The organism is Rhodobacter sp. TJ_12 (assembly GCF_020023995.1).
Taxonomy (GTDB): Bacteria; Pseudomonadota; Alphaproteobacteria; order Rhodobacterales; family Rhodobacteraceae; genus Rhodobacter.
This window is the reverse complement of record NZ_NRRD01000011.1, coordinates 1-101,422: the sequence shown is the minus strand read 5'-3', so window position 1 is coordinate 101,422 and position 101,422 is coordinate 1. Positions and strand designations below refer to the sequence as shown.

The 101,422-nt window shown below is 62.8% G+C and carries 96 protein-coding genes; 51 read left to right on the top strand and 45 right to left on the bottom strand.

All coding sequences use genetic code 11. The features are described 5' to 3' along the window. A partial coding sequence (locus tag CKO11_RS10025; RefSeq protein WP_223637667.1) for a hypothetical protein occupies positions 1–503 on the top strand: 503 nt, incomplete at its 5' end. Here the strand turns inward: CKO11_RS10025 and CKO11_RS10020 are convergent. Beyond that, a complete protein-coding gene (locus CKO11_RS10020; RefSeq protein WP_223637664.1) occupies positions 500–2,176 on the bottom strand; it encodes an EAL domain-containing protein in 1,677 nt (558 codons plus the stop codon). The two genes, CKO11_RS10025 and CKO11_RS10020, sit on opposite strands and share 4 nt — an antisense overlap. A 262-nt stretch (positions 2,177–2,438) precedes the next feature. On the opposite strand from CKO11_RS10020, the gene metG reads away from it, so the two are divergent. Both metG and rocF read left to right on the top strand, forming a co-directional pair. After that, entirely contained in the window at positions 2,439–4,160 is a 1,722-nt protein-coding gene (gene metG, locus CKO11_RS10015; protein WP_223637661.1) for a methionine--tRNA ligase, read from the top strand. Between the two features lie 67 nt (positions 4,161–4,227). After that, entirely contained in the window at positions 4,228–5,151 is a 924-nt protein-coding gene (rocF, locus tag CKO11_RS10010) for an arginase (RefSeq protein WP_223637647.1), read from the top strand. Here rocF and CKO11_RS10005 read toward each other — a convergent pair whose 3' ends face one another. From CKO11_RS10005 to argC, 4 genes are all read right to left on the bottom strand, one after another. Beyond that, positions 5,152–5,634 carry a holin family protein gene (locus tag CKO11_RS10005; RefSeq protein ID WP_223637643.1) on the bottom strand — a complete coding sequence of 161 codons (483 nt, stop codon included), beginning with the start codon at positions 5,632–5,634 and terminating at the stop codon, positions 5,152–5,154. Further along, a complete protein-coding gene (locus CKO11_RS10000; RefSeq protein WP_223637641.1) occupies positions 5,625–6,236 on the bottom strand; it encodes a holin-associated N-acetylmuramidase in 612 nt (203 codons plus the stop codon). Before CKO11_RS10000 ends, CKO11_RS10005 begins: the two co-directional genes overlap by 10 nt. Positions 6,237–6,301: 65 nt before the next feature. Further along, complete coding sequence (gene ccmE / locus CKO11_RS09995; protein WP_223637639.1) at positions 6,302–6,745, bottom strand: cytochrome c maturation protein CcmE; 444 nt, start codon at positions 6,743–6,745, stop codon at positions 6,302–6,304. A 67-nt stretch (positions 6,746–6,812) separates the two neighbouring features. Then, the gene (argC, locus tag CKO11_RS09990) at positions 6,813–7,841 is read right to left on the bottom strand and encodes an N-acetyl-gamma-glutamyl-phosphate reductase (RefSeq protein ID WP_223637637.1); all 1,029 of its coding nucleotides are present in this window, start codon (positions 7,839–7,841) and stop codon (positions 6,813–6,815) included. Positions 7,842–7,932: 91 nt separating this feature from the next. Here argC and CKO11_RS09985 point away from each other — a divergent pair, with 91 nt between their 5' ends. Then, on the top strand, positions 7,933–8,649 hold the full coding sequence (locus CKO11_RS09985) for a DUF805 domain-containing protein (RefSeq protein ID WP_223637635.1): 717 nt from the start codon (positions 7,933–7,935) through the stop codon (positions 8,647–8,649). Here CKO11_RS09985 and CKO11_RS09980 read toward each other — a convergent pair. Next, positions 8,646–9,458 (bottom strand): glutamate racemase, encoded by an 813-nt coding sequence (locus CKO11_RS09980; protein ID WP_223637633.1) that lies wholly within the window; start codon positions 9,456–9,458, stop codon positions 8,646–8,648. The genes CKO11_RS09985 and CKO11_RS09980 overlap by 4 nt on opposite strands. Before the next feature lie 250 nt (positions 9,459–9,708). On the opposite strand from CKO11_RS09980, the gene CKO11_RS09975 reads away from it, so the two are divergent. From CKO11_RS09975 to grxD, 6 genes are all read left to right on the top strand, one after another. Continuing rightward, the gene (locus CKO11_RS09975) at positions 9,709–10,617 is read left to right on the top strand and encodes a LysR family transcriptional regulator (protein ID WP_223637631.1); all 909 of its coding nucleotides are present in this window, start codon (positions 9,709–9,711) and stop codon (positions 10,615–10,617) included. A gap of 452 nt (positions 10,618–11,069) precedes the next feature. Next, complete coding sequence (locus tag CKO11_RS09970) at positions 11,070–11,606, top strand: hypothetical protein (protein ID WP_223637629.1); 537 nt, start codon at positions 11,070–11,072, stop codon at positions 11,604–11,606. A gap of 148 nt (positions 11,607–11,754) precedes the next feature. Beyond that, the gene (gene purL / locus CKO11_RS09965) at positions 11,755–13,917 is read left to right on the top strand and encodes a phosphoribosylformylglycinamidine synthase subunit PurL (protein WP_223637626.1); all 2,163 of its coding nucleotides are present in this window, start codon (positions 11,755–11,757) and stop codon (positions 13,915–13,917) included. 11 nt (positions 13,918–13,928) lie between these two features. Then, positions 13,929–14,822, top strand: a complete 894-nt coding sequence (locus CKO11_RS09960; RefSeq protein ID WP_223637623.1) for a hypothetical protein — start codon at positions 13,929–13,931, stop codon at positions 14,820–14,822. A 125-nt stretch (positions 14,823–14,947) separates the two neighbouring features. Next, positions 14,948–15,190, top strand: a complete 243-nt coding sequence (locus CKO11_RS09955; protein ID WP_223637620.1) for a BolA/IbaG family iron-sulfur metabolism protein — start codon at positions 14,948–14,950, stop codon at positions 15,188–15,190. Between the two features lie 121 nt (positions 15,191–15,311). Further along, on the top strand, positions 15,312–15,671 hold the full coding sequence (gene grxD, locus CKO11_RS09950; protein ID WP_223637616.1) for a Grx4 family monothiol glutaredoxin: 360 nt from the start codon (positions 15,312–15,314) through the stop codon (positions 15,669–15,671). 144 nt (positions 15,672–15,815) lie between these two features. Here grxD and CKO11_RS09945 read toward each other — a convergent pair whose 3' ends face one another. Then, positions 15,816–16,148: a hypothetical protein gene (locus CKO11_RS09945; protein WP_223637613.1), complete on the bottom strand. Its 333-nt coding sequence runs from the start codon at positions 16,146–16,148 to the stop codon at positions 15,816–15,818. 186 nt (positions 16,149–16,334) lie between these two features. Here CKO11_RS09945 and deoC point away from each other — a divergent pair, with 186 nt between their 5' ends. Together deoC and CKO11_RS09935 are read left to right on the top strand one after the other, a co-directional pair. Then, positions 16,335–17,288 (top strand): deoxyribose-phosphate aldolase, encoded by a 954-nt coding sequence (deoC, locus tag CKO11_RS09940; RefSeq protein WP_223637610.1) that lies wholly within the window; start codon positions 16,335–16,337, stop codon positions 17,286–17,288. Positions 17,289–17,295: 7 nt separating this feature from the next. Further along, the gene (locus CKO11_RS09935) at positions 17,296–19,470 is read left to right on the top strand and encodes an aldehyde dehydrogenase family protein (RefSeq protein ID WP_223637606.1); all 2,175 of its coding nucleotides are present in this window, start codon (positions 17,296–17,298) and stop codon (positions 19,468–19,470) included. Positions 19,471–19,520: 50 nt separating this feature from the next. On the opposite strand, the gene CKO11_RS09930 is transcribed toward CKO11_RS09935, so the two are convergent. From CKO11_RS09930 to CKO11_RS09895, 8 genes are all read right to left on the bottom strand, one after another. Then, positions 19,521–20,114 carry a DUF1523 family protein gene (locus CKO11_RS09930; protein ID WP_223637603.1) on the bottom strand — a complete coding sequence of 198 codons (594 nt, stop codon included), beginning with the start codon at positions 20,112–20,114 and terminating at the stop codon, positions 19,521–19,523. Positions 20,115–20,123: 9 nt separating this feature from the next. Beyond that, positions 20,124–20,390, bottom strand: a complete 267-nt coding sequence (locus CKO11_RS09925) for a hypothetical protein (protein WP_223637600.1) — start codon at positions 20,388–20,390, stop codon at positions 20,124–20,126. Continuing rightward, a complete protein-coding gene (locus CKO11_RS09920; protein ID WP_223637597.1) occupies positions 20,387–21,826 on the bottom strand; it encodes a DUF6638 family protein in 1,440 nt (479 codons plus the stop codon). The genes CKO11_RS09925 and CKO11_RS09920 overlap by 4 nt, the downstream gene beginning before the upstream one ends. A 4-nt stretch (positions 21,827–21,830) precedes the next feature. Next, positions 21,831–22,136, bottom strand: a complete 306-nt coding sequence (locus tag CKO11_RS09915) for a hypothetical protein (RefSeq protein WP_223637593.1) — start codon at positions 22,134–22,136, stop codon at positions 21,831–21,833. Next, positions 22,133–24,079, bottom strand: coding sequence for an AAA family ATPase (locus tag CKO11_RS09910; RefSeq protein WP_223637590.1), 1,947 nt, complete (start codon positions 24,077–24,079; stop codon positions 22,133–22,135). The genes CKO11_RS09915 and CKO11_RS09910 overlap by 4 nt, the downstream gene beginning before the upstream one ends. Positions 24,080–24,104: 25 nt before the next feature. Continuing rightward, positions 24,105–25,229, bottom strand: coding sequence for a hypothetical protein (locus CKO11_RS09905; RefSeq protein WP_223637577.1), 1,125 nt, complete (start codon positions 25,227–25,229; stop codon positions 24,105–24,107). Then, positions 25,230–26,294 carry a hypothetical protein gene (locus tag CKO11_RS09900; RefSeq protein WP_223637574.1) on the bottom strand — a complete coding sequence of 355 codons (1,065 nt, stop codon included), beginning with the start codon at positions 26,292–26,294 and terminating at the stop codon, positions 25,230–25,232. A 109-nt stretch (positions 26,295–26,403) separates the two neighbouring features. After that, complete coding sequence (locus tag CKO11_RS09895) at positions 26,404–26,652, bottom strand: DUF167 domain-containing protein (RefSeq protein WP_223637571.1); 249 nt, start codon at positions 26,650–26,652, stop codon at positions 26,404–26,406. 97 nt (positions 26,653–26,749) lie between these two features. Here CKO11_RS09895 and CKO11_RS09890 point away from each other — a divergent pair, with 97 nt between their 5' ends. Together CKO11_RS09890 and CKO11_RS09885 are read left to right on the top strand one after the other, a co-directional pair. Then, the gene (locus CKO11_RS09890; RefSeq protein WP_223637568.1) at positions 26,750–27,355 is read left to right on the top strand and encodes a nitroreductase; all 606 of its coding nucleotides are present in this window, start codon (positions 26,750–26,752) and stop codon (positions 27,353–27,355) included. Continuing rightward, complete coding sequence (locus CKO11_RS09885) at positions 27,352–28,041, top strand: EI24 domain-containing protein (RefSeq protein WP_223637565.1); 690 nt, start codon at positions 27,352–27,354, stop codon at positions 28,039–28,041. The genes CKO11_RS09890 and CKO11_RS09885 overlap by 4 nt, the downstream gene beginning before the upstream one ends. Positions 28,042–28,059: 18 nt before the next feature. Here CKO11_RS09885 and mce read toward each other — a convergent pair whose 3' ends face one another. Beyond that, entirely contained in the window at positions 28,060–28,464 is a 405-nt protein-coding gene (gene mce / locus CKO11_RS09880; RefSeq protein WP_223637542.1) for a methylmalonyl-CoA epimerase, read from the bottom strand. Between the two features lie 143 nt (positions 28,465–28,607). On the opposite strand from mce, the gene CKO11_RS09875 reads away from it, so the two are divergent. Next, the gene (locus CKO11_RS09875) at positions 28,608–29,318 is read left to right on the top strand and encodes a response regulator (RefSeq protein WP_223637539.1); all 711 of its coding nucleotides are present in this window, start codon (positions 28,608–28,610) and stop codon (positions 29,316–29,318) included. 4 nt (positions 29,319–29,322) lie between these two features. On the opposite strand, the gene CKO11_RS09870 is transcribed toward CKO11_RS09875, so the two are convergent. Further along, positions 29,323–30,039 carry a GNAT family N-acetyltransferase gene (locus CKO11_RS09870; protein WP_223637536.1) on the bottom strand — a complete coding sequence of 239 codons (717 nt, stop codon included), beginning with the start codon at positions 30,037–30,039 and terminating at the stop codon, positions 29,323–29,325. A 144-nt stretch (positions 30,040–30,183) separates the two neighbouring features. Between CKO11_RS09870 and CKO11_RS17495 the strand changes: the two genes are divergently transcribed. Further along, positions 30,184–30,318, top strand: coding sequence for a hypothetical protein (locus CKO11_RS17495; protein ID WP_263298442.1), 135 nt, complete (start codon positions 30,184–30,186; stop codon positions 30,316–30,318). Positions 30,319–30,398: 80 nt separating this feature from the next. Here the strand turns inward: CKO11_RS17495 and aspS are convergent, their stop codons facing one another. Further along, on the bottom strand, positions 30,399–32,180 hold the full coding sequence (aspS, locus tag CKO11_RS09865; RefSeq protein WP_223637533.1) for an aspartate--tRNA ligase: 1,782 nt from the start codon (positions 32,178–32,180) through the stop codon (positions 30,399–30,401). A gap of 166 nt (positions 32,181–32,346) precedes the next feature. On the opposite strand from aspS, the gene CKO11_RS09860 reads away from it, so the two are divergent. The 6 genes from CKO11_RS09860 (at position 32,347) to CKO11_RS09835 (ending at position 40,565) form a co-directional block, all read left to right on the top strand. Continuing rightward, on the top strand, positions 32,347–33,684 hold the full coding sequence (locus CKO11_RS09860) for a glycosyltransferase 87 family protein (RefSeq protein ID WP_223637530.1): 1,338 nt from the start codon (positions 32,347–32,349) through the stop codon (positions 33,682–33,684). A gap of 107 nt (positions 33,685–33,791) precedes the next feature. Then, positions 33,792–37,124, top strand: a complete 3,333-nt coding sequence (carB, locus tag CKO11_RS09855) for a carbamoyl-phosphate synthase large subunit (RefSeq protein WP_223637527.1) — start codon at positions 33,792–33,794, stop codon at positions 37,122–37,124. Between the two features lie 178 nt (positions 37,125–37,302). Beyond that, entirely contained in the window at positions 37,303–38,376 is a 1,074-nt protein-coding gene (locus CKO11_RS09850; RefSeq protein WP_223637523.1) for an NAD(P)/FAD-dependent oxidoreductase, read from the top strand. A 46-nt stretch (positions 38,377–38,422) separates the two neighbouring features. Continuing rightward, positions 38,423–38,764: a carboxymuconolactone decarboxylase family protein gene (locus CKO11_RS09845; protein ID WP_223637521.1), complete on the top strand. Its 342-nt coding sequence runs from the start codon at positions 38,423–38,425 to the stop codon at positions 38,762–38,764. A gap of 96 nt (positions 38,765–38,860) precedes the next feature. After that, positions 38,861–39,628, top strand: a complete 768-nt coding sequence (locus CKO11_RS09840; RefSeq protein WP_223637519.1) for a hypothetical protein — start codon at positions 38,861–38,863, stop codon at positions 39,626–39,628. Between the two features lie 112 nt (positions 39,629–39,740). Then, on the top strand, positions 39,741–40,565 hold the full coding sequence (locus CKO11_RS09835) for a GH25 family lysozyme (RefSeq protein WP_223637517.1): 825 nt from the start codon (positions 39,741–39,743) through the stop codon (positions 40,563–40,565). Positions 40,566–40,628: 63 nt separating this feature from the next. Here the strand turns inward: CKO11_RS09835 and CKO11_RS09830 are convergent, their stop codons facing one another. Further along, complete coding sequence (locus CKO11_RS09830) at positions 40,629–43,130, bottom strand: FAD-dependent oxidoreductase (RefSeq protein WP_223637516.1); 2,502 nt, start codon at positions 43,128–43,130, stop codon at positions 40,629–40,631. A 218-nt stretch (positions 43,131–43,348) separates the two neighbouring features. On the opposite strand from CKO11_RS09830, the gene CKO11_RS09825 reads away from it, so the two are divergent. Both CKO11_RS09825 and CKO11_RS09820 read left to right on the top strand, forming a co-directional pair. Further along, a complete protein-coding gene (locus CKO11_RS09825) occupies positions 43,349–44,110 on the top strand; it encodes a hypothetical protein (RefSeq protein WP_223637514.1) in 762 nt (253 codons plus the stop codon). 119 nt (positions 44,111–44,229) lie between these two features. Further along, on the top strand, positions 44,230–44,877 hold the full coding sequence (locus CKO11_RS09820; protein WP_223637512.1) for a hypothetical protein: 648 nt from the start codon (positions 44,230–44,232) through the stop codon (positions 44,875–44,877). A 71-nt stretch (positions 44,878–44,948) separates the two neighbouring features. Here the strand turns inward: CKO11_RS09820 and CKO11_RS09815 are convergent, their stop codons facing one another. Then, positions 44,949–45,935, bottom strand: coding sequence for a 2-hydroxyacid dehydrogenase (locus CKO11_RS09815; RefSeq protein ID WP_223637510.1), 987 nt, complete (start codon positions 45,933–45,935; stop codon positions 44,949–44,951). Positions 45,936–46,022: 87 nt separating this feature from the next. Between CKO11_RS09815 and CKO11_RS09810 the strand changes: the two genes are divergently transcribed. From CKO11_RS09810 to CKO11_RS09795, 4 genes are all read left to right on the top strand, one after another. Beyond that, on the top strand, positions 46,023–46,616 hold the full coding sequence (locus CKO11_RS09810) for an SH3 domain-containing protein (RefSeq protein WP_223637507.1): 594 nt from the start codon (positions 46,023–46,025) through the stop codon (positions 46,614–46,616). A gap of 51 nt (positions 46,617–46,667) precedes the next feature. Beyond that, positions 46,668–47,552 carry a cation diffusion facilitator family transporter gene (locus CKO11_RS09805; RefSeq protein ID WP_223637504.1) on the top strand — a complete coding sequence of 295 codons (885 nt, stop codon included), beginning with the start codon at positions 46,668–46,670 and terminating at the stop codon, positions 47,550–47,552. A gap of 63 nt (positions 47,553–47,615) precedes the next feature. Further along, the gene (locus CKO11_RS09800) at positions 47,616–47,951 is read left to right on the top strand and encodes a YqjD family protein (protein WP_223637501.1); all 336 of its coding nucleotides are present in this window, start codon (positions 47,616–47,618) and stop codon (positions 47,949–47,951) included. Positions 47,952–47,955: 4 nt separating this feature from the next. After that, complete coding sequence (locus CKO11_RS09795; RefSeq protein ID WP_223637499.1) at positions 47,956–48,372, top strand: hypothetical protein; 417 nt, start codon at positions 47,956–47,958, stop codon at positions 48,370–48,372. Between the two features lie 107 nt (positions 48,373–48,479). Here the strand turns inward: CKO11_RS09795 and CKO11_RS09790 are convergent, their stop codons facing one another. From CKO11_RS09790 to CKO11_RS09775, 4 genes are all read right to left on the bottom strand, one after another. Next, a complete protein-coding gene (locus tag CKO11_RS09790; RefSeq protein ID WP_223637488.1) occupies positions 48,480–50,498 on the bottom strand; it encodes a M3 family metallopeptidase in 2,019 nt (672 codons plus the stop codon). Positions 50,499–50,591: 93 nt separating this feature from the next. Beyond that, positions 50,592–52,778, bottom strand: coding sequence for a 3-hydroxyacyl-CoA dehydrogenase NAD-binding domain-containing protein (locus CKO11_RS09785; protein WP_223637486.1), 2,187 nt, complete (start codon positions 52,776–52,778; stop codon positions 50,592–50,594). A gap of 11 nt (positions 52,779–52,789) precedes the next feature. Next, on the bottom strand, positions 52,790–54,001 hold the full coding sequence (locus CKO11_RS09780) for an acetyl-CoA C-acetyltransferase (protein ID WP_223637484.1): 1,212 nt from the start codon (positions 53,999–54,001) through the stop codon (positions 52,790–52,792). Between the two features lie 229 nt (positions 54,002–54,230). After that, a complete protein-coding gene (locus CKO11_RS09775) occupies positions 54,231–54,443 on the bottom strand; it encodes a hypothetical protein (protein WP_223637481.1) in 213 nt (70 codons plus the stop codon). Positions 54,444–54,611: 168 nt separating this feature from the next. On the opposite strand from CKO11_RS09775, the gene CKO11_RS09770 reads away from it, so the two are divergent. After that, the gene (locus CKO11_RS09770) at positions 54,612–56,246 is read left to right on the top strand and encodes an FMN-binding glutamate synthase family protein (protein WP_411742008.1); all 1,635 of its coding nucleotides are present in this window, start codon (positions 54,612–54,614) and stop codon (positions 56,244–56,246) included. 73 nt (positions 56,247–56,319) lie between these two features. On the opposite strand, the gene CKO11_RS09765 is transcribed toward CKO11_RS09770, so the two are convergent. The 3 genes from CKO11_RS09765 to CKO11_RS09755 all read right to left on the bottom strand — a co-directional run bounded on the left by CKO11_RS09765 (position 56,320) and on the right by CKO11_RS09755 (position 59,117). Continuing rightward, positions 56,320–58,095 (bottom strand): acyl-CoA dehydrogenase C-terminal domain-containing protein, encoded by a 1,776-nt coding sequence (locus CKO11_RS09765; protein WP_223637474.1) that lies wholly within the window; start codon positions 58,093–58,095, stop codon positions 56,320–56,322. A gap of 32 nt (positions 58,096–58,127) precedes the next feature. After that, positions 58,128–58,511 (bottom strand): MerR family transcriptional regulator, encoded by a 384-nt coding sequence (locus CKO11_RS09760; protein WP_223637472.1) that lies wholly within the window; start codon positions 58,509–58,511, stop codon positions 58,128–58,130. A 237-nt stretch (positions 58,512–58,748) separates the two neighbouring features. Then, a complete protein-coding gene (locus tag CKO11_RS09755) occupies positions 58,749–59,117 on the bottom strand; it encodes a MerR family transcriptional regulator (protein WP_223637470.1) in 369 nt (122 codons plus the stop codon). Positions 59,118–59,269: 152 nt separating this feature from the next. Between CKO11_RS09755 and CKO11_RS09750 the strand changes: the two genes are divergently transcribed. From CKO11_RS09750 to CKO11_RS09740, 3 genes are read left to right on the top strand one after another with little or no spacing between them, the layout of a single operon-like run. Continuing rightward, positions 59,270–59,707, top strand: coding sequence for a PaaI family thioesterase (locus CKO11_RS09750; protein ID WP_223637468.1), 438 nt, complete (start codon positions 59,270–59,272; stop codon positions 59,705–59,707). Then, positions 59,704–60,216, top strand: a complete 513-nt coding sequence (locus CKO11_RS09745) for a PaaI family thioesterase (protein ID WP_223637466.1) — start codon at positions 59,704–59,706, stop codon at positions 60,214–60,216. Before CKO11_RS09750 ends, CKO11_RS09745 begins: the two co-directional genes overlap by 4 nt. Then, a complete protein-coding gene (locus CKO11_RS09740; protein WP_223637464.1) occupies positions 60,209–61,519 on the top strand; it encodes an MATE family efflux transporter in 1,311 nt (436 codons plus the stop codon). The genes CKO11_RS09745 and CKO11_RS09740 overlap by 8 nt, the downstream gene beginning before the upstream one ends. 73 nt (positions 61,520–61,592) lie before the next feature. On the opposite strand, the gene trpS is transcribed toward CKO11_RS09740, so the two are convergent. Next, positions 61,593–62,645 (bottom strand): tryptophan--tRNA ligase, encoded by a 1,053-nt coding sequence (trpS, locus tag CKO11_RS09735; RefSeq protein ID WP_223637462.1) that lies wholly within the window; start codon positions 62,643–62,645, stop codon positions 61,593–61,595. An 86-nt stretch (positions 62,646–62,731) separates the two neighbouring features. On the opposite strand from trpS, the gene CKO11_RS09730 reads away from it, so the two are divergent. Next, positions 62,732–63,415: a rhomboid family intramembrane serine protease gene (locus CKO11_RS09730; protein WP_223637460.1), complete on the top strand. Its 684-nt coding sequence runs from the start codon at positions 62,732–62,734 to the stop codon at positions 63,413–63,415. A gap of 15 nt (positions 63,416–63,430) precedes the next feature. Here the strand turns inward: CKO11_RS09730 and murJ are convergent, their stop codons facing one another. From murJ to CKO11_RS09715, 3 genes are read right to left on the bottom strand one after another with little or no spacing between them, the layout of a single operon-like run. Further along, positions 63,431–64,972: a murein biosynthesis integral membrane protein MurJ gene (murJ, locus tag CKO11_RS09725; RefSeq protein ID WP_223637458.1), complete on the bottom strand. Its 1,542-nt coding sequence runs from the start codon at positions 64,970–64,972 to the stop codon at positions 63,431–63,433. Continuing rightward, positions 64,969–67,734 (bottom strand): [protein-PII] uridylyltransferase, encoded by a 2,766-nt coding sequence (locus CKO11_RS09720; RefSeq protein ID WP_223637455.1) that lies wholly within the window; start codon positions 67,732–67,734, stop codon positions 64,969–64,971. Before CKO11_RS09720 ends, murJ begins: the two co-directional genes overlap by 4 nt. Before the next feature lie 50 nt (positions 67,735–67,784). After that, complete coding sequence (locus CKO11_RS09715) at positions 67,785–68,960, bottom strand: penicillin-binding protein activator (RefSeq protein WP_223637452.1); 1,176 nt, start codon at positions 68,958–68,960, stop codon at positions 67,785–67,787. 133 nt (positions 68,961–69,093) lie between these two features. Between CKO11_RS09715 and rsmI the strand changes: the two genes are divergently transcribed. The 4 genes from rsmI to CKO11_RS09695 all read left to right on the top strand — a co-directional run bounded on the left by rsmI (position 69,094) and on the right by CKO11_RS09695 (position 72,276). Further along, complete coding sequence (gene rsmI / locus CKO11_RS09710; protein WP_223637670.1) at positions 69,094–69,972, top strand: 16S rRNA (cytidine(1402)-2'-O)-methyltransferase; 879 nt, start codon at positions 69,094–69,096, stop codon at positions 69,970–69,972. Then, positions 69,962–70,339, top strand: coding sequence for a YraN family protein (locus tag CKO11_RS09705; RefSeq protein WP_223637449.1), 378 nt, complete (start codon positions 69,962–69,964; stop codon positions 70,337–70,339). Before rsmI ends, CKO11_RS09705 begins: the two co-directional genes overlap by 11 nt. An 81-nt stretch (positions 70,340–70,420) precedes the next feature. Then, a complete protein-coding gene (gene gshB / locus CKO11_RS09700; RefSeq protein WP_223637447.1) occupies positions 70,421–71,368 on the top strand; it encodes a glutathione synthase in 948 nt (315 codons plus the stop codon). After that, a complete protein-coding gene (locus tag CKO11_RS09695) occupies positions 71,365–72,276 on the top strand; it encodes an alpha/beta hydrolase (RefSeq protein WP_223637444.1) in 912 nt (303 codons plus the stop codon). Before gshB ends, CKO11_RS09695 begins: the two co-directional genes overlap by 4 nt. Here CKO11_RS09695 and CKO11_RS09690 read toward each other — a convergent pair. Continuing rightward, the gene (locus CKO11_RS09690) at positions 72,254–73,768 is read right to left on the bottom strand and encodes a YifB family Mg chelatase-like AAA ATPase (protein WP_223637434.1); all 1,515 of its coding nucleotides are present in this window, start codon (positions 73,766–73,768) and stop codon (positions 72,254–72,256) included. The genes CKO11_RS09695 and CKO11_RS09690 overlap by 23 nt on opposite strands. 346 nt (positions 73,769–74,114) lie before the next feature. Between CKO11_RS09690 and CKO11_RS09685 the strand changes: the two genes are divergently transcribed. Genes CKO11_RS09685 through CKO11_RS09660 form a run of 6 tightly spaced genes read left to right on the top strand, consistent with a single transcriptional unit; the run spans position 74,115 to position 78,838 of the window. Next, positions 74,115–74,993 (top strand): RNA polymerase factor sigma-32, encoded by an 879-nt coding sequence (locus tag CKO11_RS09685; protein WP_223637432.1) that lies wholly within the window; start codon positions 74,115–74,117, stop codon positions 74,991–74,993. Then, positions 74,990–75,808, top strand: a complete 819-nt coding sequence (locus tag CKO11_RS09680; protein ID WP_223637430.1) for a ChaN family lipoprotein — start codon at positions 74,990–74,992, stop codon at positions 75,806–75,808. Before CKO11_RS09685 ends, CKO11_RS09680 begins: the two co-directional genes overlap by 4 nt. A 52-nt stretch (positions 75,809–75,860) precedes the next feature. Beyond that, a complete protein-coding gene (gene coaBC / locus CKO11_RS09675) occupies positions 75,861–77,066 on the top strand; it encodes a bifunctional phosphopantothenoylcysteine decarboxylase/phosphopantothenate--cysteine ligase CoaBC (protein ID WP_223637428.1) in 1,206 nt (401 codons plus the stop codon). A 2-nt stretch (positions 77,067–77,068) separates the two neighbouring features. After that, positions 77,069–77,536 carry a dUTP diphosphatase gene (gene dut / locus CKO11_RS09670; protein ID WP_223637425.1) on the top strand — a complete coding sequence of 156 codons (468 nt, stop codon included), beginning with the start codon at positions 77,069–77,071 and terminating at the stop codon, positions 77,534–77,536. A 3-nt stretch (positions 77,537–77,539) separates the two neighbouring features. Continuing rightward, positions 77,540–77,785: a hypothetical protein gene (locus tag CKO11_RS09665; protein WP_223637422.1), complete on the top strand. Its 246-nt coding sequence runs from the start codon at positions 77,540–77,542 to the stop codon at positions 77,783–77,785. Between the two features lie 12 nt (positions 77,786–77,797). Then, entirely contained in the window at positions 77,798–78,838 is a 1,041-nt protein-coding gene (locus CKO11_RS09660; RefSeq protein WP_223637419.1) for a HesA/MoeB/ThiF family protein, read from the top strand. A gap of 75 nt (positions 78,839–78,913) precedes the next feature. On the opposite strand, the gene CKO11_RS09655 is transcribed toward CKO11_RS09660, so the two are convergent. From CKO11_RS09655 to CKO11_RS09645, 3 genes are all read right to left on the bottom strand, one after another. Beyond that, positions 78,914–79,570: a Hint domain-containing protein gene (locus tag CKO11_RS09655; RefSeq protein WP_223637417.1), complete on the bottom strand. Its 657-nt coding sequence runs from the start codon at positions 79,568–79,570 to the stop codon at positions 78,914–78,916. A gap of 193 nt (positions 79,571–79,763) precedes the next feature. Then, a complete protein-coding gene (locus CKO11_RS09650) occupies positions 79,764–80,414 on the bottom strand; it encodes a sulfotransferase family 2 domain-containing protein (RefSeq protein WP_223637415.1) in 651 nt (216 codons plus the stop codon). Between the two features lie 9 nt (positions 80,415–80,423). Continuing rightward, complete coding sequence (locus CKO11_RS09645; RefSeq protein WP_223637413.1) at positions 80,424–81,323, bottom strand: DMT family transporter; 900 nt, start codon at positions 81,321–81,323, stop codon at positions 80,424–80,426. Positions 81,324–81,504: 181 nt separating this feature from the next. On the opposite strand from CKO11_RS09645, the gene CKO11_RS09640 reads away from it, so the two are divergent. Continuing rightward, the gene (locus CKO11_RS09640; RefSeq protein ID WP_223637411.1) at positions 81,505–82,530 is read left to right on the top strand and encodes a hypothetical protein; all 1,026 of its coding nucleotides are present in this window, start codon (positions 81,505–81,507) and stop codon (positions 82,528–82,530) included. Positions 82,531–82,590: 60 nt separating this feature from the next. On the opposite strand, the gene CKO11_RS09635 is transcribed toward CKO11_RS09640, so the two are convergent. The 5 genes from CKO11_RS09635 to CKO11_RS09615 all read right to left on the bottom strand — a co-directional run bounded on the left by CKO11_RS09635 (position 82,591) and on the right by CKO11_RS09615 (position 87,927). Continuing rightward, the gene (locus tag CKO11_RS09635; RefSeq protein WP_223637409.1) at positions 82,591–84,279 is read right to left on the bottom strand and encodes an SPOR domain-containing protein; all 1,689 of its coding nucleotides are present in this window, start codon (positions 84,277–84,279) and stop codon (positions 82,591–82,593) included. Positions 84,280–84,356: 77 nt separating this feature from the next. Beyond that, on the bottom strand, positions 84,357–84,989 hold the full coding sequence (upp, locus tag CKO11_RS09630) for a uracil phosphoribosyltransferase (RefSeq protein ID WP_223637407.1): 633 nt from the start codon (positions 84,987–84,989) through the stop codon (positions 84,357–84,359). A 12-nt stretch (positions 84,990–85,001) separates the two neighbouring features. Then, positions 85,002–86,216 carry a phosphopentomutase gene (locus tag CKO11_RS09625; protein ID WP_223637405.1) on the bottom strand — a complete coding sequence of 405 codons (1,215 nt, stop codon included), beginning with the start codon at positions 86,214–86,216 and terminating at the stop codon, positions 85,002–85,004. After that, entirely contained in the window at positions 86,213–87,535 is a 1,323-nt protein-coding gene (locus CKO11_RS09620; protein WP_223637402.1) for a thymidine phosphorylase, read from the bottom strand. Before CKO11_RS09620 ends, CKO11_RS09625 begins: the two co-directional genes overlap by 4 nt. Then, positions 87,535–87,927, bottom strand: coding sequence for a cytidine deaminase (locus CKO11_RS09615; RefSeq protein ID WP_223637400.1), 393 nt, complete (start codon positions 87,925–87,927; stop codon positions 87,535–87,537). Before CKO11_RS09615 ends, CKO11_RS09620 begins: the two co-directional genes overlap by 1 nt. A 380-nt stretch (positions 87,928–88,307) precedes the next feature. Between CKO11_RS09615 and CKO11_RS09610 the strand changes: the two genes are divergently transcribed. The 3 genes from CKO11_RS09610 (at position 88,308) to CKO11_RS09600 (ending at position 93,249) form a co-directional block, all read left to right on the top strand. Next, positions 88,308–90,200: a propionyl-CoA synthetase gene (locus tag CKO11_RS09610; protein WP_223637398.1), complete on the top strand. Its 1,893-nt coding sequence runs from the start codon at positions 88,308–88,310 to the stop codon at positions 90,198–90,200. 216 nt (positions 90,201–90,416) lie between these two features. Continuing rightward, positions 90,417–91,850, top strand: a complete 1,434-nt coding sequence (locus tag CKO11_RS09605) for an ATP-binding protein (RefSeq protein ID WP_223637396.1) — start codon at positions 90,417–90,419, stop codon at positions 91,848–91,850. Next, positions 91,840–93,249 (top strand): sigma-54-dependent transcriptional regulator, encoded by a 1,410-nt coding sequence (locus CKO11_RS09600; protein ID WP_223637382.1) that lies wholly within the window; start codon positions 91,840–91,842, stop codon positions 93,247–93,249. Before CKO11_RS09605 ends, CKO11_RS09600 begins: the two co-directional genes overlap by 11 nt. Before the next feature lie 22 nt (positions 93,250–93,271). On the opposite strand, the gene CKO11_RS09595 is transcribed toward CKO11_RS09600, so the two are convergent. Then, positions 93,272–94,033 carry an NAD kinase gene (locus CKO11_RS09595; RefSeq protein ID WP_223637379.1) on the bottom strand — a complete coding sequence of 254 codons (762 nt, stop codon included), beginning with the start codon at positions 94,031–94,033 and terminating at the stop codon, positions 93,272–93,274. Between the two features lie 182 nt (positions 94,034–94,215). Between CKO11_RS09595 and glyA the strand changes: the two genes are divergently transcribed. Further along, positions 94,216–95,508 (top strand): serine hydroxymethyltransferase, encoded by a 1,293-nt coding sequence (gene glyA / locus CKO11_RS09590; RefSeq protein WP_223637376.1) that lies wholly within the window; start codon positions 94,216–94,218, stop codon positions 95,506–95,508. Between the two features lie 53 nt (positions 95,509–95,561). On the opposite strand, the gene CKO11_RS09585 is transcribed toward glyA, so the two are convergent. Then, a complete protein-coding gene (locus CKO11_RS09585; protein ID WP_223637373.1) occupies positions 95,562–95,918 on the bottom strand; it encodes a hypothetical protein in 357 nt (118 codons plus the stop codon). Positions 95,919–96,010: 92 nt separating this feature from the next. Here CKO11_RS09585 and CKO11_RS09580 point away from each other — a divergent pair, with 92 nt between their 5' ends. Next, the gene (locus CKO11_RS09580) at positions 96,011–96,796 is read left to right on the top strand and encodes an alpha/beta fold hydrolase (protein WP_223637370.1); all 786 of its coding nucleotides are present in this window, start codon (positions 96,011–96,013) and stop codon (positions 96,794–96,796) included. Here the strand turns inward: CKO11_RS09580 and CKO11_RS09575 are convergent. The 3 genes from CKO11_RS09575 to CKO11_RS09565 form a co-directional block, all read right to left on the bottom strand. After that, positions 96,793–97,284, bottom strand: a complete 492-nt coding sequence (locus CKO11_RS09575) for a cytochrome b (protein WP_223637367.1) — start codon at positions 97,282–97,284, stop codon at positions 96,793–96,795. The genes CKO11_RS09580 and CKO11_RS09575 overlap by 4 nt on opposite strands. 189 nt (positions 97,285–97,473) lie before the next feature. After that, complete coding sequence (locus CKO11_RS09570; protein WP_223637364.1) at positions 97,474–97,686, bottom strand: CTP synthetase; 213 nt, start codon at positions 97,684–97,686, stop codon at positions 97,474–97,476. 110 nt (positions 97,687–97,796) lie between these two features. Next, positions 97,797–98,126 (bottom strand): hypothetical protein, encoded by a 330-nt coding sequence (locus CKO11_RS09565; protein WP_223637361.1) that lies wholly within the window; start codon positions 98,124–98,126, stop codon positions 97,797–97,799. Between the two features lie 206 nt (positions 98,127–98,332). Between CKO11_RS09565 and CKO11_RS09560 the strand changes: the two genes are divergently transcribed. Continuing rightward, the gene (locus CKO11_RS09560) at positions 98,333–99,463 is read left to right on the top strand and encodes an efflux RND transporter periplasmic adaptor subunit (RefSeq protein WP_223637358.1); all 1,131 of its coding nucleotides are present in this window, start codon (positions 98,333–98,335) and stop codon (positions 99,461–99,463) included. A gap of 10 nt (positions 99,464–99,473) precedes the next feature. Then, positions 99,474–101,422 (top strand): efflux RND transporter permease subunit (locus tag CKO11_RS09555; protein WP_223637342.1); only part of this gene is annotated, 1,949 nt, incomplete at its 3' end.

The window sequence follows — 101,422 nt, the reverse complement described above, 5'->3', positions numbered from 1 at the left end:
GCCCCATCCCCCGCGCCCCCTGTCATCGCGCCACGCATGAGGTTTCCATGAGCCTGCGCCCGCTTGTCCCTTGCCTGCTTTCGCTGCTTGCCCTTACGGCCTGTGGCAGCGATGACATGCGCCTTTATCCGCTTTCAGGGCCGATTGCGGTTGCAAACCCGGCCACGGTGATCCCGGTGACGCTGCGCAGTGAGACCAAGACCTCGGGGCAGATCAGCTTTCGCCTGCCCAAGCCGAACCGCACCAAATGCACCGGCACATGGACCTCGGTCGCGCCGCGCGTGACCACGCATGAACGCGGGCTGTCGCTTGGGCTGCGCAACATCGGCGGACGCTACACCAATGCAACCTCTGACGTGGGCGGGGTGAACAGCGGTGAAGTTTACGCCGTGTGCAAGGATGGCACCCGGCTTGAGGGCACCTTCATCATGGGGTCGGGCACGCAAAGCGGCACCGGCACGGCCAGCGATACCAAGGGCAATAGCTACAAGCTTTTGTTCTAGAACGCCCTTACCGGATCAGGTGCCAACCCCAAGGCCGCCGCGCAGGCTTTGCGGTCCAGCGGTCGGCTCCACAGATAGCCCTGCCCGATTTCAAAGCCCAAAGCCCGCATCCGCTCGGCGGTCAACTCGTCTTCGACGCCTTCGACGACGGTCGGCAGCCCCAAGGCCCGGGCCAAGCCGCGCATCGATTCAAGAATCGCCTCGCAGGCCGCACAAGACCCCAGACCATGGACGAAGCTCTTGTCGATCTTGAGCTTTTGCACCGGATGACGTGCCAGAGATGCCAAAGACGCATAGCCCGTGCCGAAATCATCCAGCACCAGCGCCACCCCCAGTGCCCGCAAGGCCTCTAGCAATTCGGCCGCCCCGGCGTGGGTCGAAAGTGCGGTATTCTCGGTGATCTCGATTTCCAAAAGCGCGGGGTCGAGCCCGGTTTCCACCAGCGCATCGCGCACCAGCCCCGGCAAGATTGCCCCGTCAAACTGACGCGGGAAGATATTGACCGCAATCGTCAGCGGACGCGAAAGATGGCGGTTCCACGCCGCGACCTGACGGCAGGCCTCGCGCAGCACCCAAGCGCCCACCGGCACGGAAAGCTCGCTCGCGGCCAGCACATCGACGAATTCCGCCGGGCTGAGCAAGCCCCAGTCCGGGTGCTGCCAGCGCAGCAGCGCCTCCAGCGCGATTACCTCGCCCGTGGCAAGGTCAACCTGCGGCTGGTAATGCAGTACGAACTGCCCCTCTTCCAGCGCATGGCGCAGATGGAGCAACACCCGGTTGCGGTGTTCCACCCGGCTGCGCAATTCGGGTGTATAGGCGGTGGGGCGATTGTGATTTTCGCGCGAGGCATTCAGCGCAAGCGCGGCATTGGCCAAAAGCGCCTCTGCTTCGATCGGCGCATCGCCAAGCGCCGTTGCATGGCCCACCACGGCTTCCAGATGCAGAAGACTGGCCCCCAGTTGCAAAGGGTCCACCAGCGCGGCAGACAGATCCGCAAGCGGCGCCTCAAGCGAGTCTTCGGCCCCAGAAAGCGGAACAAGAAGCGCAAACCGGTTGTCCCCGGCGCGGTAAAGCCGACACTGCGGCCCTTGCACCCCGCGCAGCCGCGTCGCGCAGGCCAATGCCAGCATTTCGGCATGGCGCGACATTTCCGTTGCGCGATAATGCGCCAATTGGGTGATCTCTGCCAAAATAACGCCAACCCGCCCCACACGGGCACGCCCCGCCGTCAAATGCGCTGTCAGATCGCGGCGCAAGGCGCTGGGGCCCGGTAAATGTGTGGCATCACGCGGCAAGGCGGGGCTTTCGCCCAATGCTGCCGTTTCTTCAACTGGCTGCATGAAGGCAAAAATCCGCCCCGATTCGCCGTTGCGGCGCAAGGTCACCTGCATTGGGAAATCATGCCCGTCGCGGTGGCGGCCACGCACCAAACGCAGCTTGCCCGCGCCAAAGCTGAACCCGTGATTGCCGCCAAGAACCGACCGACGCAGGTTTGCATGACGATCAACCGTGTTCGGAGGCACAAGCGTCTCTACAAACTGGCCGAGAAGCGCATCTTCGAGATAGCCGAACATCGCCGCAGCCGCAGCATTCGCATAGTCTATTCGACCATACGCATCTATACCGAGCACGCCATCGACTGACGCACCACGGAGGGGCGGAGTGAAATCCATCGCATATCCGTTCAGGCGTTCGGGGAGTGGACCGAAAGCACTCGATAATGCACCCTAGAGTTGTGCCTTGATCCAAGCCACAAAGCAACCATCAATAGCGTTAAACATGCAGGCATGCTGTCGCAGCCACACTGCACGCCATGGCCAAATCCCCAAAAGACTCTGGCCTCAGGGCCTGATGCGCTGTAAATGGCGGCAAATCCGGCTCTGCGGGTCCCGATCCGCGGGCCGCATCCGCAGACACGAAGCAACGGCAAGGGTCATGGCGCGACATCTCATTACATCGGCGATTCCCTATATCAACGGCATTAAGCATCTGGGCAACCTTGTGGGCAGCCAGTTGCCAGCCGACCTTTACGCACGCTATTTGCGCGGGCGTGGCCATGAGGTGATGTTCATCTGCGCCACTGATGAACATGGCACACCGGCCGAACTGGCCGCCGCCAAAGCGGGCAAACCTGTGGCCGACTATTGCGCGGAAATGCATGATGTGCAGGCGGAAATCGCAGCGGGTTTCCGGCTAAGCTTTGATCACTTTGGCCGGTCTTCCAGCGCGGAAAACCGGGCGCTGACCCAGCATTTCGCAAAAGTGCTGGCCGAGCAGGGCCTGATCCGCGAAGTGACCGAGCAGCAAATGTATTCCAAAGCCGATGGCCGTTTCCTGCCCGACCGCTACATCGAGGGCACCTGCCCGAACTGCGGCTACGAATCGGCGCGCGGCGACCAATGCGACAACTGCACCAAGCAGTTGGACCCGGTTGACCTGATCGACCCGCGCTCGGTGATTTCGGGCTCGACCGATCTGGAAATGCGCGAAACCAAGCATTTGTTCCTGCGCCAATCGGCAATGAAAGACCGGCTTGCGGCTTGGATCGACAGTAAAGCCGACTGGCCGGTGCTGACGACCTCGATTGCGAAGAAATGGCTGTTTGACGGCGACGGGCTGCAAGATCGCGGCATCACCCGTGATTTGTCTTGGGGCGTGCCCGCGCAATTCGACGGCGCGCCTTGGGCGGGCATGGATGGCAAGGTCTTCTATGTCTGGTTCGATGCGCCGATCGAATATATCGCGGCGACGCAAGAACTTAGCGCGCAAGACGGCACAGATTGGGCGCGCTGGTGGCGCACCGATGCGGGCGCCGAAGACGTGACCTATACCCAATTCATGGGCAAGGATAACGTGCCGTTCCACACGATTGGCTTTCCCGCCACGATCTTGGGCGTGAACGGGGCCGAGGGCGAGAACTGGAAGCTGGTCGATTACATCAAATCGTTCAACTACCTGAACTATGATGGCGGCCAATTCTCCACCTCGCGCGGGCGCGGCGTGTTCATGGATCAGGCGCTGAGCCTTTTGCCCGCCGATTACTGGCGCTGGTGGCTTTTGAGCCATGCGCCCGAAAGCGCGGATGCTGAATTCACTTGGGAAAACTTCCAAACCTCGGTGAACAAGGATTTGGCCGATGTTTTGGGCAATCTGGTCAGCCGCGTCACCAAATTCTGCAATTCCAAATTCGGCACCGAAGTCCCCGCCGAGGTTGTGCTCACCGAACGCGAAGAGGCGCTGCTGGCGCAATTCCGCGAGGGGCTGGCCGCTTACGAAAAGGCGATGGATGCGATTCAAGTGCGCCGCTCGGCCGAAGAGTTGCGCGCGCTTTGGGTGCTGGGCAACGAATATCTGCAAGCCGCAGCGCCCTGGAGCGTGGTCAAAACCGACGCGGACGCCGCGCGCGCGATCATCGCTTTCGCGCTGAACTTGATCCGCATTTACGCGGTGCTGTCGCGCCCGTTCATCCCCGATGCGGCGCAAGCGATCATGACCGCGCTCGATTGCGAAGATTGGTCTTGGCCCGACGATCTGGACACGGCCATCCGCACCCTGCCCGCAGGCCATGCCTTCACCGTGCCGGAAAACCTGTTCCGCAAGGTCACAGATGACGAACGCGACGACTGGGCCCAACGCTTCGCCGGGCGGCGCGACTAACATCGGGGGGCGCTGCCCCCCTTTTCTTTGGCCTGCCCCCGCCTAGCTATGCCCAAAGGAGAGTGCCATGCGCCAAACCTGCATCCTGATCGGGGCGCCCGTGGACAGTGGCCAGAAACGGGCCGGGTGCCTGATGGGGCCAGCGGCCTATCGCGTCGCCGGTCTGGGGGACGCGCTTACGGCTCTTGGCCATAAGGTGATCGACCGGGGCGATGTAACGCCGGTGCCGCATCCGCCGATGGCGCACCCGAACCCCGCCGTGCACCACTTGGCCGAAACCCTTGGCTGGACCGAGGCTTTGGCCGAGGCGGGGCAGGCGGCGGGCGCGTTGGGATTTCCGATCTTTCTGGGCGGCGATCATTCACTGTCGCTCGGCTCGGTCGCCGGGATGGCGACACGCGCGCAAGCCCTTGGGCGGCCCCTGTTCTTGTTGTGGCTTGATGCGCATACTGATTTTCACACCCCCGAGACCACGCAATCGGGCAATCTGCATGGCACGCCGGTCGCCTATATCGCCGGACGCACGGGGTTTGAGATGTTTCCGCCCTTCCCCGTGCCAGTGCCGGGCCACCGGATCTGCATGTTGGGCATCCGCTCGGTCGACCCCGAAGAACATGCCGCACTGCTCCCCGAAGAGATCGAGATTGCCGATATGCGGGTGCTCGATGAACGCGGCATTGGCGCGCCTTTGCGCGATTTTCTGGACCGGGTGCGGGCGGAAAACGGCATGCTGCATGTCTCGCTCGATGTCGATTTTCTGGACCCGTCGATTGCACCCGCCGTGGGCACCACCGTGCCCGGGGGCACCACCTTCCGCGAAGCGCATCTGGTGATGGAGCTTTTGCACGAATCCGGGCTTGTAACCTCGCTCGACCTTGTGGAATTGAACCCCTATCTTGATGAACGCGGGCGCACCGCCCGGCTGATGGTCGAGCTGGTCGCCTCGCTGATGGGCCGTAAAGTGTTTGACCGGCCCACCCGCCAGTATTGATCAGCCCGCAGCTTTGCCCAGCAATTCCGACAGCGCCGGATTGGCCACGGCCGCCGCTTCCGGTTTCGGGGCCGGGGGCGTAGGGGGACGGCGGCGCAGATAATGCGCCTCGCGCGCGCCAAAATAAAACCCGACAATTGCCCCCAAAAGCCACCACAGCGGCTCTGGCACATGGGTTAGCCCCACCATGCGCTGCGCAAAGCCTATCGGATCGACCATCGCATAGACAAACAGCCCCAAGGTGCCCAGCGCCAGCATCGGGCGCGGCAGACGATTGAGCCCATCCACAAATCGGTCAAAGCCCCCCGTTCGGGCCTGCGCAAATTCCGCCCCATGTTCGGCCAAGGCGGCCTGATAGGCAGCGTTTTCCAGTTCAAGCTGTTTCGTGGCATGGGGGGTAAAAGTCTCGGCGACCGAGGTGACCGCCGCGCCCAGCGCCCGCGTGCCGCCCGCGCCGCCCAAGATCTTGCCGATCAGCCCCATTTTGCCACCTTGGCCCGGTGTTCTGCCGTGCTGAGGTGAAAACGCGGCGAGATAAATGCCTCAGCCCGGCGTATCCAGCCGCCCTTGGTGCCGCGCCGCGTGGTGGCGAATTTCCGGCTTGCCGGACGGCGCTCGGCCAGATCGTAATAATAGTTGCGCCGCGCGATCCCATAGGCATCGGCAAACAGCCCCGGATCGGGTGCGGCGGCGGCTTGCGCGGCGGCAATCGTTTGCGGCCCAACGACACCATCGACCGTCACCGGATGCCCCATCTGCCCCAGCAACTCTTGCAAAATGCGGATCGCATTCGCCCCGGCGTTCACTTGCATATCAAAGACCGAAGGTTGCACCACCTTGGGCAAACGGTCGATCTGTGGGCGCGCATAGTAATGGCGCAGGAATATCTGCACCGCCTGCGCGCGGCTGAGCAGCTTCACATCGCGCGGGGTGACGGTGCCATCCTTGTCGAGATCAAGCCCCAACCGGCGCATCGTCCCGATGGCCACCCCCCATTTCGTGGCGCCCCCCGGATCGTCGGGGTCGTTTACATAGCCGCCCTCGCGGGTGACAATTTCCTTTGCAAGGTCTTCAACCGATTTCATGCGCTCCCCCTTGGCTGCGCAACCAAGGGTGGGGACATCGGGTTAACAGATCGAAACGGGACCGATCAGCTGTTCGGGTCGCGATAGACGCCCTGTTCCTTCAGCGCGTCGGTCACTTCTTTGGGCATGTAATTTTCGTCATGCTTGGCAAGGATTTCACGCGCCATAAAGACGCCATCCACCATCGTGCCGGTGCCCACCATACCTTTGTCTTCGCCGAAAAGATCGGGCAAAACGCCGGTGAATTTCACAGGAATCGACGCCCCGCCATCGGTCACAGCAAAGGTGATCTCTTCGCCCTGACCGCGCACCAAAGTGCCGGTCTCGACCAAACCGCCCAGGCGGAACACTTCGCCTGCCGCAGGCGGCGCGGCTACGATCTCGGAGGGGGAGCGGAAGAAATTGATCCCGTCTTTAAAACCAAAGCCGATCAGCCCGGTTGCCAAAACCAGCGACACCCCTGCCGCGGCCAACACCTGAATGCGCCGCTTCTTCTTGAGGTTTTTCATCGCCCTGCCTCCCGTTCCGGCGTGCCTGTGCAAAGACACATGCGCGATAGATATTCGCTGACAGGGCCTATGGGAAGACCGGAGCGAGCATCAGCCCCATGGTTTCGGGCAGCCCCAGCATCAAATTGGCGTTTTGGATCGCTTGACCCGAAGAGCCTTTGGTCAGGTTATCGATCGCCACCGTGACAATGGCACGCCCCGGCAGCCGGTCGCCCGTCACGCCCAGATGCACGAAATTCGACCCCGCAACCGAGCGGGTCGAGGCCAGCGCCCCAAAGGGCAGCACCTCAAGGAACACCTCATCGGCATAGCGTGCGGCCAGCGCTGCATGAATTTCCTCAGCATTTCCACGCACATAGACCGTTCCCAAAATGCCCCGATTAAAGGGCATCAGATGCGGCGTGAACTGCACCAAAACCGGGCGCCCCGCGATTTTGGAAAACTCTTGGTCAAACTCGCCCAAGTGCCGGTGCTTGCCGCCCGCCGAATAGGGCATGGTCCCGCCCGACAATTCCGCATGCAGAAGGTTCTCTTTCAGACTGCGCCCCGCGCCAGACACGCCCGCCTTCAGGTCGATCACGATCTCGTCAAGGTCGATCACGCCCGCCTCGATCAGCGGGCGGATCGCATATTGCCCCGCCGCCGCATTGCAGCCGGTGCCCGCACACAGCCGCGCTTGCCGAATCTCATCGCGATAAAACTCGGTCAGCCCGTAGACGGCTTCTTTTTGCAGATCGACCGCGCTGTGCGGTTTGCCATACCATTTTTCATATTCCGCCGGATCGCGCAGCCGGAAGTCGGCCGACAGATCCACCACCTTTTGATCGCGCGGCAATTGCGCAATCACCGCCTGCGAAGTGGCGTGCGGCAGCGCGCAAAACGCCAGATCGACGCCCGCGAAATCGATTTCCTCGATCTTGCACAGATCGGGTAGCCCAAGGTGACGCAGATGCGGAAAGACCTCGCCCATCTTCATGCCCGCCTTTCGGTCCCCCGACAGCGCCACAATCTCCATCTCGGGATGGGTTGCGATGATCCGGGCAAGCTCGGCGCCGGTGTAGCCCGAGGCCCCGAGAATGGCGATTTTCTGGGTCATGATGGTCTCCGCAGTTGTGGCCCTGTGTTGCCTCAGGCTAAGTTGCCGCGCAAGCAAAGTTTGCAAAAGACCGACGGCACGAGGGTTTCAGATGACAAAAGCGTGGCATTACGCGTGGCAAGGCAAATCCGAGGGCCCGGTAGATGCCGCGATGATGGGCGATCTGATCCGCGCCGGACGGGTGCGGGCCGACACTTTGGTCTGGTCCGAAGGGATGGGCGATTGGGAACGCGCAGATGCGCACTTTCCCTTTGCGCCCGCGCAGCCCGCGCCAACATCTTTTGCCCCGCCCCAACCCGAGGGGCCGCCGCCGCTTGGCCGCGACAGCGCCTTTGCCCCCTATGAGGGGGCGCCGCCGCGCGACTTCATCGAGGCGATCAAGGTCTGCTTTCGCAAATATGCCACCTTCAAGGGCCGCGCGAGCCGGTCGGAATTTTGGTGGTTTCAGGTGTTCATCATCGGCGGCTCGATCGTGACGGGGGTGCTCGAAAACGCGATGGGCAGCGATGGCGCCGTCCTCAACGGATTGTTTTCACTCGCCACCTTCCTGCCCGCGCTGTCGGTGCAGGTGCGCCGGCTGCACGATACCGACCGTTCGGGCTGGTGGATCGGCGGGTTCTACCTTGCGCTGATCCCGGCACTCACCCTGCTTGGCCTGATGGCCGGGGTGGTCGAAGCCCAAGGCGGCAGCGAATTCGCCTTGGGGGCCGCGGCTATTGCCATGGTGGTTACGCTGATCGGCTATACCATCGCCATGCTGGTCTTCTTGGTCAGCCGTGGCACGCCGGGGGCCAACCGCTTCGGTTAAGCCGCCTCGAACTGGATCGACTGGCGCAGGAATTGCGTCGCATGCACCGAGACAGAGGCAGGATCGCCGGTGGTCAGGTATTTCGACACCGTGCCCGCCCCGCGAAACGCCGGTCGCCGCTCCAGATAGTCGGCCAAGCTTTCCGCCACGAGGCTGGCTTGGCTATACACCTTTACCTGCGGCCCCAACGCTTGCTGAAACGCGTCTTGCATCAGTGGGTAATGCGTGCAGCCCAAAATCGCGGCTTCAGGGTGCGGCATGCGCCGCTTCAGCGCCTCGACATGGCTTTTTACCAAAGCCTCGGCCAGAATTTCGTCGCCCGCTTCGATCGCATCGACCACGCCGCCACAGGGCTGCGCCTCAACATCCACGCCAATCGCGCGATAGGCCAGTTCGCGCTGAAACGCACGGCTCGCCACCGTTGCGGGGGTGGCAAAAAGCGCCACATGCTTCACCGCAACTTCGCGCGGCGGGGAATTGTCGCCCCATTGCCGTTCGGTCAGTGCCTCAATCAATGGCACGAACACGCCCAGAACGCGTTTATCCTTCGGAATCCAGGTTTCTTGCATCCGCTTAAGCGCGGCCGCCGAGGCCGTGTTACAGGCCAAGATCACCAGATCGCAGCCCTCGTCCCACAACCGCTCGACCCCTTTGCAGGTCAGGTTGAAGATATCTTCGGCATCACGCACCCCATAGGGTGCGTGCTCATTATCGCCGTAATAGACAAAAGCCATATCGGGCAACCGCTTGCTGACCGCACGATGCACGGTCAAGCCACCCAGACCACTGTCGAACACACCCACTGCCATGCCTGCCTCCACGCCTGCCGCCCCTGCCTCTGGCGGCCTTTCTTTTGTTCTATGCCTCTCCTTGGCGGAAATAAACGCCTATTGCGGGCTGCCGTGCCCCCTTGCTGGGCAATGCGATGCAGATATGCCCCGCTCGCAAAAAAGTTTGGGCGCTAACATCGCTTTTGAGCGAAAGTCATTTGTTAACAGCAAGTGAGTTAGTTATGCAGCGGATGCAAGACTGCTATGAACGAAAGAGCGCGTGCACGGGATGGACTGGGACAAGCTGAGAATATTTCACGCGGTGGCCGATGCGGGGTCACTGACCCATGCCGGGGACGCGCTGCACCTGTCGCAATCGGCTGTGAGCCGCCAGATTCGCGCACTTGAGGATTCGCTTGGCACGACCCTGTTTCACCGCCATGCGCGCGGGCTGATCCTGACCGAACAGGGCGAACTGTTGTTCGATGCCACCTCGACCATGGCGAAAAAGCTCGATTCCGCCGCTGCGCGCATTCGCGACAGCGAAGAGGAAGTCTTCGGCGAATTGCGCGTCACCGCCACGGTGGGCTTTGGCACGATGTGGCTCGCGCCGCGTCTGGTAAAGCTTTACGAGCGCTATCCCGAACTCAAGATCGACCTTCTGCTGGAAGAGCGTGTGCTGGATCTGCCGATGCGCGAGGCCGATGTGGCGATCCGGATGAAGGAACCGGCGCAAGCCGATCTGGTGCGCAAACGCTTGCTTAATATCCGCATGCGGCTTTACGCGACCCCCGATTATCTCGACCGCGCAGGCCGCCCCGGCCGCATTGAGGATATGGGCCAGCATCGGCTGATCTGCCAAAACCCGACCACACCGCAAGTTCAGGCGGGGGCGCAACTGACCCAAAGTGTGATGGTGCATGGTGTGCATTCGACGCTGATGGTGAACAACTATTTCGGCGTTTTGCAGGGCGTTTTGAACCATGTCGGCATTGGTGTGCTGCCCGATTATCTGACCGCAGATTTTCCGCTGCTGGAGCGGGTCTTGCCGGATATCGAGTCGGTCGAAGTGCCGGTGTTCCTTGCTTACCCCGAGGAATTGCGCTCATCGCGCCGGGTCAATGCGTTCCGCGACTTCGTGCAAGAGGAAATCCTTGCCTATCGTCGCGCGCAAAGCGGCGAGGCCGCGGTCGATTGAACCGGCCTTTGCGCGTTTGAAAAGCCCCGACAGACCCGCGCCCGCGAGACATGCCTGCAACGCATAGCGGCCATGCTGCAACCGCAGCATGATTCTCCTTGATCGGTTCACATTCTGCCCATAAATCAGGCGCAGAAGGGTTGGATACGCGGAAACGTGCATCACCTTCTACCTCCCTGTTGGACTAAGGCCGAGCTTGTCTCGGCCATTTTTTTATCTCGGGGTAAAATCCCCGCCCCTCGCGCGGGCACGTTCTTCCGTTCCTCCAAAATCCGCGACGGACCACCCCGGACCGCCGACCTCTGCCGCGCGAAAGTTCCCTCACCTTGCATCACATCGTCTCACGCATTTGCGTTTGAACCGTTCGGCTGTGGGCGACGTTTCCTTCCCGTGAACCAACACGGTGCAGCGCAGGGCAGACCTGCCCGGCGCCCTTCGGAAAGGAGACTATGATGAAACGCATTCATACCCCCCTCGCCAGCCTCGTTTTTGCCGGTGTCGTGGCCGCGCCGATGAGCGCCTTTGCCAACAGCGGTGATGATCCGCACGGTCTGATCGACTACAAGATGGGGATTGCGCAAATGGAATCCACATCGCCCGCCAGCCAGACCGATCTGGTGATCGATGACCAATATGGTATCGCGGATGCCAAGACCGGGGCGATCCCGCCCTATGAAACCTCGTCGAACCATGACTCGCGTCCGGTGTCGAACCTGCTGGCCGATGAAGCCGGGATCGCGCTGAACAAAACCCGGGCGCAAGCGAAAGGCGCCGTGGTGACCGCCGATGGCGGCGCGGTTGGCATGATCGAGCGCGTGGTGCCGGGCGAGACCGCCGATACCGTCTATGTCCGCGTTTCGCAGGATGTCAAAAACCGGACGGTTTCGACCTTTAAGATCAACGTGCCCAAAGGCGCGCTTAACAATGGCCAATTGCATCTGCAAATGACCATGGCCGAACTGCTCGAGGATCTTGACGCCCAAGGGTAACCTGGGCGCGGGCATGACCCGACGGCTTTGCGAAGGGGTGGCTTTTGCCACCCCTTTTGCCATCTGTGCCCTTTTCGCATGGCGCCCCCTTTTCCCGCAGGCGCACATGCACTAAGGGAAACGCAACGTGCCGATGCCGGAGGAACCGATGACCGAGCCGCAAATCACCCCCGACCTGATTGCCGCCCACGGCCTCAAGCCCGACGAGTATCAGCGCATTTTGGAGATCATCGGCCGCGAGCCCACATTCACCGAGCTGGGCATCTTCTCGGCGATGTGGAACGAGCATTGTTCCTACAAGTCGTCGAAACTTTGGCTGCGCACGCTGCACACCGAAGGCGAACAGGTGATCTGTGGGCCGGGCGAAAACGCGGGCGTCGTCGATATTGGCGACGGGCAGGCCATCGTCTTCAAGATGGAAAGCCACAACCACCCCAGTTACATCGAACCGCATCAAGGTGCGGCCACCGGCGTGGGTGGCATTTTGCGCGATGTCTTCACCATGGGCGCGCGCCCAATTGCGGCGATGGACAGCTTGTCCTTTGGTGTGCCCAGCCATCCCAAAACCCCGCATCTGGTCAAAGGTGTGGTCGAAGGCGTGGGCGGCTATGGCAATTGCTTTGGCGTGCCGAATGTGGGCGGCGAAGTGCGCTTCCATGCGTCCTACAACGGCAATTGTCTTGTGAACGCCTTTGCGGCGGGCCTCGCGCAGACCGACAACATCTTTTACTGCGCCGCTTCGGGCATTGGCATGCCGGTGGTTTACCTTGGGGCCAAGACCGGCCGCGATGGCGTCGGCGGGGCAACGATGGCCAGCGCCGAGTTCGACGATACGATCGAGGAAAAACGCCCGACCGTGCAAGTCGGCGACCCCTTCGTAGAAAAATGCCTGATGGAAGCCTGCATGGAACTGATGCAGACCGATTCCGTCATCTCGATCCAAGATATGGGTGCGGCGGGTCTGACTTGCTCCGCCGTGGAAATGGGCGACAAAGGCGGCCTTGGCATCAAACTCAACCTCGATGCGGTTCCGCAGCGCGAAGAGCGGATGACCGCTTACGAGATGATGCTGTCGGAAAGCCAAGAGCGGATGCTCATGGTGCTGAAGCCCGAAAAAGAGGCCGAAGCCCGCGCGATCTTTGAAAAATGGGATCTTGATTTTGCGATCGTCGGCGAAACCATCGCCGAGGACCGCTTTATCATCCTGCATGGCAACGAGGTGAAGGCGGATATCCCGCTGTCGAAACTGTCCTCTGCCGCGCCCGAATATGACCGCCCCTGGGTGCCGACCCCGGCGGCGCAGCCGCTTGAAAGCCTGCCCGAAATCACTCCGCTTGCGGCACTCAAGGCGCTGATCGGCTCGCCCAACTATGCGGCGAAGAACTGGGTGTTCGAACAATATGACACCCAAGTGATGGCCGATACCGTGCGCCGCCCCGGTCTGGGCGCTGGGGTCGTGCGGGTGCATGGCACCAACAAGGCGGTGGCGTTCACCTCGGATGTGACGCCGCGCTATGTGAAGGCCAACCCGGTTGAAGGCGGTAAGCAGGCGGTGGCCGAAGCTTATCGCAACCTGTGCGCCGTGGGCGCGCTGCCGCTGGCGACCACCGACAACATGAACTTCGGCAACCCGGAAAAGCCCGAAATCATGGGCCAATTCGTGGGCGCGATCAAAGGCATCAGCGAAGCTTGCAAAGTGCTCGATTTCCCGATCGTCTCGGGCAACGTCTCGCTTTATAATGAAACCGATGGCTCGGGCATTCTGCCCACCCCGACGATTGGCGCGGTGGGGCTTTTGAAATCGCTTGATGATCTGATCGGCGGGCTGCCCGAAGACGGCGATATCGCGCTGTTGATCGGCACCACGCAGGGCCATCTGGGTCAATCGGCGCTGGCCGCCGAAGCCTTTGGGATCGAAGAGGGCGATGCCCCGCCGGTCGATCTGGCAGCAGAACGCAAACATGGCGAATTCATCCGTGCCAATGGCAAACTGCTGAAAGCAGCCAGCGATCTGGCCGATGGCGGGCTGGCGCTGGCCGCCTTTGAAATGGCCGAGGGCGCAGGCATTGGCGTGCAGCTTGATGAAGCTGCGATCCCCCGGCTTTATGGCGAAGATCAAGGGCGTTACCTTGTGGCCTGTGACGAAGCCGGGGCCGAGGCGTTGGAAGCCGCCGCCGAAGCGGCGGGGGTGGCGCTGGAACGCGTCGGCGTCTTTGGCGGGGCCGAGGTGATCTTTGGCACCGACCGTGCCCCGATGGCCGATCTGTCGCATCTCTATCGCACCGCCTTTGCGGCGGCCGTCGAAGGTTGACGGGGGCGGGCGTGGCGCGGCTGCCTTCAATCGCGCTGCTAGCCGGCGCCCACAAGACAGCCTCGACACATCTGCAAGCCACGATCCTTGCGGCGCGCGAACGTCTGGCCGCCGAAGGCGTGGGCGTGATCGGCCCGCAAGAAGTACGCGCCCATTTGCGCCCCGCGATCCTGCCGGACAATCGCAGCCCCGCCGAGGTGATGGCCTTGGCGCGCGCGACGCTTGATCACCTCTGCCCCGGCGCGCGCCATGTGGTGATCATGGAAGAAAACATCCTTGGCAACACCGGGCGCAATATGCTTTTGGGCAAGGGGGGCCTGATCTACCCCTTTGCCACGCGGCGGCTCCGCGATGCGCTGGCGGCCTTTGCCGGGGCCGAGGTCCGGGTCGGCATGGCGATCCGCAATCCGGCACGGTTTTTGGTGTCTTGCTGGAGCGAACAACTGGCTTTTGGACCATGGCAGCCGTTTCGCAGCTTTGTCGCAGGCACGCCGCCCGATATGCCGCGCTGGCGGTGGCTCGCCAATCGGATGCAAAAAGCCACCGATACGGTAACGATCTGGACCTATGAAGACTATCCCGCCGTGCTGCCCCAGATCATCGATTGGGCGACCGGGCTGCGCGGCTTTGGCGCCACTGTCACCCCCTATGAAATGCAACTGCGTCCGGGGCTAAGCCAACGCGCCGCCGATTTTCTGCATGCCAAGATGCTGGCCGATCCAAACCGCGATCACAAACTGGTGCTGCGTCGCGCGCGCAAGGCCGCGCCGGTCGAGGGCGGCTATCCCAAATTCCAGCCTTGGAGCGCCGAAGAACAGGCCCGTTTCGATGATATCTATGCCGATGACCTGCTGGATCTGGCCACCGCCGAGCGGATCAACTGGTTGACCCCCGCGCTGGCCTGACCCTTGGCCACACCGCACGGCACGGAGCTTGCGCCTTGGCCCAAACCGCACAGGATCGTGGTCCCGTGACCCCTTGCCGCAGACCCCGCTGCCGCCTAGATTGACCCCATAACAAGGAGTGCCTCATGCCGATGGAAGCGACCGACATCGAAGCCCTGATCCGCGCCGGGTTCCCCGATGCCAAGATCACCATCACCGACCTTGCTGGCGATGGAAATCACTGGGGGGCCGAGGTGATCGATGCCTCTTTCAAGGGGATGAACCGGGTGCAGCAACAACGTGCCGTCTTCGCCGCGCTCAAAGGCGCGATGGATGGCCCCGATGCGCCGTTGCACGCGCTGGCCTTGACCACCAAGGCGCCCGACTGACCGCCCTTGGCGTGGTGTTGCGCGGCGTCCGAACCGGGCCAGAACCGCGTTAGGCATCACGCCCACGCTTTCCGCTTCGGCCTCTTTGGCCTTTGCGGCCTTCGATAAAAGGAACGATCCCATGACCGCAATCGACCAGATCAAAGCCGACATCGAAAGCAATGATGTCGTGCTTTACATGAAAGGCACCCGCGAGATGCCGCAATGCGGGTTTTCGAGCCGCGTGGCCGGGGTGCTGAACTATCTTGGTGTGGCCTATAAGGACGTGAACGTTCTGGCCGATGCCGATGTGCGCCAAGGAATCAAAGATTTCTCTGACTGGCCGACAATCCCGCAGCTTTACGTGAAGGGCGAATTCGTCGGCGGCTGCGATATTGTCACGGAAATGACCCTGTCGGGCGAACTGGACAAGCTGTTCGAGGATAAGGGCATCGAATATGACAAAAGCCGTGCGGATCAGATCCGCGCAGCCAACGCCTAAACGCCTGCCGAAGGTTTGCGCTCAAAGGCCCCGCAAGCGGGGCCTTTTTCATGGCACACCCCCGCATGGCCGCGAACGCCACTCCCGCCAGTCGATTGCGCAAAGCCAAAGTGTGCTTGCCGTTTTAATCAGATCGATTGGCCCTTAAAGGCGGGCAAAGAAGGGATCAATGTCCCAATAGGCGATCAGGTCTTGGGCCTTGTCGCATTTCATGTCGAGCAATTGCATCGCATAGACATCCATCGAGATAAGCGCCGCAAGCCGATAGCCCTGCATCGCCGCATCACGCACCGGGCTGGATTTGGTGAAAGAGCTTTCAATCGCAGAGGCGGCCGAAACCAGCGCGAACCCTAGTTCAAGCGGCGCCTCATCAGGCCAGCGGTCAACCATTTCCCGCACGAGACCACGCCACGCGTCATCGCTGCGCATCAAGCGCTCGATGGCAAAGGCCACCCTTTCCTCGATTCGCAAAGACATTACGGTCATCGTCACCTCGAACGATCCCACCAAGCGCACTTTCGGCCTCGCCGCAATGCCTTTGGCGCAGTTTTCCCCAACTTTCGAAACCGCGATCGGGGGCTCGGCAAGCCTTTGCCGAGCGTGAACCCGTTGAAGCCCCCTGCCGCAACGGCTAGCCTGCCCGCACACAAGCACAGGCTGGCCATGACGCACCCCCAAACTCGTAACCCCGGCACCGCCCTTACCCCCTCGTGGTTCGAGGACGTGGCCGTGAACACGCCTGCAGCCGAAGCACGTGCCACAAAGCTAACCGCCAACCGGCCCCTTAAAGGGACATGGCAGGCCGCTTGGCTCGTCAATGCGATCCGGTGCATGGACCTGACCACCCTTGCAGGCGACGACACCGAGGCACGGGTTGCGCGGCTTTGCGCCAAGGCCCGCCGTCCGATCGCAGAGCCTATCCTTTCCGCGCTGGGGCTCGACCATCTGACGACCGGCGCCGTCTGTGTTTACCCTAACATGGTTCGTTCGGCTGTGCGCGCGCTCGATGGGTCAGGCATTCCTGTCGCTTCGGTGGCAACCAGCTTCCCCACAGGGCTAACACCCCTAGCCTTAAGGCTACAGGAAATTCACTACGCAGTTGCGGAAGGTGCTGCCGAGATCGACATTGTGATCACCCGTGCCCATGTTTTGCGCGGTGACTGGGCGGCGCTTTACGATGAAATCGCCGCGATGCGCGAAGCTTGCGGCGACGCGCATATGAAAGCGATCTTGGCGACGGGCGATCTGCAGACGCTGACGAATGTCTATAAAGCCGCGATGGTGGCGATGCAGGCGGGGGCTGATTTCATCAAGACCTCAACCGGGAAAGAGGGGGTAAATGCCACCCTGCCCGTTTCGCTCACCATGGTGCGGGCGCTGCGCGACTATGGCGACCGCACGGGGGCGCGCGTGGGCTTCAAACCCGCAGGCGGCATGAAAACCGCGCAAGATGCGCTGGATTGGCAGATCTTGATGAAGGAAGAGCTCGGCAATGATTGGCTTCAGCCGGACTTGTTCCGGCTTGGGGCCTCGTCGATGCTGGGCAATATCGAATTGGCGCTAAGCCAGCATGTCACCGGGCGCCTTGCCGCCAGCCACCGCCACGCCATTGCCTGAGGGAAAGATGCCTTCCGTGACCGAGATCCTTGAGATGATGGACTATGGCGCCGCCCCCGTAAGTAATCGGCCCGCCCAAGACTGGCTTCAGGCGCATAGCCCCTTGGGCCATTTTATGGGGGGTGCTTTCAGCAAAGCGACGAATGTCGAACCTCTGTTAAATCCCGCAACCGGGAAAGAGCTTGCACAGGTGGCCCAAGGCAGCGCCGATGACGTAACGCGCGCGGTCGCCGCCGCCCGTGCGGCAGCCCCCGGTTGGGCCGCCCTCCCTCCGCATGAGCGCGCCGAGCATCTTACCAAGCTCGCCGCCCTTTTGCGCAAACGGCAAGAGCTGCTTGCCCAACTTGCGACGCTGGAGAGCGGGCGCGCGATCCACACCACAACCGCGACCGACATGCCGGAGGCGATTGCGCAATTCCCCTATTTTGCCCATCGCGCCGACCTTCTGGACGAGACCTTCCCCGGACGCGCCCCGCATGGCGTTGTGGGGATCATCTTGCCCGCGCCGCGCGCCTTTGTGACCTTGGCCGCCAAAGTGGCCCCAGCGCTTGCCGCAGGCAACACGGTCGTTTTGAAACCCTCCGCAGAAGCCCCACTGACCGTGCTGGCCTTTGCAGCGATTTGCGCCGAGGCGGGTCTGCCTGCCGGGGTGATCAATGTGATCACCGGCGGGGCAGAACTGGATCAGGTCCTTGCCGGGGCCGAGATCGATCTGCTGTCCTTCACCGGCCCAACCGAGACGGGCCGCGCCTTGCGCATTGCTACGGCGGGGTCCGGCAAAGCCTTGGCTTTGGAACTCGGTGGCAGGCCGCCCCATCTGGTTTTTGCCGATGCAGACCTGGATGCTGCGGTCGAAGGCGTGGTGAGCGCGCTGGAAAGCAGCCCCCGGGTTTTGGTCGCCGAGGCGGTACTTGAGCGGTTTACACAAAAACTCACCCGGCGGTTCGAAACGCTGCGTATGGGCGACCCGCTCGACAAGGGCACCGATCTTGGGATCACCGTGCCGCCCTCGCACTTGGCGGAAATCCGCGCCCGTATCGCGCAAGGCGTCGAAGCCGGGGCGCAGTTGGTACAGCCAAGCTTGAGCGTCCACCTGCCGGCAAACGGGCATTTTTGTCTCCCCAGCTTGCTCCTTCAGGTCTTCCCCGCCAACCCGTGTTTTGATGCAGAAACCTTGGGGCCGACTGCGACGCTCACCAGCTTCCGCACCCCAGCCGAGGCGGTGGAGCTTGCCAATAACAGCCGTTTCGGGCGCGCTGCGGCGGTCTGGTCCGAAAATATCACGCTTGCAACCGATATTGCGGCGCAGATCGAAACCGGCACGGTTTGGATCAACAGTAGCGAATTGAGCGCCCCCGGCGCACCGCAAGGCGGCATGCGCGAAAGCGGTGTCGCTCAGTCGGGGCTTGCGGCCTATCTCGCCCCAAGCGCTGTGCCTGCCCTGCCAGAGCCCCCTGCCGCAATGATTCCAGAAAGTGTTCTGGGGGAAGGGGATGTCGCCAAGGCGGTGGCACAGGCGGAAAAAGCAGCCGGCTGGGGCCAGAAGACCGGCGCTGACCGGGCGCAGGTCTTGCACGCCTTTGGCGCAGAGATTTCACTGCAGAAAGCGCAGATCGCTGAGCGCTTGCGAAGCCTTGGCCATGACCCGCAAGAGGCGGCAGAGGCGATCCGCTTGGCCTATCGCTGCGCTGCCCATGCGGGAACGGGGGCAGATCGGGTGCTTCGCGCCGCCCCCAAAACCTTGGCCCTTGCCCAAAGCGTACCGTGGGGGGTGTTGGGCGTCGCCTGCCCGGTGACGCAGCCGCTTTTGGGTTTTGTCGCGCTGGTGCTGCCTGCGCTGGCGACGGGCAATCGGGTGGTGGCGATCCCGGCCCCTTCGTTGGCACAGATCCTGCCGGATCTGGCGCAGATGCTCACCAAAGCGGGGCTACCACACGGCGTGCTTACCCTCGTCAACGGTCCGCGCGACACTTGGGTTCAAACGCTTGCCCGCCATGACGGGGTGGCCGCGCTTTGGTACGCGGGCAGTGCAGAGGGCGCGGCGGTGGTGGAACGCCAAAGCGCGGGCAATCTGAAAGCCACATGGTGCCCGACAGAACGCGATTGGTCCGCCCAGCCCTTGGCCGAGACACTGGCCCGCGCCAGCCAAAGCAAAACCATCTGGTTGCCCTACGGCGCATGAAAAACCGCGCCCCAAGGGGGGCGCGGCGTCAGTCACTTGGACAGGTGGTCTTAGAACCGGTCGGTCACATCTTCGATCGTATCGGCCATATCTTCCAGCACCGGATCGATCGAGCGGCGGCGGAATTGAATCCAAAGCGCCCGGATCGTCAGCACCAGCATGATGAACAGCGTCAGGAAGATGATATTGAACCACGGGATCACCGTCGTTTCCTTGCTGTCCACGGCTTTGATCGCCACGGCATTGGGGAAGATCGACAGGATCTCACTACGCCAACCGTAATGGGTCACGACCGCCCATTTCGGGTTTTCTGGGCTCGATTTCAGGTCATCCGCCTCGGTTTGCAGGTTGGCGGTGTCGAATTTGAAATAGGGCGGCCAGCCCCAGCCGGTGTCTTCGTTGCGAAACACCACCGGCTTGCCCTCGACCGTCACCGTCGAGATGAATTGCACATCCCGGTTGGCCAACCCATCGGATTGGTCTTCGGGGCTGGACCAGAAGATCCGAGTCCAGTCGCCCAGATCCTGCCGTTCTTGGTAGGTGTTCACCACCCGCACCACATCGTGCTGCGGCAGCGTGTAGTGCAGGAAGGCGCCGACGAACGCCGTCACCAGCAGCCAGAAAGTCCATTTCACATATGTCATTGCAGCCTCTCAGTTCACGAAATAGATCAGCGCACCCACCACGAGATAGGGCACCAACACGACGAGCCACAGGCTTCGCCGCAGCCAACTTTGTTCAAACGCCTTCATCTCAACGTCGATAAAGGGTTCGCGTTCCATTGCCCCACCCGCTTCGCCCCGGTCCCAAGCGTTTTCCAGTGCTTCGCGCTTGCGTGAGGTGATGTAAAGACGAAGCGCCCAATAGGTCACAAAGGCCAATGCCGCTTCAATCAGCAGTAGTCTTGAAAATCCGATCATCTCCGCCCCCTCAACACGGCTCCCCAAGGTCCGACAAGATCAATCGGGTCGCGGTGTGGCAGCGGCGGCGGCGTGCGGCGCGCACTGCCCCAGGGCCCCTCGCGCGGCGGTGCAGACGCTCGGTCAGACTGAGGGGCAGCCTCCGCTGTCGCCTCTGGCTCGCTCGCCTCTTGCATGCCCGGCTCCGGCCCGAACAGCCGTTTGCGCGCACCGGCTTTGTCGATCTGATACTCCCTTTCAAGGAATTCTGCCACCCAAGCCTTTTTCGCCTCGGGCCAGCCCGCATAAAGCCGATAGAATAGTTCTTTGTGACAGATGAACAATTGCCGCACATCCAGCGGGCTCAGCTCGGCCAAAAGCCGGTTCACCAGATCGCGCAACGGGCCGGGGCGCGCCCGCAGCGTGTAAAAATAGGCAGGATGCGCGCTGTCGATCTCGGGCCACGGCGCCCCCGCCTCGACCCAGCGCAAAAGGGCTGCCAGCGCCTCGAACTCGGTCGGAAGCGCGCTGCCCAATTGCCCCGCCACCCCACGCAAGGCCCGGCGATCCCCGGCCCCGATGGGCAAGCCCCATTCGGCCGCGGCAGAGACCAGAATAAAATCCATCTTCTGGCGCAAAATCGCGCCCGCATTCGCGCCGCGCGCCTGCACGATGGGTTCGACAAGGCCATTGCGGTCCAAAAACTGCGCGATCGCATTGCGCTCCTGCGCACCGATCATGTCATGGGGGAGCCCGCTAAGCTCTTCCCCCATGCCGATCACCGCCTTGTAGCGCGGCGTTCGAAACATATAGACCCCGCCGAAATGCGCAGTCCAGAAATCGGGCGCGTCGAACTGGGTCTTGTCCAGCTTCACCGGATGGCGCGTGACATCGCCGGTCTTGCCGGCCAAGGCGATCATCTGGGCGATCAGCGCATCGTCATACCAGCCATCGGGATCGGTGCGAAACCGGGTGATCAGGCCCGCCAACTTTTCGGCCTCGGCCACATGATTGCCGGTCGTATCCGCCGCAACGGTGAAATAGCGCAGCCCCAAAAGCTGCGCGGGCGTATCGAGGCTATAGACCGTATCTTCCAACTCGCCCAAAACCGCATCGCGCGCGGTCAGCGAAAAAAGCTGCGCCGCATTCGCTTCGATGAACGCACGCAAGATCGCGCGTTCGGTGGAAAAGGTCGCCTCCAGCAGCGGCGCAGTTTTCTGCTCGGGGCTCAGCAGGATGAACTGGCGATTGACCCCATTGGGGTTGAGATAGCGGGTATCGCCCAATTCATCGCCAACCTCGGGGCTATAGCCCGAAATGTCGATGTGAAAGGCGTCAAGCGCCGTGGTCTTTCCCGCCAGCTTGTGCAACGCGCGGTTATAGCGTTCGACAAGGGCAGGGCTATCGACCCGGATCAGGTTGCCGAACATCAGCCCCTTGTCGATCAGCCGTTTCATCGGCCTAGCCCCACAATTTGGCCAAGATCACGCGGCCCGTCTTGACGATCACGCTGGCCCCCAAAACGGCGATGATGCCGAACACAAAATAGGCGGCAAAGATCCGGTAAGGCTCGCCCGGCACGGTGCAGCTATCGGTGACGGTCAGCCGGATCACGAAATCCGCCCCACACATTGTGCCGGTGCCAAAATAGGCAGGCACCAGCGCACCAAAGGGCACCAAGGCCAGCATTTTCACCCAACCCGCGCGGGACAGGAAGAACGCAACCAACAGCGCCACAAGGCCAAAATAGAGTGCGAACATCGTCATTGTTTTTCCTCCAGATAGCGCCGCTTGGCCGCATCGGCGCGCTTCATATCGCGGACCATCGTGTCGATGGCCATCTCGTCGGATTTGTCGGCATAGCGGAATTCGCTATCAGCGTAGCGGTTGATTTCTTGCACCACCATCTCGGCGGTGATCGGGCGGCGCAATTCGGCAATCATCTCGGCCTTGCGCTCATAGGGCTGGAACAGGAAAAGATCGGGGGTTTCCATCCACTCGTCGGGCAGTTCAAAATCCATCGCCCGCACTTTGACCGCATCGGTGATGTTCTTGATCGCCCGACCGGTAAAGCGCGGATCGGCCTCTTGGATCGCCTTGAGGTAAGCGCCCAGTTTTTCCAGCGTATCAAGGGGGCCCAGTTTCTCGCTCACCTGTGCGAACACGCTTTGCAGCCCCGGTTCTGCGGGGCGGTTGTGGCGCGCAAAACTTTCGGCCACGGCGCGCTGAATTTCCTGCGCAGCATAAAGGTCGTGATCGCCCAGCGGGATCGTGTGTTTGTTTCCCAAAAGCAGCGTCAGAATATCGATGTAATCGGCGCGCGTTTGCGGACCATCGACCAAGAACCGCGCCCCCGCGCGCTGGCGCAAAGCATCATCGACATTTTCGGGGAAGTTTGAAAACATCCCAAAGGTGCAATTGCCGCGCACCACGGTATTGGCCCCGGCAAAAGCCTCCATCAGCACGGCGGTCACCTCTTGCTGGCCCGCCGAAGATTGCCGGCCCCCCCGTTTGCCCGCGATTTGGTCGATGTCATCAACCGTGCCAAAGCCGATAACCGTCGGGTCCATGATTTCCGAAATGAACGCCTTGGCATTTTGCCCGGATTTGCCCTGATAGCTGTCGATATTGTCGATGCCGAAATTGCGATAGCGGAACGGATAACCCGCGACCTTGCAATAATCGTTCAAAAGCCCCGCCATCATCTGAATAAGCGTGGTCTTGCCCGTGCCCGGCGCCCCATCCCCCATGAAGGTAAAGATAAACCCGCCCAATTCGGCAAAAGGGTTCAGCTTGCGCTCAAAATCATAGGCCATCAGCATTTTGGCCAGCCGCATCGCCTGATATTTCGCGATATGGTTGCCCACGACCTCTTCGGGGCGCTTGAATTGCATCACCAGCGTGGCGCTGCGCGCCTTGCGCGGCGGCGCGAAACCGGAAATCGGCAGATCATCGGCCGCGACCCGCCAATTCGCCCCGGTGAACGCCGCGATCCGCGGGGCTGCGGCGCCGCGCGCCGCCGCTTTGGCCGAAAGCTCTTCGGCAAAGGCCAAAACGGTGGCGATCAGCTTGCCGCCGTCGGTGGCATGGGTGGCAATGTCTTGGTCCAACTCCCATAGCGCGCCATGCAACGCCAAAATCGGATTGTCGCTCAACACTTCTTCCAGCGCGCCGATCTCGACCACTTCTTCCCCCGCCTGATCGGCCAAAAGAAAGGACAGCGCATTGGCAAAGGTCGCCAGAACCGCGAAGCTTTCTGCCGCCAGAAGTTCAGAAAACTCCGCCCGGCGCGGCTGCGGCAGGCGACCTTCCAGATTGGCTTTCTTCAACTCCTGAAGCCCGGTCACCGTGGCAAAGCTTTCACCGATGGCCAGCGCGATCGCCAAGGCGCGGCGCAGGTCTTGCACCACGGTCGCGGCGGCGGGGGTGGGCAGCGCATCGCCTGTGGCCTCGGCGATCCGGTCCAAAAGCCGCACACCTTCGGCACGCGCGGTCGAGCGGGTCACCAGCCCCGGCGTGGTCGAGCGAAACCGGCGCAGGCCGGTCACCACGCCCGCCGAGCGTTCCTGCCCCAGTTCCTGCCCCACAGGCGCACGCGCCTTGGCCAGACGGGGCACATGGTCAAACCCCTCCAGCATCGCCTCGGCGGTCGGGTAATGCGCGCGGATCGCCGCTTCGCGCAGTTCCATTTCGTCGCGTTGCCCGCTCATGGCGTTTGCCCTTCCCCATCGCCGCTCATTCGGTCACCACCACCTGATCGCCCACGCCCACCACGAATTTACGCACATCGGCAAACCCGGGCGGGTTCAATTCGGCCAAGGCTTGATAGGGCCGCTGCGGTAAGATCAAAGCACGCCGCATTCTTGTGGCCCCACGCTCGGCCCCTACGCCCGACAGCGGGTCAAGCTGGAACACCTCGCGCTCGCTGCGCGAAAACCAGCCCTTTTCAATTTCGGCCCGTGCGCTTTCCAGTTCCTCGACCGTCCACGCCAGCGCCCAATCGTCCCCTTCGGGGGCATTGGCCATTTCCAACACCCGGCGGATCGGCCCGATCTGCAAGGTATAGGCATGCGAATACATCGGCCCCAGATGAATGCGCAAAAGCCGCTTGGGGTGCAGATCGGCGAAATCTTCATCCAGCCCCTTGGCAATAGTGACCAGTTTCAGATCGGTGATTGCCTGCGCCAAAAGATGCGTTTCCAGCCGCGCGCGCCGCCCTGCATCGCGCGCCAGAGGCGTGCGGCCGCTGTCTTCCAGTTCCAGCACATAGATCACCGGCAGGTTCATCTGGCTGTCATAAACCGCCCAATGCAGCCGCAGCCGGGCCCGCCCACCGACATCGCCCAAAGTGTCGATCTCGACCGGCATCTGTGTCCAAAACAGGCCGCCCTCTCCCAACGCCTCCAGATAAAGCCGTTGGCTCAGCGCATATTGCAGATCGGTCGGCACCTCGCGCTTGGACACGATCCGGCTGATCATCTGTTCTTTCAGCGTGGCGACACTGTCCATCCGCGCAAGCTGGCTTTGTGCCTGCGCGGCGTCATTGGCCATGGTCAGGATTTCTTGAAAGACCGGAAAGCCGCTTTCATGCAGATCAATCGTCAAATGCCGGTTGGCCAGCCCCGCAAGCCGCGCCGACACCCGATATTTGAGCGACAGCGCCCGAAAGCTGGCCGATAGCGCCTGTGCATAATCGACAAGGATCGCACTTTCCGATGGCGCAAAGCCGCCTCCGGCCTCCATCTCGCGCACCACGCCTTGCAAGATCGTGGTGATCCGCTCGAATTTCACGAAATAGCGCCGCGCGGCCGCCTCGTCTTCCAGCGCCCTGTGATCGCGGGTCAGATCCGTCTCGACCACTTAGCCCCCATACAGGTTCTTGTCGTGCTTCTCGACAATGGCCGCAAAGCGGCGCGCGAAACGCTCATCCGCCTTTGCCTTGTCTTCCAGCACTTTGCGCGCGAAAATCATCTGATCGCCATGGGCTTCCAGCATCTCGGCCATGCGCCGGTTGGTGGCTGCACCAATCCCCGCCATCGCCGCCTGCGCCTCTTGGTCGGTTTTCACGCCGATTTCATTGATGCGGTGGGCAACATCCTGCTGCTGCGCGGTTTTCAGCGATTTCGTCAGCGCATCATATAGCACCACGCGCTGCTTGGTATCGGTCATCAGCTTGTTGATCAGCACCATCTGGGTGGCCGCCTGATTGGTCAGGCTGTCGACCCAAGTCTTGCCCTGTTCGATATAGCGTTCAAGTGTCTGGCTTTTGGCCAGCCGCACCTGTTCGTCTTGGACCAGCGTGTTGTAACGCAGGTTCAAATCGGCCAGTTCCGTTTCAAGCCGGGTGCGCGCGGCGGCATCTTGTTCCACCGCGATCTTGTTTTCCAACTCGATGATCTTGGGATCCAGCGCAAGGATCTCGGCGCGGGTCTGTTCCAACTCGCCCACGGTGGCTTCGCGCTCATCCAAGGTCAGCTTCAGATTTGTCTCGACCTTGCCTTTTTGCTCGTTGAGAATGGCCAACTGCCCCTCAAGCAAGGTCACGATCACATCGGATTTCGCGATCAGATCTTGCAGCTTAGCATCGATAGAGGCGGCGCGCAGCCGTTCGGCCCGCATCGATTCCGCCTTGGTCTTGGAGAAAAGGCCCACCAAGCTTTCAAGACCGGAGCGCGAGCGTAACCCATCGAATTCCTTGGAAAAGCCAGAGGTGACATCGTCAAGCCCCATAATCAGCTCGGCGATATTGGCATTCATCGCATCGGTATGGGCCTGCACATCGGCCAAAGTTGCGGTTTCGATATCCAGCGCCTGCCCCGGTTCGGTGCGCGCTTGCGATATCTGCGCGGTGACTGCGGAAATCTTTGCCTGCGCTTGCGCGACCTGCTGCTTGCTTTGTGCGATCTGCGCGTCCAGCCCGCTCATCCGGCCCTCCAATGTTAATCACATTTACAAAATGGGACGCCCCCTTCCCTTTGTGAAGGCCCTGCGGCAAAAACGCCAGAGATTTCCCGGAATGCACCGGGGCAGCGCCTTAATCGAGGCGAAACACCTTGTCGCGGGCCGTTTCCCCCCGGATCAGCGTCAACCGGCTTTTCGCCACGCCCAAGCTTTTGGCCAAAAGCTTCACCACCGCCGCATTGGCTTTGCCATTCTCGGGCACCACGGTCACATAGGCGCGCAAGCCCTCCTCGCCCGCAACAATCTGGTTGCGCGAGGCTTTGGGGGTCACCCGCAGCGCGATTTCCGCGCCCGGCGTGGCACGATGGCGGAGGTCAGTCATGCCCTTTGCATAGCGCGCCACCGCCCGGAACGAAACCGCCCAACCGCTTGCAATTGGCCGCGACGCGCCCGATATCGACCCCAACAGGAGGCTTGCAATGGATTTCTCCCCCGGCACCATCAACCCCGCCAAACGCAATGAAGATGCGCTGACATTTCTGGCCACGCGCCGATCGCGCCCGCCCAAGATGCTGGCGCCCCCCGCCCCGGATCGGGCCGCGCTGATTGAGCTTTTGACAATCGCCGCGCGCGCCCCCGATCATGGCAAGCTGGAACCCTGGCGCTTCGTGGTTTTGGAAAAGCCCGCGCTGGATCGGCTGGCCGAGGAAGCCGCCGTCTTCGCCGCCACCCACAACCTGCCCGAGGACAAGGCCAACAAAGGCGTGACCCAATTCGCACAAAGCCCGCTGTGCGTCGCGCTGGTGGCTGTGCCGCGCCCCACCGACAAGGTGCCGGAAATCGAACAGACCCTGTCGGTCGGCGCCGTCGGCATGCAACTGATCAACGCCGCCCTAGCGGCGGGCTGGGGGGCCTCGTGGCTGACCGGTTGGGTCGCGCTGGACACGCGCTTCACCGGCCCGGCCTTTGGGCTGCAAGACGGCGAATGGGTCGCCGGGCTGATCCATATCGGCACCGAGGCGCATCAGCCGCCCGAACGCCCCCGCCCCAATATTGACGCCATCACCACATGGGTAGAGGCATGATTTTTGACGTTTTCCTGCGCGGATGGGCCGATCTGGCCCGTCCCGGCGCGCTGAAGGTTTTGCTCAAGGGCATCGGCTTGGCGATCTTGCTTCTGTTCGGGGTCTGGTTTGGCCTGTTCGAACTGATTAGCTGGTTTGTGCCCGACACGATCACCCTGCCCTGGGTCGGCCCGGTGGGCTGGATCGACCCGGCTTTGTCGATTGCCTCTATCGGGGTGATGCTGATCGCCTCGATCTTCCTGATGGTCCCGGTCGCCTCGGTCTTTACCGGGTTCTTTCTGGATGAGGTGGCCGAGGTGGTGGAAGACGCCCATTACCCGGGCCTGCCGCCGGTGCGCAGCCTAAGCTTGGCCGAAAGCCTTGGCGACAGCTTGCGCTTTTTCGGCGTGGTGCTGGCGGCCAACTTCGTCGCGCTGTTTTTCTATTTCTTCGTCGGTCCGCTGGCCCCGCTTTTGTTCTTTGGGCTCAACGGGTACTTGCTTGGGCGCGAATATTTTCAAATGGCCGCCGTGCGCCGGATGAGCCGCCCCGAAGTGGCCGCACTTTATGGACAAAACAAGATGACGGTCTGGCTTGCGGGTGCGCTGATGGCGCTGCCGCTGACGGTGCCGGTTCTGAACCTTGCGGTGCCGGTGGTGGGGGCAGCCGCCTTCACCCACCTGTTTCACCGGCTGGCGCGGGAATAACCGCGCCAGCGCTGGATCTTAGACCTGCTCCAGCTCGATCAGGCAACCGTTGAAATCTTTCGGGTGCAGAAACAGCACAGGCTTGCCATGCGCGCCGATCTTCGGCTCGCCGGTGCCCAGAACGCGCGCGCCTTCGGCTTTCAGCTTGTCGCGCGCGGCCAAAATATCTTCGACCTCATAGCACATGTGGTGAATGCCGCCCGAGGGGTTCTTATCCAAAAATCCTTGGATCGGGCTGTTTTCGCCCAGCGGATAAAGCAGTTCGATCTTGGTATTCGGCAGTTCGATGAACACCACGGTCACGCCGTGATCGGGCTCGTCTTGCGGCGGGTTCACCTTTGCCCCAAGCGTATTTTCATATTGCGCCGCCGCGGCCGCGAGGTCGGGCACGGCAATGGCGACATGGTTCAAACGTCCAATCATTTGGGCCTCCCTAAAGCTAAAACCGGCATAGGGGGGGGATTTGAGCGATGCAAGCGTGCGATTCACCGTTTGCGTTAACCCTTCGTTAGTCAAAGTTGCCCTTAATGAATGGTGTAGCGATTCCTGCGCCAAGGTGACGCAATATGTCTGACGATCTGAGTAAGTTTCTCGCAACCCGTCCCGCTTCGGCGGAACGTCCCCTTCTGGGCCTGACGGTCCTGTTGGTGGAAGATAGCCGATTTGCCTCTGAGGCGGTGCGGCTTTTGTGCCTGCGCTCCGGCGCGCGCATCCGACGCGCCGATTGCCTGCGCTCGGCGCATCGCCACTTGGCGACCTATCGCCCGGGGGTGGTGATCGTAGATATGGGCCTGCCCGATGGATCGGGGGCCGATCTGATCCGCCAGATCAAGCAATCCGGGCCCAGCGCGCCTGCGGTCTTGGGGCTTTCGGGTGATCCGGGCAAGGAAGGTGAGGCGCTGGCCGCCGGCGCCGATGCGTTCATGCCCAAGCCGCTTGAATCCCTTGCGATGTTCCAGCAGGCCGTGCTGGCCGTGCTGCCCCCCGAAGAACGCCCCTTGGGCCTGCGCGTGGTCGCGGATGAAACCGTTGCGCCCGACCCGCTGGCGCTGCGCGACGACCTCACCCATGTGGCCGAAGTTTTGGCCGCCAAACCGGACCGGGCCGCGCTGGACTATATTGCGCATTTCCTCGCCGGGATCGCACGTTCGTCGCATGACGAAGCGCTTGAGGCCGCCGCCGAACCTTTGGGCCGTGCCGAAACACCCAGCTCTTCGGACCTGACGAAGCTTTCGGGCATCGTGCAAGCCCGACTTGAGGCCGCCTCCGGGTTCTAAACGCCTAGAGCCGCGCCAACACCGGATCTGACGCTACGCGCACCAGCCGCGTCAGATCGGACAGACTTTCCCTTTGCCGCCCCTCGGCATCGAAATTCGTGGGCGCGAGCCACGCCTCATAGGCGGCTTGCAGGCTGGGCCAATCGCCATCGGTGGCGGCAAACCATGCCGTATCGCGGTTGCGCCCTTTCACGATGCTAGCTTGGCGAAACGTGCCCTCGTAGCTCAATCCCAAGCGCTGCGCCGCGCGGCGCGACGGGATGTTGAGCGCATCGCATTTCCATTCGAACCGCCGATACCCCGCGCGAAAGGCCCAGTCGATCATCAAGATCATCGCCTCGCTCGCCGCCGTCGTGCGCGACAGCCGCGGTGACAGGTTGATATGCCCCAGTTCGATCACCCCCACATCAGGCGTGATCCGTAGATAAGACATCACCCCCGCCGCCAAGCCCGTGTCGCGCGAGATCACCGCGTAAAACAGCGGATCGGTCGCGGCCGCCATCTCTGCCACCCAGCGGATATAACCAGCTTCGGACGGGAACGGCCCATAGGGCAAGTAATCCCAAATCGCATCGTCTTCGCCATTCGCGCGAAACAGCGCGTCGGCATGGCGCTCTGTCAGCCGTTCCAACCGGCACCATCGCCCCTCGATCACCTGTGCATCGGGAAACCGTGGCGCCTGCCACCCCACGACCGGTGCCCCAAACCGCTTGCCCGCCATGATTTCCTCCCGTTTTCAAGAAGGTTAGCGCAGCAAAAACCATCGCGCAATTGCCGTGCAAAGGCACGATTGCTTCCCCTTTCCTGCCGCAATTGGCGGCAAGATTTGGCGCATCCCCCTGCCAGAGGATCGCCCGAGGATAGTATGAAAGATCACGCCCTGCGCCTGCTTGCCAACGAACGCCTGATTGAAGCCACCCATTGGACCGTGTTCAGCCTTGGTGTGCTGAGCCTGACCGTGGCCGTCGGCGGCACCGCTTATACCGCTTTCTTCGCCTAAGCTTCAGGCAAGACTGTCTCGCCAAAGAAAAAGGGCGCCGCGGGTTTCGCGACGCCCTTTTGTGTGTCTGACTGCCCGGATCAGTCTTCTTTCGGCAGCACCCGCAGGCGCAATTCGCGCAGCTGTTCGTTGGTGGGCTCCGACGGGGCGCCCATCATCAGATCTTCGGCGCGTTGGTTCATCGGGAACATGATGACCTCGCGGATGTTGGCGGTATCGGCCAAAAGCATCACAATCCGGTCGATCCCCGCGGCGCAGCCGCCGTGGGGCGGCGCGCCAAAGCGGAACGCCTTGACCATCCCGCCGAAGCGTTTTTCCACTTCTTCCTTCGGGTAGCCCGCCAGTTCAAAGGCTTTGAACATGATGTCGGGGCGGTGGTTCCGAATGCCGCCCGAAACCAGTTCATAGCCGTTACAAGCAAGGTCATATTGATAGGCCAAAACCTCGAGCGGGTCGCCCATCAGCGCGTCAAGCCCGCCTTGCGGCATCGAGAACGGGTTATGCGAGAAGTCGATCCGCCCCTCGTCGTCTTTTTCATACATCGGGAAATCGACGACCCAGGCGAAGCGGAAGCTGTCGGTGTCCGTCAGGCCCAATTCGCGGCCGATCTCGTTGCGCGCGCGGCCCGCCACACCTTCGAATTGTTCAGCTTTGCCACCCAAGAAGAAGACGGCATCGCCTTCGTTCAGATCAAGCTGGGCGCGGATGGCTTCGGTCCGTTCCGGGCCAAGGGCCTTGGCGATCGGGCCAGCGGCTTCCATCGCACCCGCCTCGCCCTTACGCCAGAAGATATAGCCCATCCCCGGCAGGCCATTTTGTTGCGCAAAGGCATTCATCCGGTCGCAGAATTTGCGCGACCCGCCGGTGGGCGCAGGAATGGCACGCACTTCGGTGCCTTCGTTTTCCAGCAGTTTGGCAAAGATGCCAAAGCCCGAGCCACGGAAATGTTCCGAGACATCGGCCATCTTGATCGGGTTGCGCAGGTCGGGCTTGTCCGAACCATACCACAGCATCGCATCTTTATAGGCGATGCGCGGCCACTCCGGGTCCACCCGCTTGCCGCCGCCGAATTCCTCAAAGAGGCCCTGAATCACCGGCTGCACAGCCGCGAAAACCTCTTCTTGCTCGACAAAGCTCATTTCGATGTCGAGCTGATAGAAGTCGGTCGGGCTGCGGTCGGCGCGCGGGTCTTCGTCGCGGAAGCACGGCGCGATCTGGAAGTAGCGGTCGAAGCCCGCCACCATAATCAACTGTTTGAACTGCTGCGGCGCTTGCGGCAGCGCGTAGAACTTACCCGGATGCAGACGCGAGGGCACCAAGAAGTCGCGCGCGCCTTCGGGCGACGAGGCGGTGATGATCGGCGTTTGGTATTCGGTAAAGCCCGTGTCCCACATGCGATTGCGCAAGGACCGCACCACGTTCGAGCGCAGCATCATATTGTTATGCAAGCTTTCGCGCCGCAGATCGAGGAAGCGATAGGTCAGCCGCGTTTCCTCGGGGTATTCCGGCTCGCCGAACACTTGCACCGGCAGATCGCCTTCGACCGCGCCCAGCACTTCGACATCGCGGACATAGACTTCAATCTCGCCGGTGGGGATTTTCGGGTTGATCAGGCTTTCGTCGCGCAGCTTCACGCTGCCATCGATGCGGATCACCCATTCCGCGCGGACCTTTTCGAGCGCGGCAAAGGCGGGGCTGTCGCCATCGCACAAAACTTGCGTGATGCCGTAATGGTCGCGCAAATCGATGAAAAGCACACCACCGTGGTCGCGCACCCGATGCACCCAGCCCGACAGGCGAACATCTTTGCCGGCATCGGCGGCGCTCAGATCTGCGCAGGTATGGCTGCGATAGGCGTGCATCATTCTCCCCTTTCGACGGGCTTTGTGTCGCGCCCGATCAACAGCGCCCGCGCGGTAAAGTCAAGCACCTGAGGGCATACGGGCGGCAATGACGCGCAGAGCCGTTGATGCAAGGGGTGCAACAATCGCCCCATTTCAGCCCTATTCGCGCGCTATCGCGGGGCAAATGTCGTATGAAGTCCAGACCATTCCAGTGATGCCCGCCTTAAAAACCGCATCGCCGTCCGCCGCTTTTGGAGGGCGCGCGCTACTTCTTGCCATCGCGCTGGGTTTGGGCGCGGCGCTTTTGCTCGGTCCGGTGGCGCCCGCGCGCGACCTGATGGCGTTGTGGCTGGCCGCGCAAGAGGTGGCGGCGGGGCAGCCCGACGCGATCTATCCGCCGCTGGCCCCGGTCTTTGAGATGCGCCCGCCCCTTTCATGGTATGACGCGGCGGCAAAGCTGGGGCGCCCCGGCACGGTTTACCCCTATTTATACCCGCCGCTTTGGGCGCATCTCTTGGCCCCCGTCACCGGCTGGATCGGGTTTGACAGCTTTGCGCGCGCCGTTTTGGGGCTGCATGTCGCGCTGCTGGCCCTTTTGCCGCTGATCGCGGCGCATTTTACGCTGGCGCGGGCGCCCACAGCGGCGGAAGCACGGCTTTGGGTTGGCGCGGCAGTTGCGGCCCTGATTCTGTCGCATGGGGTGCCGGTGGCACTGTTGCAGGGCCAGCCACAAATTCTTGTCGCCTTCCTCACGCTTTACGGGCTTGACCGCGCGGCGCAGGGGCGCCCGGTTCCCGGCGGGCTGGCGCTGGGGCTGGCCATCGCGCTTAAACTCGCGCCGCTGCCGCTGGCCCTTTTGTGGCTGCTTACCGGGCAAAGCCGCGCCGCGCTGGTTGCCCTAGGGGTTACCGGAGCGCTGGGGCTGGTCTCTATCGCACTGGCAGGCTGGCCCGCGCATGCCGAGTTTTGGGCGCAGCTGCGCGTAATCGACCACACCGCGCTGATGTCCACTAGCACAGCCGCATTCGATACGCTGTGGGGCAAGCTCTGTTGCCTTGATCAAACGCAGTTCATCCCCGCTTTGCCGCCCGAGATTGGCACCGCAGGCTCCGGCTGGCATGTGCTTGCAAAGCCCGCGCCCTGGGCCAGCGCGCAAAAGCTGGCGCTTTTGGGGCTGCTCTTGGCGCTGGCCGTGCCATTGCGCCGTGCCCCCACATCCGCGCGCCGCGCCGCGCTATGGGGGCTGGCCTGCACCTGTCTGGCCTTCCTTGGACCAATTGGCTGGATTTATTACTATATCGTGCCACTTGCGCTGATCGCTGCCTTGCCGCACAGCCTTGGCCGGGCGGGATGGGCGCTGACGATTGGCACCATCGCGCTTTTGGCCGCGCATCGCTTTATGGGCTTTGCTGGGATCGATTTGCCCTATGCCGGGCTCCTGCCCAGCCTTGGCGTCTTGCCCCTTGCCGCTGGCTTCGCATGGGCCGCTTTGCCTCCCGCCCCGGAAAACAGCAACGCATAGGCCAAACGGCGCTTGCGCCGCGCCGCGACCTGACTATAACCCCCATCAATTTGCGCACTGCCCTTTGGCCGGTGCGTCTTGTCGCGCCAGATACCAAGAGGTCCCCAATGCCGAAGAGAACCGACATCAAGTCCATCCTCATCATCGGCGCCGGGCCCATCATCATCGGGCAGGCCTGCGAGTTTGACTATTCGGGCGCCCAAGCCTGTAAAGCGCTGCGCGAAGAGGGCTATCGGGTCATCTTGGTCAACTCCAACCCGGCCACGATCATGACCGACCCGGAGATGGCCGACGCAACCTATATCGAGCCGATCACCCCCGAAGTGGTGGCCAAGATCATCGAGACCGAACGCCCCGATGCGCTACTGCCCACGATGGGCGGGCAGACCGGCCTCAACACCTCGCTCGCGCTTGCCGATATGGGCGTGCTTGAGAAATTCGGGGTCGAACTGATCGGTGCGAATCGCGAGGCCATTGAAATGGCCGAAGACCGCAAATTGTTCCGCGAAGCGATGGACCGGATCGGGCTGGAAAACCCGAAAGCCACCATCGTCTCGGCGCCGAAGCTGGCAAACGGCAAATACGACATCAATGAAGGCGTGCGCCAAGCGCTGGTGGAGCTGGAGCATATCGGCCTGCCCGCGATCATCCGGCCCGCCTTTACGCTGGGCGGCACCGGCGGCGGCGTGGCCTATAACCGCGATGATTACGAAGCGATCTGCCGGTCGGGTCTTGATGCCTCGCCGGTCGCCCAGATTTTGGTCGACGAAAGCCTCTTGGGCTGGAAAGAATACGAGATGGAGGTCGTCCGCGACAAAGCGGATAACGCGATTATCGTTTGCTCCATCGAAAACGTGGACCCGATGGGCGTGCACACCGGCGACAGCATCACCGTGGCGCCCGCGCTGACGCTGACCGACAAAGAATACCAAATCATGCGCAACGGCTCGATCGCCGTTTTGCGCGAGATCGGCGTGGAAACCGGCGGCTCGAACGTGCAATGGGCGATCAACCCCGCCGATGGCCGGATGGTCGTGATTGAAATGAACCCGCGCGTGTCGCGCTCGTCTGCGCTCGCCTCGAAGGCCACCGGCTTCCCGATTGCGAAAATCGCCGCGAAGCTGGCCGTGGGTTACACGCTCGACGAGCTGGACAACGACATCACCAAAGTCACGCCCGCCAGCTTCGAGCCGACCATCGACTATGTCGTGACGAAGATCCCGCGCTTTGCGTTTGAGAAATTCCCCGGCTCCAAGCCCGAACTCACCACCGCGATGAAATCCGTGGGCGAGGCGATGGCGATTGGCCGGACCTTCCACGAATCGCTGCAAAAGGCGCTGGCCTCGATGGAAACCGGCCTGTCGGGCTTCGACGAAATCACCATTGATGGCGCTCCCGACAAGGCGGCGGTCATCAAGGCGATTTCGCAACAAACGCCGGACCGGCTGCGGCTCATCGCCCAAGCCATGCGCCACGGGCTGAGCGATGAGGAAATCGTCACCGCCACCGCGTTTGACCCGTGGTTCCTCGCCCGTATCCGCGAGATCATCGAGGCCGAAGCCGCGATCCGCAAAGCGGGTCTGCCGCTGGATGAAGCCGGGCTGCGCAAGCTCAAGATGATGGGCTTCACGGATGCGCGCCTGGCCAAGCTGACGGGCCGCGACGAAGCGCAAGTGCGCCGTGCGCGCCGCAACCTTGGCGTGACGGCGGTGTTCAAACGCATCGACACTTGCGCCGCCGAATTCGAGGCGCAAACCCCCTATATGTATTCCACCTATGAAGCCCCGGCGATGGGCGATGTGGAATGCGAAGCCCGCCCGTCTGACCGCACGAAAGTGGTGATCTTGGGCGGTGGCCCGAACCGGATCGGCCAAGGGATCGAGTTTGACTATTGCTGCTGTCATGCCTGTTTCGCCCTGACCAAGGCCGGGTTTGAAACGATCATGATCAACTGCAACCCCGAGACGGTCTCGACCGACTATGACACCTCGGACCGGCTCTATTTCGAACCGCTGACGCTGGAACATGTGCTCGAAATCCTGCGAGTGGAGCAAGAAAACGGCACCCTGCACGGGGTGATCGTGCAGTTCGGCGGCCAGACGCCCTTGAAGCTTGCCAATGCGCTGGAGGCAGAGGGCATCCCGATTCTGGGCACCACGCCCGACGCGATTGACTTGGCCGAAGACCGCGAGCGGTTCCAAAAACTGCTCAACGATCTGGACCTGAAACAGCCGATTAACGGCATCGCAAGCTCCGACGCTGAAGCGTTCGAAATTGCGGGCCGCGTGGGCTATCCGCTGGTCATTCGCCCGTCTTACGTTCTGGGCGGGCGCGCCATGGAAATCGTGCGCGATCTCGAAAGCCTCAAGCGCTACATCTCTAGCGCGGTGGTCGTGTCGGGCGACAGCCCGGTGCTGCTCGACAGCTATTTGTCGGGCGCGATCGAGGTGGATGTGGATGCGCTTTGCGACGGCAAAACCGTCCATGTCGCCGGCATCATGCAACATATCGAAGAAGCGGGCGTGCACTCGGGCGACAGCGCCTGTTCGCTGCCGCCCTATTCGCTGGATGCGGCGACGGTGGCCGAGCTCAAGGTGCAAACCGAAAAGATGGCGCTCGCGCTGGGTGTCGTGGGCCTGATGAACGTGCAATTCGCCATCAAGGACGGTGTGATCTATGTGCTTGAGGTGAACCCGCGGGCCTCGCGCACCGTGCCTTTCGTCGCCAAGGCCACCGATTCGGCGATTGCCTCGATTGCCGCGCGTCTGATGGCGGGCGAACCGATGGAAAACTTCCCCGAGCGTGCCCCCTACCCCGAAGGGGTTGGACCGGAAACGCCGCTGCCCTTTGCCGATCCGCTGACGCTGGCCGACCCGAACACGCCATGGTTCTCGGTCAAGGAGGCGGTGCTGCCGTTTGCGCGCTTCCCGGGGGTCGATACGCTGTTGGGACCGGAAATGCGCTCCACCGGCGAGGTGATGGGCTGGGATCGCAACTTCCCCCGCGCCTTCCTCAAGGCGCAAATGGGGGCCAGCACGCATCTGCCCGAAACCGGCCGCGTCTTCATCTCGATCAAGGATGCGGACAAATCCGACGAACTGGCCGAAGCGGCACGCGATCTGATCACCATGGGTTTTGGCCTCGTGGCGACCCGTGGCACCGGCGCATGGCTGAAAGAACGCGGGATTGATGCGGAAATCGTCAACAAGGTCTATGAAGGCCGCCCGAATATCGTCGACCGGCTGAAGAACGGCGACATCGGGCTGGTGCTGAACACGACCGAGGGCAATCAGGCGATCTCTGACAGCCGCGAAATTCGCGCCGTCGCGCTTTATGACAAGATCCCCTATTTCACCACCGCAGCCGCCTCGGTGGCCGCCGTCGCGGCGATGAAAAGCCGCGCCGAAGGCGAAATCGGCGTGCGCTCGCTGCAAGACTGAGCCGGATCTAATCGGCGCTTCAAGGCGCGCCCTCGGGCGCGCCTTTGACGTTTACAGGAACGCATAATACGCGATCCGGTGCCAACAGACGCCCAGCAAAAAGGCGGACATCTGTCGCCTTTGCCTGCGGCGCTCAATCACTCTTTTCTTCGCCGCAGCACAGGTCTAGCGTGCGCCCATGCAAAACGATTTCCTCATTCTCGGCGGTGGTATCGCCGGGCTTTCCGCCGCCGCCCAGCTTGCACCGCTGGGCCGTTTGACCGTGCTTGAGGGCGAGGATCATCTTGCCCATCATGCCTCGTCACGATCCGCCGCACTTTATGAGCCGCGCTATGGCAACCCGGCTGTGGTCGCCCTGTCGCTTGCCTCGGGGGATTTTTACCACGGGTCGGACCTGCTTAGCCCGCGCGGCTTTATGGTCGTGGACGGGCCCGAGCACGAAACCCGGTTCCGCCAAGCGCTGAAGAATTTCGATCTGGTGGAACTGTCGATGACCGAGGCGCGGGATCTGTTCCCGATCCTTAATCCCGAAACCATTGCTTTTGCCTCCTATGCCGAACATGCATGGGATATCGATACCGATGCGCTTGTGCAGCGCTATGCCCGCGAAGCGCGCGCGGCGGGGGCCGAGATTCGCACCAAGGCAAAAGCCACCCGCATCACCCGGATTGAGGGCGGCTGGGAGGTCGAATCCGCGGGCGAGACCTACACCGCAAAATTGCTGATCAATGCCGCGGGGGCTTGGGTCGATGAGGTCGCGCAAATGGCGGGCATCCCCCCCTTGGGGTTCAAGGCCTTGCGCCGGTCGATGGCGCGCATTCCCGCCCCCGGCAACCACGATGTCAGCCGCTGGCCGATGGTGATTGGTGGCGCCGAAGATTGGTATTGCAAACCCGATGCGGGCGCGATGATCGTCTCCCCGGCCGAAGAAGACCCGGTGGACCCGCATGATGCATGGGCCGATGACATGGTGCTGGCCGAGGGTTTGGCGCGCTATGAAGAGGCGGTGACCGAACCCGTCACCCGGCTGTTGGCGAATTGGGCGGGGTTGCGCACCTTTGCGCCCGACCGCGCTCCGGTGATTGGCTTTGACAGCCGCGACCCGGCCTTTTTCTGGCTGGCGGGGCAAGGTGGCTACGGCTTCCAAAGTGCGCCTGCGGCTGCCGAATTGGTGGCCGATCTGATCGCCGGGCGGGACCCGGTGCCCGAGCGCGCCATTCTGTCCGCGCTGGATCCGGCGCGTTTCAATTGACATTCCGACCTCTGAATATATTTGTGGCGCGAAAAGGAGATTTCCCATGAGCTACAAACAGAAGATGGAAGACCAGCGCGCCGAATTGCGTGTGATGAGCAAGGCGATCCCCGAGGCGATGCGCGGCTTTGGCGCGATGGAAAAGGCGATCACCGAAAACGGCACGCTGGATAAGAAGCAAAAAGAATGGCTGGCCGTGGCGATGGGCATTGTGATCCGCTGTGAGCCTTGCGTGAATTTCCACGTTTCGGCGCTGATGCGGGCGGGCGGCACGCGCGAAGAACTGTCTGATATTTGCGCAGTGGCGATCCAAATGGGCGGGGGCCCGGCGATGATGTATGCGGCCCATGCGCTGGCATGCTGGGATGAACTGGCCGCCGAGGGCTGAGCCCCGGCCTCACTTCACTATGATCCAGCCAAGCCCGCGACGGAAGTTGCGGGCTTGCGCGTTTTTCAGGCAATCTGGGAACGAAAGGATCGTCCGATGAAACGCCTGTTCACCTTCACCGCCACCCTTGCACTTGTGGCCGGTTCGTTGCCCGCCGTGGCGCAAACGGCGCCCACGACTGTCGTGCCGGGTCAGCAATTCATGCAGATGTGGGATCTTGATAGCGATGGCAAGGTCACCCGCGCCGAAGCGCGCGAACATCGCGACGATCTCTTTTACATGTTCGATAGTGACGAGAACGGTAGCTTCTCGCCCGATGAACTCAGGGCGATTGATGATTTCAAACTGGCCCAGCTTGATGCCGGAATGGGCCCGGGCCACCAACGCCCTGACGGGATGCAACCCGGCCAGGGCAGGCGCGCCCAGCAAGGCATGGCACAAGGCCAGCAGATGCAGCCGCGCCGCGGGATGGGGCAAGGGCAGCCCGGCATGCAACCGCAGGGCCGTGGCATGGGCCCCGGCAAGGGGCAGGGCATGATGGCGCAACAAGGGCAAGGCATGCGCGGACAAGGCATGCAGGGCCAAGGGATGCGAGCGCAAGCGATGCAAGGCCAAGGGATGCAAGGTCAGGGCATGCGCGGTCAGGGCATGAACGGACAAGGGATGGGTATGGGCCCGGGGGCGGGCATGCAGGGATCGGGCTTTTTCGCCTCGGCCCAAGACGAAATGATGCGTTTTGATCGCAATCGCGATGCCAAGGTGACGCGGCTCGAATTCGTCGAGGGCACCGATAGCTGGTTTGCAATGCGCGACACCAACCGCGATGGGGTGCTGACACCCGAGGATTTCGGCCCCCGTCGCTGATCGCGCAACGCAGATCACGTCGCCTTGAGAACCGCCTATGCGCCCGGCAGCCGCGTGACAGCCGGGCGCTTTTGCGTCACCCTTGAAGAAATGCAGCAAGGGAGGGGCGGCAATGCGGTTTGGTTGGGTATCCGTAACGGGCGTGGTGTGTTTGGCCTTGTGGGGCTGTGGCCCCGGCTCCGGCCCGGTGCGCACCGAATTGATGGCCCCCGAACCGCTGGCCGCCGCCGATTACCGCGCGCCGGGCTTGCCTGCGCAGTTTGGCGATACCAAGCCCCATCCGTGGGAAGGCCGCCCCCCCGCAAGCTATCCGGTGCATGGGATCGATGCCGCGCGCTACCAAGGCAAGATCGACTGGCCCAAGGCGCGCGCCGCCGGGGTGGAATTTGCGTGGCTCAAGGCGACCGAGGGCGGCGATCACATCGACCCGGGCTATGGCGCTAATGCCGCGCGTGCACGTGCTGCGGGCGTCGCGGTGGGGGCCTATCATTTCTATTACTTCTGCCGCCCGGCGATCGAGCAGGCCGATTGGTTCATCCGCACTGTGCCCGCGCGCAAGGGCGATTTGCCGCCGGTGCTGGACATCGAATGGAACCATACCTCGCCCAGTTGCCAGTTGCGCCCGCCCGCCGCCAAGGTCCGCGCGGAAATGCGCATCTTCCTCAATGCGCTAGAAGCGCATTACGGCACCCAGCCGGTGGTCTACACCGACCCCAAATTCTATGAAGACAATGACCTTGGCCGGATGGCGGGGGTAGAGTTTTGGCTGCGCTCGGTCTCGGCCCATCCGTCCGAGAAATACCCCAATGAACGCTGGAGCTTTTGGCAATACTCCGGCACCGGCGTGGTTCCCGGCATTGGCGGCACGGTGGATCTGAACGCCTTTGGCGGTTCGCGCACGGGCTGGGAGAATTGGCTGTCTGGCCGCGCGCAATGAGACCCGCCCAAGAATAAGGGGCGGAGGTTTCCCCCGCCCCTTTGGTCTTGAAGGCTTTTGCGCTTAGCCGTCAATGCGGATGCGCGCGTTGGTCGGGTCATGCGGGCTGTCCTCGGCCACAACCGCATCCCATTCTTGCAGCAGCATCTTCACTTTTAGCTTGGTGCCCACCTCAGCCAGATCGGGGCGGACATAGCCCATGCCGATCTGCTTGCCGAAGGCAACCGACCAGCCGCCCGAGGTCAGACGCCCGACCTTTTCGCCATCGACCAGAAGCGCTTCTTTGCCCCACGGGTCGCAATCTTCCGGCCCATCGATGAGCAGCGTGACGCATTTCGCACGGATGCCGGTGTCCAACATCGCTTGCTTGCCGCGGAACTCTTTGCCCAAGTCGATGAAACGGTCGAGACCGGCTTCCATCGGCGTCGCATCGCGGCCCAATTCGTTGCCAAAGGCGCGGTAGGATTTTTCCTGACGCAGCCAGTTTTGCGCCCGCGCGCCCACCGGTTTGAGCCCGTGCTTTTCACCGACCGACCAGATCAGATCCCACAGGTAGCGGCCAAATTCGACCGGGAAATGCAGCTCCCAGCCCAATTCGCCGGTATAGGCCACGCGCACCGCACGCACCGGGCACATGCCCAGTTCGATATCGCGGTAGCTCAGCCACGGGAAGCGCTTGTTGCTCAGCACCGTTTCGGGCGCCGCGTCTTTGACGATTTCATTGAGCAGCGCGCGCGCATTCGGGCCTGCCAGTGCATAAACGCCCCATTGCGTCGTCACATCGTGGATGTCGATGTAGCCGCCACCATTGGCGATGAAATCCTCGGCCGATTGTTTGAGGAAATCGGCATCATAAGCCGTCCAAGCCCCTGCCGAGATCAGGTAGTATTCATCCTCGGCGATCCGCACGATCGTATATTCGGTGCGCACCGTGCCCGCATCGGTCAGCGCATAGGTCAGGTTGATGCGCCCCACTTTCGGCAGCTTGTTGCAGGTGAAGTGATCCAAGAACGCCGTCGCGCCGGGGCCGCGCACAAGGTGCTTGGTGAAGGCCGAGGCATCAATGATCCCGCAGGTTTCACGCAGGGCTTCGGCTTCGGCTTTGGCATATTGCCACCATGCGCCACGGCGGAAGCTGCGCGACTTGTGGTCAAAATCCGCCGGCGCATCGACCGGACCGTAGTAGTTGGGGCGTTCCCACCCGTTCACCTGACCCATTTGCGCGCCCAGCGCGAGTTGGCGGTCATAGGCGGGCGCGGTGCGCAGCGGACGGCAGGCTTCGCGCTCTTCGTCCGGGTGGTGCAAAATGAAGACGTGCTCGTAGCATTCTTCGTTTTTGCGCGCCGCATATTCGGTGGTCATCCAATTGCCGTAGCGCTTGGGATCAAGGCTGGCCATGTCGATCTCGGCTTCGCCCTCGACCATCATCTGGGCAAGATAGTAGCCGGTGCCGCCCGCCGCGGTGATGCCGAAGCTGAAGCCTTCGGCCAGCCACATGTTGCGCAGGCCCGGCGCCGGGCCGACCAGCGGGTTGCCATCGGGCGTGTAGCAGATCGGGCCGTTGAAATCGTCTTTCAGACCCACGGTTTCCGAGGTCGGCAGACGGTGGATCATCGACATATATTCTTCTTCGATCCGCTCCAGATCGAGCGGGAAGAGGTCAGCGCGGAAGGTTTCCGGCACGTCATACAGGAACCGCGCGGGCGCGTTGCGCTCATAGGGGCCCAAGATCCAGCCGCCGCGCTCTTCGCGCACATACCATTTCGAATCCGAATCGCGCAGCACCGGGTGTTCGGGGTTGCCCTCGGCGCGCCACTTGACCAGCGCCGGATCGGGCTCGGTGACGATGAATTGGTGCTCTACCGGGATCGCCGGGATTTTGATGCCCAAAAGCCGCGCGGTGCGCTGCGCGTGGTTGCCCGTCGCGGTCACGACATGTTCGGCATGCACGTCGATCATCTCGCCCGAGCCCACAAGGTTGCCGCCCTTCTCGGTCATCTTTTCGAGCGTGACGATCCATTCCGAGCCGGTCCATTTGTAGGCGTTCACCTGCAACTTGCGGACAATGTCCACGCCACGTTGACGCGCCCCCTTGGCCATCGCCTGGGTCACATCGGCGGGGTTGATGTAGCCATCTTGCGGATGGAACAGCGCGCCGCGCAGATCTTCGGTGTTCAGAAGTGGCCAACGCTCTTTCATTTGCGCGGGCGTCAGGAATTCGTGGTAGACACCCGCCGTTTCGGCGACCGACGAATAGAGCATATATTCGTCCATACGCTCTTGCGTTTGCGCCATACGCAGGTTGCCGCAGATCGAAAAGCCCGCATTCAGACCGGTTTCCGCTTCCAGCGTTTTGTAGAAATCGACCGAGTATTTGTGGATGTGGGTGGTCGCATAGCTCATGTTGAACAGCGGCAGCAGACCGGCGGCGTGCCACGTGGAGCCCGAGGTCAGCTCGTCACGCTCGACCAGCATCGTCTCCCAGCCAGCCTTGGCAAGGTGATAGGCAACCGAGCAGCCGACGGCACCGCCGCCGACGACCAAAGCTTTGACATGGGTTTTCATCGGACTCTCCTGAAGGGTGTTTTGCTCCGTTTTGGCAGGTTGGCCGCAGTTCGGACAAGCGTGCCCGACATTTGGCGGCGAAAAGCGACATCCTCTCGCGCCGGTGAAACCGCTCGGCCCCTTGTTTGCGATGGGTTTACCAATTCGTAAGCTTTGGCGTGAACCGGCGAGCCCGGCGCGGTATGAACAATTTGACACAATTCCCAGCGAGTCCCGCAATGTCCATTCTCGGCTATGTTTCCGCACTTTTGCAGGTGATTTTATCCGGGCAGGGCTTTGGCCAAGGCCAGAACGCGCAGTCTTCAGCCTCGACACAAAGTCCGGCGCAGAGCACCCCCTCCGCCACAACCGAACCGCCCCCCCCTGCCCCGCAAACCGAAGGTCTGGGCCAAGTGGGTTTGACGGTCGAATCGATGCTGTCGGGGCAAAGCGGCGCCAGCGAAACCGCCACGCAGGCCGGGGGGCAACAGGCCGCCGCCACTTCGAACACCGGGGCCGGCGCATCGGCGCAGAACGCCAGCACGACGACCGCAGGGCAAGGCGCGGGCGCGGCACAAGCGGGGCTTGAGACCGGGCAATCGCGTGTCACCAATGCGAATGCACAATCGGTGCTGGAAGCGCTGATCGGGCGGCTTGTCGAAGCCGGGACGGCCAGCCAAGGTGATACGGTTATCGACCTGAGCAGCCTCTTTGATGCAGACAGTCAGGGGGGGACCGAATCTGATGCCCGCCGCCTTGCTGAAATGCGCGTCGATGCAAACCGCCGCGAAGCGATTTTGGAAAGCATCGCCTCGGCCGCCAATCCGGTCGATTCTGCGGCCGCAGGTGTTGTCGAGGCGGACAGGGGCCGCGATGCGATGGAATCGCTTATGTCACAAATGACTGGGATGAGCGTCACGCAGGGGGCTTACTCCACTTTCTCTTTGGCTTTGGTTGGACACGAGGCGCAAAAGGGGCACAGCATCCGCCTGACGCTCTGACGCAGCCGCGCGCTTCGGGCCCGCAGTTTACCAATTCGCAAGCTCTGGCGTGAAACGCGGGGCCGTTTGCAGTATCTATAGCCTGAAACCTTCGCCAAAACCTGTGTATCGGATTTGTCATGCGCCTCGATGGACAAATTTCTAACTCTGCTGCTGCCGCCAGTTCGGTCAGTGCAGCCATGGCGAGCCGGGCCGCGCCTACAGCCGCGATGGCCGCCCCGCAAAACGCGGCACCCCCTGAAAATAGTGCCAGCAAACGCGCCTCGCCCACCGACGTCGCGCGGATGGGGCGTTCCATGCCGACGAATGCCGCCGCCGAAACGCTTGTGCGGGCCGCAGCCGAAGCAAAAACGCAAAAGACCGGCGCCTTGGCGATGACCAAAGAGATCAGCGCCGAAAACCTTGCCGAGATGAAGCAGCGCGATCCGACCCCGGTTGAACAAATCCGCAAGCAGCAGGCCGGCGGCGAACCGGGCACGACGGTCACGGAACTTGCCGAGTCAATCGCGCAATCGACCGAGCCGGGCAAGGTGGACCTGTCGCAAAGCCGCCCCGATGTCACCGAGCAGCTTGCCCAGCAGCGCAGCATAACCGAGCAAAGTATCGAAGCGTCGAACGCAGAGGCGAAGGCCAATTCTCGCGTCAATCTTGCGCAAAAGATGGAACAGCTCATGGCCGAGGCCAATGCGGAAAACAGCTATTCCAACAACGCTGCGGCGGCGGCGAGCGCGCAAGGCAAAGGCGGCAGCGTCCAAGTTCGGATGTGACCCCGAGACACAGCACAAAAGAAAACCGGCGCACCCCTAGGGCCGCCGGTTTTTTCGGTTAGGGCACAGCGTCAAAGAACGCCCGGCACCACCAGATCTGGCGGTCGGTGGCCATCGGCGAAAGTCTTGATGTTCAAGATCACTTTCTCGCCCATCTCGATGCGCCCTTCGAGCGTGGCCGAGCCCATATGGGGCAAAAGCACGACATTGGGCATTTCGCGTAGCACCGGGTTAAACTCGGTCCCGTGCTCAAACACATCAAGCCCGGCACCCGCCAACTCCCCGGCCTTCAGTGCCCGCGTCAGCGCGTTTTCATCGATCACTTCGCCGCGCGAGGTGTTCACGATCACCGCCGAGGGCTTCATCAGCTTGAGCCGCCGCGCATTCAGCAAATGGAACGTCGAGGGCGTATGCGGGCAGTTGACCGAGACCACATCCATCCGCGCGACCATCTGATCAAGGCTTTCCCAATAGGTCGCTTGCAAGTCCGCCTCGGTTTCGGGGCGCAACCGGCGGCGGTTGTGATAGTGGATCTGCATGCCAAAAGCCGCCGCGCGCCGCGCCACCGCCTGACCAATCCGCCCCATGCCGATGATGCCCAGCCGGCGCCCGCCGATGCGGCCCCCCAAAAGGGCCGTGGGCGAAAAGCCCTGCCATTCGCCACGATTAATCAGCGCCAGCCCCTCGGGCACGCGCCGGGTCACGCCAAGGATCAGCGACATCACCATATCGGCGGTATCTTCGGTCACCACCCCCGGCGTGTTGGACACCAGCACATTGCGCGAGCGCGCAGAGGCCACATCGATATGATCCACCCCGGCCCCGAAATTGGCAATCAACCGCAGCCGGTCGCCCGCCTGCGCCAGCATATTGGCGTCGATATGATCGGTCAGCGTCGGCACAAGCACATCGGCATCATGCATCGCGGCCACCAGCTCCTCCCGGCTCATCCGCGCATCGGTTTCACGCAGTTCGACATCGAACAGCTCTTTCATCCGGGTCTCGACGACTTCGGGCAACCGTCGCGTCACGACAACACTTAGCCGCGGTGCGGGCATGGTTGGCTCTCCTCTCTTCCAATAGGTCCGGCTTGGGTGCAAATTGACCGTCAAAGGGGCAAGTTACAAGGCCCGGAGAGAGCAGAAATGACGTTTTTTGGACTTTCGACGCAATTTTCTTGCGCAACCATTGCTGCGCTGCGCAGTCACTGGGCAGGTTTTGCCCCCGCCGCAGGCTTTGCCATCGCTTTTGCCCTTGCTGTTTCTAACCCCATTACCCCGGCCCAAGCCGACACCACGGCCAATTCTCCGCGCCGTGGCCCCGTCACCAACCTGCCGCTGCCGCGATTTGTTTCGCTTAAGGGAGACGAGGGCAACGCCCGGCGCGGGCCGTCGCTGTCGCACCGCATCGATTGGGTGTTCAAACATGCTGGCATGCCGCTGCGCATCACGGCAGAGCACGGCCATTGGCGGCGCGTCGAAGACCGTGACGGGGCGGGCGGCTGGGTCCATTATTCGCTTTTATCGGGGGTGCGCATGGTGATTGTCGAAGACGATATGACCGAATTGCACGCCCGTCCCGAGGTGCAATCGCCGGTGGTGGCGCTGGCCGAGATGGGCGCGCTAGCGCGGCTGGGGGATTGCACCCGCACTTGGTGCGAAATTTCCGCAGAGGATGCCGATGGCTGGGTGCCCAAAGAAAAAATCTGGGGGGTGACCCCCGATGAAATCCGTGACTGAGCCGCGCGGATCGGCTAGGCAGAGCGCCCGTTGCCCCGCCAAGAGACCTCGATGCCCCATAGTCACGCCACGCAAAAGCTGAACCTGTCCGCCGGGCTTGCCTCGGTTTGTGTCGCCACGCTGTTGGTTTGTCTTAAGCTTTGGGCGCTTTGGGCCACCGGGGCGCTGTCGATTGCCGCCTCTTTGGCCGATTCGGCGATGGATCTTCTGATCTCGGCGGCTGGGTTGATTGCAATCATCTATGCCGCCCGCCCCGCCGATGACGATCATTCCTTTGGGCATACCTCGGTCGAGGATCTGGTCTCGCTGGGGCAAGCCGTTTTCGTCGCCGCCTCGGGCGCGGCGATTCTTTGGGCCGGGGTGGACCGGCTGATCGCCGCGCGCCCGCCAGTTTTGGCAGATGAGGGCGCGGGCATCGCGGTGATGGCGCTTTCTGCCGTGCTGACCGGCGCGCTGGTGCTGTGGCAACGTCGGGTGGCCGCACGCACCGGCAACAAGGTCGTGGCCGCCGATATGCTGCATTATCTGGGCGATCTTTTGCCCACGCTGGGCGCGATGCTGGCACTGTGGCTCTCGGCCCGGTTTGGGTGGACCCGCGCCGATAGCGTGATTGCCATCATCGCCGCCGCGATCATGCTGCGTGGCGCGGCGCGCATCTTTGTGGCCAGTTGGCACGCGCTGATGGACCGCGCCGCCCCAGAGGACGTGGTGCAAAGCATCGCCGAGATTGCCGAGATCTGGCCCGGGGTGCGCGGCTATCACGACCTCAAGACTCGCACCGCAGGCGCGAAACTTTTCGTGCAATTGCATATCGAACTGGATGGCGACCAATCGCTTGAGGCCGCCCATGCAATTGCGCGCAGTCTCAAACGCGCGATCTTGGACGCCCATCCGCAGGCCGATGTGATCATTCATATGGATGTCTGGCAGGGCTGAACGGAACCTTTTGGCGAGATCTGCGTTTGGTCTGTGAAACGCAACCACGCACAGGAGGTTTTCATGGCCAGCGCCCAACCGCTTTCGAAGTCGAACGGCAAGGTCCCCGCCGAGGTCGCGCAACTGGAAAAACAGATCGAACAGCTGAGCGCTGAATTGGCCAAGCTGAGCCGCGAGGCCAAGGATTACGGCGCGACCCGTGCAGAGCAACTGGCCGATCAGGCCCGTGACATGCGCGATGAAATCGCCGCGCGCTCGGCCGAAGCTGCCGAAGTGGCCCGCGAACGTCTGGTGGAGGCCGAAGGCGCGGTCGAAGATCGCGTGCGCTCCAACCCGATGGCCGCGCTTGGCGTTGCCGCCGGGGTCGGCTTTCTGGCCGCGCTGCTGATGAAGCGGTAACGCCATGAACGATCTGGCGCAGATCGCTCTGGGGCTTTTGGGCGGGATCGGCCCGCCCGTCGCCAAGGCGCGCCGCACAGCGGTCAGCACCGCGCTGATCGTGGTCTTTGCGGTCACCGCTTACATTGCGCTGGCCGCCGCGCTATGGCTCTCGCTCGTGCCCGTAATCGGCCCGGCCTATGCCGCACTGGTTCTGGCAGGCATTGCGATTGTGGCAGCCCTTGTTGTCTGGGCGGTGACGGTGATCCTCGACGCGCGAGCCAAGGCGCGCGCCGAGGCGCAGCGCAGCGCCGCCTTGCAAGCCGCGCTAAGCGATACCGCCCTGCAAACCCTACCCAAGCTCGTGTCGGATCATCCGATGGCCGCGATGGCTGTGGCCGCCGGTCTTGTCTTTGCCCTCACCCCGCGTGGTGACGGCTGATCCATTGCAATCGAATTTAAGGCTCCCCCGAAGCGCTTATCGCTTCGACCTACGGGCCCAAGGCCCGGTTGCGCCCGCCCCGCTCTCCGGTGCGGGCGCTTTTTTCTTTAGGCTGCCTCGGTCAGGCCACGCCCCTTGAGCAATGCCTCGACCCCGGGCTTTTGACCGCGAAATGCCATCCAAGCCGCATCCGCCGGCACAGAGCCGCCCACCGACAGGATACACGCTTCCAGCCGCTGCGCGGTGGCTGGGTCGAACGGCCCGCCCGCCTCTTCAAACGCAGCAAACGCATCGGCATCCATCACCTCGGACCACATGTAGCTGTAATAGCCCGAGGAATAGCCGTCGCCCGAGAAGACATGGCCGAAATGCGGGGTCGCATGGCGCATGCGGATCGCCTTGGGCAAACCGATTTCGGCCAGCACGTCGGCCTGTTTCGCCATCGGGTCTTTCGGTGCCGCACCTTCGTGGAAGGCAAGGTCCACCAAAGCTGAGGCGATGAATTCCACCGTGGCGAAGCCCTGATCATAGGTGCCCGCAGCCAGCAGTTTTTCGCGCAAATCCGCGGGCATCGCCGCGCCCGTCTGCCAATGCCGGGCGTGTTTTTCCAGCACCTCGGGCACTTCGAGCCAATGTTCCAAAAGCTGGCTGGGCAGTTCCACAAAATCGCGCGCGACCGAGGTGCCCGAGACGAATTGATAGGTCACATCGGACAACATCTGATGCAGCGCGTGGCCAAATTCATGGAACAACGTCCGCGCATCGTCATAGCTCAGCAGGCAAGGGTCACCCTTGGCGAAGTTGCACACATTGACAACGATCGGACGCACCTCGCCGCCAAGCTTCGATTGTGAGCGCATCGCCGAGCACCACGCGCCCGAGCGTTTGGACGAACGCGCGAAGTAATCCCCCAAAAACACCGCGATATGTTTGCCGCCCCGCGTCACCTCCCAACCGCGCACATCCGGGTGGTAAAACGGCCCGTCGAGCGGTTTGAACTCCAACCTAAACAGCCGGTTGGCCGTGTCGAACACCGCCCCCAGAATTGCATCGAGCGAAAGATAGGGCTTCAATGCGGCTTCATCGAAATCATGCTCGGCCACGCGGCGTTTTTCGGAATAATAGCGCCAGTCCCACGCCTCCAGATCACCATTGATACCATCTGCGTGCATCATTTCGGTGAGCTTGGCCGCATCCGCCTCTGCCGCCGCTTTTGCGGGGCCCCAGACGCGCATCAACAAGTCGCGCACCTGCGCAGGCTCCTTGGCCATTTCCGGTTCCAGCTTGTAGGCCGCGAAGCTGTCATAGCCCAAAAGCTTCGCGCGTTCTTCGCGCAAGGCCAGAATTTCCGCCGCAATCGCGCGGTTGTCGGTTTCGCCGCCATTCGCCCCACGCGCCGTCCACGCTTCATAGGCCAACTCGCGCAGATCCCGGCGCGGCGAAAATTGCAAAAACGGCACGATGAGCGAACGCGACAATGTCAACACCGGGCCGTCTTGGCCACGTTCTGCCCCCGCCGCTTTTGCCGCCTCAATCACAAACTCAGGCAGGCCTTCCAACTCGTCTTCCGCCAAGGGGCGGAACCAGTCGCGTTCATCGGCCAAAAGGTTTTGCGAAAACTGCGTCGACAGCACCGCAAGCCGCGCCTTGATCTCGGTCATCCGCGCGGCTTCTGCGCCCGTCAGCGCCGCACCCGAGCGCACGAACATCTTGTAGTAAAGCTCCAAAACCCGCGCCTGTTCGCCCGTCAAATCTAGTGTATCGCGCGCCTGCCACAGCGCCTCGATCCGCGCAAAAAGCGGCCGGTTCATCGTGACCTCAGAGGCGAAAGCGGCCATTTTCGGGGCCAGATCGCGCATCAGCGCCTCGCGCGCGGGGGTGCTGTCGGCCCCCGACAGATTGTAAAAAACGCCCGCCACCCGGTCGAGCGTGCCCTCAGCCAGCTCCAGCGCCTCGATGGTATTGGCAAAGCTGGGCGCGTCGGGGTTTTCGGCAATCGCGGCAATATTCGCGCGTGCCTCGCTCAATGCGGTGTCGAAGGCGGGGGCGAAATCCTCATCGGTGATGGCGGCAAAATCGGGCAAGGCAAAGGGGCCCTTGCCCGGTGCCAAAAGCGGATTGGTCATGCGATATCTCCTTTGGCCACAAGCTAGGCTGCAGGGGCGCAAAGGAAAAGGGGCGGCGCCCGTAGCACCGCCCCTTTCGCCGGGTTCTTAAGCTCAGGCCGCTGCCGCCGCCTGCCCGCCGCCAAAGCGGGCGTAGAAACTATCGCCCTTATCGGCAATATCGCGCAGAAGCGCCGGTGCATTGAAGCGCGGCCCGTGTGTGGCCTCCAACGCTTCGCAAATCTCCACCGCACGGGGCGCGCCGATGATATCAAGCCAGGCGAATGGCCCGCCCGACCACGGCGCAAACCCCCAGCCCAAGATCGCGCCGACATCGCCTTCGCGGATATCGGTCAGCACACCTTGTTCAAAGGCCCGCACGGCTTCCAGCACCTGCGCCATCAACAAACGATGCTGCACTTCATGCAATTCCGGCTGCGCCTCGGCCTGCGGGTAGTGATCGGCCAGGCCGTCCCACAGCCCCGCACGCTTGCCCCCCGCATAGGTATAAAAGCCCGCATCGGCCTTTTTGCCCAAACGGCCCTGATCGGCCATCCAGAAAATCACCTCATCCACCGCACCATCGGGGTAAGCATCGCCCATCGCCGCGCGGGTCGCCTTGGCGATTTTCACCCCCAGATCGATCGAGGTTTCATCGACCAATTGCAACGGGCCGAGCGGCATCCCCACCAGCTTCGCGGCGTTTTCCACCAACACCGGGTTCACCCCCTCAGCCACCATGCGGATACCCTCGTTGATGTAGGGAATGATGCAGCGGTTGGCGTAGAAAAAGCGCGCATCATTCACAACGATCGGCGTCTTACGAATGGCGCGGACGAAATCGAGCGCCTTCGCCACGGCGACATCGCCCGTCTGTTCCCCCTTGATGATCTCGACCAAGAGCATCTTATCGACGGGCGAGAAGAAATGGATGCCGATGAACTGCTCGGGCCGTTTGGAGGCTTTGGCAAGGCTGGAGATTGGCAAGGTAGAGGTATTGGTCGCAAAAATCGCGGTTTCCGGGATCACGGCTTCCGCTTTGGCGGTGACTTCGGCCTTCACGCCCGGGTCTTCGAATACCGCTTCCACGATCAGATCGCAGCCTTCAAGCGCGGTATAATCGGTGGTGGCGGTGATCCGGGCCAGCACCTCGGCCTTTTTCTCTTCCGTCACCTTCTTGCGCTGGATGCCTTTATCCAGAATGCCGGTCGAATAGCTTTTGCCACGATCCGCGGCCTCTTGGCTGGCGTCGATCAGCACCACCTCAATGCCCGCATTGGCCGAGACATAGGCGATGCCCGCGCCCATCATGCCCGCGCCCAAAATGCCGACTTTCTTGACCGATTGATCTTCGACCTGCGGGCGGTTCGCGCCTTTTTCCAGAGCCTCTTTATTGATGAAGAGCGAACGGATCATCGCGAAAGAGGACGGGTTCAGCAAAAGATTGGTGAACCAACGCGCCTCGATCTTCAGCGCGGTATCAAAGGGCACCAGCGCGCCTTCATAAACGGCGGACAACAGCGCCTTGGCAGCGGGGTAAACCCCCATCGTCTTGCCATGCACCATTGCCGAGGCGCCCAAGAAGGTCATGAACCCCGCCGGATGATAGGGCGCGCCGCCGGGCATTTTATACCCCTTGGCATCCCACGGCTTGACCAGATCGGCGTCTTTCACACTCAAAACCCAGTCGCGCGCGGCGGCCATCGGGTCTTCGCAAACCTCGTCGATCAGCCCCGCCGATTTGGCGGCTTTCGGGTTCGAGAGCTTTCCTTCCAGCAAGAAGGGCGCGGCCGCCATTGCCCCCATTTTGCGCACCAGCCGCGTGGTGCCGCCACCACCGGGGAAGATGCCCACCATAATCTCGGGCAGGCCAATCTTGGCCTTCGGATTGTCTGCCGCAAAGATGCGATGCGTCGCCAGCGGCAGTTCCAACCCAATGCCGAGCGCGGTGCCCGGCAGCACCGTCACAATCGGCTTGCCGCCTTTGAGCGTTTTCGGGTCCATCCCCGCACGTTCGATTTTGCGCAGCACGCCATGCAACTGCATCACGCCCTCGAAAACCGTCTGTGCCCCGCCCGCGCGCATCTGCGCGATGACGTTGAGATCCATTCCGCCCGCGAAATCTTTCTTGGCCGAGGTGATGATCACGCCCTTGCAGGCCTCATCCGCCAAGGCTTGATCAATAAGTTGATCAAGCAAGATCAACCCTTCCGTGCTCATCACGTTCATCGATTTGGCGGCCACATCCCAGGTGATCACGGCCACGCCATCGGCGCCAAGCTCATAGGTGAAATCGGTCATGGTTTCCTCCCTCAGACGCGTTCGATGATGGTGGCCGCGCCCATGCCCGAGGCGATGCACAGCGTGGCAAGGCCGGTCGACAGATCGCGCCGCTCCATTTCATCCAAAAGCGTGCCGATGATAATGGCGCCGGTCGCGCCAAGCGGGTGGCCCATCGCCATCGCGCCGCCGTTCACATTCACCTTGTCGGGGCTGACGTCGAACGCCTGCATGAAGCGCAGCACCACGGCCGCGAAAGCCTCGTTCACTTCAAACAGATCAATATCCGAAATGTTCATACCGCTGTCGCGCAGGATCTTTTCCGTCACCGGCACCGGGCCGGTCAGCATGATGGTGGGGTCGGTGCCAATTTTCGCGGTGGCGCGAATGCGCGCGCGGGGCTTGAGCCCATGCGCAATACCGAATTCCTTGGAGCCCACCAGCACCGCCGCCGCACCATCCACAATGCCCGACGAGTTGCCCGCATGGTGGATATGCTCGATCTTTTCCAGATGCGGGTATTTGAGCAGCGCGACCTTATCAAAGCCCGGCATCACCTCGCCCATATCCTTGAAGCTGGCCTTGAGCTTGCCGAGGTCTTCCATCGTGGTGCCCGGACGCATATATTCATCGCGGTCCAAAATCGTCAGCCCGCTTTGATCGGTCACCGGAACGATCGATTTTGCAAAACGGTTTTCGGCCCAAGCCTCGGCCGCGCGCCGCTGGCTTTCCACGGCCAAAGCATCCGCCTGCGCGCGCGTAAAACCATATTCTGTGGCGATCAGATCGGCGGAAATGCCTTGCGGCACGAAATAGCTTTTCAGCGCCAGCGCCGGGTCCACAGCAATCGCCGCCCCGTCCGAGCCCATGGCGACGCGGCCCATCATCTCGACCCCGCCCGCGATATAGGCTTGGCCGGCGCCGCCCTTTACTTGGTTGGCGGCCAAATTCACCGCCTCCATGCCCGAGGCGCAAAAGCGGTTGATCGAAAGCCCCGGGATCGCTTCATCCAGATCGGACATCAGCACCGCCGAGCGCGCAAGGCAGCCGCCTTGTTCGCCCACTTGGGTGACATTGCCCCAGATCACATCCTCCACCGCATGGCCCGACAAGCCATTGCGCTCCTTCACCGCGTTCAGAAGCCGCGCCGACAGCGCCAGCGAGGTTACCTCGTGCAGGCTGCCATCGCGGCGGCCCTTGCCGCGCGGCGTGCGGCAGGCATCGTAAATATAGGCTTCGGTCATTGGTCCTCCTTAGACCCGCGCGGCACCTATGCCTGCCGCCGGGCCTCCTCTGTCCGGGCGTGCGATCGGGGGCAGCCGGGCCACCCCGCTCCGGTCCCATATTGCAACGAATTGACGCGAACGTAAGGGGGCGCGCCGGAATGTTGCGCAACGTCACGACCGGGATGCGCCAATGATGGGGCAAAAGGGCCGTTTGCCAAGGGGCTTGGGCGCAGGCGCCGCGGCGGGCTTAGGCCTTGCGCGCCTCCAATTCCGCTTTGAAAAGCCGCAGCCGCGCCGTCAGGTTTTCGGCATTGGTCACCGAATTGAAATGCTCGAACAAAAAGCACAGCGCCTCATCGGGCGTGATCTCGGCCTCTGCCGCAAAGCGGTGCAAGCGGCGATAGGCGTCATTGGTCATCGCAACCGGAAAGCGGCGGGTCATGCGCAGGCGTTTGGGCATCGGGCGGTCCTTGCTTTGCGCCAAGGCTAAGGGCCCCAAAGCGCGAAGACCAGAGCGAATGCGCCGCCCATCTTCGCCATAAGGCCGCTGTTTTCTTGTATGAAGACCAAGGCCGTGCTTTCAAATGGGGCAGTGCAGAAGCAAAATGCGAGCCAGACCATGATCCAGATGCGCCGGAATATCCGTTTTGTCCCGCTTGCCGGGGCGCTCCTGCTCAGCCTGATCTCCGCGATCTTGTGGCTGAGTTGGTCGGCATGGATGCTGCCGGTTTTCCTCGTCTTTGCCGCACTGGCCGCGATTGGCATTCATGATCTGCGTCAGCCCCGGCATACGATCTTACGCAATTATCCGATCATCGGTCATCTGCGCTACATGATCGAAAGCGTCGGCCCAGAGTTCCGGCAGTATTTCTTTGAATCCGACCGTGACGAGGTGCCGTTCAGCCGCGAAATTCGGGGGCTGGTCTATCAGCGCGCCAAGGGGGTGGAAGACAAACGCCCCTTCGGCACGGTGGAATCGGTCTATGCCTCGGGCTTCAACTGGTTGACCCATTCGATCATGCCCAAGGTCATCAAGGATTGCGATTTCCGCGTGCGCATCGGCGGGCCGGACTGCACGCAGCCCTATGATGCCTCGGTTTACAATATCTCGGCGATGAGCTTTGGCGCCCTGTCAGCCAATGCGATCTCGGCGCTCAATCGCGGGGCCAAGGCGGGCGGCTTTGCCCATGACACAGGCGAAGGCGGCATCAGCCGCTATCACCGGCAAGGCGGGGGCGATCTGATCTATCAAATCGCCTCGGGCTATTTTGGCTGCCGCAATGATGATGGCAGCTTTTCACCCGAAAAATTCGCCACGCAGGCCAGCGACCCGCAGGTAAAAATGATCGAGGTGAAGCTAAGCCAAGGTGCAAAACCGGGCCATGGCGGGATGCTGCCCGCCTCGAAAATCAGCCCCGAAATCGCTGAGGCGCGCGGCATTCCGATGGGGCAAGACTGCGTCTCCCCGGCGGCGCATTCGGCCTTTTCCACGCCGCGCGAATTCGTCCAATTCATCGCGCAATTGCGCAGCCTGTCGGGCGGCAAGCCGGTCGGGTTCAAGCTGTGCATCGGGCATCGGCGCGAATTCATGTGCCTTGTCAAAGCGATGGTGGAAACCGGCATCGCCCCCGATTTTATCGTTGTCGATGGCAAGGAAGGTGGCACCGGGGCCGGGCCTTTGGAATTTGTCAACCGCGTCGGCATGCCAATGCTCGAAGGGCTGAATTTCGTACACAACACGCTGCGCGGGGCGGGCCTGCGCCGCCGCATCAAGATCGGGGCGGCGGGCAAGATCGTTTCGGCCTATGATATTGCCCGCGCGATGGCCTTGGGCGCGGATTGGTGCAATTCGGCGCGCGGCTATATGTTCGCGATTGGTTGTATTCAGGCGCAATCGTGCCACACCAACCGCTGCCCGGCGGGCATTGCCACTCAAGATCCCCGGCGCATGGCCGCGCTGGATGTGGGCGACAAAAGCGCCCGCGTCGCGCGGTTTCACAAGAATACGCTGCATGCTTTGGGCGAATTGGTCGGCGCGGCGGGGCTTTCGCACCCGTCGGCCTTTCTGCCCTATCACTTCATGTTCCGCAGCAAGAACAACGAATTTCTGGACGGGAATGAAGCGTTTGAGGATTTGCCCGAAGGCTTCTTGATCGAAGGCGCCGACCATCCAGAGCTGCATTCTTGGATCGACCGCTGGAACCGCGCCAGCGCGGAAACCTTTTTGGCCGACCGGATGCCGCAAAGCCGCTTTGCAAGTTAAGCCCGGGGCTGGTCACGCCCCGCCTTCGCGGGGCGAAACCGTCTGATCCGCCCGAAAGGCCGCGCCTTTTGGGTTAGAATTGATCCGCCGTCAGCGTCATCACCGGATCGGCACCGCTTTCGATCCGGGCCAGATGCATCGCGCAGGCGGGCATTTGGCGCGCCATATAATAGCGCCCGGTGGCAATCTTGCCTTCATAAAACGCCACATCCGTCGCCCCGCCATCCAGCGCCGCATAGGCCGCCTTGGCCATTCGCGTCCACATCAGCCCAAGGCAGACATGCCCCATCAGATGCATGAAGTCATAGCTGCCCGCCAGCGCCGCATTGGGGTTTTTCATGCCGTTTTGCATGAAGAACATCCCCGCCGCCTGAAGCTGTTTTGACGCGGTTTTCAGCGCCTCGGTGAACGGTTGCATCCGCGCATCCCCCTCATGCGCCTTGCATTCGGCCTTCACCATCTCAAAGAACGCCATCAAGGGTTTGCCGCCATCGGCTGCAAGCTTGCGCCCCACAAGGTCAAGCGCCTGCACCCCATTCGCGCCTTCATAGATCATTGTGATCCGGGCATCGCGGGTGAACTGGCTCATGCCTTGTTCTTCGATATAGCCATGCCCGCCATAGACCTGTTGCGCCTGCACGCAGGCCTCAAACCCCTTGTCGGTCAGGAACCCCTTAATCACCGGCGTCAGCAGTGAAATCAGCGCTTCGGCCTCGTGGTCTTGCGCCAGATGGGCGCGATCAATCAGCGTCGCCCCCCAATAGGTAAAGGCCCGCGCCCCCTCCAGAAAGCTCTTTTGATCCAGCAGCGCGCGCCGAATATCAGGATGCACAATCAGCGGATCGGCGGCCCCTTGCGGGTTTTCCGCCCCGGTCACGGCACGGCCTTGCAACCGATCCTTGGCATAGGCCACGGCGTTTTGATAGGCGCCTTCGGCCACCGCATAGCCTTGCAGCCCCACACCCAGACGCGCCTCGTTCATCATCGTGAACATCGCGCGCATGCCCTTGTGCAGATCGCCCAAAAGGTAACCCGTCGCGCCATCATAGTTCATCACACAAGTGGCCGAGCCGTGAATGCCCATCTTGTGCTCGATCTTGCCCGCGCTCACCGCATTGCGTGCGCCCAAGCTGCCATCTTCCTGCACAAGGAATTTCGGCACGATGAAAAGCGAAATGCCCTTTGTGCCCTCGCCACCGCCCGGGGCCTTGGCCAGCACAAGGTGGATGATGTTTTCGGCCAGATCGTGCTCGCCCGCCGAGATGAAAATCTTGGTCCCGGTGATCTTGTAGCTGCCATCCTCTTGCGGTTCCGCCTTGGTGCGCAACAGCCCCAGATCGGTGCCGCAGTGCGGCTCGGTCAGGTTCATCGTGCCGGTCCAGTCGCAGGCGATCATCTTCGGCAGATAGGTCGCCTTCTGCGCCTCGGAGCCATGCGCCTCGATCGCGGAAACCGCGCCATGCGTCAGCCCTTGATACATGTTGAAGGCCATGTTCGACGACACAAACATCTCGCCCACCGCGCAGTTAAGCACATAGGGCATGCCCTGCCCGCCATAATCGGGGTTGCAGTCGAGCGCGGTCCAGCCGCCCTCTTTCATCGCGGCAAAGGCAGCATCAAACCCCTTGGGCGTGCGCACCACGCTGTTTTCCAGCGTGCAGCCCTCGTGATCGCCCACCGCATTAAGCGGGGCCAGCACCTCAGAGGACACTTTGCCCGCCGCATCCAAAACGGCCTCGGTGAATTCGCGCTCCAGATCGGCATAGCCCGGCACCTCTTGCCCGGCCACATTCAGCACGTCATGCAGCACGAATTGCATGTCACGCACATTGGCGGTGTAACTGGTCATGATCCTCTCCCTTCTCCCGACCCGGGGAAGGATCACTCGGCCGTGCTGGCCAACTTCTCCTCGCCCCAGGCAATTTGTGCCGCCAGCTCGTCGATCGCCTGACCGAGTTCGTCGCGCTGACGTTCCATCTCCTCCAGCCGCTGACGCGCCATTTTCAGCGTCTCGGCCAATTGTGTGCGCTGCTGGTCCCCCATGTCGTAAAGGTCCAGCAACTGACGAATATCTTCGAGGCTGAACCCAAAGCGCTTGCCGCGCAAAATCAGCTTCAACCGCGCCCGATCCCGCCGGGTGAACAGCCGTTTCTGTCCGTCACGCAGCGGAAAGAGCAGTTCTTTCGCCTCGTAGAACCGCAAGGTGCGCGGCGTCACCTCGAAGGCGTCGCACATCTCGCGGATCGTCATCAGATCGTCACTCATCGTGCCGCCCCTTGCTTTCCTTAGCGTAATCTAGGGCGGCTGATCGAATTTCCGACCCCATATTACAAGTGAAGTTGACGTTCGCGTCACCGTAACGTCGCGTCACGATGACGTTGACGTAATGTCAGGTAGAGAACGGCAGGAAAATGGAAATTCCGTTACGAAACGCAACCGCGTCACCACGTCGCCCGGGGCCGAAAACCGGCCCGGCCCAACAGCACGCCACGCCTGCGCAGATCAGGTTTCGAGCGTTTCAGCCACGTCGTCGCGCAATTGCCGCAAATCGGCAATCGCGGCCTGCAAATCCTCAAGCTGGGTGGTCAAAACCCCCAATTGCCGATCCGCCAATTCGATCCACGCGCGATTTTGCGCCTCGGTCCCCTGATGATCATAGATCAACAGCCATTGGCGCAATTCCTCAAGGCTGAAGCCAAAGCGGCGCCCCCGCAAGATCAAGGTCATCCGCGCCACTTCGCGCGGGCCATAGAACCGCGCCCGCCCCTCCTTTTGTGGCGAAAGCAGTTCGATATATTCGTAATAGCGCAAGGTGCGCGGCGTCACATCGAAACGCGCGCACATCTCTTTGAAGCTTAGCACATCGGCCATGGTCTCCCCCCTCCCCCGGGCGATCCCTACAGTCTTGGGCCAGAAGCTAACGCGCACGGCAGCCTGCTTCAACTCCCCTCGCGCGCGCGCTGCCTCTGTGTCGCTTGCGCTTGGCGCGGACACACGGCATCGTTTGCCAAACGGAGGGCGGCATGAACGCGGATAAACTTACGCTGGCACGACAGTTCATCGAAGCGATCCCGCATGCGCAGGCGCTTCAGATGCAGTTTGAATCCTTAGGGGATGGCCGGGCGGAACTGTCGATGCCATGGCGCGAAGACTTGGTGGGCGATCCGCGCACCGGGGTGATCCATGGCGGGGCGGTTTCCGCGCTGATGGACACCTGCTGCGGTGCGGCGGTGATCAGCCACCCAGAGGCCCCGGCGGGCACCGCCACCATCGATCTGCGGATCGATTACATGCGCACCGCCACGCCGCGCCAGCGCATCACCGCGCGCGCCGAGGTCTATCATATCACCCGCACCGTGGCCTTTTTGCGCGCCACCGCGCACGACGAGGAAGACGGGCTGCCCGTCGCCACCGCCACCGGCGCCTTTACCGTCGAACGCCCCAAAGGGGGTGCGCAATGAGCCGCGCGAAACCCGAACCCGTGCAGGTGGTCAAACAACGCCGCGACGCGGCGCTTCGCGCGCTGGTCTCTGGCGTGCCCTATATCCGCTTTTTGGGGATTGAATTCGAACGCCGCGGCGATGAGCTGACTGCGGTTTTGAACTATGACGACAAGCTGATCGGCAATCCGCTGCTGCCCGCGCTGCATGGCGGCGTGACGGCGGCTTTCATGGAAGTGGCCGCGATCATGGAGCTGAGCTGGTCCACGCTTTGGGAAGATATCGAAGCCGGGCGGATTGATCTGACGGCGCCCGATCCGGTGCTGCCGCGCCTGCCCAAGACGATCGATTTCACGGTGGATTATCTGCGCTCGGGCCTGCCGCGCGATGCCTATGCCCGCGCGCGGGTGAACCGCTCGGGCCGCCGCTATGCCTCCGTGCATGTGGAAGCGTGGCAAGACAACCGCGCCAAGCTTTTTGCCCAGGCCACCGGGCATTTTCTGATGCCGGAACGGACGGGGGATGACTGACATCACCCATCGCCGCGTTTTAAAAATCGCGGGCCCGATTGTGATCTCGAATGCCACCGTGCCGCTTTTGGGCGCGGTGGATACCGGCGTTGTGGGGCAGATGGGGGCCGCCGCGCCAATCGGCGCGGTGGGCATTGGCGCGGTGATCCTCGCCTCGGTCTATTGGATCTTTGGTTTCTTGCGCATGGGCACCACGGGGCTCGTGGCGCAAGCCAAGGGCGAGGGGGATGCGCTGGAGATCGCTGCCGGGCTGTTGCGCGCGCTTTTGATCGCCGGGGCCGCCGGGCTGGGGCTGATCTTGCTGCAAGCGCCGCTGTTCTGGGCCGCCTTTCAGATCGCCCCCGCGTCAGAAGAGGTGGAGGCGCTGGCGCGCGACTATCTGGCGATCCGCATTTGGGGCGCGCCGGCCACCATTGCGCTTTACGCCTTTACGGGCTGGTTGATCGCGCTGGAACGCACCCGCGCGGTGCTGCTGTTGCAGGTGGCGATGAACGGTCTGAATGTCGGGCTCGATCTGCTTTTTGTGCTTGGCTTTGGCTGGGGCGTGCAAGGCGTCGCCGGGGCCACCTTAATCTCAGAACTCACCGGGCTCGCCTTGGCTTTGTGGCTCACCCGTTCGGCGTTTGCCGCCGGACTTAGCCGGGCTGCGCTTTTCTCGGCTGCACCGCTCAAGCAAATGGCGCGGGTCAACACCGATATCATGATCCGTTCGGTGATCTTGCAAGGCAGCTTCACCACCTTCCTGTTCCTTGGCGCGGGGCAAGGCGATGTGAAACTGGCCGCCAATCAGGTGCTTTTGCAGTTTTTGCAAATCACCGCCTTCGCGCTGGATGGCTTTGCCTTTGCTGCCGAAAGCCTTGTCGGCCAAGCCGTGGGCGCACGGGCCCCCGCACGGCTGCGGCGCGCGGCGATCGTTTCGGCGCAATGGGGCGTGGGGGGCGCGCTGGCGCTTGGGGTGGTGTTCACGCTCTTTGGGGGGCCGATCATTGATCTGATGACCACCGCGCCGATGGTGCGCGAAGTCGCGCGCGATTTCCTGCCTTGGCTCATCGCCGCGCCGCTGATTGGCATCGCCTCTTGGATGTTTGACGGCATCTTTATCGGTGCGACGCTCACGCGCGAAATGCGCAATGCGATGATCTTTTCGGTCAGCATTTACATTGCGGCGCTTTTTGTGCTGGTGCCCACTTTTGGCAACCATGGGCTTTGGGCGGCGCTGATGGTTCTCAATGCCGCGCGCGGCGTGGCGATGGGGCGGCTTTACCCGCGTGCCGAATTGAAAGCGGCCCCCAGATCGCTCTAGGGGCCGCGAAATCATACCTTCGACTTTGTCGAAATATCCCGGGGGTCCGGGGGCAGCGCCCCCGGCCTTTGGCTTAGCGCGAGCGGATCATCCCCATGATCTCCAGCGTTTTCGCCAAGATCGGCTGGGCAATCGCATCAGCCTTCGCTGCGCCTTCGCCCAAGATCCGGTCAATCTCGGCAGGGTCGTTCATCAACCGGCTCATTTCGGTGCTGATCGGCTCCAGTTTGGACACCGCCAAATCGGCCAAAGCCGGTTTGAACGCACCAAAGCCCTGCCCGCCATATTCGCCCAGCACCTGCGCGGGCGTCATATCGGCGAGCGCCGCATAGATGTTCACAAGGTTGCGCGCCTCGGCCCGGCCCTCAAGCCCTTCAACCGTTTCCGGCAGCGGCTCGGGGTCGGTCACCGCCTTCTTGAACTTCTTGGCGATCGTATCGGCATCATCGGTCAGATTGATGCGACTTGCATCCGACGGGTCCGATTTCGACATTTTCTTCGACCCATCGCGCAGGCTCATCACCCGTGTGGCGGCCCCTTCGATCAGCGGCAGCGGCGCGGGGAAGAAATCGACCCCATAGTCATGGTTGAACTTCGCAGCGATGTCGCGCGTCAGCTCCACATGCTGTTTTTGGTCTTCGCCCACCGGCACCATGGTCGCGTGATAGACCAAAATATCCGCCGCCATCAGAGAAGGGTAAGCAAAGAGGCCAAGCGACTGCTTTTCGGCATTTTTGCCCGCCTTGTCTTTCCACTGCGTCATGCGGTTCATCCAGCCCATCCGCGCGACACAGTTAAGAGCCCAGCCCAGCTCTGCATGGGCCGACACTTGGCTTTGGTTGAACAAGATCGACCGCGCCGGATCGATTCCCGAGGCGAGAAAGGCCGCCGCTGCCTCGCGCGTTTGTTTTTTCAGCGCTTCCGGGTCTTGCCAGACGGTGATCGCATGCAGATCGACCAGGCAATAGATCGTCTCGACGCCCTCATCTTGCTTTTGTGCAAACCGTCTCAGCGCCCCAAGGTAATTGCCCAGCGTCAAGTTGCCCGAGGGCTGGATGCCGGAAAAAATGCGCGGCGTGAACTTGGCGTTGATATCTTCAGGCGTTTCTTGGGGTTTGGCAGTCATGATCGGGCTCCGGGCTGGAAATACGGACCATCAGCGCTTATCGCTAAAGGGCGCGCGGCGCAATGTTGCGCCCGAAGGGAGAGACAATGCATCACGGCTATAACGAAAAACCAGTCAACCCGCTGCCCACGGTTGTCTGGATTCTGGTCGCGCCGATGATCGTGACCGAGATCATCTTCGCGCTGGCGAATACGGGCGTTTTGGGCGCGGCGGCGATTGGCTGGCGCTATGAGATTTTGGGCCAGTTGGGCTTTGACCCCGACGGGTTCCGGCGCATGATCGCGCTGCAAGACTGGTCGATCCGCCCCATCGCAACGCTGATTGGCTATGCATTCGTGCATCTCAGCTTGACCCATGCCGCCTTTGTCGTGGTGTTCACCCTCGCCATGGGGAAATTCGTGGGCGAGGTGTTTGCCGGATGGGCGGTGGCCGCCGTGTTTTTGGGGGCTTCGATCCTTGGCGGGCTTGTCTATGCGCTGATGCCTTTCACCCAAGGCTATCTGGTCGGCGGCTATCCCGGGGCCTATGGGCTGATTGGGGCCTTCACCTGGCTTTTGTGGATGAAACTTGGCCCGGGCGATCCAAACAGAATGCGGGCGTTTTCGCTGATCGGCATGCTGGCCGGGCTACAACTGGTGTTCGGCGCACTTTTCGGCGCGCGGCCCGATTGGATCGCGCAATTCGCAGGCTTTGGCGTGGGCTTTTTGCTGAGCTTCCTGGTCGCGCCGGGCGGCTGGCAACACCTGCTGCGCAAGCTGCGTAAACGCTAAAAATGGCGGGGGCCGTTACCGGCCCCGCCGCACCGCCGATTTGAAATCGCTCAGCCGGAACGCCCCGATCACCGCACCGGACCCGAAATAGCTGACAATCCCAATGCCAATCAGCCCGGCCAACGCAAGGTAGCGCCAACTGGCCAGATGCAGCGCCGGGCCAAGGTAGAGATTACCAAGCCACAGACACAGCCCCATCACCGCAGAGGCAATGGCGATGCGCGGCGCACGCTTGCGCAGCCCTTCATCCAGCATGACACTGTCGCCCATCGCGCGGCTGCCCAGCCAAAGCTGCACGACCATCACCCAAGCGGCAAGCGTCGTGGCCAAGGCGGCGGCGATATAGCCCACCCAAAACGCCAACCCCACCGCCAGCACTGCATTCACCACCATCGCCACCAGCGCATAGCGGAACGGGCTGCGGGTGTCTTCGCGCGCGAAGAACAGGGGTTGCAGCACCTTTTGCAAAACGAACGCGGGCAGGCCCACACCATAAACCGCCACCGCCACCGCCGTCGCGGCGGTGTCTTCGGGGCCAAAGCGGCCGCGTTCGAACAGCACAGAGGTCAGCGGCTCGGCAATCACCATCAGCGCCACGGCGGCCGGAAGCGTCAGCGCAAGGCAAAACTCGGTCGCGCGGTTGAAACTATGCCGCGCGCCTGCCGCATCGCCGTTTTGCAACCGCCGCGACAGATCGGGCAGCAGCACCACACCAATCGCAATCGCCACCACCCCAAGCGGCAATTGATACAGCCGGTCGGCGTTATAAAGCCACGCCACCGCCTCATCGAAATAGCTCGACACTTGCCGCCCAACGAGCAGGTTGATCTGCACCACGCCGCCCGCCAGCATCGCCGGCGCGGCAACCATGGCCAGCCGCTTCATATCGGGCGACAATCGGGGCGGGCGCGGCACCAACCGCACCCCGGCCCGCCGCGCGGCCTCCCACACCAAGGCGAATTGGGCGATCCCGGCAACCGGCACCGCCCAGGTCAGCGCCAGCCCCGGATCAAGCCCCAGCCGTGGCGCGGCCCAAAGCGTGGCCAGAAAGACCACATTGAGCAGCACCGGGGCAGCGGCAGCGGCGGCAAAGCGCCCCGTGGCGTTCAGCACGCCCGAGGCCAAAGCCGCCAACGAGATGAACAGGATATAGGGGAAGGCGATGCGCGCAAACGTCACCGTCAGGTCGAACTTTTCGCCGCTGAAGCCCGAGGCCATCGCATAGACGAGCCCCGGCATGAACAGTTGCGCAATCAGCGTCAGCGCCAGCACGACCGAGGCAAGACCCGCCAGTGCCTCGCGCGCAAAATCTTCGGCCCCGGCGCCGCCTTCCAGCTTTTTGGAAAACATCGGCACAAAGGCGGTATTGAACGCACCCTCGGCAAAGAAGCGGCGGAACATATTGGGCAACGAAAAGGCCACGATAAAAGCCTGCGCCGCAGGGCCCGTGCCCAGAACGGCGGCAATCCAAGCATCGCGGACAAAGCCAAGGATGCGGCTGGCCATCGTCCAGCCGCCCACGGTGAAGAAACCGCGCACCAGGCGGATCGGCGTCATGAGTTTTCCGCCGCCCGTTCGGCCCCGCGCGTGATCGCCTCGCGCAGCCGTTTTTCCAACGCCTCACGGCGCGCTTTCGAATGAAGTTTCAGCCCGAACATGTCCTTGACGTAGAAACTGTCGACCACCTGCGCGCCATAGGTCGCGATCACGGCGGAGGCGATGTAGATATTCGACGCCGCCAAGGCCCGCGTCAAATCATACAGCAGGCCGGGCCGGTCGCGGGTATCCACCTCGACGATCGTGTAGATATCCGAGCCCTCGTTGTCGATCATGACATGGGTAGGGAACTTGAACTCGCGTTCGCGTTTCTTCAGCTTGTCGCGGTCCTTAAGCGCGTCGCGCGCCACCACCTCGCCTTTCAGCGTGCGTTCGATCATCTTGCGCAGGCGCGGCAGGCGCGACGCCTCATAGGGGTGCCCCTCGGCATCCTGGATCCAGAAGACCGCCGTGGCATAGCCGTCTTTGGAGGTATAGGTGCGCGCATCGACGACATTCGCCCCCACCAGCGCCAAGGCCCCAGCCAGCCGCGAAAAGATCCCGGGGTGATCGCCCAGCGCGAAAGAAGCGCGCGTCGCATCGTGATCGGGGTCCGGATGCAGATCGATGCGGATTTCATTGTCATCCAGCCCGCGCAGCAGTTTGGCCAGATCGGCATGGGTGCCGGTGGTCAGCCCCTGCCAATAGGGGTCGTAATGGCGGGCCAGTTCGGCGCGCAGCGCTTTCGGCTCCCAATCGGCCAGCGCTTCGCGCAGCGCTTTTTTCGCCGCATCGGAACGTTGCGCGCGGTTCACCGCCTCCAGCCCGTGTTCAAGCGCCCGCGCGGTTTCCGAATGGAGCCGACGCAGAAGCGAGGCTTTCCAGTTGTTCCACACATTCGGGCCAACACCGCGAATATCGCACACCGTCAGCACCGTCAGCAGATCCAGCCGCTTGCGGGTCTTCACCCGTTTGGCGAAATCGCGGATCGTGCGCGGGTCGGACAGGTCACGTTTTTGCGCCACATCCGACATCAGCAGGTGGTTGCGAATAAGCCATTCGACGGTTTCGCAATCATCCGCATTCAACCCCAGCCGCGGCGCCACCTTACGCGCGATTTGCGCCCCCAAGATCGAGTGATCTTCGGGCCGGCCCTTGCCGATGTCATGAAGCAACAGCGCCACATAAAGGACGCGCCGGTTCACCCCCTCGTCAAGGATGTTCGACGAAAGCGGCAAATCCTCGGTCAGCTCGCCGCGCTCGATCTGCGCCAGCGTCGAGATCACCTGAATCGTATGCTCGTCCACCGTGTAGCTGTGATACATATTGAACTGCATCATCGCCACGATCGGCTCGAATTCCGGGATGAAGGCGGCCAGAACGCCCATTTCGTTCATGCGCCGCAGCGCACGTTCGGGGTTGCCATGTTTAATCAGCAAATCAAGGAAGATCCGCGCCGCTTCCTTGTCTTCGCGCATCTTGTCGTCAATGCGGCGCAGGTTGGCCGAAATCAGCCGCATCGCATCGGGGTGGATCAACATACCCGTGCGCAAAGCCTCTTCGAAGATGCGCAGGAAATTGAGCGGGTCCGACAAGAAAGCATCGCGGTCGGAAATATTGATCCGGCCAATGTCGTCGATGAACGGCGCCATCAACGGGCGACGGCGGCGGAACAGCCGCTTGAGCACCGGCGCGGGCTTGGCATGCTGTTGTTCCAGCACCGTCAAGAAGACCCGCGTCACCTCACCCACCTGCGTGGCGTGGCGGAAATAGTGCTGCATGAACACCTCGACCCCGCGTCGGCCCGCCATATCCTTGAAGCCCATGCGCCGCGCCACCTCGACCTGCGCATCGAAAGACAACTGATCCGAGGCGCGGTTCGCAATCAGGTGCAAATGGCAGCGCACCGCCCAAAGGAAGTCTTCCGCCTCCTGAAAGGCGCGGAATTCCTCGGCGGTGAAGACCCCAAGTCCCACCAGATCGGCGGTATCATTCACGCCGTGGATATATTTGGCGATCCAGTAAAGCGTTTGCAGATCGCGCAGCCCGCCCTTGCCCTCTTTCACGTTGGGCTCAAGCACATAGCGCTGCCCGCCTTGACGGCGGTGCCGTTCAGCCCGTTCGGCCAGCTTCGCCTCGATGAATTCGGGCCCGGTGGATTTGAACAGATCGTTGCGCAGCGTCTGGTCAAGTTTCTCGGCCAAGGGGGCATCGCCGCAGATATGACGGTTTTCCAAAAGCGCGGTGCGGATCGTGATGTCCTCGCGCCCCAGCCGCAGGCAATCATCCACCGTGCGGGATGAATGGCCGACCTTCAGCTTCAGATCCCACAGCATGTAGAGCATGCTTTCGATCACGCTTTCCGCCCATGGGGTGATCTTGTAGGGCGTCAGGAACAGCAGATCGACATCGGAAAAGGGCGCCATTTCCGCCCGGCCATAGCCGCCCACCGCCAGCACCGAGATGTTTTCCGCCGAAGTGCGGGATTGCACCGGGTGCAGCCGGGTGGTGGCAATATGAAAGACCGCCCGCACCAGCCCATCGGTCATCGTGGCGTAATCTTGCACCGTATCTTCCGCGCTGCGCGGATGGCGTTCGAATTGCGCGACGATATGGGGCAAGGCCGCTTCGCGCGCTTCGCATAGGAATTTCACCGTCTCGGCGCGCAACCCGCGCGCATCGGCGGCGCTTAAATGCGCGTCCAGCGCCGCCAGCAGCGCGTCGGTCTCGAAAAGCAAGGGCGCCCCGGCAGGAGCCGGGGCGATGGTGGTTGTGTCACTCACGTGAGCCTCATGTCCCTATTGGCCTCGCGGCACGGGTTTGGGCGGTCGGCTTAGAAGCCAAACCCGCCAAAGGAGCGCGGGGCGGCATCGATCACGACGACCTGCCCGTTGCGGATTTCGGCCACGGCAAGGCCGCGTTCATTGGTGCCATCGGGGCGCAGCCGGAAGATACCGTTCACCCCCACAAAGCCCGAATCTTGCGTCAGCGCGGTGCGGCTGAGCGCATCGTCGCGGCGCGATTTCACCAGCGCGCCGATGGCGGCAATACCATCATAGGCCAACCCCGCAATCGGATGCGGCGCCCCGCCGTAAGCGGTTTGATACCGGTCGCGGAATCGGTCGTTCAGGTTCGGATCAGGCAGCGCGAACCAGCCGCCTTGCAGCCCCGGCAGCGCCATTGCGGCAGGCGGCGTATCCCAGCGCGTCAGGCCGATGAATTTGGTCACCGCAGGGTTCACCCCCTGCTCGGGCAGCATCTGCGCCAAAAGCGGCAGCGCCCCCCCGGCATCGGAGGTGATGAACAAAGCATCGACGCCGCCCGCTTTCACGCGGTCCGCGATTTGCGGCACGGCATTGACCACATCGGTCTGCGAATAGGGAAAGCTGACCTCGCCCGCGACGGCGCCGCCAAACCGCGCCACCGCCGTTTTGATTGCCGCCGCGCCGACCTGACCGGCCAGCGTCTGTTCGCTGACCACCATGATCCGGCGTTTGCCCTGCGACACCGCGTAAGAGGCCATCCGGTTCGCCGTATTCGGGAAGGTCGGCCCCAAAACGAACAGGTTGCCCCCGGCGATATCGGTGTTGTTCGAGAATGCGAGCACATTCACGCCCCGGTCGGCCACCGCCACCGCCGCCGCATTGGCCGAGCCCGAATAAACCGGGCCAAGAATGATCTTCGCGCCTTCATCCACCGCCTTGGTCGCCATTGCGGCGGCTTGGGCGGGCTGGCCTGCGGTGTTGTAGATGCGCAGATCGATCTGCACCCCGTTCAGATCGGAAATCGCCAATTGCGCGGCTTGGCGCAACGAAGAGGCCAAAAGCTCGTCATTGGTCTCGCCGGTGCCCGAGGGCACCAAAAGCGCGACCGGCACCGCCTCGCCCGCACCAAGGCGCGGGCCACCGCCGCCACCGGGAATCGGCTGACAAGCCGCCAGCCACAAGGCCGAGAACAGAATGAAGAGCCGCAACAGGGGGTTGCGGGCGCTGCGCAAAGTGGCGAACATGAAATTGGCCTCCGGATCGGCGGGGGTGTAACTGGGGCGGGAGCCTAAGCGTTTCGCCTTCATAAGTAAACTTGGCTTGGCAGCGGGGCGCAGATCCATGGCAGCGGACGACAGCATGGGCGAAAGCGCGCCGATGACGGCACAGGCTTTCGGCGGCGGGGCGCGCAAACCGGCCCCGGGGCTGCATTTTCTGGCCACGCCCATCGGCGCGGCGCGCGACATCACGTTGCGCGCGCTCGACATCTTGCAAATGGCCGATGTGCTGGCCGCCGAAGACACGCGCACGCTACGCCATTTAATGGAAATTCATGGCATCGCGCTGAACGGGCGCCCGCTGATCGCCTATCACGATCACAATGGCGAGCAGGCCCGCCCCAGGCTGCTGGCCGCACTGGCCGAGGGCAAGGTGGTTGGCTACGCCTCGGAAGCGGGCACGCCCTTGGTCGCGGACCCGGGGTTTCAATTGGGACGCGCTGCGATTGCGGCGGGGCATCCGGTCTTTGCCGCGCCCGGTCCCTCGGCCGTTCTCGCGGCGCTGACGGTTTCGGGCCTGCCGTCGGACCGGTTCTTGTTCGCGGGCTTTCCGCCCAACACCCAAACTGCGCGGCGCAAATGGCTTTCTGAAATGGCCGATCTGCAAGCCACGGTGATCTTTTACGAATCCCCCAAGCGGGTCGCGGCGATGCTGGCCGATCTGGCCGAGACCTTCGGCCCCGACCGCCCCGCCGTCTTGTGCCGCGAACTGACCAAACGGTTCGAAGAAGTCCGGCGCGGCAGCGTTGCCGAATTGATCGAAGGGCTGCAAACCGCCCCCATCAAGGGCGAGATCGTGGTGCTTTTGGATCGCCCGCACGGGCCGCGCGTGGGCCCCGAGGATATCGATACCGCCTTGCGCGACCGGCTCAGCCGGATGCGCGTCAAAGATGCGGCCACCGAGGTGGCGCAAGCCTTCGGCCTGCCCCGGCGCGATGTCTATCAGCGCGCGCTTGCGCTTGATCACGATGACGACTGATCGCCGCCTGCGCGGGAAAATGGCGCATCATGCCGGGGCCGCGGCAGAAGATCAGGTCGCCTTGCGCTATGAACGCGCGGGGTTCGCGGTGCTGGCCCGGCGCTGGCGCGGCCAATATGGCGGCGAGATTGACCTGATCGCGCACCACGGCAAGGTGCTGGTTTTCGTCGAGGTCAAACACTCCGCAACCCATGGCCGCGCCGCCGAGCATCTGTTGCCCCGCCAGCTTCAGCGCATCGCCCTGTCGGCCGAGGAATTCGCCGCCCAGCGCCCCGATCTGGCCGTTACCGAGATGCGTTTCGATCTTGCGCTTGTTGATCGCGGCGGCGTCATCGAAATTGTCGAAAACGCACATATATTCGGCTGAAGCCTCACGGGCTGTTCACCTCGTGGCGGATTGCATCGCCTCCCCGCGCGGGGCATCAAGAGATCAACGAAAGGGGGCGTCATGGCCTTGAGAGTAGCGTTGCAAATGGACCCGATCGCCGGGATCGACATCGCCGGTGACAGCACGTTCCGGATCGCGCTGGAGGCGCAGGCGCGGGGGCATAGCCTGTTTTACTATACGCCCGACCGGATGTTCTACCGCGAGGGCAAGGTTTTGGCGCGCGGCTGGCCGGTGGACTTGCGCCGCGAAAAGGGCAACCATTTCACCTTGGGCGACGAAACCGAGGTTGATCTGGGCAGCTTTGACGTGGTTTGGCTGCGCCAAGACCCGCCCTTTGACATGGGCTATATCACCACCACCCACCTTTTGGACCGCATCCACCCCGGCACTTTGGTCGTCAATGATCCGTTTTGGGTGCGCAATTACCCCGAAAAGCTGTTGGTGCTGAATTTCCCGACGCTGACGCCCCCCACGCTGGTGGCGCGCGACTTGCAGGTGATCCGTGATTTCAAGGCGGTGCATGGCGATGTGATCCTCAAGCCGCTTTACGGCAATGGTGGCGCGGGGGTGTTCCGGCTGGATGCCAATGACCGCAATCTGGCCTCGCTGCATGAGCTGTTCACCGGCATCAACCGTGAACCCTTGATCGTGCAGAAATACCTGCCCGCCGTGACCCAAGGCGACAAACGTATCTTGCTGGTCGATGGCGAGCCGGTGGGCGCGATCAACCGCGTGCCCGCTGCGGGCGAAACCCGCTCCAACATGCATGTGGGCGGGCGCGCCGAACCCACCAAGCTTACGGATCGTGAATTGGAAATCTGTGCCGCCATCGGGCCGCTTTTGCGCGAAAAAGGGCAGATTTTCGTCGGCATCGACGTGATCGGCGATTGGCTGACCGAAATCAACGTCACCTCGCCCACCGGCATTCAGGAATTGGAACGCTTTGACGGCACCAATGTTGCCAAGCGGATCTGGGAAGTCATCGAAACGAAACGGGGGGCGCAATGAGCCTGCAACTGATCTGTCTCAATGCTGTTTTGCGGGCCAGCGCCAAGCCTTATATGCGCCGCGTGGCCGCGCCGGAACAATTGCGCAAGGACATGGAACGCTGGTCGCGGCTGTTTTTGCGCGATGCGCCCTCGACCGTGGCGCTGCCGCTGACCTTGGGCGACCGGCCCGCGCTGTCGGTGCGCTCGGGCAAAATCACACCGGATGTGGCGATCTTGCACCTGCATGGCGGGGCCTTTGTCGCGGGCAGCCCCACGACCCACAAAGGCATGCTGTCGCGGCTGTCGCGGTTGGCCGCGGTCGAGGTGTTTGCCCCCGATTACCGGCTGGCGCCCGAACATCCGTTCCCGGCAGGGCTGAACGATGCCGAGGCCGCCTTTGCCGATTTGGTGGCCAAGGGCTATGCGCCGGGCCGGATCGTGCTGTCGGGTGACAGTGCCGGGGCCGGGCTTGCGCTGTCGCTGCTTGCGCGGCTGTGCAAGGCGGGCACGCCGCCCGCTGGGCTGATTGCCATGTCGCCTTGGACTGACCTGACCGGAGCCTCGCCCTCGATCGTGCTGATCGAAGAGCGCGACCCGATGCTGGCGGCGGAGCGGATGGAAGAAGTGACAGGCTATTACCTGAACGGGCACCGCGCCGATGACCCTGCCGTGTCGCCGCTTTACGCCAGCTACCCCGATTGCCCGCCGGTGCTTCTGCAAACCTCGGAACGCGATATTCTGCGCGACGATGCGATGCGGCTGGAACACAAGCTGCGCGATGCAAAGGTCGATGTCACGTTGCAACTTTTCCCCGATGCGCCGCATGCATGGCAAATGTTCGACGGTCTGATCCCAGAGGCACGCGCGGCGCTGCGCGATGCGGGCGATTTCGCGCGCAGATGCCTTAGCCTGCCTGCGCGTAACTGATCCGGTAACTGACAGCCTCGGCCAGATGGGGGGCGCGCACATCCGCCGCCCCCTCCAGATCGGCAATTGTGCGCGCGCTGCGCAAGACGCGGTGATAGCCGCGCGCAGTCAGCCCGAAGCGCTCCGAGACCTTGCCCAGCAGATCGCGCCCCTCGGCATCAAGCGGCGCGATGTCTTCTAAGACCGCGCCCTCGGCCTCGGCATTGACGCGCAGATAGGGGTGCCCTGCGAACCGCGCGGCCTGCACATCGCGTGCCTGTGCCACCCGCTGCGCCACGGTCGCGGAACTGTCTCCTGCCGCAGGCAAATCCAACTCGCGCCAATCCACCCCCGGCACTTCGATGCGCAGATCGAAGCGATCCATCAGCGGCCCCGAAACTCGGCCCAGATAATCCGCCCCGCATTGCGGCACCCGGGCACAGGCCCGCGCCGGATCGCCCAGATAGCCGCACCGGCACGGGTTCGCCGCCGCGACCAGCAAGAACCGGCACGGGTAGCGCACATGGGCATTGGCCCGCGCCACCACCACCTCGCCGGTTTCAATCGGCTGGCGCAAGGTTTCCAGCACGGCGCGCGGAAATTCGGGAAACTCATCCATGAACAAAACGCCGTTATGGGCAAGGCTGACTTCGCCGGGGCGGGCCCCGCGCCCGCCGCCGATCATCGCCGCCATAGACGCCGTGTGATGCGGTTCGCGAAATGGGCGGATGCGCGAAATGCCCCCCTCGCTCAGCAGCCCCGACAGCGAATGCACCATCGAGGTTTCCAGCGCCTCGCGCGCAGACAGCGGCGGCAAGATGCCGGGCAACCGCGCCGCCAGCATAGATTTGCCCGCGCCGGGCGGGCCAACCATGAACAAATGATGCCGCCCCGCCGCCGCGATTTCGAGCGCGCGCTTCGCGCGCTCCTGCCCCTTCACATCGCGAAGGTCGCGCGGGTTTTGCGCGGCCACCACCTCGCCCGGTTGCGCCGGGGCTAAAGGTTGTTGCCCGCTTAGGTGGCGCAAGGCCTCTGTGAGGGTCGCGGGGGCAAAGACATCCGTCGCGCCGACCCAAGCGGCCTCGGCCCCACAGGCTTGCGGACAGATCAGCGCCTTATCCTCGGCCGCGGCCGCCATTGCGGCGGGCAGCGCCCCCACCACCGGCACCACCCGGCCATCTAGCGCCAATTCGCCAATCGCCACCATGCTCTCTACCTCTTCGCGCGGCACGATGTCGATGGCCGCCAACAACGCCAGCGCAATGGGCAGGTCGAAATGAGAGCCCTCCTTGGGCAGATCGGCGGGCGAAAGGTTCACCGTGATGCGCCGCATCGGCAGGGCGATCGACAAGGCCGCCAGTGCCGCGCGCACCCGCTCTTTCGCCTCGCTCACTGCTTTGTCGGGCAATCCGACGATCGAGAACGCAGGCATGCCAGTCGCCAAAGCGCATTGCACTTCGACCGGGCGGGCCTCCACCCCTTCGAATGCCACCGTATAGGTTCTGGCCACCATCTTGCGTTACCCACATACCCACCAAAGAACGGCTTCAGCATGGCGGGCAAGCGCCCCGGCGATCAAGGGATTTCCGCCCCGCACGCGACTCGCCTCACCGCGTTTAGGGCGGTTTTTTCGACCGGCAAGACTTGCCTGCGCGAGGAAAAATCTAAGCTGGACCCGCTTAAAACAACCATAGGGGGAATTTTTTGGATCGATTCCAACAGGTTGTGATAGCGCATTGGCGCACATTGAATTTTTTGTGACGCACAGTGCAACCAAAAGACAAGGCTGTGCGTTTCTGTCACAGTGACCGCAGGGAGAAAGCCAACAGCGGGTCGCGAAAACTCGGGGAGACTGTGACATGGCACTCGACGGATTTACTGACGACACCTTGGCGCGCCAAGCGATGCGCGCCGAATATCTGGATGCAGAGACAGAGGCCGAATTGGCCCGCGCATGGCGCGACCATCGTGATGAGGTCGCCTTGCATCGGTTGGTCAGCGCTTACATGCGGCTGGCGGTTTCGATGGCCTCCAAATTCCGCCGCTACGGCGCGCCGATGAACGATCTCATTCAAGAAGCCTCTTTGGGACTGATGAAAGCGGCCGACAAGTTCGACCCCGATCGCGGCGTGCGCTTTTCGACCTATGCGGTGTGGTGGATCAAAGCTTCGATCCAAGAATTCGTGATGCGCAACTGGTCGATGGTGCGCACCGGCTCGACCTCGTCGCAAAAGGCACTGTTTTTCAATATGCGCCGGGTGCAGGCACAGATCATTCGTGAGGCCCAAGCCGAAGGCGAAGATTTGGACGGGGCGCAACTGCGCCAACGCGTCGCCACCAGCATTGGCGTGCCGTTGGCCGATGTCGAAATGATGGAGGGCCGGCTTGCGGGCTCTGACTTTTCGCTCAACGCACCGCAATCTTCGGATGAAGAAGGGCGCGAATGGGTCGATGCGCTGGAAGATGATGGCGCGGGCCCCGAAACCCGCGTGACCGAAGCGCATGACGGCGCGCTGATGCGCAACTGGCTGGGCGAGGCGATGGATAACCTTTCGGGGCGGGAGCGTTACATCGTGATACAGCGCCGCCTGATCGATGCGCCGCGCACGCTTGAAAGTCTGGGCGAAGAACTGGGCCTTTCGAAAGAGCGCATCCGCCAGCTTGAAGCCCAAGCCTTTGGCAAGATGCGCAAAAGCCTTGAAAGCCGCGGCCCGGAGGTTGCCCATTTCTTCGCATGAAATTCGCATTCCTTGCCTTGATGCTGACCGCAGCGCCGCTGTGCGCTGCGGAAATCACCGCCGCTGATTTACCGGCAAAAGTCGCCAAAGCAGCGCCTGCGGTGCTTGTTTTGGGCGAGTTGCACGACAATGCCGAACATCATCGCAATCAGGCGCTGGCGGTCGAGACACTTTCCCCAAAAGCCTTGGTGTTTGAAATGCTAAGCCCCGAGCAGGCCGCGCGGGTCACGCCAGAGTTGATTGCCCAACCCGAAACCTTGGGCGAGACGCTGGGATGGGAAGCCGCGGGCTGGCCCGATTTCGCACTTTATGCGCCGATCTTCGCCGCCGCCCCGCAAGCGCGCATTTACGGCGCGGCGCTGCCGCGCGCGACGGTGCGGCAGGCGATGGGGGCGCCGCTTGCCGATCTGTGGCCCGAGGCGGTGCGCTTCGGCATCGATCAACCCTATCCCACCGATCTGCAAGCCTCGCTTGAGGCCAGCGCGCAAAAAGATCATTGCAACGCCCTGCCCCCCGAGATGCTGCCCGGCATGGTCGCGGCACAACGGTTGCGCGATGGGGCTTTTGCCGCCACCACCCTCAAGGCGCTTGCCGAAACCGGCGGTCCCGTCGCGCTGATCACCGGATCGGGTCATGCCCGCACGGACCGCGCCGTGCCCGCGTTGATTGCCCATGCAGATCGCTCGGTCCGTGTTATCTCGCTGGGCCAATTGGAGCGGCCCGAAACCGGAACGCTGGGCCCCGACCAGCCCTTCGATTGGTGGATCGTCACCGACCGGGCAGAGCGCGAAGACCCCTGCCTGGCCTTCCAATAACTTGCGCCGCCGCCGCCGCCGCCCTACAGCTTGAGCAAGAACGGAGGCGCGCATGTTGCATGGCAAACGGATCCTGCTCATCATTGGCGGCGGCATCGCGGCGGTGAAATGCCCCGAATTGGTGCGCCTGTTGCGCGCCGAAGGGGCGGCAGTGACGCCGGTGCTGACCAAGGCCGGGACGGAATTCGTGACCCCGATAGCGATTTCGGCCTTGGCGGGCGAAGCGGCGCATAGCACCCTTTTCGATCTGACGCAGGAAGCGGAAATCGGCCATATTCAACTCAGCCGCGCCGCCGATCTGGTGGTGGTGGCGCCGGCCACGGCCGATTTGATGGCGAAAATGGCACAGGGTTTGGCGGGCGATCTGGCCAGCACCTTGTTGCTGGCAACCGACAAAAAGGTGCTGATAGCCCCCTCGATGAATGTGCGGATGTGGCACCACCCGGCCACCCAACGCAACTTGGCGCAATTGCGCGCCGATGGCGTTTTGACCGTTGGCCCCAACGAAGGCGACATGGCTTGCGGCGAATATGGGCTGGGCCGGATGGCCGAGCCCGCCGAGATTGTGACCGCAATCCGCGCCGCAATGGCCCGCGGCCCGCTTGCGGGCAAACATGTGCTGGTCACTTCTGGCCCGACGCATGAACCTATCGACCCCGTGCGCTATATCGCCAACCGCTCTTCTGGCGCGCAGGGCACCGCGCTGGCCGCCGCGCTGCGCGATCTGGGCGCGCAGGTCACCTTTGTGACCGGCCCCGCCAGCGTGCCCCCGCCCGAAGGGGTCACGGTTGTGCGGGTGGACACGGCGCGCGAAATGCTGGGGGCCGTGCAAACCGCGCTGCCCGCCGATGCCGCGGTTTTTGCGGCTGCAGTGGCGGATTGGCATGTGGCGAATGCGGCCGATCAAAAGATGAAAAAGGATGCCACTGGCACCGCCCCCAGGCTGGACTTTGCCGAGAACCCCGACATTCTGGCCACCGTCGCGCAGATGGAAGCGGGGCGCCCGCAGCTTGTGGTGGGCTTTGCTGCCGAAACCGAGAATGTCCAAGCCCATGCCACCGCCAAACGTGCCCGCAAGGGCTGTGACTGGATCGTGGCGAATGATGTCAGCCCCGAAAGCGGGGTCATGGGCGGGGCCGACAACACCGTGACAATCATCGATGACAGCGGCGCCGAGGAATGGACGCAAATGCCCAAACCTTTGGTGGCCGCGCGGCTTGCCGCGCGCATCGCGGCCACCCTGACAGGAAAGGCCTGACCATGACCCCGATCATCAAGGTCCTGCGCGAGGACTGGGCCGACCCGGAAGTGGCGCTGCCCCGCTATGAAACCCCCGGCTCCGCCGGGGCCGACATTCGTGCCAATCTGCCGCCCGATATCCGCGATGCGGGGGTCACCTTGGCCCCGATGGCGCGGGCCATTGTGCCGACCGGGCTTGTGGTCGAAATTCCGCAAGGGTTCGAAATGCAGATTCGCCCGCGTTCTGGGCTCGCGCTCAAACACGGGCTCAGCCTGCCCAATACACCGGGCACGATTGACAGCGACTATCGCGGCCCCTTGGGCGTTTTGATGATCAATCTGGGAAATGTCGCCTATACGATTCACCATGGCGACCGGATCGCGCAGGCAGTCATTGCCCCCGTCGTGCAGGCAGGCTATGCGCTCGCCGATACGCTTAGCGCTACCAGTCGGGGCGCGGGCGGCTTTGGCTCGACGGGAAGGACATAAGCCATGCAGGGTATCTTTGTGCTGGTGATCGTGGGGATCTTGGGCAAGGCGATGAAAGCGCCGCCAAAGGTGATCGGGATCATTATGGCGCTCATCTGGGCGGGCTTCACGGCGGGCCATGCGTTTCTTGACGACCCCGAGGCGCCGCTGCGCGCGATCTCGGGCGGGTCGCTGACGCTTTGGCTTGCGGTCGGCGCGGTCGGCGTTCTGGGCTTTGGCGCCTGGACGATGCTGCGCAAGCGCGGCTAACCGGGGCCCGCGATGACCGGGCTGTTCCTGCTTTTCCTGCTCTCGGCACTGGGGCTTGCGCTCAAAGTGCCGCGCCGGTTGATCTGGGGCATATTGGCTGTGGTCTGGGCCGCTTTCGTGGCGGCCCATGCCCTGTTTGCGGATCCAACGCATCCGCTGCGCAGCATGATCGGCGGCTCTTTGGCGGGCTGGGTCGGACTTGGCGTCGTTGCTGCGATCGTGCTGGCTTATCGCTGGGGGCTGTCGAAACTGCGCGCCCGCGCCGCGCAACCGGCCCCCCAAAAGCCGCAAGCCCCGTTTTCCGACGCCGAATTGAACCGCTACGCGCGTCATATCCTGCTGCGGGAGGTGGGCGGACCGGGGCAGAAACGGCTGAAAGCCGCGCGCGTCTTGGTGGTGGGGGCTGGCGGGCTAGGCTCGCCCGCGCTGCTTTACCTTGCCGCAGCGGGCGTGGGCACGATTGGCGTGATCGATCCGGATACGGTCTCCGCGTCGAACTTGCAGCGCCAAGTGCTTTTCCGCGACGCCGATCTTGGCAAGCCCAAAGTGTTCGCCGCCGAGGCCGCGCTGAAAGCGCAAAACCCGTTTATCACGATCCGCCCCTATCACCGCGCCTTCCGCACCGAGATCGCCGCCGATCTTCTGGCCGATTATGATCTCGTGCTGGATGGTTGCGATGATTTCGACACCCGCCAAGCGGTGAACCGCGCCTGTGTGGCGGCGGGAAAACCGCTGATTTCGGGCGCGATTGCGCAATGGGAGGGGCAGATCAGCCTTTTTCATCCGGCCTCTGGCGCACCGTGTCTGGCCTGTCTTTTCCCCACCGCCCCGGCCCCCGGGCTCGCCCCCGATTGTGCCGAAGCCGGGGTGATGGGCGCGCTGCCCGGCATTATTGGCGCGATGATGGCGTCAGAGGCGATCAAGGAAATCGTGCAGGCCGGCCAAAGCCTGCGCGGAACGCTGTTGATCCATGACGCGCTTTGGGCCGAAAGCCGCCGCATCAATGTGCAAAGGGGCGCCGATTGCCCGGTCTGTGGCCCGCCCGCGCAATAACAAAACGCCGCGGGGGCACCGCGGCGTTTCACCAGATCAAGGCGGCGCGCGCCCGGCCGTTCTGGCCTGGCCGACTTAGTCTTGCGCGTCGAGCGCGATCATCTGGGCCACGATCTCTTGTGCCATATCCATCGGCAGCACGGCATAGCCCGTGGGCTCATCCATCATCGCACCGATCGAAGTGCCATAGACCGATGCGCAATGGATCATACCGGTGCCATTGGCGTAGATCACTTCGTCTTCGTCGAATTGCAAGGTAACGATCTCGATGCGCTGATGCGGGGTGATCCGGTCAATGCCGCGATAGCCTTCCAGCGCAGCTGCCGGGATCAACGCAAAAGGATCGCCCAAAACCGCCTCGGCCAGATCGCTTTCGACCAGCACATTTTGTTCGGGCAAAAGCAACATCGGCGCGGCATTGCCCAGCGCGGCTTCCGGCACCGCCAGCGGCATCATTCGGCGCGGGCATTGGGCGCGGCCCGCAAAAAGCTGGGTGCGATGCACAGCACGCACCGGGCGCAGACCATGATCGAAGGTCATCACCAGATCGCATGCGGCAATCGCCTCGACCGGGCGCCAGCCCATCGTGGTGGCAATGCGGGTGCCGGCCACGATCCCTTCGGATTGGCCAAAATGCGAGCGCGTCTCGACCCCTTGGGGGGCGAAGAAGCAGGCAAGACCCTCGGCCTCGTCCCCGTAATCGGCACGTTTGCCGGTCATGAACCCGAACATCGCGTCTTCCCCCTGTTGCTGACCGGGCGGCTCCGGACGTTTCGATGGGACCATTCCGGGAGGTTCGAAGGAAGTTTCCGGGGCACCTTTGCGGCGCAAAGATGGCACTGTTGCCGCAAGGCAGAATAATCGTACCGGCGCACAGGAATCGTCGCCCAGCGGCGCGACAATCCGGGGAGGGCATCGCGGTAACTTACCCGAAAGAATAGTGAAACCGCGCGATATCGGCGGCGGCGAATCGAGCCACCGCCTCGGCCGCGGTATCGCTGTAATAGCCGCGCCAGTCGCGCGCCCGGATCGAGGCATTGATGCGCGGCAGTGGCCCCAGCGCAAAGCCCAGATGCGCCTCAAGCGGGGCGGCATCTTCGGCAAAATGCTCCAGCCGCAAAAAGGCCGAGGCGGTTTCTTGCCCATCGGGCAGCCGCAAATAGCTGCCATAAGGGGCCCCTCCGATCGCGGCGCAGGTCTGCGGATGGGTGACGAAGGCGGTGAAATCGAGGTTTTGCGCCAAGGTGACCGCCGGATGGGCAAAGCTTTGCCCGCGCAGCCAGTGGTAATAGCTCACCATCCTGTCCCATGGGTTGCGCACAAGGGTGAAGGTGAACCAATCCCGCGCCTGATCTTCGGTATAAAGCCCCACCCCCTCGGCCAAGCTGCTATGCTTCCAAAGCCGCCCGGCGGTTTGCACCCCCTTCAACCGGCGCTTGCGGCGCCGCGCCTTAGGTGTATCGCCAATCAAAAGATCATCGGCCATGGCACGCGCTTCCAACACCTCGGCCAGTGCGGTGCCGCCGGTCTTGGGGATGTGAACAAAGATATAGCGCCGACCCGGAGAAACGATCATCGCGCCAGATTAGCGCCCCCGCGCCACGATGGCGAGGCCCGCCAACCAGATCAGCCCCATGCCCGCCCAAGCGCGCGGGCCGGGCACCTCGCCCCAAAGGGCAAACCCCCAAAGCGCGGCGGCGGGCAGAAGGATGTATTCAAAAACGGCCACCCGCGATGGCTCGGCCAGTTGATAGCCCCTGACCAAAAGCGCCACGCCCACAAGCGAGCCGAGCGCCTGCACAAAGACCCAAAACAGGGTCTCCGGATCGGGCAGGACCGGGCCGCGCAGCAAAAATCCCGCCGATCCGGTGGCGTCAAAAGCGAAAAGACTAACCGCAAGCAAGCCCAGCGCGCCGAAAAGCCCCAAGGCAACAAAGAAGCCCGCCGCCAGCGTCACGGCGCTTTCGCCCGGGCACCAGCGCTGCGTGGCGATATTGGCCAACGCGTAAAGCGCACCGCCAAGCGCAGGCACAGCCGCTGCGGGTCCGAGCCGCGCCGCCTCGGGCCCCAGCACTAGCAAAATCCCGGCAAAGCCTGTGGCCACCGCCAGAATGCGGACCGGGCCGACCCGCTCGCGATACAAAAAACGGGTAAACAGCAAAACGAAGATCGGCGCGGTGAACAGACCCGCCGCCACCTGTGGCACCGGCAAAAACCCAAGTCCGGCAAAATAGCACAACATCGCCGCGCCATGCACCACCGAGCGCGCCACCACCGCACGCGGATTTAGGGGCCGCCAGCGCAGCCGCAACAGCGGCACCGCTAGGGCAAGCAGCCCCACCACCATCGCCGTGCGCAACGCATGGAACTGCCATAGGCCGATCTGCGCATAGATCACGCGCATGTAATTGTCGGTAAATCCGATGATCACCGCAAAGGCGCTGACGGCCGCTGCGGCGGCAAGGGTGTGGTTTTGGGCTGTCATGGCGGCTCCTATCGGCTTTGCCCTAGCCCGGTGCCGCAGCGCCGCGCGCGCCCGATAGCGACACCGAAAGCGACACGCCCCCCACACGGCTGGCCGCGCGCGCTGGCCTATCGCACGATTGACCCCGGGGCGGCATAAGCTATGCTTTGTGTTTAACGCGCAGCCAGACCCAACTTATTGCATGACCGCCCTGCCCCAATACGAACGGCTTGAAGCCCCCGGCCTGTGGCGCGAAACGCCGCAAGCGCAGCGGCGCGAGGTGATCGTGTCGTTCGGTGACACCTCTTTGGTGATTGCCGATGACCGGTCCGCGACGGCGCTAACGCATTGGTCGCTTGCGGCCTTGGTGCGGCGCAACCCCGGCGGGCGGCCTGCCGTTTTCGCCCCCTCCGAAGAGCCGGGCGAAGATCTTGAAATCGACGACGAGACGATGGTCGAGGCGATCGAAAAGGTGCAAGCCGCGCTTGAGGCGCGGCGTCCGCATCCGGGGCGGCTGCGCCGGATCGGCTGGATCAGCGCGGTCGCGGCCTTGGCCGTTGGCACGGTTATTTGGCTGCCCGGCGCGTTGATTGATCAGGCGGCGCGGGTGGTCCCCATGGCCAAGCGCGCCGATATCGGGCGAATGATGCTGGCTGATCTGGAGCGCAGCACCGGCGTTGCCTGCCACTCGACCGAAGGGGACAAGGCGCTTGAAATACTGGCCGAGCGGCTAGATGGCGTCGCCGAAATCGCGGTGCTGCCGCGCGCCTTGACCGGGGCTCGGATTTTGGCGGGCGGGGTCGTGGCCTTGGGGCAAGATACGCTGATCGGCCCCGATACGCCCGAGGTTGCCGCCGGGGCGATATTGACCGCCCAGTTCGCGCAGGCGGGCGAAATGCCGGTGCATGCGCTGTTGGACTGGGCGGGCGCGGGGGCGGCCTTTAGCCTACTGACCACCGGTGATCTGCCCGCACGCCAGATCGCGGGCTATGGCGCCGCGCTTCTGGCCACGCCCGTCGCCCCGCCCACAAAACAGGCAAAGATGGACCAGCTTCTGGCCGCGTTCAAAGCGGCAGGTGTGGCTTCTAGCCCCTATGCCTACGCGCTTGATCCGACTGGCGAAACGGTTCTGGGCCTGATCGAAGCGGACCCGTTTCGCGGTGCCCCAGCGCCGCAGCCTGTGCTGGCCGATGCCGAATGGCTGGCGCTGAAAGACATCTGCTTGTAACGCAAAAGGCGGCCCGTCGGGCCGCCCATGTCACGTGTCGGGTTCTGACCGAGACGCGGCTCAGCGCAAGATAACATCGGAAAAGCCCGCCGCGCGCACCTGCCCCAACAGGGCACGCGCATCGGCAAATGGCCCGGCAAACACAATCGTCCAGCCGCGCGAGGTGGTGGAGCTGGCCACCGGCAACCCGGCCTGCTCCAGCCGCGCTTTCACCGCCGTCGCATTTCCGGCCACAGCAAAGGTGCCAACTTGCACAAAGCGCGGCGCCGCAGAGGGGGAAGCCTTGGCCGGTCGTGGCGCAGGACTGGCGGCCGCAATACGCGTTTTCGCCGGGGGGGCCGATTTCGTGGACAGCCGCGCTTGCGTTTCGGGCTCGGGCGGCACGATCAACAAACGCGCCGGGGTCTTATCCGTCACCAACCGCGCGGGCACCTGATTGGTCCAGATCATGCCTTGCTGGGCATCGCCCCGCACTGTGCGCGGCCCCCTGAACGGGTTCAGCCGCCCATCGTGAAACGCGGGCTTATAGCCGGTTGCCCTGCTTTTCGATGCGACAATCACCGGTGCCAAGGTGGTGTGGCCCGAGGCGCTGCGCACCGTCACGGCCTCCGGGGTCTGCGGGGCCGACGCGGCATAGCCCGTGCCCCCCACCAGCGGCGCGGTGGCGGGCACCGCCCCAGTCACATCACGCACGCCGTAGCCTGTGCCCCCAACCAACGGGGCAGAAACGGTCGCACCGGCAACGGCGGTTGCGGCATAGCCCGTGCCGCCCACAAGCGGGGCGGGCGCCGTTGCAGCGCCGCGGGTCACGGCCCCCGACACATAGGGCGACACATAGCCCGAACGGGGGGCAGTGCCGACCACGAGCCCGGGCACCGACGCCTGATTGATAAAGGCGGCGGGGTTTTCCACCTGCGTGCCGCACCGCACAACGCTGCGCCCATCCGAAAGCGTATAGCGTTGCGCCGCGCCGGTTCCCGGCGGACAGGCGGTGCCGGTGGCGGCAACGGTTTCGCTTGCCACGATCACCGCCGGGGCCGTTCGCGCCGCCCCCCCCGGCAGGGGCACCGTGTTGTGATATTTGACCGTCGTCGCACCATTGGCCCCGGACACATAGGGCGAAACATAGCCCGCGCGCGTGGCCTTTGGCGCGGGTGGGGCAGGTTTCGCGGCAGGCGCGGGCGCGGTTTGAGCAACGCGCCCGATACGCGGCGGGGTCTGCGTTTCGGCAATCGTCGCCATCGGGCGCCCGGCAAAGGGCGTGCGTTCAAAGGGCGAGGGCGCGCGGCGCGCCGCGACGGCGGGCGCTGGCGCTGCGGCAGCGGGCTGCGCCGCCGGTCTCGGCGCGGCGGGCTTCCCAGCGGGGGCGGCCACGGCGGCTGGCGCGGGTTTCGCAGCCGGTGCCGGTTTCGCGGCCGCGGCGGGGTCCGAGGCTGGTGCAGGCTTGGCGTCGGGCGCCGGTTCCGGCGCGACCCGGGCCACATCCAAGACCGGTTCGCCATTTTGGAAGGTGGGCTTATAGCCGCAAAGCTGCTTTTTGTTGCGCCCGACGCGCGGCACCCAGTTCACCGTGCCGCCATAGCCCGCGCGCACGAACACGCAGCCCGCGCTATCGACATATTGCCGCCCCTTATACGAACTGGGCGGCACTTCCATCGGGCCGTTGATGCGCAATTCGGCAAAAGCCGCTGTTGCGCCCGAAACGGCGGCAAGAGCTGTCGCCGCCAGAACCATACCATACCGCCGCATTGTCATCCCCGATGATCTTTTCGGAAAAATGCAGCAGGATTGTACCTGAGTAAAGGAAAAAGCGGACGCGAATCGGCTTATTTGGTGCCGAACATCCGATCACCCGCATCCCCTAGTCCCGGCACGATATAGCCGTGATCGTTGAGATGATCGTCGATCGAGGCCGTCACGATCGGCACATCGGGGTGCGCCTCGCGCATCCGCGCCACCCCTTCGGGCGCCGCCAAAAGGCACAAAAAGCGGATATTCTTGGCGCCTTGATCCTTCATCAACTGCACCGCCGCGGCCGAGGAATTGCCCGTGGCCAGCATCGGATCGACCACGATCACGGTGCGGTCTTCCAACTCAGACGGCACTTTGCAGTAATATTGCACCGGTTGCAGCGTCTCCGGGTCTCGGTAAAGCCCCACAAAACCCACCCGCGCCGCCGGGATCAGTTCCAAGATGCCATCCAGCAACCCGTTGCCCGCGCGCAGGATCGAAATAAGTGCAAGCTTCTTCCCCTCAAGGATCGGGGCCTCCATCTCGCACAGCGGCGTGTCGATGCGTTTGGTGGTCAGATCCAGCCCGCGCGTGACCTCATAGGCCAAAAGCAAGCTGATCTCGCGTAGCAACTGCCGGAACGAGGCGGTCGAGGTATCCTTCGCGCGCATCAGGGTCAGCTTGTGCTGCACCAAAGGGTGATCGACGACGGTGACCTGTTCATCCATATGTCTGTCCTCTTAGAGAAAGCTTTTGCCCGGGCCTTGCGCGGGCACGCCCAGATGCGCGGCAACCGAAGCGCCGATATCGGCGTACCCCACCTGCCCCACGGCCCGCAAGCCGATCCCGCAGCCTAAAACCGGCACACGCTCCCGCGTGTGGTCTGTGCCGCGCCATGTCGGGTCATTGCCATGATCGGCGGTGAAAAGCGCCAGATCGCCCGGGCGCAACTTCGGCAGAAAGCGTGCCAGCGCCGCATCGAACTCTTCAAGTGCACGCGCATAGCCCGCCACATCGCGCCGGTGGCCATAAAGGCTGTCGAATTCGACGAAATTGGCAAAGGTCAGGCTGCCCGGTTCCGCCGTATCGCCAAGGGCGATCAGATGCGCCATCAGATCGGCATCGTTCTTGCCCTTGTGCAGATGCGTGACACCGCGATGGGAAAAGATATCACCAATCTTGCCGATGGCATGGGTCACGCGCCCCGCATCTTGCACCCAATCCAACAGCGTCGGCGCAGGCGGCTCAATGGCGAAATCGCGCCGGTTCGGTGTGCGGGTAAAGGCGCCGGGGGCGCCGATGAACGGCCGCGCAATGACCCGGCCAACCTTCATCTGGTGCAAACGGGGCGCAATCGCGCGGCACAGTTCCAGCAAACGGTCGAGGCCGAATGCCTCTTCATGCGCGGCGATCTGGAAAACGCTGTCGGCAGACGTATAGCAAATCGGCCAGCCCGTGCGCAGATGCTCGGCCCCCAACCGCTCGATGATCGCGGTGCCGGGGGCGTGACAATTGCCCAAAATCCCCGTGGTGCCCGCCGCTTGCGCCACGAAATCGACCAGATCGGGGGGGAAGCTGTTTTCCACCTCTTTGAAATAGTGCCAGTCCCATGGCACCGGCACACCGGCCAGTTCCCAATGGCCCGAGGGCGTATCCTTACCGCGCGAGACTTCGCTTGCCGCGCCCCACAGCCCTTGCGGCACCGCACCAAGGCCGGACAGCGTGGCCCCCGATGCCAGCTCCACCGCCGCCGAAAGACCTAAGGCGTCCAGATGCGGCAACTTTAATGGGCCCGCGCGCCCCGCGTCAGCGCGCCCTTCGGCGCAAGCCTGCGCGATATGGGCCAGCGTATTGGCCCCGGTATCGGGCACCCCGTCATTGAAAAAGGCGTCTGCATCCGGCGCGCCGCCAATTCCCACCGAATCCATCACAATCAAAAAGGCGCGCGGGCTCATGCCAAATCCTCCGGCCCAAGGCGCGCATGAAGCAAGGGCGGCTCTTCGGGAGCATCCTCCGAAATCTCATAGGCGGCTTGCACGGCGGCAATTGCACGTTCCGCCCGGTCGGCATTCGGGGCATGGACAAGGCACAAGACCTCGCCCGGGCCCAATTCCTCGCCAATCATCGCCAGTCCGCTGAGCCCGACAGAGGGGTTGATCCGGTCGCCTGCCACCAAACGCCCGCCACCCAGCCGCACCACGGTTTCGCCCAGCGCGCGGCCATTGACCTTGGCAACATAGCCCCGGCGCGGCGCGGGTACCGGCAAGATCACCGAAGCCGCAGGCAACCTGTCCGGAAAGCGTTCGACAAAATCGAACGGCCCGCCCAGCGCCGCCACCATGCGGCCAAAGCATTCCGCCGCGCGACCCGATTCAATCGCCGCATCGATCTGTTCGGCCCCGTCATCTAGATTGGCCGCCTTGCCCGCCAACGTCAGCACCTCGCCCCCCAAGGCCGAGGTCACATCCCACAACGCCTCGTTCACCGAGGAACCGGTGAGCGTTTCCATCACCTCCAGCACCTCAAGCGCATTGCCCGCCGAATGGCCAAGGCTTTGATCCATATCGGTCATCAAGGCCGCAGTTTTGCACCCCGCCTCATTGGCGGTGCGCACAAGGCTTTGGGCCAGCGCCTGCGCCTCTTCAAGCGTGGCCATGAAGGCCCCAGAGCCCACTTTTACATCCAGCACTAGCGCCTCCAGCCCGGCGGCCAGCTTTTTCGACAGGATCGAGGCGGTGATCAGATCAAGGCTTTCCACGGTGCCCGAAATATCGCGAATACTATAAAGACGCCGATCCGCCGGGGCGATTTCTTCCGTGGCGCCAACGATGGCGCAGCCCACATCGGCCACCACCTTTTGCAGCACCGCCGTGCCCGGCAGCGCCTTGTAACCGGGGATCGATTCCATTTTGTCGAGCGTGCCGCCGGTATGGCCCAGCCCGCGCCCCGAGATCATCGGCACATAAACCCCGCAAGCGGCCAGCGCCGGGGCTAGCAACAACGAGACGGAATCGCCAATGCCGCCGGTGGAATGTTTATCGACCACGGGCCCGGGCAGATCCCAGCGCAATTGCTGGCCGGATCGGCGCATCGCTTCGGTCAGTGCGACACGTCCTTCATCGCTCAAGCCACGGCACAACACCGCCATGGCAAAAGCCCCCGCCTGCGCATCCGAAACGGTGCCATCGGCCAAGCCGCGCGCAAACCAGACCGCGGCCTCGGGCGTCAGCTCCTGCCCGTCACGCACCGCCATGATGATGGAGCGAGCCTCCATCAGCTTTTGTCCATATGGCTGGCCTCGAACCGGCCCGGCAACAAGGCGCCGACGGTTGTCTCCAGTCGCTCGCCCGCGGTCGTGGCCAGCACCACCGGCACATCGCCGCGGCCAAATTCAGCAAGCTTTTGCCGACACCCGCCACAAGGCGGCACCGGGCTGGGGCTGTCGGCGATCACGGCAACCTCGGTCAGTTCGGTTTCCCCTGCCGCGACCATCGCGGCAATGGCTCCCGCTTCGGCGCAGGTGCCCTCGGGGTAGGCCACATTCTCGACATTGACCCCGCGATAAACCGTGCCAGAGGCCCCGCGCACCGCTGCGCCCACTTTGAATTTGGAATAGGGGGCATAGGCATTTTCGCGCACCGCGCGCGCGGCATCGAGCAGGGACATCGGGCAACCTCCGGCCTTAAAATGTCTGCCGATCCTGCGCCGGGGCGCGGGGCGGCGCAAGGGGGCCAGACACGACCAGATCGGCCCCCGTAGCCGCGCGTACCAGATTGGCTAGAGCAAGCCCCCCGGGGGGGGGCGACTCGCCTCCTGCGCGAACCTGTCCCTCAAGCGTGGCAAAGAGCTGCAAAGTCGGCAAACTTTGCAAAGTCTAAAAAATCATGCACATCTGTAAATATTTTAACCCGGTTTGCAAAAGTTTGCGGGCGAAAATCGGGCCAGTTCTGCAAATTTTCGTGTGCTCCCTGCACCTGCGGCGGTAACAATCTTGCAGAAATCTTTCCGTTTGCATAACAAGCTTACAAACGTGGAGGAGGGATACCATGGGATACAATGAGGTTTACGGTGCTTGGAAAGCCGATCCGGAAGCATTCTGGATGGAGGCCGCGAAGGGAATCGATTGGGACGAAGCGCCCTCGAAAGCCTTTTTCCAGCAAGGTCCGGCCGGGGAATGGTTCGCCGATGCAAAGGTGAACACCTGCTGGAACGCCGTTGACCGTCATGTTGAAGCGGGCCGCGGCGACCAAATCGCGATTATGCATGAAAGCCCGATCACCCATTCGACCAAGGGCATCACCTATAAAGAACTGCAAGAGCGCGTCGCCAGCCTTGCGGGCGCGCTACGCATGCGCGGCGTCGAAAAGGGCGACCGCGTCATTATCTATATGCCGATGATCCCCGAGGCACTGGAAGCGATGCTGGCCTGTGCCCGGATCGGCGCGATCCACTCGGTCGTGTTCGGCGGCTTTGCGGCGCATGAGCTTGCGGTGCGGATCGACGATTGCACGCCCAAGGCGATCATCGCGGCCTCTTGCGGGCTCGAACCGAACCGCGTCGTGCATTACAAACCGCTTCTGGATGATGCGATCGACCAAGCCAAGCACAAGCCGGAATTCTGCGTTATTTTCCAGCGCGAGCAAGAGGTGGCGAAGCTGGTCGACGGCCGCGACTTCAGCTGGCACGGCTTCCAATATGGCGTGAAACCGGCCGAATGTGTGCCGGTGGACGGCAACCACCCCGCCTATATCCTTTACACCTCGGGCACGACCGGCCAGCCCAAGGGCGTGATCCGCGCGACCGCCGGGCATCTGGTGGCGCTGCACTGGTCGATGAAGGCGATCTACAATATCGATCCGGGGGATCGGTTCTGGGCCGCTTCGGACGTGGGCTGGGTCGTGGGGCACAGCTATATTTGCTATGGGCCGCTGCTGGCGGGCGCCACCACTGTGGTGTTTGAGGGCAAACCGGTGGGCACCCCGCATGCGGGCGTGTTCTGGCGGATCATCCAAAACCACCGCATCAAGAGCTTCTTCACCGCACCGACCGCGCTGCGCGCGATCCGCCGCGAAGACCCCGATGGGGAATTCATCAAGCGCTACAAGCTGCATGAAATGCAGGCGTTGTTCCTCGCGGGCGAGCGGGCCGACCCCGATACCGTCAAATGGGCCCAAGACCACCTTGGCGTGCCGGTGATCGATCACTGGTGGCAAACCGAAACCGGCTGGGCGATTGCAGGCAACCCGCTGGGCATCGAATTGATGCCAGTCAAGATGGGCTCGCCGACCAAACCGATGCCGGGCTATGACGTGCAAATTCTGGACGAAGGGGGCCATCCGGTGCCGCCCAATACCTTGGGCGCGATCGCAATCAAACTGCCGCTGCCGCCGGGCACCTTGCCCACCCTTTGGAACGCCGAAGAACGCTTCAAGAAAAGCTATCTGGAGCATTTCCCGGGCTATTACGAAACCGGCGACGCGGGCTATCTGGATGAAGATGGCTATGTCTACATCATGTCGCGCACCGATGACGTGATCAACGTTGCGGGCCACCGCTTGTCCACCGGCGCGATGGAAGAGGTGATCGCCTCGCACCCGGATGTGGCGGAATGCGCGGTGATCGGTGTTTCGGACCCGCTCAAGGGGCAATTGCCGATGGGCTTCCTGTGCCTGTCGAAAGGCTGCACCAAATCGCAAGCCGAAGTGATCAAGGAATGCGTCACCCTTGTGCGCGACCAGATCGGCCCGGTTGCGGCCTTCAAACTGGCCGTCGTGGTGGATCGCCTGCCCAAGACCCGCTCGGGCAAAATCCTGCGCGGCACGATGGTCAAAATCGCCGACGGCGAAGACTTCAAAATGCCTGCCACCATCGATGATCCGGCGATTCTCGACGAGATCGCCATGGTGCTGAAATCGGCAGGCTTCCCGGCCGCCGCTTAAGGCCACCCAATCGCGTCATGCGGGCGAAGTCCGATAGGGCTTCGCCCGTTGTCCCGTGCCGCGCCCTTTCGTCACCCTGACCAAAGGAGCACTTGATCTTCGTCACAGTTGTCCCAATGATCCGACCGGGGCAACTTGATGAATAAAATCTTACCTGATTCCGGACTCAAAGGCGGCAGTGTCGAGCCGCCGGAAAAAGCGCGACTGGGTCGAGTCATGCTTTTGGGTCACGATCTGCGTGCCGCTGTCTCTGATATTTTGGGTGGATTGCGGCTTTTAAGCGATGCCGAGCTGCCCCCCGCCACCCGCTTGCAACTGGAACGGATGCGCGCGGCGGGCGAGGATATGGCGCGGCTGATCGAAGAAGGTCTGGAGATCGTCACCGACCAGACGGTGGGCCCTTTGCGCCAGACCGTGCAACTGACCCGGCTTGTCTATGATATCGAGATGCGCTGGAGCGGGCGCGCGCAGGAAAAGGGGCTGCGGTTTCATGTCGCGATCGCCCCCGACGTGCCCATGGTGGTGCGGCTGGACCGGATCGCGCTGGAACGGGTCTTGTCGAACCTGCTGTCCAATGCCGTGAAATATACCGACCGCGGCACCGTGCGGCTGATGCTGGACATCGAGGCGGATCGGCTGCGGATCGCCGTGCTCGATGATGGGCCGGGCTTTCCCGAAGCGCTCAGCAAACGGCTCTTTGCCCCGGGCTGGCGCGGCGAGACCAGCAAGGCGGGCAATGGGCTTGGTCTTTTCATCTCGCGCGATATGGCGCAACGCCTGGATGGCCGGATCGAGATCACCAATCGTGCCGAAGGCGGTGCCTGCGTGGCGCTGTCGCTACCGGTGCAGGGGCTGCTCCCCCCCGAGGTCGCCCCTGGCCAAGCCCTGCCAGACCTTGGCCGCATGCGCGTGCTTGTGGCCGAAGATTCCGCGCTGAGCCAAGCGGTTATAAGCCATATGCTCTCGAGTATGGGGGCGCATTGCGACACCGCCACCGATGGGATCGCCGCGCTCCAATTGCTGGAAAACGGCAGCTACGATCTGGCGGTGATCGACGTGGAAATGCCACGCCTGACGGGGATCGAACTGGTCCGGACCCTACGCACCAGCGGCGGGCGCCATGCCCAGATTCCGGTGGTGGCCTGCACCGCCTATGTGCTGCGCGCCAATCGCGATGCGATTTTCGCGGCGGGCGCGGATGCGATTGTCTCGAAGCCTTTGGCGACGATTGACCCTTTGGCAGAGGCCATCGCGCAGGCGCTCGACCGCACCAGCAAGACGTTGCCGTTGCTTGATGAAGACACGTTCGAGGCCTTGCTACAGATCACCGGCCCCGAGGGCCGGCGCATGCTGTTGGAACGGGTGATCGACGATCTGCACCGGGTCGAACGCGGGCTGGTCGCGGGCCTGTCGGAGCGCAACCTGAAAACGATCCGCGCCGATGCGCATGTGCTGATCTCGGTGGCGGGGTCGGTCGGGGCCGCGCCCTTGCGCGCCTTGGCCGAAGACTTGATCGATGCGGCACGCGACGCCGATGACGCCGCGATTGAACTGATCGGCAAGACGGTCCTGGCCCAGACCGACCGATTGATTGCCCATGCAACCCAACGCCTGATGCACAGCGTGGAAGATCTCCAAGATGACGCTTGAGACGCCCTCCTTGACCGATGCGCAAACCGCGCCCGAGGCGGAGCCGCAAACGCCGCAGGTCGATATCTTGATCGTCGAGGATACCGCCTCGATGCGCACGATCTACGAATCGCATATGCGCCGCGCTGGCTATCGCACGCTCTCTACCGGCACGGCGGGCGAAGGGCTTGAACTGTTTCGCTCCCACGCGGTGGGCGTGGTGTTGCTGGATCTGATGCTGCCCGACCGCGACGGGCTCGATCTGCTGGTCGATATGCTGGAATTGCGGCCCGAAACGTCGGTCGTGGTGGTCGCGGCGGAACGCTCCACCGACCGCACAGTGACGGCGATCCGGCGCGGCGCGTTGGATTATCTGGTCAAACCGGTCAGCGAGACCCGGCTGATGGAAGCGGTCGAGGCCGCACGGCGTGCCACCAGCTTGGCCTATCCGCCCCATTCGGCCCAAGCACGCCTGCCGGTGGGCGATTTTCTGGGCCGCTCAGCCCCGATGCGCGACGCCTATGACCGCATACGCGCCTGCGCGCGTTCGATGGCGCCGGTTTGCATCTGGGGCGAAAATGGCACCGGCAAGGAAATGGCCGCGCAGGCGATCCACCGTCTCTCAGATCGCGCCCAAGGGCCTTTCATCACGCTCGACTGCGGGGCCCTTGCCGCCGAACGGTTTGAATCCGATGTCTTCGGGCACCGCCGGGGCGCCTTTGCCGGGGCGGTCAATGACCGGCTGGGGGCGGCGGAACTGGCCGATGGTGGCACGCTCTTTTTAGACGAGATCTGCGATTTGCCCATCGCCTTGCAACCTAAGCTGCTACGCCTGCTGCACACCGGCTTGGTGCATCCCATCGGCGCCGAGGCGGCGCGCCGGGTGAACCTGCGCATTCTGGCCGCGACAAGCGAGCCCCCCGATGAGGCGATGCGCGCCGGGCGGCTGCGCGCCGATCTTTACTACCGGCTGATGGTGGTCCCTTTGCACATGCCGCCGCTGCGCGACCGGCCCGAGGATATTGCGCTGCTGGCCGATACCTTCCTGCGCCGGTTCTCTGCGTTGGAGGGGCGCGCCTTTCGCGATATCGCCCCCGAGACGATGGCGCTGTTACAGACCTATGACTGGCCCGGCAATGTGCGCGAATTGTCCAACCTGATCCGCGCGGTCACCGTTTTGCATGACGGCCCGCAGCTAACCTCCGATATGCTGCCCGAGACATTGCGCGGCACGGCGCAAAGTGCAACAGGTCCGCGGACCGGCCCCTCTTTCGACGGGATGACACTTGCCGAAGTGGAACGCGCGGCGATCGAAACCGCGCTCGGGCGCCATGATGGCGTGGTGCAACGGGCCGCCGCCGATCTGGGCGTTGCACCTTCGACGCTCTATCGCAAGCTAGATAGTTGGCGGCAGGATTAACCCTGCCCGTCAAACCCGCCCCTCAGGCGAATTGTTCGCGCATCAGCCGCTCTTCCAGCCCGTGGCCGGGATTGAACAAAATGCGATGCGTCACCTTGGGTTCGGATCGCACCTCGACCCACAGCACCGGCTTGACCGAACGACTGTCAGCATCGGCCATCACCGGGCGTTTTTCCGGCTCCAGCACGTCAAACCGCACCAGCGCAGACGAAGGCAGGATCGCCCCTTGCCAGCGGCGCGGGCGAAACGGCGCGATGCCGGTCAGCGCCAGCACATCCGAGCCAATCGGCAGGATCGGCCCTTGCGCCGAATAGTTATAGGCGGTCGATCCCGCTGGGGTGGAGATGATCGCGCCATCGGAAATCAGCTCTGGCATCCGCACCCGCCCATTCACCGAAATGCGCAGTTTTGCGGCTTGCGGACCTGCGCGCAGAAGCGAGACCTCGTTGATCGCAAGGGCCGTGTGCAATGTGCCATCGGCGGTTTCGGTGCGCATCGCCAGTGGGTTAATCTCGGCCACTTCGGCGGCCGCGAGCCGTTCGGGCAGGTTTTCAGCCGCATAATCGTTCATCAAAAAACCGACCGAGCCGCGGTTCATGCCATAGACCGGCAACCCGCGATCCGCGTGCAGGCATTGCAGCATGAACCCATCGCCGCCCAGCGCCACGATCACATCCGCCTGTTCCGCCGACGCTTGCCCGTAAAGGCCGATCAGTTCCGCACAGGCCTCTTGCGCGCTATCCGCCGAGGAGGCCGCGAAATGGATATGATTGGGCCGGTTCATACCCGCCTCCGTCTGGCATCGCGCTTTGCCCCAGATGTGGCAAGCCGGGGCGGGAAACACAAGGCCGATCGGGCGCAAGCCGGTTTTGCGACGCGCCAAATTGCCCTTAAGTCGCTTTGAGCGCTTTCAGGGGCAGAATTTCTGCGATAAACCACGCACAACATTCCCAGCAGGAGATGCCCATGACCGCCCAACGCGACGCCGGCTTCTTTACCGAGAGCCTTTCCTCCCGTGACCCCGACCTGTTCGGCGCGATCCGCAACGAGCTTGGCCGCCAGCGCGACGAGATCGAATTGATCGCCTCGGAAAACATCGTCTCGGCCGCCGTGATGGAAGCGCAAGGCTCGGTGATGACGAACAAATACGCCGAGGGCTATCCGGCGAAGCGCTACTATGGCGGCTGCCAGTATGTAGACGTTGCCGAACAACTGGCGATCGAGCGTGCCTGCGCCCTTTTCGATTGCGAATTCGCCAATGTGCAGCCCAACTCGGGCAGCCAAGCGAACCAAGGCGTATTCACCGCGCTGATCAAGCCCGGCGATACGATCTTGGGGATGAACCTTGCCTCGGGCGGTCACCTGACCCATGGCGCGGCGCCCAACCAATCGGGCAAATGGTTCAACGCGGTGCAATATGGCGTGCGCGAAGACGACAACCTGATCGACTATGATCAAGTCGCGGCGCTGGCCAAAGAGCATCAGCCGAAACTGATCATCGCCGGTGGCTCGGCCATTCCGCGCCAGATCGACTTCGCCAAATTCCGCGAAATCGCCGACAGCGTCGGGGCCTATCTGATGGTCGATATGGCGCACTTTGCCGGGCTTGTGGCGGGCGGCGCCCATCCTTCGCCCTTCCCGCATGCCGATGTGGCGACCACCACGACCCACAAAACCCTGCGCGGTCCGCGCGGCGGCATGATCCTGACCAATAACCCCGAGATTGCCAAGAAAGTGAATTCGGCGATCTTCCCGGGCATTCAGGGCGGTCCGCTGATGCATGTGATCGCGGCGAAAGCCGTGGCCTTCGGCGAGGCGCTGCGTCCCGAATTCAAGGTCTACGCCAAGCAGGTGATCGCCAATGCGCAAGCGCTGGCCGATGAACTGGTCAAAGGCGGTCTGGCCATTGTGACCGGCGGCACCGACACCCATGTGATGCTGGTCGATCTGCGCCCCAAAGGCGTGAAGGGCAATGCAACCGACAAAGCACTGGGCCGCGCCCATATCACCTGCAACAAGAACGGTATCCCGTTCGACCCGGAAAAGCCCACCGTGACCTCGGGCATTCGCTTGGGGACGCCTGCGGGCACCACCCGCGGCTTTGGCGAGGAAGAGTTCCGCCAGATCGCGCGAATGATCATCAAGGTGGTCGATGGCCTTGCCGCCAATGGCGAAGAAGGCAATGAGGCGGTCGAGGCCGAAGTGCGTGCCGAAGTGGCCGAGCTTTGCGCCAAGTTCCCGCTTTATCCGAACCTGTGATCTGGTGAAAACCGATGCGAAGGCCCCCCAAGCGGGGGCCTTTTGCTTTGGGGTTACAGCACGAAGGCGAACCCGATCCCGCCCATGACGACCAGCCCCAAGACCACGGTGGTCACCACCTCGACGAAACGCCGGCCCAGCCGCATCGGCGCGCCCAAAGGCTCCAGATACTGCACGCAGGTCTGGTAAGACCGGGTCAGCCCATCGTGGTCAAGCTGACGGACCAGCTTGGGGGCCCCCAGTTTCGCCTCGGCGTCGGCAAGGCTGCGCGCCGCCTGGCGCACTTTGCGCGGCAATGTGCGGTGGCGGCTCGCGATCCGATCCGAAAGCGTATGCCCCCGCGCCCCCAGGCGTTCCGCCAAGAGCTGCGAGACGCGCCCGCACATACGCTGAACTTCACTTGGATCCATCGAACTCCCCTAAGCGCGCGAGACTACGCCCGCCCCTTCTTTCGCGCAACGGCGCTCTGGTCGCACCCCGCGCGTTGCGCTAAATGTCGCTAATGCTGACCGTCACCGCCCATGGCCCCGACACCGCCCTGCCGCCGCTTGTGATTGCCCCCGGCCTGTTTGGCTCGGGTCGCAACTGGGGGGTGATTGCAAAGAACCTCAGCAAAGAACGGCGTGTGCTGGCGCTTGATTTGCGCAACCACGGCGACAGTTTTTGGGATGAAAGCCACACCTATCCCGATATGGCCGCCGATATCGCGCAGGTGATCGAGGCCGAGGGGCGCGCCTGCGATATGCTGGGCCATTCGATGGGGGGCAAGGCCGCGATGATGCTGGCGCTGACCCATCCCGGCCTTGTGGACCGTCTGGTGGTGGCGGATATAGCGCCCATCGCCTATAGCCATGGCGCAACCCATGAAGGCCTGATTGACGCCATGCAGGGGCTGAAGATCGATGATCTGACCAGCCGGACCGAGGCCGACCGGCGGCTTGCTGAAACCGTGCGCGACAAGGGCACCCGCGCCTTTTTGCTGCAATCGCTGGAGCTGCGCGACGGGCCCGTGCGCTGGAAGCTGAACCTTGCCGCGCTCAAGGCCAATCTGCCCGCCATCCTTGGCTGGCCCGATCTGCCCGCTGAGGCGCAGCCCTTTGCCGGGCCAAGCCTGTTTTTGTCGGGCGCGCTGTCGAACTATTTGCAGGCCGAAGCGCATGAAAAAATCCGCGCGCTGTTCCCGCACGCGGATTTTCAGGTGATCGAGGGCGCGGGCCATTGGCTGCATGCCGAACGCCCGCGGCAGGTGGAGGCCGCGATTGCGGCCTTCCTTGCGCGACAGCTTTAGTCAGCGGCCTTCATCATCCGCGCAATCACGCCGGTCTTTTCGACGAATTGCTGTTTCACCGCACCGGCGACGTGGATCAGGATCAAAAGCGCCAGCACAAGGGCCAGCGCGCCATGCACACCGGCGGCAAATCCGACGCCGCCGAACCGGGCCATACCGCCGCTGACGACCATCAAAATCAGCACCAGATACATCGTATGCTGCACGCTGGCGGCGATTTTCGTCATCATCGGGTTCGCGGTCGGCACCGGGGCCGGCGCCCCACGCGAGAAACGCAACACCATGCGCCAGATCACAATCACGAGGATCGCGACACCGGTGATGATGTGCAGCGGCGCGGCGGCATTAAAGGCGATCGGCTCTGCGTTTTGCGCGGCATGGAACGCGGCACCGATGGCATCATTGAAAAGAAATTGCGGAATGATCAGCACGGCGACGATCCAGTGCAGGGCGATCTGGGCGCGGCTGTATCCTTGCGGAGCGGACATGGAATCCTCCTCAGAGTGCATGAAAGAAACGCGGGGCAGGAAAGGCTTGCATAGCCCTTCCTGCCCCGCAAGCGGATAGATCAGCGCAGCCCCGGTTCCCTTCCCATCCCCGAAACGCGCATGATCTTTCCGATCAGGTTATGATCTTGCCCAACGCAAGGGCCCAAAATCAGCAGGATATCACGCGGATTAGGCGTTTTCCTTGATCTGCTTTGCAACGACCCATGCAATCGGCAGCGCGACGATGAACCCGATCGCGGCGGCATAGATCATGGCCTTGGTGTTGATCATATTCATGGTCAGCGCAGCAGTGATGAGGATGCCGGCCAGCGTGGGCCCGGCAAGGGCATAAATAATGCCAAAAAGGCGTGTCATGAGATCCTCCGAAGCAGCGCGTTTCATGTAAATCTCAATCACCTTTTCTTGGCGCAAGAATTGATCTGCGTCATATTGCGATACTTGCGCGCCTTGCCCCGTATGTGGCGCGATGTCGCATCGCGCACCGCCATGGCTTAGCAATCAAGCCGGAACCGCGCCTCGCCGGTATCGCCGGGCAAAGAAGGGGAGCGCCACAGCCCGCGCGCCGGGCCCGCGACCCGGCAGCCCGAGGCGATTTCCGCCGCCTGCACCATCTGCGCCGGAATTGGGTCACGCGCGGCGCGGGGCAGATAGCCCAACCGCACCACCTCGGCATGGCCGTCCTTGACGAACACCGTAAACCGCTGGCCTGAAAACGAGATATCATGGCGGGCAGCGCCAAAGAACACCGGCGCAGGGGACGCATCGCAGCCCGCCAGCATCGCGATCGTCACCAAAAGCAACATGGCCACAGCCAAAGGCATCGCGGCTCTCCACTCATAAACACAACACAAGCAACACCGTTATCTTGCGCGCGGATGGTTAATGACGGGTTAAGCAGCGCCATCTGGGGCCGATGCCTTGCCTTTCGCGCCGCGCGCCCACATGTTGCGCACCATGATTGCCTGCCGTCTTGCGACGGGCCTTTTTCGGCGCGCCCTGCCCGACCGACATCCTATCGGAGCCATCCATGATAAAACGCCTGCTTATCGCCTTTGTCGCCCTTGTCATCGTTGCGGGTGGGATCATCGGCTACAATCTGTTCGTCGGGCAGATGATTGCCTCGATCTTCGCCAATATGAAATCGCCGCCGGTGCCGGTCTCGGTCAGCACGGTCAAGACCGGAAGCTGGGAACCGGGGATCGAGGCGATCGGCACCGCCTCGGCTGTGCGCGGCACCGATCTTGCGGTCGAAGCCGCGGGGATCGTGCGCGAAATCCGCTTTGCCGCGAATGACGTGGTGAAAAAAGGGCAGATTCTGGTGCAGATCGACGACCGGCAAGAGCGGGCCGATCTCGACTCGGCCAAGGCAGCACTGGATCTGGCAGAAACCGCGCTGCGCCGCGCCCGCGAATTGCGCGACAAGGGGGTATCGGCGGTTTCGACACTTGATGCTGCCGAGGCGACGGCGATTGAAGCCCGCGCCACCGTGGCAAAGATCGAAGCGGCGCTCTCCACCAAGCAACTGACCGCACCGTTTGATGGCACGATCGGGATTCCGCAAATTGAAACCGGCGCCTTTGTTGCCGCGGGCACCACCTATGCCACGCTGCAAGACCGCTCGCGCATGCGGGTGGATTTCGCGCTGACCGAACAACAGGCCGCGCAAGTGCAACCGGGAATGGCCGTCAGCCTGACATCGGAATCCGAAGGCGTCACCGTGCGCGGCACGATCTCGGGGATTGAGCCGAAGATCGACCCGAATTCACGGCTTGTGACGATGCGCGCAGAAGTGTCCGAAGCAGAGGCCAAGGCCCTGACCCCGGGGCAATTTTTGCACGTGCGCGTCGCGCTGCCGGTCGAAGAAGATATCATCGCGCTGCCGCAGACCATCGTCACATCCAGCCTTTATGGCGACAGTGTCTTTGTGGTGCGCGACGTGCCCGCCACCAAGGACGACGAGGCCAAGCTGCAAGCCAAGCAAGTCTTTGTGAAAGTGGGCCGCCACGCCGGGGACCGGGTCGAAATCCTGTCTGGCCTTGAGGTCGGCGACAGGGTGGTGAATGCCGGGCAAAACCGGCTGACCTCGGGCGCGACGGTGATCATCGATCAATCGCAAAGCCTTGACGCTGTGGCCGACGCGCCCGCAGCGGCCAATTAAGGGGGCGGGGATGCATTTTTCCGAAATCTTCATCCGCCGCCCCGTCTTGTCGACGGTGCTGGCCGCCTTCATGCTGCTGCTCGGCATTCAGGCGTTTTTCAACCTGCCGGTGCGGCAGTACCCAAAGGTGGATGAAACGGTTGTCACGATCACCACCACCTATCCCGGGGCCGCGCCCGAACTGATCCAAGGTTTCATCACCGCGCCGATCTCGGCTGCGGTGGCGACGACCGAGGGGATCGATTATGTCACCTCGTCCTCGATGCCCTCGATCTCGCAGGTGTCGGTGAACATGAAGCTGGGCTCGGACCCCGATACCGCGCTGACCGAAGTGCTGGCGAAAGTGCAGCAGGTGCGGGGCGAGTTGCCCTCGGATGCGGAAGACCCGGTGATCGTAAAGGGCGACGGGCGCACCTTCGCGCTAATGTATCTGGCGGTTTTGAACCCCAATATGACGCCCGAACAACTGACCGAATATCTGGAACGGGTGATCCGGCCGCGCATGTCCACCATTGAGGGCGTGGCGGAAATCGAGGTGATTGGGGCCTCGAATTACGCGATGCGGGTCTGGCTTGACCCGCTGAAGCTGGCCGCGCGCAATGTGACCGCAGCCGAAGTTCTGGCCGCCATTCGCGCCTCGAACTTCCTTGCCGCTCCGGGCAAAACGGAAAACGAATATGTCACCCAATCGATCACGCTGAAATCTACACTGCAAACCCCCGAGGCTTTTGGCGCACTGCCAATCCGCGCCGATGGCAACGAAGTGGTGCGGCTGCGCGATCTGGCCACGGTGGAACTGGCTTCGGATGACAGCGGCGAGATTGTGACCTTTGATGGCGCCCGCGGCACCTTCATCGGCATTTCGCCCACCCCGTCGGCGAACCCGCTCGACACCGCCGCCGCCGTGCGCGCGGAACTGCCCAAGATTGCCGAGACCCTGCCCGAGGGCATGACGATCGAACTGGTCTATGACACGACCGAGCAAATCTCGGCCTCGATTGTCGAAGTGTTCAAAACGATCGCCGAGGCGGTGGCCATCGTGGTCGTGGTGATCTTGCTGTTCCTTGGCTCGATCCGCTCGGTTTTGATGCCGATCATCACCATCCCACTATCGCTGATTGGGGTGATGGCGGTGCTTTTGGCGCTTGGCTATTCGATCAACCTGCTGACGCTTTTGGCAATGGTTCTGGCGATTGGGCTGGTGGTGGATGACGCGATCGTGGTGGTCGAAAACATTCACCGCCATATGGAAGAAGAGGGGATGAAGGCGATCCCCGCCGCCGTGCAAAGCATGAAGGAAATCTCCGGCGCGGTCGTTGCCATGACGATCACTTTGGCCGCGGTGCTTGCCCCCTTGGCCTTCACCGGGGGGCTGACCGGTTCGCTTTTCACCGAATTTGCCTTCACGCTGGCGGGATCGGTGATCTTGTCGGGGATCATCGCGCTGACAATCACCCCCACCATGTCGGGCCGGGTGCTGAAAGAGGGGCATGCTACCGGCTTTGCCGCCTTTGTCGACCGAACCTTTGAACGTTTTGCGGGCTGGTATGAGCGGCGCGTGTCTGGTTCGCTGGATTACCGGCCCGTTACGCTGATGATCGTGGTCGTTCTGGTGGGAACCATGGGGTTCATGTTCCCGCGTACCCAGACCGAGCTTGCCCCCGAAGAGGATCAGGGCGCGGTGATCGCCATGGTGCAAGCGCCGCGGTATGCGACCTCGGATTACACCGCGCATTACATCGATGCGCTCAGCGAACAGACCAGCCAGATCCCCGAGGTGAAAACCGCCTTTTCCATCGCCGGCTTTGGCGGCTCCGACAGCATGGGGATTGCGATCTGGGCGCTGGAAGACTGGGCCGACCGCGACCGCAGCCAAAAAGAAGTCCAAGCCGATGTGCAGGCGGGCATTGATGCCTCGACTGGGTTGCAAGGCTTTGCCTTTGCCCCGCCCACCCTGCC

Coding starts and splice junctions, on each gene's coding strand:
- glyA (WP_223637376.1), top strand. CDS start 94,216: ATGACCGCCCAACGCGACGCCGGCTTCTTTACCGAGAGCCTTTCCTCC.
- CKO11_RS09775 (WP_223637481.1), bottom strand. CDS start 54,443: ATGCCCAAACGCCTGCGCATGACCCGCCGCTTTCCGGTTGCGATGACC.
- aspS (WP_223637533.1), bottom strand. CDS start 32,180: ATGCACGCCTATCGCAGCCATACCTGCGCAGATCTGAGCGCCGCCGAT.
- rsmI (WP_223637670.1), top strand. CDS start 69,094: ATGACGGCACAGGCTTTCGGCGGCGGGGCGCGCAAACCGGCCCCGGGG.
- CKO11_RS09650 (WP_223637415.1), bottom strand. CDS start 80,414: ATGATCGTTTCTCCGGGTCGGCGCTATATCTTTGTTCACATCCCCAAG.
- CKO11_RS09885 (WP_223637565.1), top strand. CDS start 27,352: ATGATTTTTGACGTTTTCCTGCGCGGATGGGCCGATCTGGCCCGTCCC.
- CKO11_RS09935 (WP_223637606.1), top strand. CDS start 17,296: ATGCCTTCCGTGACCGAGATCCTTGAGATGATGGACTATGGCGCCGCC.
- CKO11_RS09840 (WP_223637519.1), top strand. CDS start 38,861: ATGAAACGCCTGTTCACCTTCACCGCCACCCTTGCACTTGTGGCCGGT.
- CKO11_RS09635 (WP_223637409.1), bottom strand. CDS start 84,279: ATGCGGCGGTATGGTATGGTTCTGGCGGCGACAGCTCTTGCCGCCGTT.
- CKO11_RS09805 (WP_223637504.1), top strand. CDS start 46,668: ATGCCCCATAGTCACGCCACGCAAAAGCTGAACCTGTCCGCCGGGCTT.
- CKO11_RS09755 (WP_223637470.1), bottom strand. CDS start 59,117: ATGGCCGATGTGCTAAGCTTCAAAGAGATGTGCGCGCGTTTCGATGTG.
- CKO11_RS09815 (WP_223637510.1), bottom strand. CDS start 45,935: ATGCCCGCACCGCGGCTAAGTGTTGTCGTGACGCGACGGTTGCCCGAA.
- CKO11_RS09825 (WP_223637514.1), top strand. CDS start 43,349: ATGTCCATTCTCGGCTATGTTTCCGCACTTTTGCAGGTGATTTTATCC.
- grxD (WP_223637616.1), top strand. CDS start 15,312: ATGACCGCAATCGACCAGATCAAAGCCGACATCGAAAGCAATGATGTC.
- CKO11_RS09760 (WP_223637472.1), bottom strand. CDS start 58,511: ATGAGTGACGATCTGATGACGATCCGCGAGATGTGCGACGCCTTCGAG.
- CKO11_RS09925 (WP_223637600.1), bottom strand. CDS start 20,390: ATGATCGGATTTTCAAGACTACTGCTGATTGAAGCGGCATTGGCCTTT.
- CKO11_RS17495 (WP_263298442.1), top strand. CDS start 30,184: ATGAAAGATCACGCCCTGCGCCTGCTTGCCAACGAACGCCTGATTGAA.
- CKO11_RS09890 (WP_223637568.1), top strand. CDS start 26,750: ATGGATTTCTCCCCCGGCACCATCAACCCCGCCAAACGCAATGAAGAT.
- CKO11_RS10020 (WP_223637664.1), bottom strand. CDS start 2,176: ATGGATTTCACTCCGCCCCTCCGTGGTGCGTCAGTCGATGGCGTGCTC.
- CKO11_RS09820 (WP_223637512.1), top strand. CDS start 44,230: ATGCGCCTCGATGGACAAATTTCTAACTCTGCTGCTGCCGCCAGTTCG.
- CKO11_RS09930 (WP_223637603.1), bottom strand. CDS start 20,114: ATGACATATGTGAAATGGACTTTCTGGCTGCTGGTGACGGCGTTCGTC.
- CKO11_RS09625 (WP_223637405.1), bottom strand. CDS start 86,216: ATGAGCCCGCGCGCCTTTTTGATTGTGATGGATTCGGTGGGAATTGGC.
- CKO11_RS09970 (WP_223637629.1), top strand. CDS start 11,070: ATGAAACGCATTCATACCCCCCTCGCCAGCCTCGTTTTTGCCGGTGTC.
- CKO11_RS09800 (WP_223637501.1), top strand. CDS start 47,616: ATGGCCAGCGCCCAACCGCTTTCGAAGTCGAACGGCAAGGTCCCCGCC.
- CKO11_RS09620 (WP_223637402.1), bottom strand. CDS start 87,535: ATGGAGGCTCGCTCCATCATCATGGCGGTGCGTGACGGGCAGGAGCTG.
- CKO11_RS09645 (WP_223637413.1), bottom strand. CDS start 81,323: ATGACAGCCCAAAACCACACCCTTGCCGCCGCAGCGGCCGTCAGCGCC.
- purL (WP_223637626.1), top strand. CDS start 11,755: ATGACCGAGCCGCAAATCACCCCCGACCTGATTGCCGCCCACGGCCTC.
- CKO11_RS09920 (WP_223637597.1), bottom strand. CDS start 21,826: ATGAAACGGCTGATCGACAAGGGGCTGATGTTCGGCAACCTGATCCGG.
- CKO11_RS09750 (WP_223637468.1), top strand. CDS start 59,270: ATGAACGCGGATAAACTTACGCTGGCACGACAGTTCATCGAAGCGATC.
- CKO11_RS09615 (WP_223637400.1), bottom strand. CDS start 87,927: ATGTCCCTGCTCGATGCCGCGCGCGCGGTGCGCGAAAATGCCTATGCC.
- CKO11_RS09745 (WP_223637466.1), top strand. CDS start 59,704: ATGAGCCGCGCGAAACCCGAACCCGTGCAGGTGGTCAAACAACGCCGC.
- trpS (WP_223637462.1), bottom strand. CDS start 62,645: ATGACTGCCAAACCCCAAGAAACGCCTGAAGATATCAACGCCAAGTTC.
- CKO11_RS09845 (WP_223637521.1), top strand. CDS start 38,423: ATGAGCTACAAACAGAAGATGGAAGACCAGCGCGCCGAATTGCGTGTG.
- CKO11_RS09575 (WP_223637367.1), bottom strand. CDS start 97,284: ATGTCCGCTCCGCAAGGATACAGCCGCGCCCAGATCGCCCTGCACTGG.
- CKO11_RS09765 (WP_223637474.1), bottom strand. CDS start 58,095: ATGACCAGTTACACCGCCAATGTGCGTGACATGCAATTCGTGCTGCAT.
- CKO11_RS09740 (WP_223637464.1), top strand. CDS start 60,209: ATGACTGACATCACCCATCGCCGCGTTTTAAAAATCGCGGGCCCGATT.
- CKO11_RS09660 (WP_223637419.1), top strand. CDS start 77,798: ATGACCGGGCTGTTCCTGCTTTTCCTGCTCTCGGCACTGGGGCTTGCG.
- CKO11_RS10000 (WP_223637641.1), bottom strand. CDS start 6,236: ATGAAATCGGTTGAAGACCTTGCAAAGGAAATTGTCACCCGCGAGGGC.
- CKO11_RS09705 (WP_223637449.1), top strand. CDS start 69,962: ATGACGACTGATCGCCGCCTGCGCGGGAAAATGGCGCATCATGCCGGG.
- CKO11_RS09955 (WP_223637620.1), top strand. CDS start 14,948: ATGCCGATGGAAGCGACCGACATCGAAGCCCTGATCCGCGCCGGGTTC.
- CKO11_RS09830 (WP_223637516.1), bottom strand. CDS start 43,130: ATGAAAACCCATGTCAAAGCTTTGGTCGTCGGCGGCGGTGCCGTCGGC.
- CKO11_RS09870 (WP_223637536.1), bottom strand. CDS start 30,039: ATGGCGGGCAAGCGGTTTGGGGCACCGGTCGTGGGGTGGCAGGCGCCA.
- CKO11_RS09780 (WP_223637484.1), bottom strand. CDS start 54,001: ATGACCGAAGCCTATATTTACGATGCCTGCCGCACGCCGCGCGGCAAG.
- CKO11_RS09695 (WP_223637444.1), top strand. CDS start 71,365: ATGAGCCTGCAACTGATCTGTCTCAATGCTGTTTTGCGGGCCAGCGCC.
- CKO11_RS09985 (WP_223637635.1), top strand. CDS start 7,933: ATGACAAAAGCGTGGCATTACGCGTGGCAAGGCAAATCCGAGGGCCCG.
- CKO11_RS09910 (WP_223637590.1), bottom strand. CDS start 24,079: ATGAGCGGGCAACGCGACGAAATGGAACTGCGCGAAGCGGCGATCCGC.
- ccmE (WP_223637639.1), bottom strand. CDS start 6,745: ATGAAAAACCTCAAGAAGAAGCGGCGCATTCAGGTGTTGGCCGCGGCA.
- coaBC (WP_223637428.1), top strand. CDS start 75,861: ATGTTGCATGGCAAACGGATCCTGCTCATCATTGGCGGCGGCATCGCG.
- gshB (WP_223637447.1), top strand. CDS start 70,421: ATGGCCTTGAGAGTAGCGTTGCAAATGGACCCGATCGCCGGGATCGAC.
- CKO11_RS09605 (WP_223637396.1), top strand. CDS start 90,417: ATGCTTTTGGGTCACGATCTGCGTGCCGCTGTCTCTGATATTTTGGGT.
- CKO11_RS09835 (WP_223637517.1), top strand. CDS start 39,741: ATGCGGTTTGGTTGGGTATCCGTAACGGGCGTGGTGTGTTTGGCCTTG.
- CKO11_RS09640 (WP_223637411.1), top strand. CDS start 81,505: ATGACCGCCCTGCCCCAATACGAACGGCTTGAAGCCCCCGGCCTGTGG.
- CKO11_RS09770 (WP_411742008.1), top strand. CDS start 54,612: ATGCGCCGGAATATCCGTTTTGTCCCGCTTGCCGGGGCGCTCCTGCTC.
- dut (WP_223637425.1), top strand. CDS start 77,069: ATGACCCCGATCATCAAGGTCCTGCGCGAGGACTGGGCCGACCCGGAA.
- CKO11_RS09785 (WP_223637486.1), bottom strand. CDS start 52,778: ATGACCGATTTCACCTATGAGCTTGGCGCCGATGGCGTGGCCGTGATC.
- argC (WP_223637637.1), bottom strand. CDS start 7,841: ATGACCCAGAAAATCGCCATTCTCGGGGCCTCGGGCTACACCGGCGCC.
- CKO11_RS09610 (WP_223637398.1), top strand. CDS start 88,308: ATGGGATACAATGAGGTTTACGGTGCTTGGAAAGCCGATCCGGAAGCA.
- CKO11_RS09900 (WP_223637574.1), bottom strand. CDS start 26,294: ATGAGCGGGCTGGACGCGCAGATCGCACAAAGCAAGCAGCAGGTCGCG.
- CKO11_RS09915 (WP_223637593.1), bottom strand. CDS start 22,136: ATGACGATGTTCGCACTCTATTTTGGCCTTGTGGCGCTGTTGGTTGCG.
- CKO11_RS09690 (WP_223637434.1), bottom strand. CDS start 73,768: ATGGTGGCCAGAACCTATACGGTGGCATTCGAAGGGGTGGAGGCCCGC.
- CKO11_RS09585 (WP_223637373.1), bottom strand. CDS start 95,918: ATGGATCCAAGTGAAGTTCAGCGTATGTGCGGGCGCGTCTCGCAGCTC.
- CKO11_RS09795 (WP_223637499.1), top strand. CDS start 47,956: ATGAACGATCTGGCGCAGATCGCTCTGGGGCTTTTGGGCGGGATCGGC.
- CKO11_RS09655 (WP_223637417.1), bottom strand. CDS start 79,570: ATGTTCGGGTTCATGACCGGCAAACGTGCCGATTACGGGGACGAGGCC.
- CKO11_RS09850 (WP_223637523.1), top strand. CDS start 37,303: ATGCAAAACGATTTCCTCATTCTCGGCGGTGGTATCGCCGGGCTTTCC.
- metG (WP_223637661.1), top strand. CDS start 2,439: ATGGCGCGACATCTCATTACATCGGCGATTCCCTATATCAACGGCATT.
- CKO11_RS09810 (WP_223637507.1), top strand. CDS start 46,023: ATGACGTTTTTTGGACTTTCGACGCAATTTTCTTGCGCAACCATTGCT.
- CKO11_RS09895 (WP_223637571.1), bottom strand. CDS start 26,652: ATGACTGACCTCCGCCATCGTGCCACGCCGGGCGCGGAAATCGCGCTG.
- CKO11_RS09945 (WP_223637613.1), bottom strand. CDS start 16,148: ATGTCTTTGCGAATCGAGGAAAGGGTGGCCTTTGCCATCGAGCGCTTG.
- CKO11_RS09565 (WP_223637361.1), bottom strand. CDS start 98,126: ATGCCTTTGGCTGTGGCCATGTTGCTTTTGGTGACGATCGCGATGCTG.
- CKO11_RS09570 (WP_223637364.1), bottom strand. CDS start 97,686: ATGAAACGCGCTGCTTCGGAGGATCTCATGACACGCCTTTTTGGCATT.
- CKO11_RS09560 (WP_223637358.1), top strand. CDS start 98,333: ATGATAAAACGCCTGCTTATCGCCTTTGTCGCCCTTGTCATCGTTGCG.
- CKO11_RS09600 (WP_223637382.1), top strand. CDS start 91,840: ATGACGCTTGAGACGCCCTCCTTGACCGATGCGCAAACCGCGCCCGAG.
- CKO11_RS09860 (WP_223637530.1), top strand. CDS start 32,347: ATGTCGTATGAAGTCCAGACCATTCCAGTGATGCCCGCCTTAAAAACC.
- CKO11_RS10005 (WP_223637643.1), bottom strand. CDS start 5,634: ATGGGGCTGATCGGCAAGATCTTGGGCGGCGCGGGCGGCACGCGGGCG.
- CKO11_RS09980 (WP_223637633.1), bottom strand. CDS start 9,458: ATGGCAGTGGGTGTGTTCGACAGTGGTCTGGGTGGCTTGACCGTGCAT.
- CKO11_RS09975 (WP_223637631.1), top strand. CDS start 9,709: ATGGACTGGGACAAGCTGAGAATATTTCACGCGGTGGCCGATGCGGGG.
- CKO11_RS09730 (WP_223637460.1), top strand. CDS start 62,732: ATGCATCACGGCTATAACGAAAAACCAGTCAACCCGCTGCCCACGGTT.
- CKO11_RS09595 (WP_223637379.1), bottom strand. CDS start 94,033: ATGAACCGGCCCAATCATATCCATTTCGCGGCCTCCTCGGCGGATAGC.
- CKO11_RS09680 (WP_223637430.1), top strand. CDS start 74,990: ATGAAATTCGCATTCCTTGCCTTGATGCTGACCGCAGCGCCGCTGTGC.
- murJ (WP_223637458.1), bottom strand. CDS start 64,972: ATGACGCCGATCCGCCTGGTGCGCGGTTTCTTCACCGTGGGCGGCTGG.
- CKO11_RS09665 (WP_223637422.1), top strand. CDS start 77,540: ATGCAGGGTATCTTTGTGCTGGTGATCGTGGGGATCTTGGGCAAGGCG.
- CKO11_RS09790 (WP_223637488.1), bottom strand. CDS start 50,498: ATGACCAATCCGCTTTTGGCACCGGGCAAGGGCCCCTTTGCCTTGCCC.
- CKO11_RS09580 (WP_223637370.1), top strand. CDS start 96,011: ATGCTGACCGTCACCGCCCATGGCCCCGACACCGCCCTGCCGCCGCTT.
- deoC (WP_223637610.1), top strand. CDS start 16,335: ATGACGCACCCCCAAACTCGTAACCCCGGCACCGCCCTTACCCCCTCG.
- upp (WP_223637407.1), bottom strand. CDS start 84,989: ATGGATGAACAGGTCACCGTCGTCGATCACCCTTTGGTGCAGCACAAG.
- CKO11_RS09715 (WP_223637452.1), bottom strand. CDS start 68,960: ATGTTCGCCACTTTGCGCAGCGCCCGCAACCCCCTGTTGCGGCTCTTC.
- CKO11_RS09685 (WP_223637432.1), top strand. CDS start 74,115: ATGGCACTCGACGGATTTACTGACGACACCTTGGCGCGCCAAGCGATG.
- CKO11_RS09875 (WP_223637539.1), top strand. CDS start 28,608: ATGTCTGACGATCTGAGTAAGTTTCTCGCAACCCGTCCCGCTTCGGCG.
- rocF (WP_223637647.1), top strand. CDS start 4,228: ATGCGCCAAACCTGCATCCTGATCGGGGCGCCCGTGGACAGTGGCCAG.
- mce (WP_223637542.1), bottom strand. CDS start 28,464: ATGATTGGACGTTTGAACCATGTCGCCATTGCCGTGCCCGACCTCGCG.
- carB (WP_223637527.1), top strand. CDS start 33,792: ATGCCGAAGAGAACCGACATCAAGTCCATCCTCATCATCGGCGCCGGG.